The 95,052-nt window shown below is 41.6% G+C and carries 86 protein-coding genes and 1 riboswitch (1 of these 87 cut by a window edge); of the genes, 33 read left to right on the top strand and 53 right to left on the bottom strand.

All coding sequences use genetic code 11. The features are described from left to right. From EV579_RS15645 to EV579_RS15590, 12 genes are all read right to left on the bottom strand, one after another. Positions 1–404 (bottom strand): T7SS effector LXG polymorphic toxin (locus tag EV579_RS15645; protein WP_243837433.1); only part of this gene is annotated, 404 nt, incomplete at its 3' end. Positions 405–635: 231 nt separating this feature from the next. Beyond that, positions 636–2,357: a pyruvate oxidase gene (locus tag EV579_RS15640; RefSeq protein ID WP_024425577.1), complete on the bottom strand. Its 1,722-nt coding sequence runs from the start codon at positions 2,355–2,357 to the stop codon at positions 636–638. 67 nt (positions 2,358–2,424) lie between these two features. After that, entirely contained in the window at positions 2,425–4,251 is a 1,827-nt protein-coding gene (locus EV579_RS15635; protein WP_024425576.1) for an APC family permease, read from the bottom strand. Positions 4,252–4,363: 112 nt separating this feature from the next. Next, a riboswitch (cyclic di-AMP (ydaO/yuaA leader) is annotated at positions 4,364–4,508 on the bottom strand. Positions 4,509–4,577: 69 nt separating this feature from the next. Next, positions 4,578–6,665, bottom strand: coding sequence for a cellulose biosynthesis cyclic di-GMP-binding regulatory protein BcsB (locus EV579_RS15630; protein WP_133744791.1), 2,088 nt, complete (start codon positions 6,663–6,665; stop codon positions 4,578–4,580). Positions 6,666–6,669: 4 nt separating this feature from the next. Then, a complete protein-coding gene (locus EV579_RS15625) occupies positions 6,670–7,893 on the bottom strand; it encodes a glycosyltransferase family 2 protein (protein WP_249116605.1) in 1,224 nt (407 codons plus the stop codon). A 37-nt stretch (positions 7,894–7,930) separates the two neighbouring features. After that, positions 7,931–9,643, bottom strand: coding sequence for a DUF2334 domain-containing protein (locus tag EV579_RS15620; protein WP_133744789.1), 1,713 nt, complete (start codon positions 9,641–9,643; stop codon positions 7,931–7,933). Continuing rightward, positions 9,633–10,484 (bottom strand): GGDEF domain-containing protein, encoded by an 852-nt coding sequence (locus tag EV579_RS15615; protein ID WP_122631458.1) that lies wholly within the window; start codon positions 10,482–10,484, stop codon positions 9,633–9,635. Before EV579_RS15615 ends, EV579_RS15620 begins: the two co-directional genes overlap by 11 nt. After that, positions 10,465–11,547, bottom strand: coding sequence for a glycosyl hydrolase family 8 (locus EV579_RS15610; protein ID WP_133744788.1), 1,083 nt, complete (start codon positions 11,545–11,547; stop codon positions 10,465–10,467). Before EV579_RS15610 ends, EV579_RS15615 begins: the two co-directional genes overlap by 20 nt. A gap of 197 nt (positions 11,548–11,744) precedes the next feature. Then, positions 11,745–13,931 (bottom strand): DNA topoisomerase III, encoded by a 2,187-nt coding sequence (locus EV579_RS15605; RefSeq protein WP_133744787.1) that lies wholly within the window; start codon positions 13,929–13,931, stop codon positions 11,745–11,747. Positions 13,932–14,003: 72 nt separating this feature from the next. Further along, complete coding sequence (locus EV579_RS15600; protein WP_133744786.1) at positions 14,004–15,059, bottom strand: tartrate dehydrogenase; 1,056 nt, start codon at positions 15,057–15,059, stop codon at positions 14,004–14,006. Positions 15,060–15,157: 98 nt separating this feature from the next. Next, on the bottom strand, positions 15,158–16,090 hold the full coding sequence (locus EV579_RS15595) for a DMT family transporter (protein ID WP_133744785.1): 933 nt from the start codon (positions 16,088–16,090) through the stop codon (positions 15,158–15,160). Then, the gene (locus EV579_RS15590) at positions 16,080–16,907 is read right to left on the bottom strand and encodes a helix-turn-helix domain-containing protein (RefSeq protein ID WP_133744784.1); all 828 of its coding nucleotides are present in this window, start codon (positions 16,905–16,907) and stop codon (positions 16,080–16,082) included. Before EV579_RS15590 ends, EV579_RS15595 begins: the two co-directional genes overlap by 11 nt. Positions 16,908–17,060: 153 nt before the next feature. Here EV579_RS15590 and EV579_RS15585 point away from each other — a divergent pair, with 153 nt between their 5' ends. Together EV579_RS15585 and EV579_RS15580 are read left to right on the top strand one after the other, a co-directional pair. Continuing rightward, positions 17,061–17,735 (top strand): GntR family transcriptional regulator, encoded by a 675-nt coding sequence (locus EV579_RS15585; RefSeq protein ID WP_166644705.1) that lies wholly within the window; start codon positions 17,061–17,063, stop codon positions 17,733–17,735. A gap of 129 nt (positions 17,736–17,864) precedes the next feature. Beyond that, positions 17,865–18,161 carry a DUF3817 domain-containing protein gene (locus EV579_RS15580; RefSeq protein ID WP_008347156.1) on the top strand — a complete coding sequence of 99 codons (297 nt, stop codon included), beginning with the start codon at positions 17,865–17,867 and terminating at the stop codon, positions 18,159–18,161. A 75-nt stretch (positions 18,162–18,236) separates the two neighbouring features. Here EV579_RS15580 and EV579_RS15575 read toward each other — a convergent pair whose 3' ends face one another. Beyond that, the gene (locus EV579_RS15575) at positions 18,237–20,489 is read right to left on the bottom strand and encodes a hypothetical protein (RefSeq protein WP_243837432.1); all 2,253 of its coding nucleotides are present in this window, start codon (positions 20,487–20,489) and stop codon (positions 18,237–18,239) included. Positions 20,490–20,647: 158 nt separating this feature from the next. On the opposite strand from EV579_RS15575, the gene EV579_RS15570 reads away from it, so the two are divergent. Continuing rightward, positions 20,648–20,866 carry a hypothetical protein gene (locus EV579_RS15570; RefSeq protein ID WP_034283837.1) on the top strand — a complete coding sequence of 73 codons (219 nt, stop codon included), beginning with the start codon at positions 20,648–20,650 and terminating at the stop codon, positions 20,864–20,866. Positions 20,867–21,566: 700 nt separating this feature from the next. On the opposite strand, the gene EV579_RS15565 is transcribed toward EV579_RS15570, so the two are convergent. Together EV579_RS15565 and EV579_RS15560 are read right to left on the bottom strand one after the other, a co-directional pair. Next, positions 21,567–21,989, bottom strand: coding sequence for a pyridoxamine 5'-phosphate oxidase family protein (locus tag EV579_RS15565; protein ID WP_073203869.1), 423 nt, complete (start codon positions 21,987–21,989; stop codon positions 21,567–21,569). Between the two features lie 294 nt (positions 21,990–22,283). Continuing rightward, the gene (locus EV579_RS15560; RefSeq protein WP_024425561.1) at positions 22,284–23,153 is read right to left on the bottom strand and encodes an SDR family oxidoreductase; all 870 of its coding nucleotides are present in this window, start codon (positions 23,151–23,153) and stop codon (positions 22,284–22,286) included. A 129-nt stretch (positions 23,154–23,282) separates the two neighbouring features. Between EV579_RS15560 and EV579_RS15555 the strand changes: the two genes are divergently transcribed. Then, a complete protein-coding gene (locus tag EV579_RS15555; protein ID WP_236626603.1) occupies positions 23,283–23,918 on the top strand; it encodes a class I SAM-dependent methyltransferase in 636 nt (211 codons plus the stop codon). A gap of 16 nt (positions 23,919–23,934) precedes the next feature. On the opposite strand, the gene EV579_RS15550 is transcribed toward EV579_RS15555, so the two are convergent. From EV579_RS15550 to EV579_RS15540, 3 genes are all read right to left on the bottom strand, one after another. Continuing rightward, positions 23,935–26,022: a BglG family transcription antiterminator gene (locus EV579_RS15550; RefSeq protein ID WP_133744781.1), complete on the bottom strand. Its 2,088-nt coding sequence runs from the start codon at positions 26,020–26,022 to the stop codon at positions 23,935–23,937. Between the two features lie 131 nt (positions 26,023–26,153). After that, entirely contained in the window at positions 26,154–27,236 is a 1,083-nt protein-coding gene (locus tag EV579_RS15545; RefSeq protein WP_133744780.1) for a C45 family autoproteolytic acyltransferase/hydrolase, read from the bottom strand. Between the two features lie 89 nt (positions 27,237–27,325). Continuing rightward, on the bottom strand, positions 27,326–27,958 hold the full coding sequence (locus EV579_RS15540) for a GDSL-type esterase/lipase family protein (RefSeq protein WP_044335074.1): 633 nt from the start codon (positions 27,956–27,958) through the stop codon (positions 27,326–27,328). 406 nt (positions 27,959–28,364) lie between these two features. On the opposite strand from EV579_RS15540, the gene EV579_RS15535 reads away from it, so the two are divergent. After that, entirely contained in the window at positions 28,365–29,000 is a 636-nt protein-coding gene (locus EV579_RS15535; protein WP_034283819.1) for an FMN-dependent NADH-azoreductase, read from the top strand. A 33-nt stretch (positions 29,001–29,033) separates the two neighbouring features. Here EV579_RS15535 and EV579_RS15530 read toward each other — a convergent pair whose 3' ends face one another. The 8 genes from EV579_RS15530 to EV579_RS15495 form a co-directional block, all read right to left on the bottom strand. After that, the gene (locus tag EV579_RS15530) at positions 29,034–29,804 is read right to left on the bottom strand and encodes an IclR family transcriptional regulator (RefSeq protein ID WP_024427337.1); all 771 of its coding nucleotides are present in this window, start codon (positions 29,802–29,804) and stop codon (positions 29,034–29,036) included. Next, the gene (locus EV579_RS15525; protein WP_133744779.1) at positions 29,788–30,834 is read right to left on the bottom strand and encodes a 5-oxoprolinase subunit C family protein; all 1,047 of its coding nucleotides are present in this window, start codon (positions 30,832–30,834) and stop codon (positions 29,788–29,790) included. The genes EV579_RS15530 and EV579_RS15525 overlap by 17 nt, the downstream gene beginning before the upstream one ends. After that, positions 30,831–31,577: a 5-oxoprolinase subunit PxpB gene (pxpB, locus tag EV579_RS15520; RefSeq protein WP_133744778.1), complete on the bottom strand. Its 747-nt coding sequence runs from the start codon at positions 31,575–31,577 to the stop codon at positions 30,831–30,833. The genes EV579_RS15525 and pxpB overlap by 4 nt, the downstream gene beginning before the upstream one ends. An 18-nt stretch (positions 31,578–31,595) precedes the next feature. Continuing rightward, positions 31,596–32,387: a putative hydro-lyase gene (locus EV579_RS15515; RefSeq protein WP_133744777.1), complete on the bottom strand. Its 792-nt coding sequence runs from the start codon at positions 32,385–32,387 to the stop codon at positions 31,596–31,598. Positions 32,388–32,392: 5 nt separating this feature from the next. Next, a complete protein-coding gene (locus EV579_RS15510; protein ID WP_133744776.1) occupies positions 32,393–33,610 on the bottom strand; it encodes an NRAMP family divalent metal transporter in 1,218 nt (405 codons plus the stop codon). A 26-nt stretch (positions 33,611–33,636) separates the two neighbouring features. Beyond that, complete coding sequence (locus tag EV579_RS15505) at positions 33,637–34,395, bottom strand: LamB/YcsF family protein (RefSeq protein WP_133744775.1); 759 nt, start codon at positions 34,393–34,395, stop codon at positions 33,637–33,639. A 182-nt stretch (positions 34,396–34,577) separates the two neighbouring features. After that, complete coding sequence (locus EV579_RS15500; RefSeq protein ID WP_024425552.1) at positions 34,578–35,333, bottom strand: Cof-type HAD-IIB family hydrolase; 756 nt, start codon at positions 35,331–35,333, stop codon at positions 34,578–34,580. Between the two features lie 128 nt (positions 35,334–35,461). After that, positions 35,462–35,731, bottom strand: a complete 270-nt coding sequence (locus EV579_RS15495; RefSeq protein WP_080652949.1) for an excalibur calcium-binding domain-containing protein — start codon at positions 35,729–35,731, stop codon at positions 35,462–35,464. A gap of 184 nt (positions 35,732–35,915) precedes the next feature. On the opposite strand from EV579_RS15495, the gene EV579_RS15490 reads away from it, so the two are divergent. From EV579_RS15490 to EV579_RS15480, 3 genes are read left to right on the top strand one after another with little or no spacing between them, the layout of a single operon-like run. After that, entirely contained in the window at positions 35,916–36,293 is a 378-nt protein-coding gene (locus EV579_RS15490; RefSeq protein ID WP_133744774.1) for a VOC family protein, read from the top strand. Positions 36,294–36,318: 25 nt separating this feature from the next. Beyond that, positions 36,319–36,612 (top strand): DUF5316 family protein, encoded by a 294-nt coding sequence (locus EV579_RS15485; RefSeq protein ID WP_133744773.1) that lies wholly within the window; start codon positions 36,319–36,321, stop codon positions 36,610–36,612. 25 nt (positions 36,613–36,637) lie between these two features. Beyond that, positions 36,638–36,871 (top strand): DUF2651 family protein, encoded by a 234-nt coding sequence (locus EV579_RS15480; protein ID WP_133744772.1) that lies wholly within the window; start codon positions 36,638–36,640, stop codon positions 36,869–36,871. Between the two features lie 329 nt (positions 36,872–37,200). On the opposite strand, the gene EV579_RS15470 is transcribed toward EV579_RS15480, so the two are convergent. The 6 genes from EV579_RS15470 to EV579_RS15445 all read right to left on the bottom strand — a co-directional run bounded on the left by EV579_RS15470 (position 37,201) and on the right by EV579_RS15445 (position 43,732). Next, positions 37,201–37,596, bottom strand: coding sequence for a MerR family transcriptional regulator (locus EV579_RS15470; protein ID WP_133744771.1), 396 nt, complete (start codon positions 37,594–37,596; stop codon positions 37,201–37,203). 43 nt (positions 37,597–37,639) lie between these two features. Beyond that, positions 37,640–38,482, bottom strand: a complete 843-nt coding sequence (locus EV579_RS15465; RefSeq protein ID WP_133744770.1) for an SDR family NAD(P)-dependent oxidoreductase — start codon at positions 38,480–38,482, stop codon at positions 37,640–37,642. A gap of 306 nt (positions 38,483–38,788) precedes the next feature. Beyond that, entirely contained in the window at positions 38,789–40,537 is a 1,749-nt protein-coding gene (locus EV579_RS15460; protein WP_044335499.1) for a methyl-accepting chemotaxis protein, read from the bottom strand. Positions 40,538–40,636: 99 nt separating this feature from the next. Next, positions 40,637–41,758, bottom strand: coding sequence for a mannitol-1-phosphate 5-dehydrogenase (locus tag EV579_RS15455; RefSeq protein WP_044335501.1), 1,122 nt, complete (start codon positions 41,756–41,758; stop codon positions 40,637–40,639). Between the two features lies 1 nt (position 41,759). Next, positions 41,760–42,194: a PTS mannitol transporter subunit IIA gene (locus EV579_RS15450; protein WP_044335503.1), complete on the bottom strand. Its 435-nt coding sequence runs from the start codon at positions 42,192–42,194 to the stop codon at positions 41,760–41,762. Positions 42,195–42,289: 95 nt separating this feature from the next. Further along, a complete protein-coding gene (locus tag EV579_RS15445; RefSeq protein WP_044335505.1) occupies positions 42,290–43,732 on the bottom strand; it encodes a PTS mannitol transporter subunit IIBC in 1,443 nt (480 codons plus the stop codon). A gap of 507 nt (positions 43,733–44,239) precedes the next feature. Here EV579_RS15445 and EV579_RS15440 point away from each other — a divergent pair. From EV579_RS15440 to EV579_RS15430, 3 genes are all read left to right on the top strand, one after another. After that, positions 44,240–45,874 (top strand): copper resistance CopC/CopD family protein, encoded by a 1,635-nt coding sequence (locus EV579_RS15440; protein WP_133744769.1) that lies wholly within the window; start codon positions 44,240–44,242, stop codon positions 45,872–45,874. Positions 45,875–45,889: 15 nt separating this feature from the next. Continuing rightward, positions 45,890–46,504, top strand: coding sequence for a YcnI family copper-binding membrane protein (locus EV579_RS15435; protein ID WP_133744768.1), 615 nt, complete (start codon positions 45,890–45,892; stop codon positions 46,502–46,504). A gap of 179 nt (positions 46,505–46,683) precedes the next feature. Further along, positions 46,684–47,280, top strand: a complete 597-nt coding sequence (locus EV579_RS15430) for an NAD(P)H-dependent oxidoreductase (protein ID WP_103132452.1) — start codon at positions 46,684–46,686, stop codon at positions 47,278–47,280. 44 nt (positions 47,281–47,324) lie between these two features. Here the strand turns inward: EV579_RS15430 and EV579_RS15425 are convergent, their stop codons facing one another. The 3 genes from EV579_RS15425 to gabT are packed head-to-tail and all read right to left on the bottom strand — an operon-like array spanning position 47,325 to position 51,420. Continuing rightward, the gene (locus EV579_RS15425) at positions 47,325–48,719 is read right to left on the bottom strand and encodes an NAD-dependent succinate-semialdehyde dehydrogenase (protein WP_133744767.1); all 1,395 of its coding nucleotides are present in this window, start codon (positions 48,717–48,719) and stop codon (positions 47,325–47,327) included. Further along, on the bottom strand, positions 48,694–50,082 hold the full coding sequence (locus tag EV579_RS15420; protein ID WP_133744766.1) for an APC family permease: 1,389 nt from the start codon (positions 50,080–50,082) through the stop codon (positions 48,694–48,696). The genes EV579_RS15425 and EV579_RS15420 overlap by 26 nt, the downstream gene beginning before the upstream one ends. 21 nt (positions 50,083–50,103) lie before the next feature. After that, entirely contained in the window at positions 50,104–51,420 is a 1,317-nt protein-coding gene (gene gabT, locus EV579_RS15415) for a 4-aminobutyrate--2-oxoglutarate transaminase (protein WP_133744765.1), read from the bottom strand. A gap of 109 nt (positions 51,421–51,529) precedes the next feature. Between gabT and gabR the strand changes: the two genes are divergently transcribed. Then, positions 51,530–52,954, top strand: a complete 1,425-nt coding sequence (gene gabR / locus EV579_RS15410) for a MocR-like transcriptional regulator GabR (RefSeq protein WP_133744764.1) — start codon at positions 51,530–51,532, stop codon at positions 52,952–52,954. A 30-nt stretch (positions 52,955–52,984) separates the two neighbouring features. Here the strand turns inward: gabR and EV579_RS15405 are convergent, their stop codons facing one another. Further along, positions 52,985–53,296, bottom strand: coding sequence for an ArsR/SmtB family transcription factor (locus EV579_RS15405; protein ID WP_024425536.1), 312 nt, complete (start codon positions 53,294–53,296; stop codon positions 52,985–52,987). Between the two features lie 480 nt (positions 53,297–53,776). On the opposite strand from EV579_RS15405, the gene EV579_RS15395 reads away from it, so the two are divergent. The 4 genes from EV579_RS15395 to EV579_RS15380 all read left to right on the top strand — a co-directional run bounded on the left by EV579_RS15395 (position 53,777) and on the right by EV579_RS15380 (position 58,657). Next, on the top strand, positions 53,777–54,643 hold the full coding sequence (locus EV579_RS15395; RefSeq protein WP_226340860.1) for a TetR/AcrR family transcriptional regulator: 867 nt from the start codon (positions 53,777–53,779) through the stop codon (positions 54,641–54,643). A 16-nt stretch (positions 54,644–54,659) separates the two neighbouring features. Further along, the gene (locus EV579_RS15390; protein WP_133744762.1) at positions 54,660–56,096 is read left to right on the top strand and encodes an MDR family MFS transporter; all 1,437 of its coding nucleotides are present in this window, start codon (positions 54,660–54,662) and stop codon (positions 56,094–56,096) included. A gap of 174 nt (positions 56,097–56,270) precedes the next feature. Continuing rightward, positions 56,271–57,647 carry an aspartate kinase gene (locus tag EV579_RS15385; protein WP_024425532.1) on the top strand — a complete coding sequence of 459 codons (1,377 nt, stop codon included), beginning with the start codon at positions 56,271–56,273 and terminating at the stop codon, positions 57,645–57,647. 164 nt (positions 57,648–57,811) lie between these two features. After that, entirely contained in the window at positions 57,812–58,657 is an 846-nt protein-coding gene (locus tag EV579_RS15380; RefSeq protein WP_025093640.1) for a GAF domain-containing protein, read from the top strand. A gap of 38 nt (positions 58,658–58,695) precedes the next feature. Here the strand turns inward: EV579_RS15380 and EV579_RS15375 are convergent, their stop codons facing one another. From EV579_RS15375 to EV579_RS15330, 10 genes are all read right to left on the bottom strand, one after another. Next, the gene (locus tag EV579_RS15375) at positions 58,696–60,123 is read right to left on the bottom strand and encodes a sensor histidine kinase (RefSeq protein ID WP_034622940.1); all 1,428 of its coding nucleotides are present in this window, start codon (positions 60,121–60,123) and stop codon (positions 58,696–58,698) included. Continuing rightward, positions 60,113–60,805: a response regulator transcription factor gene (locus EV579_RS15370; protein WP_024425529.1), complete on the bottom strand. Its 693-nt coding sequence runs from the start codon at positions 60,803–60,805 to the stop codon at positions 60,113–60,115. The genes EV579_RS15375 and EV579_RS15370 overlap by 11 nt, the downstream gene beginning before the upstream one ends. Positions 60,806–61,117: 312 nt before the next feature. Next, on the bottom strand, positions 61,118–62,452 hold the full coding sequence (locus tag EV579_RS15365) for an MmgE/PrpD family protein (RefSeq protein WP_133744761.1): 1,335 nt from the start codon (positions 62,450–62,452) through the stop codon (positions 61,118–61,120). Next, positions 62,443–63,600, bottom strand: coding sequence for an amidohydrolase (locus tag EV579_RS15360; protein ID WP_133744760.1), 1,158 nt, complete (start codon positions 63,598–63,600; stop codon positions 62,443–62,445). Before EV579_RS15360 ends, EV579_RS15365 begins: the two co-directional genes overlap by 10 nt. 34 nt (positions 63,601–63,634) lie before the next feature. After that, on the bottom strand, positions 63,635–64,381 hold the full coding sequence (locus tag EV579_RS15355; protein WP_087978509.1) for an amino acid ABC transporter ATP-binding protein: 747 nt from the start codon (positions 64,379–64,381) through the stop codon (positions 63,635–63,637). A 12-nt stretch (positions 64,382–64,393) separates the two neighbouring features. Next, on the bottom strand, positions 64,394–65,068 hold the full coding sequence (locus EV579_RS15350; RefSeq protein ID WP_041089072.1) for an amino acid ABC transporter permease: 675 nt from the start codon (positions 65,066–65,068) through the stop codon (positions 64,394–64,396). 24 nt (positions 65,069–65,092) lie between these two features. After that, complete coding sequence (locus EV579_RS15345) at positions 65,093–65,887, bottom strand: amino acid ABC transporter substrate-binding protein (RefSeq protein ID WP_024427304.1); 795 nt, start codon at positions 65,885–65,887, stop codon at positions 65,093–65,095. Between the two features lie 21 nt (positions 65,888–65,908). Next, positions 65,909–66,412, bottom strand: coding sequence for a GNAT family N-acetyltransferase (locus EV579_RS15340; RefSeq protein WP_133744759.1), 504 nt, complete (start codon positions 66,410–66,412; stop codon positions 65,909–65,911). Positions 66,413–66,429: 17 nt separating this feature from the next. Continuing rightward, positions 66,430–67,755, bottom strand: a complete 1,326-nt coding sequence (locus tag EV579_RS15335; protein ID WP_034283773.1) for an LLM class flavin-dependent oxidoreductase — start codon at positions 67,753–67,755, stop codon at positions 66,430–66,432. Positions 67,756–67,953: 198 nt separating this feature from the next. Then, positions 67,954–69,741 carry a right-handed parallel beta-helix repeat-containing protein gene (locus tag EV579_RS15330; RefSeq protein ID WP_133744758.1) on the bottom strand — a complete coding sequence of 596 codons (1,788 nt, stop codon included), beginning with the start codon at positions 69,739–69,741 and terminating at the stop codon, positions 67,954–67,956. A gap of 262 nt (positions 69,742–70,003) precedes the next feature. Here EV579_RS15330 and EV579_RS15325 point away from each other — a divergent pair, with 262 nt between their 5' ends. Next, positions 70,004–71,497, top strand: a complete 1,494-nt coding sequence (locus EV579_RS15325; protein ID WP_056765124.1) for a peptide MFS transporter — start codon at positions 70,004–70,006, stop codon at positions 71,495–71,497. Positions 71,498–71,564: 67 nt separating this feature from the next. On the opposite strand, the gene uxaC is transcribed toward EV579_RS15325, so the two are convergent. From uxaC to EV579_RS15310, 3 genes are all read right to left on the bottom strand, one after another. Beyond that, on the bottom strand, positions 71,565–73,001 hold the full coding sequence (gene uxaC / locus EV579_RS15320) for a glucuronate isomerase (protein ID WP_133744757.1): 1,437 nt from the start codon (positions 72,999–73,001) through the stop codon (positions 71,565–71,567). A gap of 80 nt (positions 73,002–73,081) precedes the next feature. Continuing rightward, entirely contained in the window at positions 73,082–74,179 is a 1,098-nt protein-coding gene (locus tag EV579_RS15315; RefSeq protein ID WP_024425518.1) for a Gfo/Idh/MocA family protein, read from the bottom strand. Positions 74,180–74,237: 58 nt separating this feature from the next. Continuing rightward, complete coding sequence (locus tag EV579_RS15310) at positions 74,238–75,404, bottom strand: Gfo/Idh/MocA family protein (protein WP_073203781.1); 1,167 nt, start codon at positions 75,402–75,404, stop codon at positions 74,238–74,240. Positions 75,405–75,754: 350 nt separating this feature from the next. Here EV579_RS15310 and EV579_RS15305 point away from each other — a divergent pair, with 350 nt between their 5' ends. The 4 genes from EV579_RS15305 (at position 75,755) to EV579_RS15290 (ending at position 80,032) form a co-directional block, all read left to right on the top strand. Then, complete coding sequence (locus tag EV579_RS15305) at positions 75,755–76,432, top strand: GntR family transcriptional regulator (protein ID WP_024427298.1); 678 nt, start codon at positions 75,755–75,757, stop codon at positions 76,430–76,432. An 18-nt stretch (positions 76,433–76,450) separates the two neighbouring features. Then, positions 76,451–77,548, top strand: coding sequence for a mannonate dehydratase (gene uxuA, locus EV579_RS15300; protein WP_133744756.1), 1,098 nt, complete (start codon positions 76,451–76,453; stop codon positions 77,546–77,548). Continuing rightward, the gene (locus tag EV579_RS15295) at positions 77,542–78,396 is read left to right on the top strand and encodes an SDR family oxidoreductase (RefSeq protein WP_034622954.1); all 855 of its coding nucleotides are present in this window, start codon (positions 77,542–77,544) and stop codon (positions 78,394–78,396) included. Before uxuA ends, EV579_RS15295 begins: the two co-directional genes overlap by 7 nt. Before the next feature lie 85 nt (positions 78,397–78,481). After that, on the top strand, positions 78,482–80,032 hold the full coding sequence (locus EV579_RS15290; protein ID WP_133744755.1) for an MFS transporter: 1,551 nt from the start codon (positions 78,482–78,484) through the stop codon (positions 80,030–80,032). 144 nt (positions 80,033–80,176) lie between these two features. Here the strand turns inward: EV579_RS15290 and EV579_RS15285 are convergent, their stop codons facing one another. Continuing rightward, positions 80,177–81,610, bottom strand: a complete 1,434-nt coding sequence (locus tag EV579_RS15285; RefSeq protein WP_024424283.1) for an amino acid permease — start codon at positions 81,608–81,610, stop codon at positions 80,177–80,179. Between the two features lie 545 nt (positions 81,611–82,155). Between EV579_RS15285 and tcyA the strand changes: the two genes are divergently transcribed. The 6 genes from tcyA (at position 82,156) to EV579_RS15255 (ending at position 86,655) form a co-directional block, all read left to right on the top strand. Then, on the top strand, positions 82,156–82,971 hold the full coding sequence (gene tcyA, locus EV579_RS15280) for a cystine ABC transporter substrate-binding lipoprotein TcyA (RefSeq protein WP_024424285.1): 816 nt from the start codon (positions 82,156–82,158) through the stop codon (positions 82,969–82,971). Beyond that, positions 82,958–83,650 carry an amino acid ABC transporter permease gene (locus EV579_RS15275; protein WP_024424286.1) on the top strand — a complete coding sequence of 231 codons (693 nt, stop codon included), beginning with the start codon at positions 82,958–82,960 and terminating at the stop codon, positions 83,648–83,650. The genes tcyA and EV579_RS15275 overlap by 14 nt, the downstream gene beginning before the upstream one ends. Positions 83,651–83,662: 12 nt before the next feature. After that, positions 83,663–84,406: an amino acid ABC transporter ATP-binding protein gene (locus EV579_RS15270; RefSeq protein ID WP_024424287.1), complete on the top strand. Its 744-nt coding sequence runs from the start codon at positions 83,663–83,665 to the stop codon at positions 84,404–84,406. Between the two features lie 144 nt (positions 84,407–84,550). After that, positions 84,551–85,195: a YczE/YyaS/YitT family protein gene (locus EV579_RS15265; RefSeq protein ID WP_039182975.1), complete on the top strand. Its 645-nt coding sequence runs from the start codon at positions 84,551–84,553 to the stop codon at positions 85,193–85,195. A gap of 84 nt (positions 85,196–85,279) precedes the next feature. After that, a complete protein-coding gene (locus tag EV579_RS15260; RefSeq protein ID WP_133744754.1) occupies positions 85,280–85,870 on the top strand; it encodes a hypothetical protein in 591 nt (196 codons plus the stop codon). A gap of 92 nt (positions 85,871–85,962) precedes the next feature. Continuing rightward, the gene (locus tag EV579_RS15255) at positions 85,963–86,655 is read left to right on the top strand and encodes a 4'-phosphopantetheinyl transferase family protein (RefSeq protein ID WP_133744753.1); all 693 of its coding nucleotides are present in this window, start codon (positions 85,963–85,965) and stop codon (positions 86,653–86,655) included. Here EV579_RS15255 and EV579_RS15250 read toward each other — a convergent pair. Continuing rightward, entirely contained in the window at positions 86,652–87,989 is a 1,338-nt protein-coding gene (locus EV579_RS15250) for an aminotransferase-like domain-containing protein (protein ID WP_133744752.1), read from the bottom strand. The two genes, EV579_RS15255 and EV579_RS15250, sit on opposite strands and share 4 nt — an antisense overlap. A gap of 130 nt (positions 87,990–88,119) precedes the next feature. Here EV579_RS15250 and EV579_RS15245 point away from each other — a divergent pair, with 130 nt between their 5' ends. From EV579_RS15245 to EV579_RS15220, 6 genes are all read left to right on the top strand, one after another. Beyond that, positions 88,120–89,034, top strand: a complete 915-nt coding sequence (locus EV579_RS15245) for a DMT family transporter (RefSeq protein WP_133744751.1) — start codon at positions 88,120–88,122, stop codon at positions 89,032–89,034. Positions 89,035–89,396: 362 nt separating this feature from the next. Next, positions 89,397–89,696 carry a hypothetical protein gene (locus EV579_RS15240; protein WP_024427284.1) on the top strand — a complete coding sequence of 100 codons (300 nt, stop codon included), beginning with the start codon at positions 89,397–89,399 and terminating at the stop codon, positions 89,694–89,696. A gap of 64 nt (positions 89,697–89,760) precedes the next feature. Further along, positions 89,761–91,185, top strand: coding sequence for a hypothetical protein (locus tag EV579_RS15235; RefSeq protein WP_133744750.1), 1,425 nt, complete (start codon positions 89,761–89,763; stop codon positions 91,183–91,185). An 8-nt stretch (positions 91,186–91,193) separates the two neighbouring features. Then, entirely contained in the window at positions 91,194–91,883 is a 690-nt protein-coding gene (locus EV579_RS15230; RefSeq protein ID WP_133744749.1) for an ABC transporter ATP-binding protein, read from the top strand. Further along, positions 91,840–92,373 (top strand): stage II sporulation protein M, encoded by a 534-nt coding sequence (locus EV579_RS15225; RefSeq protein ID WP_133744748.1) that lies wholly within the window; start codon positions 91,840–91,842, stop codon positions 92,371–92,373. Before EV579_RS15230 ends, EV579_RS15225 begins: the two co-directional genes overlap by 44 nt. Before the next feature lie 20 nt (positions 92,374–92,393). After that, the gene (locus tag EV579_RS15220) at positions 92,394–92,933 is read left to right on the top strand and encodes a hypothetical protein (protein ID WP_133744747.1); all 540 of its coding nucleotides are present in this window, start codon (positions 92,394–92,396) and stop codon (positions 92,931–92,933) included. A gap of 30 nt (positions 92,934–92,963) precedes the next feature. Here the strand turns inward: EV579_RS15220 and EV579_RS15215 are convergent, their stop codons facing one another. Together EV579_RS15215 and EV579_RS15210 are read right to left on the bottom strand one after the other, a co-directional pair. Next, a complete protein-coding gene (locus tag EV579_RS15215; protein ID WP_133744746.1) occupies positions 92,964–93,704 on the bottom strand; it encodes a thioesterase II family protein in 741 nt (246 codons plus the stop codon). 6 nt (positions 93,705–93,710) lie between these two features. Then, positions 93,711–95,052, bottom strand: the 3' portion of a protein-coding gene (locus EV579_RS15210; protein WP_133744745.1) for a non-ribosomal peptide synthetase. It continues 6,854 nt past the right edge of the window; 1,342 of the gene's 8,196 nt are visible here — the last part of the coding sequence; the start codon falls outside the window, past its right edge — the gene reads right to left on this strand; the stop codon is at positions 93,711–93,713.

The following is a 95,052-nucleotide window of genomic DNA, read 5'->3' as shown; positions in this document are numbered from 1 at the left end:
ATTTTTTCATCAAAGGTTTGGCTATCAAATACCTCTAGGGAAATGAGGTCATCAATGTCTTGAAAAATCGTTTTGAGTGCCTTTTTTTGATCCTTCACAATGCTTTTGGCGTTTTTGATGCCCATATGTACTGCGTTGTCTAAAAAGTGTTCTTCTATAAAGGTATCGGCACCAAAACTCGTATCATCCAGTGTCCCAGAAACACCTTCATGAAAGGCTTTTTGCTTATCAATGAAGCTGATAAACATGTCTACATTTCCGGCGAGCTCTTTATAAAAGCTTTTAATGTTATCGGCTCCTTTCCCAGTGAAATCATCACCGAGGTTGGCCACACCTTGTAATGCCTTTTTTAAATCTACCATTTGTTCGCGGAGTTCCTGATAGTGTTTTGCCCTTGTGTCCATGGCACTGGTTAGTGCTTTTGCATCAAGTATCTTGCCCAGAAGAAGTCACTCCCTCCATTATTGATCATAAAGTCTATTTTACCTTTCTCAGCGAATTGGAAAAATAGGCTTTAAGTTACAAAAATAATTTCCATATATTTTTAGAGGAAATAAAACAAGTGATAATTGAAATATTTTTTCTTTCATTACAAAAAAGTCAGTCCTCTTTTGAGAGGACCGACTACATTTTGTTTAGAAAAAGCGTTTTAAACTTTTCTTGAGTGGAGGGATATCCAGCTCGCCTTTTTCGAAGAATTTTTTCAATAAGTACTTACTAAAACCAGCTGCTTGTGTGTACGTAATTTTCCCAGGTAACGGCGGTTCATTGGTGACAGCAACATCAATAATGACGGGTTTATCAGATTGAAGGGCTGTATCAAAGGCTGGAGCTAGTTCTTCATGTGATGACACGGAGATTCCTTTGCCGCCACATGCTTCTGCGAACTTAGCAAAATCAATATCTTCCAGCTCTATACCATAATTGATGTTTCCTTTTACCTGTTGTTCATATTCGATCATTCCAAGGTTGTTGTTGTTTAAGATCACAACAACGATCGGCAGTTTATATTTTACCGCTGTCACAAAGTCTTGCATGACCATTGTGAAGCCACCATCGCCGCAGACAGCAACCGCTTGACGATTCGGTTCATTTAACTTAGCAGAGATCGCTCCAGGCAAACCACAGCCCATTGTGGCAAGCCAGCTGGAGATGATGAAATCCTGCTGTTTCATTTCGAAATGGCGGGCCATCCATACGGTTACATTCCCTACATCAACAGAAAGAATGGCGTCGTCTTCAACTGCTTCTTCTAGTCTAGCAATGACTTGCTGCGGTTTAAGTGGTGATGTGGCAACGGATTTTTCCTTATCCATTTCTTCTCGCCATTTCATCATATGCTCTGTACAAGCTTCAAGGAAACCACGTTGCTCTTTATATTCAATGTAGGAGGTCAGTTCCTGCAAACCACTCTTGCTGTCACTCACGATTCCTACGTCTACTGGATATCTTTTACCGATTTGATCTGGTTTAATATCCAGTTGAATGGCAGGTGTGTCCTCTGGTAAGTAGTCTCTATATGGAAAGGAAGTTCCAAGCATAATTAAGAGATCACACTCTTCCATCGCTTCATAAGCTGGCTTCGTTCCAATTTGACCTAGGTTTCCTAAAAAGTATGGATGCCTGTCTGGCACAACCCCTTTTGCAGGAAGTGTGATGACGATAGGTGCAGCAGCCTTTTCTGCAAATAAAAGAAGCTCTTCTTTTGCATTTCGTAATCCTTTACCTGCTAAGATGACTGGCTTCTTCGCATTGTTAATTAGCTGTGCTGCCTTTAGCAGTTGATCTTTCTTTGGCCGTACCTCTCCCTCAACATAAAGAGGAGATGTATAAACTGGCTTACGCTTAATTTTTTGAGAAAATAAGTCATCTGATACGGTGAGAACAGCCACCCCTTTATGGGTATAAGCTGCTTTAATGGCTTGATTCAATAAATCAGGCAGAGCTTCTGCTGTTTGTACCTGCTGATTAAAGACAGCGACGTCGTCAAACATCCGCTCTAATTTGATTTCTTGAAATGTGTCTCTTCCTACTTCATTCGATGCAACCTGCCCTGCAATTGCTAAAACGGGTGCGCCATCTGCTTTTGCATCGTATAGTCCATTTAATAAGTGGACAGCACCCGGTCCAGCGATGGATAAGCAGACACCTAGCTTACCTGTTAGTTTGGCATCAGCCGCCGCTGAGAGTGCCGCCACTTCTTCATGTCTCGTTTGTATAAATTGTATTTGGCTTGATTCATGCCTAAGCTCTTCAATCAATTCGTTTATGCTGTCGCCGGGCATTCCATAAATATGTTTTACGCCCCACTCTTCCAGTAGCGCTGTTACTTCTTTTCCTGCGGTTCTTTGCGGCATGTGAGAAAACTCCTTTTTTCTTACTCCATACCACCGCACCCTTTTGATCAAACGTTTCAACTTGCTGCTACTTTTTAAAATGATATGGAAGGGTGGCGACCACAATATCCCGTTTCCATAATAGACGGAATCTTAATAAAAAGGCAGATTGGTTATGCAAGATCGTATGCCATCTTTTTTTCGGGATAAATTGAGGCACAAGCACCATCACTTTATATTGATGCGCATTTGCTTTAGCCTCAACCGTTTCAAGAAATTTATCAAGCGGATGAATAAGACTTCGATAAGACGAATGCAATATCACAAGCCGCACACCGCTGTTCAGTTTTTCCCAATCCGCTTCAATTTTCTTATCTTTTTCTTTATCAAAAGATACATGAACTGCTATGACTTGCTCTGATAAGGATTTTGCATATTGAACAGATTGCTCAACGACACGTGTTACTCCTGCTATTGGCACGATAACCACATTTCCTTTAATCTCAACAGGCTCTGTTTCATTCATTAAACGCAGTTGTTCTCCGACTGACAGATAATGCTTTTTTATGGAATGAAAGATCAATAGCACAATTGGCATGAAAACAAATACTGGCCATACAAGATGGAACTTGGTCAAAATGAGAATCATGAGAACCGTGAAAGAAATCAGTGCTCCGACTATATTGATAGGCATTTTCGTTTTCCAGCCCTGCGGTTTTTCACGAATCCACTTCACACACATGCCGGTCTGTGACAAGGTAAATGGAATAAATACACCGACAGCATATAGCGGAATAAGGTGTTCCGTTTTCCCATCAAACAACCAAATGAGCAGCATAGAAGCTACACCTAAAAAGATAATGCCATTAGAGTAACCGAGTCGATCCCCTCTTACAGTAAACATGCGCGGCATATATTTATCCTTTGCTAAGTTGACCGCCAATAAAGGAAAGGCGGAAAAGCCGGTATTTGCCGCTAATATCAAGATTAAAGCTGTGACAGCCTGAATGACATAATAGAAAAATGTACGTCCAAATGTATCTGATGCAATTTGTGATACAACCGTTTCTTCTGGCTTTGGTGAGATGCCAAAACCAAACGCAAGCAATGTCACACCCACAAATAAAACAGCTAGTAATCCACCCATCATCAATAATGTTCTCGCTGCATTTTGTGCAGCTGGTTTTTTAAAGGATGGAATGGTATTTGAAATGGCTTCTACCCCAGTCAGTGCTGAACAGCCAGACGAAAATGCTTTTAATAAAAGAAATAAAGTAATGCCAGGTACATGTGTGCCGATCGCTGTATGCTCAGGTGCTGGCGGGATGCCTCCTGTTAATAATTTAAAGCCTCCGACTCCAATTAGTATAAGGAGTGATAATACAAACAAGTATACGGGATAGGCCAAAATAGATGCTGATTCTGTCAACCCACGAAGGTTGAGCACCATAATCAAGATGACCAATACAATTGAGATCAACACATGATATGGATATAGTGCTGGAAAAGCCGATGTGATGGCATCAGTACCCGCTGATATGCTCACTGCTACAGTCAGAATATAATCTACAAGCAATGATCCGCCAGCGACCAGTCCTGGCTTTTCACCTAAGTTTCTGCTAGAGACGACATAAGCCCCTCCGCCTTCTGGATAAGCATAAATAATTTGGCGGTAAGATAAAATTAACGCCATTAAAAGAATTAATACACAACCTGCAATCGGGAGTGAGTACCAAAATGCTGCTGCACTAACAACGGAAAGAACAATCAAGATTTGTTCTGTACCATATGCAACGGATGACAATGCGTCTGATGACAATAATGCCAACGCTTTGATTTTTGATAGTTTTTGTTCTCCTGCTGCCTGTGATTTTAATGGTTTCCCAATTAAAATACGCTTCATCAAACTGTACATGTGATGCCCGCTCCTTTAGTGTCAAACGATTTAAGTTACAAAAGATGGATCGCCAAAAAGACACAGAGGCAATAGAATGCCCCTGCGTCTATTGTTTAGATCACAGGTTGGTCTTTGCTCTCTTTAACGCTTACGAGGTTAGCTGACGGATTCGGGCGCATGAGACTTTGCCCTACCTAAAAAGGATTCACCCCACGTGGTGTCCTGCACCACTAATGGTTCCCCCGCTCATTGAAATGATTCAGCGATTGGTCTTTTATAAAAGAGATCATACTCCCGTTTGACACCAAAGTAAAGACATTTTTTCAAGGTCTTTTGATCGTTTATCAATCAGTCTTTTTGCGGTTTTTTCGCACGAAATAAATAATCAGCCCGACCACAAAAATAATTAGCGCAGCGATACATGCAAAGTAAATCCAAGAATCATCGATGCCTTGCTTTTCATCTTTTTGGAGATCATTTGTTGTGCTGCTGACCGTTTGATGATTAGAGAACATGTCTTTGTTTTTGCTCTCGATTGCGACTGTTGCCGTTTCCGTATTTGTTTGCAGGAAATGAAGCACTTCATGTGAAAGATCAGCGTCAGCTGCATTCATTCCTGAAAAGACGGTCATTGTCTGTTCTTTATTCCATACAGATGGCTGCGTCCATACGATACGAGCAGTCGTTTCGTTGATCATGCCAAAGGAGGATACATCATACTGATCCTTTTTCACTGGAACGATGAGATCGTCTGCCTTTTCTTTTAAAAGAGAGAACGTTTGAATGCCCCCGATGAAAATGAGAGAGTGATCTTTTAATTGATCATTTGTCACATTTGAAGCTTTGATCAAATGATATTGGGCAGCTTCCGGCTGACTAAATGATTCTGTCAGCATCGCCATTTGAGTGATCGTTTCTTGCTTGATTTGATCTGGAATGACGATCAATGTTTTTCCTTGCTGCGTTTTTGATGTGAAAGGAAGCGGCCATGCGGCTAAATCCGGTGTATCACTAGTCGTACCTTCTGGTATTTGAAGAGAGCTGTTCTTATCAATGTAAATCCAGCCTTCTTCATCCGTATGTCTGCAGGATTCCATGTTTTTAAAGCCTGTAGTAACAAATTGCAAATCAATATATTCGTTCTTTTGGAGTACTTGTGAATCTACTGGAATTGACACATGATAGAATCCATTCTCATCTTTGTTTCCTAGTTTTGTTAACGGTACATCGTGTGGTTCGTTATTGATCATGACTGTTAAGCGTTCCGCTTTGTTCGCTATATCAGATTTTTTAAATGATAGATTTAGCTTTGCACCTGATTTTTGATTAGCGATCAATGCCTTTGGATAATAGTAATGATCAGATGCCGTCTTTTTGGTTCCAACCGTGACATCATCACCACCAAAATCTTTTAAACGAATTTGATGAGATGGTTTTGATGCTTTAGCCGTAACCTTTTGAAGCAGTAAATCGCTACCAGTGAGCTGACCAGTCAGTTCTGGTTGAGTTAGGACATTGATTTTTTCAGCAATTGTTTTTGGCTGCTTAGCAGTGACAAATAAAATGGGCTGTTCTTTTTTCTTTCCTGTCAAGGTTCTCACCGCTAATGTGAGCTGATCGCTTGCGGTTTTCATTTTCGCTGCTTGCTCGATCGATTTCACTCGTCCATCCCAGTTTCCTTTTGCTCCAACAGCAATGGTTGGATGCGCAATTTGCTTGAGGTCCTTTTCTTGGACAATTTTGAGGTCTGCTTGGCGGTCTTTGTTTTTCAACGTACGGTATACTTTCATAGCCGCTTCTAATTCAGCTGCTTCCGGTGAATTTGGAATCACAATATCTGTTTGTTCTTTCTGATCACCTGTTTGAATGAAAGGTGAAGGGAAGCTGTCTAACGTCACGTCTTTCGTTTGAGTTCCTTTGAAAGCCAGCTCACTTTCAGGATATACTTTCAGCCAGTTGGCAGGTGTCTCTTGGTTGATACACACACCTTCTTTTAACACGCCATAAAATGCGAGCTGAATTTGATGAGAACCTTTTTTCAATTGCGATTTGCTCAATTTGATTTGAATCGACTTCTTTTGGTTTTTCCCTGTTACAGGAATGGTCTTTTCAATCTCTCCATCAATCATGACTGTGAACGAAGATGGCGAAATGAGTAATGGTGAAGCCTCTATATTCAATGTAAGGATGCTAGACTCTACTTTTTCTTTCTCTATTTGATAGGAAAATTCAGTGCGGTCTTCTTGTCCATACAAGGTCACTACATCTTCTGATAAGTGCTGCGTTTCTGTCTGGCTTCCTTTAGATGAGCGAATCCAGTCATCTTTCACTTGCACTCGATTTGATTGCGCCATTGCTTGACCCGCCATGAAAAAAGGCTGAATGGCAAGGGATATCATCAATATAAAAATCATCCATTTTACCGATTTCAATTTGTCACCCGCTTTTCTTTTGTTGTTGATCGTAACGCTCAGTTTTGTACCATTTTACTTCTTGTTTGAATAATCGGCTCTTTGCCTCTACACATAAGGAGTACACAACTAGCGCAATCCATACTTGAGAATATGTGAAGTACATGAGCGCCACAATGAGTATATTTTGTTTGGTGAGCTCTGTTTTCTCAATGCTTAATGTAATCATCACTTCTGTTAGAAAGAGGAAGAAGGCCAATCCCCACAGGATCAGTGCAACAGCTCCTACAGATAAGTGAAGGTCAACAAATAGGTTCACGATAAAGATCCCATTTGAGAGCAGGACACCGAAGAAAAATAAGAAATACGTAAAGAAGAAATAAAACAAATCGAAAATCATTCGTTTTCGTTTCAGCTTCATAAATTGCTTTAAAAATTTGAGTACAACATATTGATTGCCTCGAGCCCAGCGCGTTCTTTGCCTCCACCAGACTTTCCACGTCTCAGGCTCTTGTTCCCAAGTGATCGCTGCTGGGAAAAATCGAATGACATAGCCAAGGTTATAGACACGAATCGTTAATTCGGTGTCCTCAGCCAGCGCATGAACATCCCAGCCGCCAAGCTCTTCTAAAATGTGCCGGCGGATGGCGAAGTTGGTGCCTGGTATTGTCGCAATACCAAACCACTTCCATCTTCCGCCCTGCGCCATCCATTGGAAGCAGATGGTCTCAATATTAATAAATTTGGTTAGTAGATTTTTGGCTGCATTGATAACCCTGAATTTCCCGACAACAGCGCCTGCCTTCGGGTCATTCAATAAACCAAGAACCAAATGATAGACGGCCTTTTGTTCAGGCATGTTATCTGCATCGTATACGCAGATGACTTCTCCTGTTGAAGCCTTTAAGCCTTCATTCAGTGCAGTGGATTTTCCCTTTCCTGCAAATGGCGGCTTCGTTTCAATCATATGGACATAATCATATTGCTCACTGAATGACTGCACGATGTCCCCTGTGCCATCAGAGGAATTGTCATTAATCACAATGATTTCAAGAAGATGTTTAGGATAGGATAGCTGGACCATTGCTTTTAGCGTTTGCCGGATGACAACTTCTTCATTATGAGCAGGAATTAGAATGCTGACAGTTGGCAGCTCTTTCCCTTGTTTCGTCCATTCAGGCAGCACTTTTTCGTAGGTCAGGTAGTGCTGAAAGCCGCCCTGCATGAGAAACATGTGGTATAGGAGCATGATCCAAATCAATATTAATGAAAGATAAAATAAGACATCAGCCACCTAATTTTCTCTCCTTAAAAATTCGTTTTTTCATTGTCAGCCTTAAATACAATGTGTAAAAAGCAAATGCCGCAATAAACAGCATCACCACGACGGTGAGAATTCGCAGCATATTTTCCATGCCGCTTCGTTTAACTGTTTTGGTTTCTGTTCTATTGGATTGTTCTACTTGGATATGTCCATTTCCTGATGTTTTGATTTGTACATGTGGTGTTTGGACTGTTTGTTTTGTTTTCTTTAAATCCAGCCATTCACTAGAAGGAATTGCATCCATCAGCGTCATCAGATTCTGCAATCCAGTTATTCCGGATTCCACATCATAGGACAGCCCGATTGCGGCTGATTGAAGATGCTGGATGGATTGAATCTTTTGTTCTGTTAAAATATTTGAACCTTCTTGGTCAGACGCTGGCTCTACTGATTGCTGAGGATATAAGATCATACCATGAAGCATGGCGGGTTTCGTCACGAGTGGCGGAGCACCGGCCGTTTTCCAAGTATGCTCCGACAGCTGTACCTGTCCAAACAGACTGGACACATGCCTTGATATCATTTCATAGCCTTGTTGAGATATGGCATCATGCGGCACCTCGAATGCCAGTGGATAGAGACCTTGCTGCGCAAGAAACTCAATACCTTTTGTCAGTTTTTCTTCTGTATAGATGATTTCTTGCTGCTGATTCGATCTCGTATAAGCATCGAAGTCCTTTTCATTCGAAAAATGGCTTTCACTTTGCTTCTTCTCGGCTTTTTTAGGGTCATTTGACGTAATGGACTGATCATTCTTTGCATCCCAGAACTCAAAGTCCTGACCAGAATCCTCTGTTCGATACGTACGGCTAAATCCATGAAGAATAATGCTGGCTCCATCGCTTTGCAATTGTTTTAACACTTTTACGAGCTTCGGGCGGTCACTCAGTGTCACTTCATCGCCTGTTGTTCGATCCACCCAAATAGGGGTTACCGCTATCAGAAACGGGATATGCCGAGTGGATGCATATTGTCCAAGCTCAAGCAGCTTCTTTTCGTCAGTGACAGGACTGATGTTCCCAAGCCTTAAATACTTTGTGGTCAGCTGATTAGAAGAAGGCAGGTTTTTTTCTAGCACTTCTGCAAGAAGCTCGCTGTGCTGCACGACATTTAAGATTCCAATATAGGCCGCACCTTCCTTTGTTTGAATCACAAATGGAAGATCAGCTTCATGCTTCTTCAATAGAAATTCCCTTTGCAAGTCTGCCCCTTGAACCGTTAACGCAGTGATCCTTTTCTCTAGCTGACGGTAAGTGGGATCATCTGTATATTTGATTTGACTCGTGTGTTCTTGTTTATGAAAAATAAGCTTGGAAAATGGGCGTAGCTGGTCCGCATTGTATCCAATGGCTATGATCTTCTGTGCTTCGTTCATTACACGAATGGCCTGTTTTGGTAAGTTTCTCTTTATTTCCCCTAGGTAGATGACTTGTTGAAATTCACTGATTCTCTTTTCAGCCAAATGTTCATCAGATACAATCGTCGTCTGTTTGGAAAAATGTCCGGCGAGTAGATCCAGCATATGCACTGCTGGAGTCGCTTCTCCCGATTCTGTTGAATAAACGATCAGGGTATCTGGCTTGGCAAGAGCGTCGGCTGAAGCCATGTATTGAAACGAAAGAATGAAAAAAAGAGCCATCATCAAACAGCATTTCATCAAAGAATTAAAGTTCATTCATCATCATCTCTTTTTCTAGTTCTTCTAAAAATTGCTCTGGCGTATGATAATCCGAACTGCTTGTTAAATGACAGACATGAAAAGTTAGGGTGACTTCACGACCGTTTAACAGCACATGCTTTTGCAATTTATCTTTTAGCTTCTCAAGGACGACAGAGACATTCTCTTCTGGTGTGTGAGTAAGCAGCAATCCTATTCGTTCTTCGGATAATCGAAATTTCTTATCAGTTTCTCTGACACTTTCGCGAATCTTGATACTTAATTGCTGAAATAGGTGCTGCATTTCTTTTTCTCCATATAATGATTTGAATTCCGCTGCATAATGGATATGAAGAAGGATAAAAACGAATGGCTGTTTGTAGCGTTCTGCCCGTTTCATTTCCTCGGATAATTCCAGCTTCATCCGATCTGCATTGTCAAATCCAGTTGTCGAGTCAATCGCCACAAATTGTTTCATCGCCTGCTTTTGTTGTTCTATGGTGTGACGCATCGTCTTGATTCGCTCATGCAAGCTTCCTGCTGAAATCGCGAAAAAGAGAAGAGCTGCGCCCCAAACCACCACATCCTGCAATGTTTGATTGGAAAAGAAGGGATTTGTGTGGCCAAGCTCTGTAAAGAACATAGCACTTCCTATAAAGAACAGCATCAGCAAGGTAAATATTAATGCTGGTAAGATGCCAAATAAAATCCCGCATCCTAACACGACAAAAGTCAGTGTGATCATCAAAAAGCTCTCTGCATCATGTACGCCAAGGTAGCCCATAAACAAAATAAGACCTGCGAACGTGAGGAGCAGAGAATAATATAAACGATACGTATTACTGAATAACCGATTCATTAAAAAGCTCCCTTTCTGCAATGAGAGGCAATAAGTTGTCAAATGAGTGTGTGTCTTTTTCGTTCATGTACCCTCCATAATAATCCTCGAGAGGATCTTGAATTTGTAATTCTTTCATGCGGTCATACACCTCTTTTGCGAATTCCGGTTCGTTTCGTTTAAGAGCATACAAGATGACCAGCGCATATACAGAAGGCGATTCATACGTCACTGATGGCTGCAATGTGCTCAGTTTATATCTACCGTACAGCTTTCCTTCTTTTTTAAAAGTCGTTTTAAGCCATTTCATGATCGCGGACGTATTCACCTTTGCACGATCGGCATGTAGAGCCGTATAGATTTGATCAATCATATTGATTTCTCGATCAAATGAATAGGCTTTTTTCTTTATGTCATAGGATTTAGGAAAGAATCCTTTTTTTCTCGTTGCTTGTTTTAGAATGGTCAATTGGTTACTCGTCATTTGTTTCGTGAATATTTTGAGGGATTCCAATTCTTTGATTGCTTTTGGGTCTAAATATGAGAGTGTGATTGTGTGTGAAGTTCGATTTGTTGATGCATCATAATAATCGGACAAGATGCCCCTATACATATTCTTGTCTTTTAACGCTTGTGCGATTTCTTTTGCTGTGGTTTGATACGCTGCATTCTTCCATAAACGATCTGCCTTTTGAAGTGCCGCCACTACCCGTAAATCATCAACTAAGGCATTGGCCTTACTTTTTTGATCAGATTCGATTTGCCAGCTGAGAAGATGATGGTCTAGTAAAAATTCATCTTGCAGGACACCAAATTGTTGGTCAAAAGAATTTTGGTCTTTTTTTCGAACAAGATAATCCATCCAAAGCCCAAGCGATTCAGATAAGTAGATATGCTGCTCTGCAAATGAAGTGCGAATCATGCCTTGATCTGTCATGAGATGATGAGTAATAAAATATTCTCCAGGCAATACAGGCTGTGGTGATACTGGATCAGCTGATTCCTTCTGCTGCTTCCAGGTACATCCGCCTAGTAGAATGACAATGAGTAAAACAATACCTATGCGATGTATGGGTGTATCCATTCGTGTCCCCTTTCAACTCCCGTTCTCTTAGCATTCCAACGATTTATTATAGATTGTTTCTGTTTAAATTTAAATAAATATTTTATACCAAATTACGAGTCTTTTCGCATAGACATTCCCATTTTCAGAAAAACAATATGTCGATATGCTTGATTACATTGGAAAACCCATGCGTTTCCGCATGGGTTTTTATAATACTATTGATCTAATTTTAATTTCTTTAATTGCTCAGCCAGTGCGTTATTGATTGGTTCTTCCACTTTCTTTTGTTTCTTCATATATTTAGACACATCATGCTTACTGGCTCTCTTTTGATTGGATTGTGATTTGCGTTTTTCGAAAACAGACAGTTTTTCTCTATGGCCGCACACACAAGCGAAGATTTTGCCATCGCCTTCTCCGCGTAGCTCGAGCTTTTTATGACAGTTCGGGCAGCGTGCGTTTGTTTTCTTCGCTACATTTTTACGGTGGCCGCATTCTCGGTCTTGGCACACGAGCATTGTGCCATGTTTTCCGTTCACTTTCAGCATAAGTTTTCCGCAGTCCGGACAATGGGTGCCAGTGACATTGTCATGCTTAAAGGTTTGGTTCGTCTGTTTGATTTCAGATACGGCTTGTTTTGCATAGGACTTCATTTCACTCATGAATTGAGAAGCCTTCAGCTGTCCTTTTGCGATTTTAGAAAGCTTTTGTTCCCACTCCGCTGTTAATGCTGGAGACTTTAAGTCTTCAGGCACTAAGGAGAGCAGCTGCTTCCCTTTCGATGTGATGAAAATATCTTTGCCCTTTTTCTCGATTAAGAAGCTGTTGAACAGTTTTTCAATGATATCGGCTCTTGTGGCTACTGTCCCTAGTCCGCCTGTTTCACCAAGGGTTTTCACTAAGTCCTTTTCCTGATTCTGCATAAATGCCGCAGGGTTCTCCATAGCAGATAGCAGGGTGGCTTCATTAAAACGGGCAGGAGGTTTCGTTTCTCCTTTTGTTTCTTTCAGCTGGCGCACTTCAAGTGATTGCCCTTCGGAAAGTACCGGCAGATGCTGATCTGCTTCGGCTGATTCCTCGTCTTCATAGGATTCATCATACACGGCTTTCCAGCCGGCTGATTGCACGGTTTTTCCTTTTGCTGTGAATGTTTCACTGCCTATTTTGGCAATCACCGTTGTTTCCTCGTATTCAAAAGGATTCATGAGTACAGCAAGGAATCGTTTGGCAATAAGATCATACAATTTACGCTCTTTATCACTTAATGCACCAGGATACAGCTCTTCCTCGGTTGGAATGATCGCATGGTGATCTGACACTTTTGCATCGTTGACGAAGCCTTTATGCGCTTTCACACCTGATTGTAAAATGCGGTTCACATGCTGAGCGTACGGTCTGTCATTCATTCCTTTTAATCGATCTTTTAATGTAGGAACGATATCCGCTGAAATAAATCGTGAATCTGTACGCGGATATGTCACAAGCTTATGCTGCTCATACAACCGCTGAAGCGTAGACAAGGTTTCTTTTGCTGAGAATCCGTAGCGTTTATGCGCATCACGCTGCAATTCAGTGAGGTCGTACAGCCCTGGAGCAAAAGCTTTTTTCGCTGTTTTTTTCAATGCATCGATCACTGCTGGTTTTCCTTTGCAGCCTGCCAAACGCTCTTTTATAATATTCTCTTGGAATGTGCGGTTTTGCTTTGTTTTGGCATCCTGCCACGTCAAGGTAAGTCCATCTACTTGTGCAGTCATTCCATAAAACGGCTTCGGCTGGAATTGCTGAATGTCTTCTTCTCGTTTGGCGATCATGGCAATCGTTGGTGTTTGTACCCGTCCGCAGGAAAGCTGTGCATTGAATTTGGTCGTCAGCGCCCTTGTTGCGTTGATCCCTACAATCCAGTCTGCCTCTGCACGTGCAACCGCTGAGCGATACAGATTATCATATTCTCTGCCGTCTTTTAGTCGTTTGAAGCCTTCTTGAATGGCTTTGTCCGTAACAGATGAGATCCATAGTCGTTTTAGGGGCTTTTTCACATGTGCTTTTTCAAGAATCCATCTTGCGACAAGCTCCCCTTCACGTCCAGCATCTGTTGCGATGACAATGTCTTTTACATCTTTTCTTGCAAGCTGTGCTTTTACTGCTTGAAATTGTTTACCTGTCTTTTTCATGACGACAAGCTTTAGCGGCTCTGGAATGATCGGCAAATCCTCTAAACGCCAGGATTGAAATTCTTTTCCGTAGCCTTCTGGATCAGCCAGGGTAACCAAATGGCCAAGGGCCCACGTTACAATGTATTGATCTCCTTCTAAAAAACCATTTCCTTTTTTATGACACTTCAGTACACGTGCTAAGTCACGTCCTACTGAAGGTTTCTCTGCTAATACAACTGTTTTTGACACTAGATTTCACATCTCTTTCTTCTATCCATCCTTTTATTATAGCAGACGTGGAGAAGTGGTTCTAATGACGGATTATTTCTTCAAGCGCGTGATGATTTCGTTTGTGATTTCTTGTGTTTGATAAGCCCCGCCGATGTCTGCCGTTAAAAAGCCGTCTGCTGTGACTGACTCGATGATTTCGAGCAGGTGTGTACCCAGTTCTTCCTCACCGAAATGATCAAGCATGAGTTTAGCGGTCCAAATTTGACCGATTGGGTTGGCGATTCCTTTTCCTGCAATGTCTGGGGCTGATCCGTGTACAGGCTCAAACATGGATGGATATTTGCCATTCACATTGATGTTGGCGGCAGGCGCCACGCCAATACTTCCCATAATCGCAGCCCCAAGATCAGTTAAAATATCGCCAAATAAATTGCTGGCAACAATCACATCGAATTTCTCTGGTCTTGTCACAAAGAAGGCTGAGAGCGCATCAATGTGCTGCGATTCTGCTGTCACCTCTGGATAATCCTTTGCTACGTCTTGAAACACTTCATCCCAAAATGGCATTGTATGAACAATTCCATTCGATTTGGTTGCACTTGTCACATGCTTTCGTCTTTTTTCTGCTAATTGAAAGGCAAAATGCATGGCTCGCTCTGTCCCTTTTCTGGAGAAAACAGCATTTTGAATGGCAAGCTGATCTTCCCCTTGATAGATGCGGCCTCCGATTTCACTATATTCACCTTCACCGTTTTCTCTTACAACAAGAAGATCGAAATCCTTTGGCTGAGCAAGCGGGGAGCGAATACCGCTCAGCTGTTTTGCAGGTCTAACGTTAATCACCTGCTCAAATTCACGTCTAATTTTAATCAGCAATCCCCAAAGCGATACATGATCCGGCACTAAATTGGCATCTCCGACTGCCCCTAAGAAAATGCTGTCAAAGGCTTTCAGTTGTTCCAATCCATCCTTTGGCATCATTTCGCCATGCTCTAAATAATATTCACAGCTCCACGGAAAATCCTGAAAGGTGAAAGACAGACCGCCATGCACATCTGATATCGCTTTCAAAACTCGAATGGCTTCAGGCACAACTTCCTTTCCAACCCCGTCTCCTGGTATTGCTGCAATTGAAACATGCTTCATTGATTTTTCTCCCTTCATCATCAGTCGACCGTCGACCATTTAATTCGAGTTTACTAGAGAGTGTCTGTTCTTACAATGGACAAAAGACGCTTTTTTGATCAAAGCGCCTTTTTATCCTGCATCAGCACACGGGGCTTCTGTTTCTTTCTTCCCGTACTTTTTTTATCTGAAAGCAGCAAACCTCCTAAGGTCAGTGCCGTTCCAAGCGCAGACATGAAGGTCAATCTCTCGTGAAGAACGATCATTGAAATGACCATCGTAATAATGGGCACTCCATAAATATACACACTCGATTTCACCACACCGAGCGTTTTCACAGAAAAGCTCCATGTCAGAAAACAAATGGCAGATGCGAAAAGGCCTAAAAACAGTAAATGGAAGGCAAACGATGGATTCGTCAATCGTTCCCAGTCTAAACGAATTTTAAAATGCCAGATCAGTGGAATCATCCATAGCAGTCCGTAAAAGAAGACACGCCTTGTTACCTGAATGATATGGTAGCCATATTGGTTGATCATCTTCGATAAAATGGAATAGAATGCCCAGACGATGGTAGCCGTTAAAGCTAACGCATCACCGAGTGGATTCAATTGAAACGTGGTCATTCCATTCATGCTGATCAGCACGATTCCCGTCATCGCGATGAAAAAGCCTATGAAAAACCGGCTGTCCAGCGGCTCATCTTTTAATAAAAAATAAGCCAATAAAAAGGAGAAGAATGGGACAACCGAGCTGATGACACCTGCATTCGAAGCGAACGTATAAGTAAGTGCGACATTTTCTAAAAAGTAATATAAGACCACACCGCATAAACCTGCCAGCGCAAACATCCCTTCATGCTTTTTACTTCGCACCTTCATGGTGACTGGATAGATGATCATCAGAGCCAAGTACCCGATAAAAAAACGGAAAAATAAAATCTCTGTTGGAGAAAAAGCCGTTAATAATATTTTGGTAGAGATAAAGGTAGATCCCCATAAAAAAATGGTGAACATGGCCGCCAAATGACCAAGTAGCTGTTTATTTTTCATCAGCAGTTACCTGCTTTACAAAAATTTGCTGATACTGCCCTGGCGTAAGCCCAATAAATTCCGAAAAGAAATGACTCAAATGACTTTGATCAGAAAATCCAGCGGCAGCAGCCGCATCTACAGGCTTCACTCCTTGGGCGAGAAGCTCCTTCGCATAGTTCACCCTGACTGTCTGTAAATAACGATATGGCGTGATGCCTCTGAACTTTGTAAAAGCACGCAGCAATGAATATTTGTTCATGGACACAAGCTCACCTAAGTCATCTAACGAGATATTTTCCGTGAGGTGTGTTTCGATATATTGCTGTACGTCTTGGACTTTTTGTTCGTTGGCATGTGCGGGTGATGCTTTTTCCTCTGATGTATGAGCATAGGCTTCAATCAATTGTTTCATAAAGAAATAGAAGGTTTCCTGTTTATTCAAAGCAGGAGCTTCTTCTGTGATCATTTGATGTAGATCATATAATGGCTTTGTTAGTTCACTTTGTGAAAACACAGGGGCTTTAAAATGCGGTTTGTGCTGAAAGACCTTCTCTAGCACCTCTGCTTCAATATTTAAGCAGCGATAATCGAGTGTCCTGTGATCAATTTGTTCACATGCGTGATTATCATACGGATTGAAAAGAAGGATATCACCCTTTTCAATGATGTATTCTTGATTTTGGCAGATCAAACGTCTTTGACCATCTTCAATAAACCCAATCACATAATATGTATGAAAATGATTGGGGAACTTTTGCAAGATGCCATGAAAGCGATACGCCTCTATTTGCAAGTTTTGATCAAAATGTACAGTTCGTTCCTCTTGTGTGTTCATGTCGATCCCTCTTTTCACTGAACTGATCATAAGTGTAGCACACCCTTTTTCTCTTGGATTGTACGATATTGACTTTTCGATGCAGGCTTGCCTAGAGGGAAGAACTTGGATAACATGAGACAAAAGATGATGTATAAAAGAGGGAACGATGGAATGAATTCATTCGAGTTGGAAAAACCAGCACCGTATCACATGCAATTTTATGAACAGCTGAAGCAAATGATTTTTGATGGCCAGTTTCAGCCAGGCGAGCGCATCAACGAAACACAGCTTGCCAAGCAATTTGGCGTAAGCCGATCACCGGTAAGAGAGGCCATGAGGCTGTTAGAAAAAGACGAGCTTTTAATCGCGGATCATCGCTCAGGCTATTCCGTCTATACGTTAACAGAAAAAGATGTTGAGGAGCTTTATCAAATTCGGGCGGCCTTAGAAACACTTGCTGTTGAGCTTGCCTGCAGGGAAGCCTCGCAAAGAGAAATGGATGAAATTGAGAAGGTTCTCACGCAGGCGGATGAAGCAATCAAGCAGCAGCTGCCATCTAAAGAGATCGTCCAGTTACATGAAGCCTTTCACCAAAAAATCATTTTAGCGAGTCACAATGACCGTTTATCCAAACAATTGAATCACGTGAATGCACTCATTCACTATTGCCGCATCTTCCATTTTAGCGGCGGGGCCCGTGCTGAAACCATTCAAAGGGAGCATACAGCCATCTATTCTGAAATAAAAGAGCGCCGCTCCACAGAAGCGGTTCAAGCAATGACAGAGCATTTATTACATGATGTCATGCACTTAAAGCAAGTACTCTCTAAAACAAACAAAGAGTAAAGGACTTTTCCCATTTTTTAAGCATTCCATGAACATATTTTGAATTTTTCGTAGATTTCAGCATGTCCAGACGATCTTTCGTTTATATTAGAAGATGAGAAACTAGCTTTTATACAGGAGGATTTGTATATGCATACAAGTATTAGCCGTCTTCGACAGGCGGGTTTTATTGAGGGTATGTCTCTTTTAACCCTTCTTTTAATTGCCATGCCTCTAAAATATTTTGCGGATATTCCGATGGCAGTCACTATTGTAGGCTCTCTTCATGGCGCATTGTTTGTCATCTATATGCTCATTTTGGCATATGTGACTTTTAAGGTTCGCTGGCATTTGAAATGGTCCATCGCTGGTTTTTTTGCGGCTTTCATTCCTTTCGGTAACTTCGCCTACGATAAGGTGCTCCGCCAATATGATACAAAAGCTTAATCAAAAAGGGCTAAAACGACATTCGTTTTAGCCCTTAGTCTTCACGCTGAAGCGTCCTGATAAAGGAACGCTTTTTTATATTGATGCATATTTCACAATGGCTGCTCGACGCGTCATGTCGTGATACGCCACCCATAATTCATCACCAGGCAAGACGCTAGTGATTGGATCGATTGGCTGCTTCACTTCATACATCATGCCATTTCTCTCAACCTGAATGATCGCTAACGGCAGATTGCCGATGACGCCCGCAAATTCAACATTGGTCACTTTTGCACTTCCTTGTTTCTCTTGCATGAGACCCATTTCTCTATCCAGCTCTTCTTTCTTTGTCTGGATCGTGATTTGAGTGCCCGCTGCGACCTGCATATGATCAGGGATAAACTGGCTGACCGTTTTTGTGATGGACTCATCTCCGTTTGAAACCGTCACATCAAGCTGAATAGGCTTTTGTTCATGGATGGCAATTGGATATTGCTTCACACGCTGGATCGTTCCTGTTAACGTCACATCTTTCCCCGATCGATTCCGCACTTCATGGCCATAGGCTGCCATTTTGAGCTGGCCGTTGATGTCGACAAGATCGGCTTTTTCTCCTGTTGTAAATTCAAAACCAGCGGCTTGAATCATCGGAATGGTATACCTTTTCTGATCTGCTTCAAATGTAAGCGATAAGACCGTGCCTCGTCCTACGGTTCCATATGATTCTATATTTCTTAAAACAGCGCCTTTGATGAACTTTGGCTGACTTGGCTGCGAGAAGTCACCTTCTTTTAAGAGCATCGCCTTTTTCTTCTGCGGATTATAGAGAATGGCGATACGCTGACCCGGCTGTGGTATCTGGGTATAGGATACAACCGTTTTAATCGTCTTCTCGATATTTTGCCCATCATATTGAAATTGCAGCTGCATTTTGATAATCGGCTGTTCGTTGATGTAGGTGCCCGTTTCTTTAACAGACACAATATTGGCTTCTAATGTGACACTGTCTTTGATTTTGTTGTTTCTCACCAATCTCAAAATCGGCGGCAGGAAGATGGCTAGTACAAATAACAGCAATGGAATAAACAGCCATATTGCCCAGTTGAGAATGAGCGGTCCGCCTTTCATGACATATTGCATAAAGGTGTCAAATGATGTTTGGTGAGCAGGGCTTGCGTTTTCGATTGAGATGACTTTTTGCAAAGGAAATTCCTTTAGCTGTTTGCTTTTCGTCTCAAATGCACCCGTTAATTGATTTTCGAATGAATAATAGATCCAATCACTATTCACATTTTTATGAAAAAATAGTCCTTCTCTGTTTAAAATTTCATATGAAAACGACTGAAAAAGCTTGCTGACAGACGTCGTCTTATTTGTGCGGTGGTTGTAAATATAACCAGTCAGCTTGCCTTTTGCTTCGTCCTTTGCTGTAGAGCCTACAAGAAGAACTTCTTCTTCATTAAGCTGGTAGATAAAGGTTTGATAAATCGGTTTTGGTGTTGGGACGACTTCACCAAGCCCTCCATCTGCATTCACTTTCCTTGGTCTTTTTGGATAGTTAGATTCGACAGCGACGGCAAAGTTTTGGGATGTTCCAATTGTTTTTGCTAGCTGCTTCTCCACTTTATCTTTAATGAGGCTAAACGGTTCAGCGTTTTTGGAGACATAGACCCCAAGCTGATGCTTATCGTTTGAGACTCCGCTGACATATGCTTTCTGGTCATTTTTTAAAGTCAATTCAAATATAGGTATAGGCGTCTGGCCTCTAAAGGAGTTCATGACGGCATCGATGGAAACGGGTCTTGCTGGCAGCTTCAGTTTGTTGAGATTGTGCACATGAAAAAACTGACCATTCTTTAGCTCACCTAGGACTGTAGCGGCACCTTCCATTTCTCCTGTAAATACGAGCCGTCCATTCCATTGGTATGTATTCGTTTTTAAAAATGAGGGAATCTGCAAGTTTTGTTTAATGAGCTCTTTCTTTTCTCCGCTAGGCGTTAGTTTCTCGATCAAAAGCTGCCCCTCTTTATTTTTTAAAGCAAGTAAGAGATTGTTACCTTGAATGGATGGCACCATTTCATTAAACGTATCGCTTTCCGTGGACCATTCACTGATTATTTTTCCTGATTGAGGATCATACATTACAAAATGGAGTTGCTGGTCTTTTGATACAGCACTCACCACTCGTTTCCCTTCATCAAATGTAAATATTCGTCTGACGTCATATTGCGTCGCTTTCCCTGCTGACAAATCATCTTGGTAGTGGTTCCACACCAAGAAACTAAGAATGATTGCTGGAATAAAGAAGACAATATACCTGAGGAAAATCACTGGTATTCTTTTCACTTGATCGCTTCCTTTCATGAGGTTCCTTTACCTTATACGTCAGTACAGCGAAAATGTTTCATGCTAGAAGAATACCATCAAAGCCCCTAAAATCCATATTTTACAAACTTTGTTGTTTACGATAAAATCCAATCAGATTCAAAAAAGGAGTTATCTCATTGGATAAGCTATCATCAATCATTCTAGCAGCTTGGCTGCGTGTCCCTCGCTGGTTCAAGCAATGGGTACTCGTATCCATTTCCATTTTCTTTTTTTATATGTGTTTTGTAAAGGGGCTGACTAGCTGGCACACCTTGCCGCCTGTCACTTTGCTCTCATGTGTGATTGGTTCCTTCATCATTTGGCTGATGTGGCTTAAGGGACAAAAAAATAAGTGAAAAGAGGACAATAATGAAAAAATCCATTCTTTATTTTGTGATTTCTTTTGTTCTGCAATTCGTTTGGTTTGGCCTTGTGCACCCAAATAGAGGCGTGACCCTGCTCTGATGATCTTTGCATTTATCGGCCTGCTGTTAGTGTCAAACCCTTTTGGAGGGGACGCTATGCGGATGGTTGCGACCTTTGTTTTTCCTTTTCTTGTTCTCATTGGTTTCGGGGTTCTATTGTTTGACCTAATGAAAAAGGCTGCCAAATAGATGGCAGCCTGTTCCTTACTCTTTTCATGCAAATAAATAATCAATGTTTAATCTCCGTTACGGAGTGTATGAATTAAGATTCGATCATATCAGTGTGTCATATGTGTTCCGAGTGAACCTACGTTTGAAAGTAAACGCCATGGAAGTTCTGGATAACAAGACAACGAAAGCCCTACCTCTCATTCGTCCTTACGGCTCCGAAGCCGTGCCAGTGTGAATTGTAAATCAAAACGTCTTTTTTCCATTCTTCCGCTTTTATAGGGGGCGGGTGCAGAAGGAAAAGAATAAGTTTGTTCGCTTTGACAGCGTCTCGTTCTTATCAAGTAGAAGCTCTATTGCTTCTCATTATGTCATAGAAAAAAGAAAGTTTACTTTCTTTATTTATTTGCTTATTTCAACACTAATATAAAACTATAACACATTCCCCCTGCTTACGCAAGTGTTAAAGTGATAATTCTGCTGGTGTACGGCTTCCTTCATTCATATAACGAATGGAGGTTGGCTCAATCTTCAGAATCACTAAATTCGGATCCTCTTTTCCTTTAAACCATTTCTCCATCTCATCAGACCAAAGACGGTCGATCAGTTCCCGATCATCGGTTAATGTTGCGGTACCTGCAATTTCTGCATAAGTATCACCGAATCCTTCGCCTGAATATCCAATAAGAATATGAACATTCGGATTTTTTTCAATTTCATCTGCTTTATGTGTTTCTTTACTCGTTGGTGTATATAACGTCAGACCTTCATGGAAAAACGTCATGTAGCGAGTATGCGGCTTATCCTGTTCAACAGTCGCTAGTGTCCCGACCTTTTGTTCATCTAATAGGTTTAATACCTTCTGTTTTAATTCTTCTTGAGACATATCGTTTCACTCCTTCAAAATTTCATCCGTATACGTAGGTTTCCACGACAGCCCATTCATTAAACAAAGAAATGTGTTTTTCATAAAAAGAGACCTTCTGGCTGATGCTATAGAAAACAGGTTCAATGAAGGGAGAAATTGAACATGCATCATGAAACGATGTTCCATTTGAGTTCACTTGTCATTGCGGCAGTTGTTGTAGGCATTATCGTATGGTCTGTCATATCTGTGCAGAAAAATCGCAAGAAATACTAAAAACACCGCCCAATCAAAGCTGGGCGGTGCCGCGGTAGATCATGTATTCATAAAGGAACCGCCGTTGACATGAAGTGTTTGTCCTGTCATATAAGACGATTCATCAGAAGCCAGCAGGACAAAGCAGCCGACATGCTCAACAGGCTGTCCTGGTCTTCCCATTGGGGTTTCTGCGCCGAAGCTTTCCACACTGTCTTCATCAAATGTAGATGGAATGAGTGGCGTCCAAATTGGACCTGGCGCTACACCGTTCACCCGAATCCCATCTTTCACAAGCGATTGTGCCATAGAACGCGTAAAGCCGTTAATGGCTCCTTTTGTCGCCGTATAATCAATCAGCACTGGGTTTCCCCGATATGGGTTAATTGATGTTGTATTAATGATGGAGCTTCCTGGTTTTAAATAATCCAGTGCCTTTTTCGTAAAATAGAAATAGGAATAGAAGTTGGTTCTAAAGGTTTGGTGAAGCTGTTCACTCGAAATATCTTGAATACGTTCTTGCGGATGCTGTTCAGCCGCATTATTTACTAAAATGTCTAATTGACCAAAGGCTTCAACTGTTTTTTCTACTGCTTTCTCACAAAAGGCTTCGTCACCGACATCTCCTGCAATCGTTAAGCATTTAACGCCTTCTTGTTCTACACGCTTTTGCGTATCCTCTGCATCCTCATGTTCATTTAAATACACAATGGCAACATGTGCACCTTCCTTTGCATAGGCAACAGATACTGCCCGTCCAATTCCACTATCTCCGCCTGTAATCAGTGCCACTTTTCCTTTAAGCTTGCCAGAACCTTGATATGATTCATCCTCAAAGATCGGCGCTGGATTCATTTCTCTTTCACTGCCTGGCTGCTGATCCTGCGTTTGGCGCGGAATGCCATTTGTTAAATATTCACGTAAATCCATGTATAAGCTCCTCCTTGATTTGTTGATGTATCCTTTCATTACCACCTCATTTTTTCACTCAAACATCATAAAGCTGTACTGATGTGTTCCCGAAAATCAGCATGTTTGAAGAGGGGAAAAATCGGTTACATGATCATCAAAAAGGAGCGTTCTCACATGCTGTCTATTTCGAAAACCTTTAGCAGACCAAAAGGCTGGCTCGGAAGCATTGCTGGACTCATTATGGCAAATGAAAATAAAGCATTGAATCAGTGGGCCATCCGCCACTTAGATTTGACAGATGGTGAAAACATTTTAGAAATTGGCTATGGACCCGGCTACAGTATTAAACATATGCTCAAGCATTATCAAGATCTTCATATTGATGGGCTTGATGCTTCTTCCACCATGCAGGAGCAAGCACAGTCACGCGTCAGCAAACGGGCAAAAGACAAACAGGTTCGGCTGTATGTCGGAAAAATCGAGAAAACACGTCTTCCCGGAGAGCAGTATGATAAAGTGCTGTCTGTTAACAATTTTACGATTTGGGATGATCCAAAAACGGGCTTACTCAATCTTTATCACACCTTGAAACCAGGCGGAACACTCGTTATTGTGATGCAGCCAAGAGAAAAAGGAGCTGATGCCAATCGGACAAAAGAGATGGGTGAAAACATATTAAACGACTTGCAGTTTGCTGGGTTTGACCAATTTTCTATTGAGTATGAAGAAATTCGCCCTACCCTTGCCGTCTGTGTCACAGCAAAAAAGCCGAGAAGCGAATAAGCTCTCGGCCTTTTTCTTACCACTTTGCCTCTTTGACAAATTGATAGAAAAGCTGATGTAATTTCTGTTCAATGTCTTCCTTTGTTCCTTGTCCATAAAGCGCCATGCTTTCTTCACTTTCAATGATGGATGAACTGATTAGACTAAACATTTCTGATCCTTCCTTGCCAAGCTCTTGCGGCGCAAGCATCATGAGCATTCGTGACATCTGCTGCTGCCCGCCATCCATGCTTTTAACCTCGTATGCCTGATCAAGATCATAAATATGGAAGATTGGTTCCTTGATGAATGTATGCTTTAAATGATAAAGAGCAAACTCAGTGCCAGGTATGCCTAAGCCGCCTTGCTGTTCACGTTCCAGAAGGCCGCCCGCCACATCATCCGCATGTATGATAAACCCTTCCTCTTCAAGCTGACGAAGCAGCTGCCTGATGGTTTCATCATGCTGCGGCATCGTCTTTCTTTTTTCGATGGTAAAATGGGACAGGATGCTGCGAATCACAAACATATAATTCGTCACCTGCTCTGCAACCGCCATCATATCAATGGTTTCTTGCACCAATTCTTTGGGAGATTCTTTTGTTCTTTTTTTCTCGATGATATAAGGAATCTTCCGTTTAATATGAGCCTTCACACGCATGGCATCATCCTCGTTTAAAAGGGGGCTGACCATGATGTAATCGATATGCTCATAGGGAATCGGAACGGTCGAGACAATCATGTCATAGCTCGATGCATCGATTTCCTTTAGCTCCATCAAGGAGGATAGATCGAATTTGGCGATCTCCGGCAATTCTTTTTTCAACCGAGAGGCGAGCATTTTCGAGGAACCGATGCCGCTTGAGCACACAACCAGCGCATGAATTTTTGTTTCTTCTTTTTTGATTTCAAGCACTGAGCCAAAGTGAAGCACAAGAAAGGCAATTTCATCCTCTGGAAATTCAATCTCTGGAAAGAAACGCTCGACTCCTTCTTCAATCGCCATAAACAGCAAAAAGTAGTCTTTTTTTATTTGTTGTGTGAGCGGATTATAGATTCTCATCTTTTCCTTTAGACGGTTCATGGCAGGCTCAAGATGAGACACGAGCCCCTCATACAATGAATCATTTTCATTGAGATGATAGCCGGTTTTATTTGAAATAAAATCAATGAGCTTTTTCGTTCTCAGCGCTATATCCAGCTCAATTTCATCAATACGGTATTCTGCCCCAAAGCTGCGATTTGCACTGCGAAGATGGATGGTCATATATCCGACCTCCGCTTCAGGAATCTCCACATTAAACATGCGTTCAAGCGCCCTTGCCATTCGAAGTGATGATTCAAATTCCTTCGTCCGCTTTAATTCCAGCAGCTCTTCCTCTTCCATTCGAATGGTTTCCCCAAGCTGAATACGTTCGATGGCATAGGTTAAGTGAACAACAAGTGCAATATAGGCACTATCAGATAATGAGAGTGACAGTCGATCTTTCAAATGAAAGAGCAGCCTTTCTACCTTTAGCAGCTGTCCTCTGCTGACAACGCCAAACACCTTTTCCGTTGCTTTCGTTCGATGTTTGATATTCATTTCAATCGTTTCTAAAAATAATTGAATATCGAGCCGGTCAACAATGAGATTGCCGACAATTTTTCGTTTTGCTTCCTCCGGCCCTTTTAATTCAATGCCGTACCCGCGCTTGCGGATAAGCTGCAAATCGTATGGAGCAATCCACTCCGTTAGTTCATCTAAATCATAGCTGATCGTCGCATTTGTGACCTGCAAGTCAGCTGCGAGTGTGTATAATTTCACCGGTTCCTTCGCTTCAAGCAGCGCACATAGAATTAAGAGCTTTCGTTCATCTGAGCTATATTCGATTTGATCCTCATTTGACATATGAGCAAGAAGCCGCTGTTTATCCTCCTGTTCGCCGACTGCCTTCAAGCCTTTCCCCGGCTGTTTATCTAACGAAAGATGATAATCTTTCAATATTGGTTTAATGGATTTTAGTTCTCTATGGATCGTTCTAGTACTTACCTGAACAGAATCGGCTATCTCACGAATGGTGACATAACGATTTTGCTGAATGATGTATTTAATGACTTTCTGTTCTCGTGCCGTTATGTACATGAAATGCCTCCTTCTGCATAAATAGGTCTATTGTCACACCTTAATATAAAACGCTTTCAACAAGCGATGCAATCTTAAGTTGATCTGACTTTGGCACAGCGGCTATGACAAAATTAAAAACAAGGGTTTCATCAGACGCTTCTCCAAAATGACGGTCCATAATCCTTTTGATGAAATTGAACCTTTTGTTCTTGAAAAGGCAGTGAACCTCCGGCTTTTAAAGAATAAGTCGGATTGTATACGGGAGAGCCAAAGCAATAATCGATTGTGCCTTCTTCTGGACGGAACATGACGGTTCGCATCGTTCCAAACAGCTCCTCATAATTGTGCACAGCCAGACCATCAGGATATTCTGTCTGGAACAGTTTCACAAGAGAATCACTTGATCGTTGCTCTTTTAAAGCTTCCATTAACATATCGTATCTGACAACAGAATGATGTTTGGTCATCCCTTTTGCTGTTTGATCAGCTACCGGATGATTCGTTGCAGCAATATAACCTCTCTCCGGCCTCCTCACCCTTTTTTGACCATCAATGATTTCAATCACAGCCGCCTTTCCTTTTCGATCGGCAAGCATGATATGAACATTTGAGGCAACGGGCATTTCCTCGATAGAGCGAATGGCTTCCTCGACCGTTGGACAGGATTCTAGAACAGAGCGAATCACATAATACACCTGCAAACCGGCGACGGCTGGAGGCTTTAAACCGGGTTCATTGCCAACCGGCGGACCGCAAGCAGAGAAAGTCACAGCAAGACCATGCTCATTCATTCCATCAGATCTGCCAAACAAGAGCAGCGACGAGCCTGTATGACATACCGATTCTTTTACATGTGTCGTCACAAGACGCATATCATCAAAAATCGGGGAGAAATCATAGTTACGCAGCATGACCGTTTGTTGACCGGCCGCCATATTCCCCTGCCTCACGCAATGGGAACAGCCTGGCTGAAGATGAGATGAATAGAAAAAGGTCAAATAACGCTCATCTAATTGCAGTTCATCACAAAATCCAGCAATCTCTTCATCTAATTGAGGAAGAAAGGGACGGATCAACTGCTTCGTTTCTTTCACAGCCTGTTGTGTTACCGGTTCTGTTCGAATATATTGTGTCTTTAGCAACGGGTTCTCCTTAAGCCAGACAGCCTGCTGTTTTCCTACTTCATAAGCCGTTCCTGTCATCTTTTGAAAAAACGCACTGATTTCCTCCATGCCTGCACACCTCTTTCGCCTTCGTTTCTTTTATCATATCGAAACCGTCATCTATTGAAAAGGATGAAAAAAACTGCAATCCCACCGGATTACAGCTGTTTACAGTATGCCTTAAACAATGCTTCTGCCATCGCTTCATACCCCTTAGGATTCGGGTGAAATTGATCAATCGATAAGTAGGCTCTTTCATGTCCTTCAAACGCCCGGTACACATCCACAACTTCTACATGTGGATTCGCAGCAAGCAAACGAAGCTGTTGATTATATTGCTGAAGCCACCGACCGGCTATTGGTATTTGCGGAAATGGATTATATAAATTCATGAAATACACGTAGTAGGGCTGATGCTGCCCTCTTTTGATCTGAGCGATTTCTTGAATCATCTTGCTAAAATTCGCCTGGCAATGTATGACTGCTTGCAGCAGTTTCTTTTCATCTTCACTTTCTTCATACTGCTGAACAGCTTGAACAAGGTCATTCCCACAGCCTGTGATGGTGATGATGTCAGCTGCCGCAATCGAACGTCTCACCTCTGACCGTTTGAAGAGTTGTAAAATCTGCTCGGTCGTTAATCCTGATTTTGCAAATACGGACAGCTCAACTGGTGCATGCGTCTTTTTTTCAAGCATCCACCAAAACCGCTGAACAAATCCTCCGCCAAATAAACGTGCCCCCACCCCAACTGTTAAGGAATCTCCAATCGCAACATAGGATCGTCCCACTCTTATCCCTCACTCTCTCCTGCCTTCTCTTATATATACGAAACCGGAGAACAGATGCTTGTAGCAGATGACTTAGGGGCATCCATCTTTTTTTGAGATGCAGCGCCTTTACAAACTCTTTACTTGCGATATCGATCAATTTTTTGTTCAATAAGAGTAGGCTTTTTGCGCTGAAAACTGCGTGTTTACGCGTTCCAGAAAAATTTACAAACTTTTTATCTTGATTTCGAGACTTTTTACCTTGACTTCAAACTACATAGTGATTACAATGAAAATATCAGTTTTCATGTAACTGTGCTTGTTACATCTTTTTCATAGCATTCCAATATGATTAAAGATGCCACATATTCAGCGTACCTTTGGGATACGCTAAAAAAATAACCGAAACAGAAAGGATTGAATGAACATGGCAAAAGTTTTATACATCACTGCACATCCGCATGATGAAACAGTTTCTTACAGTATGGCTACTGCTAAGGCATTTATCGAATCTTATAAGGAAGCAAATCCAAGTGACGAGGTTGTACATATCGATTTGTACAAAGAAAACATCCCTCACATTGATGCAGATGTATTCGCTGGCTGGGGCAAACTTCAATCTGGCGCTGGTTTCGATACACTTTCAGCTGAAGAGCAAGCGAAAGTTGCTCGTCTAAACGAATTAAGTGATCAATTCGTTTCTGCTGACAAATATGTATTTGTTTCACCACTTTGGAACTTCTCATTCCCACCAGTTCTTAAAGCATACATCGACTCTGTTGCTGTAGCTGGTAAAACATTCAAATACACTGAGCAAGGTCCTGTTGGATTATTAACAGACAAAAAAGCTCTTCACATCCAAGCACGTGGCGGATACTACTCTGAAGGTCCTGCTGCTGAACTTGAAGCAGGTCATCGTTACCTTGGTACAATCGCTAGCTTCTTCGGAATTCCTTCTTTCGAAGGTCTTATCGTTGAAGGCCACAATGCTGAGCCTGCGAAAGCAGAGCAAATTAAAGCAGATGCAATTGAACGTGCGAAAGCTTTAGGAAAAACTTTCTAATAACTGCACACAAAAAGCCAATGATCTTTACGGTCATTGGCTTTTTATTTGTTCAGAAAAACCTAATTCTCTCGAAATATCACTGGCGGCTTTTTTCACCTGTTTAATTAAGTAAGGTAAGCGTTCTTTTTGATAGCCTGCTTCAAATCCTGCAATGCTAATACCTGCTGCCACTTCCCCCAGATGATTGAAAATAGGAGCTCCAATCGCAGCTGTATAGTTTTCAAGCTCAGAATAGCTTAGCGTATATCCCCGCGCATTTGATTCTTCCAGCATGTTTCTTAGAACCTCTTTATCTGTGATGGTCCCAATTCCGATCTTCCCCAGCTCAATTGAGTCAATATAGGCAAGTCTCTCGCTCTCTGGCAAAAAGGAGAGAATACTTCTCGCACAGGCACCCGCATATAGGGGAGACCGTCTGCCAACGGCGGTGTAGAGACGAACAGGCTGGGTACCTTCAATCTTTTCCACGTAAATGGCTTCGTCGCCCTCACGAACAATGAGCTGTACAGCTTCTCCTACTTCATCCCGTAAGCTTTCCATAAATGGTCTTGCAATCCTTCGAATATCAAGGCGGTCCGCCACAAGCTGACCGTATTCAAGGAACATTAAGCCTAATCGATAAACACCTGTTTCTTGCTTTTCTAACAGTCCCATATCGGCTAAAGAGCTCGCCATGCGATGGACAGATGTTTTCGGCATACCGGAAAGCTCGATCATTTCATTTAATGTTAATTGATCGTGAGCGATAAACAGCCGCAAAATCTCCATTGATTTCACAACCGTTTTATTTGTGTTTTGCATCTTCTTCACCTTTTCTAAACGAGAATGCTTCCAGCTTGATTCTTGCAGCCAGCTCCCTCAGTTCTGCTTCTTGCTTAAATAACGCCTGCTCTGCATCCCGTTGATCTATTTGTTCAAAATACAGCTTTGCCCCAGGCATCGCCTGTGCAATAAGCGGCAAATCAACAGTCGCTACTTCTCCTATACGCGGGTATCCGCCTGTCGTCTGCCGATCTGCCAGCAGAATAATCGGCTGGCCATCAGGAGGAATTTGAATAGATCCAAAGGCGACCGCTTCTGAGATCAATTCCAGCTTTTCTTTTAAATGAACCGGCTCTCCCTTTAGCCGGCAGCCCATGCGATCTGATTGGGGTGTGACCTGATAAGGCTGCTCAAAAAATGCGGTTTGAGATGTTTCTTGAAAATGAGAAAGATGCCTGCCTGCCAGCACACGAATCACTGGTGATTTCCGCAGCGGTAAAAAATGATCATGACTCACTGTCCAATCGGGTGCGCCGTATCCCGCCTGTTTCACTTTATTTTTCAGCCTATCAAACAAATGATCCGCTTCGATAGATGGCTCTCCAACAGGCAGAACGTCGCCTTTTTCAAGCGGTCGTCCTTTCAGTCCACCGATCCCTGCTCTGACATAGGTGCTTTTGCTCTTCATGACTGGTTCCACATCAAATCCACCTGCCACAGCAAGATAAACGCGGCAGCCTCTCTTACAAAGACCAAAAGTGATCGTGCTTCCTGATCGGACAAAGAGCGGCTTCCATAATGGTGCCCGCTCTCCATCAATATCAATCTCAACATCAGCACCAGTGACGGCGATGAGCTGATCCCTCTCACATGTGAGCACAGGCCCCGGCCCCATCAACGTCACTTCCAGCACGGCTTCATTTTCTTGGTTGCCGGTGAGAATGTTGGCGATTCTAAGTGAGAGCGGGTCCATGCCGCCGCTCGTTAAGACGCCATACTTTTGATAGCCTTGCCGCCCTTTATCTTGAATGGTTGTGTAGATTCCTGGCTTGATGACATGAATACTCAACGTTCTGCCTCCTTCATGCTGAAAAATTCCTTTTCAGACATTTGGACAAATCTGACCTCGTCCCCTGCTTTCAATAGACTCGGAATTTCCTCGTCTGGGCGAAAAAGCGGCAGCGGGGTTTGTCCAATGAGCTGCCAGCCCCCGGGTGTGGAAATTGGATAAACGCCTGTCTGCTTTCCTGCAATACCAACAGAGCCTTTTGGAATAGACATCCTTGGTGTTTCTCTGCGTGGTGCTGCGATCTTTTCAGACAGCCCGCCTAAAAACGGAAACCCTGGGGCAAATCCAATCATATAGACAAGGTACGTGCCGGCAGTGTGAATACGCACGACTTCTTCTGGCGTTAAACCATTGATACGGGCAACCTCTTCTAAATCAGGGCCCAGCGTTCCCCCGTAACAGACTGGAATGTCAACGATGCGGCGCTTTACCTGAACTCCCTCCTGCCATTTGTCTTCAAGAAGTTGTTCAATATAGCCTTTGACCCATTCATACGGAGACAGGTCTTGTGTTTGCAGCTGGGCCGATTGATGTACGGTATAAGGCTCGTAAAAAACAGTCACGTTTGTAAAGGCTTGAACTGCTTCTACATACCCTTCAAATGGGTGCTGTTCAATACATGCAAACAGCTGCTCAACACGTGCATGAATCTCCTCACGTATGTCAGCTCCTGCTTGGATGACGATCGCTGCATCTCCCAGCGGGTGATAGGTGATGGAATCTTTTATCGTTGAAAAAGCCACTTGAGGACACCTCTCTTTCTACAGTACACCGAGCTTTTGATCTCTTCGATCTGTAATGAACATATGCCCGGGTGCATGAGTGATCGCAATGTCGGGTTTTGTATGCATGACAATGGCTTGCGGCGTCACACCACATGCCCAAAACACCGGGACTTCTCCTTCTTTGATCACAGATGGTTCTCCAAAGTCAGGCTGATTCACATCGGAAATGCCAATCACCGCTGGGTCCCCTATATGAATTGGACCACCATGGACTGATGGAAATCGAGATGTCACTTGAACACTTCTTGTGACTTGATGCGCCGGAATGGGTCTCATGCTGACCACCATCGGGCCATGAAAGACTCCTGCTTTTTCACAAGCTATATTCGTTTGATACATGGGTACGTTATGACCGTCTTCAATATGGCGGACAGGAATGTCATTCAGCATAAGCGCGTGCTCAAACGTAAAACTGCATCCAATGAGAAAGGCAACCATATCATCCTCCCAATAAGCAGTGATATCTGTCACCTCTTCTTCAAGAATCCCTTTTCGGTAAATACGGTACTTAGGAAAGTCCGTACGAATATCCGCTTGAGGCGCAGACCGTCTTGGTACTGGATCACCTGGGTCCAGTACATCAAGCAATGGACATGCAGCCGGATTCCGCTGGCAAAATAAAAGAAAATCAAAGGCAAGTTCCTTTTTGACAATCATTAAATTGGCTTGAGCAAACCCTTCTGCAAAGCCAGCCGTTGGTCCTGTGATTTCTTTTTTACGAATCAACTCTCTGATCTGTGAAGGCTCGTATGTTTGATAGATATTCATTCGATTCAGCTCCATAGTTTTGGAATTTCATTGATAATGGTATACCCGCCCATCAATGCCATGATGACAACGACAAATGCGCCTGATACTGTCAAAAAGAATGGATGTCGATAATCCCCGACAATGTCTTTCTTATAAGCCGCTACAAGTAAAGTGCCAAGTGCGATCGGTAAAATCAATGCATTGAGCGCCCCCACTAAAACTAATATGTTCACAGGTCGTCCGATCGTAATAAAACAAATAGTCGAGAGAGCAATAAAGCCGATGATAATCCCACGCTGATTTTGTTCAATTTTTGGCGAGAAGGTTTTAAAGAAGGAAACAGACGTGTAAGCCGCGCCAATAACTGATGTAATGGCCGCAGCCCACATAATGATGCCGAACATTTTATATCCAACATTTCCAGACGCCAATTGGAATACAGAAGCAGGCGGATTGGCTGGATCAATCTGTAAGCCCTTTGAGACCACTCCTAGAACGGCCAAAAATAAAGCGACACGCATCACAGATGTAATAAGAATGCCGAAAACAGAGCTTTTTGTCACTTGAGGAAGTGCATCCTTCCCTTTAATGCCAGCATCCAATAGACGATGCCCACCAGCAAAAACGATATAGCCGCCAACTGTCCCCCCGACAAGTGTCACTATTGATAAAATATCAATTTCTTCTGGGACAAATGTTCTGAGCGTTGCTTCTCCAACGGGCGGTGCTGTTGAAACCGCCACGTACAGCATCAGGCCAATCATCACAAAACCTGCTATTTGTGTGAAACGGTCCATTGCTTTCCCAGCTTCTTTAATCACAAAGATCAAAATGGCAATGACAGCACTGATGGCTGCACCGATTCGCGGATCGACTCCGAAGATTACCTGGAAACCGAGACCAGCTCCAGCGATATTTCCGATGTTAAAGGCAAGTCCTCCAATGACAATCAAAAAGGCCAGCACATAGCCGAGACCCGGGAGCACCATATTCGCTATATCCTGACCTCGTTTTTCTGAAACGGCAATGATGCGCCATACATTTGTTTGTGCAAAAATATCTAATAAAATTGAGATCAAAATGACAAACCCAAAGCTAGCCGCAAGCTGCTGTGTGAAGACGGTTGTTTGTGTTAAAAATCCCGGTCCGATCGCGGACGTCGCCATTAAAAAGGCAGCGCCCATCAGCATAGACCGATTCCCCTTTGGTGCCTTCATTTGTTTGACTTTCTCTGTTTTCATGCTGTTTCCCCCTTTGATGACGATTTTTATTGAAAGGCCTTGAGATGAATCCCGGCTTCTTTTAGCTTCGCTGTAATGGTCTTCGCAAATTGAAGCGCATGGCTGCCGTCTCCGTGAATGCAGACCGTATCTGCTTTGAGCTCGATATCTTCTCCTTGAACTGTACGAACCCTGCCTTCTCTCACCATACGAACAACCTGCTGGACGGCCCGTTCATCCTCTTCAATGAGTGCATGTGGTTCGCGGCGCGATGTCAGCGTCCCGTCTGTTTGATACGTCCGATCAGAAAACACTTCATGTGCCACTTGCAAACCTATTCGTTCACCTGCTAACGCAAGTTCACTGCCTGACAGACCAAATAACACAAGGTTTGGGTCCACATCATACACAGCCTGCGCAATCAATTCAGATAATTCAGTATTTTCAGCCGCCATGTTGTAGAGGGCGCCGTGTGGTTTGACATGCTGCATCGTACCGCCCTCGGCCTTGAGAAAGGCTGATAGAGCGCCAATTTGATAGATGACAAGATCATAGGCTTCCTCTGCGGAGATAGCCATTGGACGTCTGCCAAAGCCGGCCAAATCTTGCAAACCAGGATGTGCACCAATTTTGACCCCTTTATCCAATGCCATTCTGACCGTCTTTCTCATAACGGTTGGATCTCCTGCATGAAAACCACAAGCAATGTTGGCTGAGGTGACATATTCTAAGATTTGTTCGTCTGCACCGATTGTGTATTGACCAAAGCTTTCTCCCAAATCACAGTTGATATCCACTTGATACATAGAATCCCTCCTTGTTGTTCCGAAATACGGTATATAAAGTCCGAATATTCGAATTTATATTGATTATACCAACTTTGGATAGACTGCACATGAAATTGTCAGAAAATATAACAATCGAACTAGGAGAAAACAAAAAAAGCGAGAGGCAAAGTCCTCTCACTTTTTCTGTCATGAAATGCACCTTATTTAGACAGCACCCAATGTTGGATGGCTTTTGCCACACCGTGTTCTGTGTTAGGAGCCGTAATCCAATCAGCGGCCTCTTTCACCACTTCCTGGGCATTTCCCATCGCAATGCCTAATCCGGCTTCTTGAATCATGGCCATATCATTGAGGCTGTCGCCAAGTGACATGACGTTGTCCATCGTACAGCCAATGCGTTCTGCTACTTTTGCAAGAGCTGCCGCTTTGTTAATGCCGGCTGCATTGACTTCAATATTCGTTGGACTTGAGTTTGTGATCTCTAGGTGCTTATTTGTTTTCAATGTATTGAGTACTTCCTCACGAACGTCATCATCATGAATATCAAAGCCAAATTTCAACCATTCATGGTCATGAATTCGTTCTGGGAATTCACCTCTCCACACCTTATCCACAGTTGAAGCCCAGTAATCGGTTTCGTACCTATTTTTTAAATCCCACATCATTTGGACGTGATCAGGATGCAGCAGATCCCGTTCGATCAGCTGGAAGTTTGAATCCCAGATTTCACTTCCGTTTGCTGTCACAAGGTAAGACGATAACTTGAGCGGCTCAACTAGCTCTCGGCATGTCATCAGTGTCCGCCCTGTGCTAATGACCACATGGACCCCTTTTGCTTCAGCCTCTTTAATGGCTTGTTTATTTTCCTCTGGAATGATGTGCTCACTGTTTAACAGCGTGCCATCCATATCAATGGCAATCAATCGGATGTCTTTCTTATGAGCTTGTGTTGACAAATTGAGTACCCCACTTTGTATCGATTTTTGAAACTATCTTTATTTTAATATAAAGAGGAAGAAGGCACAAAGGGACGAGTTTGATCCCATAGAAAAAAGACCTTGTTGCAGGTCTTTTTCACATGTGCTTAGCGTTCACACGCAATGCCGTCTTTATCGCGGTCAAGGTGCTTATTTTTTTGATAAAGTGCTTTAGATACATAAGGCTTGTATTTTGTTTTTCCGCCTTTGTTTTTCGTGTTTTTGCTTTTTGCTACGCCGCCTTTATATACTTTGTTCAGCGCTTTGCAGTTTTTGTAAGACTTGACCGTTTTTGCATCTGCTGTGTGGGTGTCGACTTGTGTAAAACTTAGCAAAAGTCCTAAAGACAAGACAGCCACCATGATTTTTTTCAACATGTAAGATCCCCCTATTTTTTCTATTTTTACATTTTTATCATATGTCACCACTTTTTGTTTTTCAAGACTATTGATCTAAATATTTTGGTTTTTTTGGCATGAAGTACACCTTATATCCTATATGGTACAATGAGTGGGAAACCTTTCCGTTTTTGACACGTATATGAAGAGAGGAGTTTTTCACATGAAAATGAAATATACCATTTTATATGTAAACGATGTGGAAGCAAGTATTTATTTCTATCAGCATGTACTTGGTTTCCCAATAAGATTGAGGGTTGAATCCTATGTTGAGTTTGACACTGGAGACGTGACGTTAGCGATTAATTCACGCCAGGATGTCAAAGAAGCACTCGGATTGCCTGTCCCTGAAACAAATCAAACATCTCAAACGTTTGAAATTGGCTTTGTTGTGGATGATGTGGAGCAAACGATTGCATCAATGAAGGAAAAAGGGGTTTCGATCATCAAAGAACCTGCAAAAAAACCATGGGGTCAAACAGTCGCTTATGTGTCTGATCCTGATGGTCATTTCATTGAAATATGTGATGCGGTCTCCTAATTGTCTTTGAAGGGAGTGAACCAGAATGAGAAAAAAACATGCTTTTTTCGCCGGTGTTTGCTCAATGATTGTGATTTGCAGCGCCGCTATCCTGTTGCAGCACCTTGAATGGATTGGGTTTGTTAGTGGCGGCATCTCAATTATTGGGGTCGTGATGTCTGGGGTGCTAATGGGTGCTTGGACAAGTGGAGAAGAGACACGAGCAGTCTATCATTCTGAAACAAAAGAACACCGCATGTGGCGCCTTGATACGGCTTTTCTTGTGATCATTTTTGCACTTCCACACATGGCTGCGTCGGTCTTTTATGTTTTGATGTAAACACTTGTTAAAAGGAGTTAGTTTTATGGCTGTTTTTATTCTATTCATTGTATTTGGCTTTCCTATTCTCTCTGTGCTGATTGGCATTTTGGGCACGCTCTTTTTAAAGAATGTTTGGATGCCTACTTTGATTGTGCTGTTAGCGAGCATGATCTTCATGTTCACTTATATTGACGGGAATGAATCCTTTCTCATTTGGGTGATTGTCTATACCGTCTTTACGTTCCTTGCTGGATGGATCACAAAGCGGCTCAAGTAAAAAAGAACAGTTTCCACTGTTCTTTTTTTGAATCATATATCCGCACACCATAGTTCAATTTCAATTTCAATTTTCAGCTCAGGCCATCCTAAAGCTGATACATAAACAACCGTCATTGATGGGTAAGCTGTTTTGAAGATCGTATCCCACTGAGGATATAGATGGTCCCAGTCTATCACTTTAGGAGCTATTTTTCATTTCATTTAAGTGCTAATTTGCACTAAAATACTCTTATATTGAAGCATCTTATTGATTTAAACAAAATATTAAGTAATAGCCCATAAGGGGTAGCTTCATACCTAAACTACAGTTAAAATACCAGTCATACACTAACCGTTTTTGTTACATTTATTTTTTTGAGGCCGAAAAAGGGTCTCATCGTTTTCTAGCTTAGAATCAATAAACTCCACAATACGTTGAAGATCGTGTATTTGATTCATCACTTTTTCTTTATATTCTAAAAGGGTTCTTTTTAATTCGGGAACAGAACTAAGTTTATATTTTACAGGATATTGTAAAATATTTTTCATTTCATTTAATGACATTCCTGTTTTTTTCAGACAAATGATCAGTTCCATTAGCTCTATGTCTTCTTCATCGTATATTCGATGTCCATTTCGTTTTCTTTTTGCATAAGGAAGCAATCCGATTTTTTCATAATAGCGGATTGCATCTTCAGTTAATCCGGTTTTCTTGGAAGCTTGCTTGATAGAATAAGCATTCACATCATCACCTACTAATTTTGTTTACAGATAGATTAATTAAAATCTAAACGAGAAACTCGTTTTGGTAAATATCAATCAGTTGATTAAGTACTTGTGCCTCATAACCAGAGAATTTGATTGCAGTTTCTTTGCCCTTGTTTACAAAAATCCCGGTAATTTCGTTGTTGAAATTGAAAGCAGCTTCATATAAGCGAGATGCCCCTTTGCTTGGAGGAGAAAAAATAAGGTTCCTTATGGGAAGAATATAACTGGGCATTCTTTTTCCTTTGGTCAACTTCGTCCTGTTTGGTCCTGGGCAGACACTGCGAATTTTTATTCCCTCGGTCAATAGCTTCGGAGCAATTCCATTCGTCCACAGGGAAAGGGCTAATTTACTGTTCGCATATGGACCTATAATCTTTTTAAATGGAATTGTCTTAGGATCGATTACTGTATTTAAGTCAAATCGCTTCAAAAATAATAAAGAATTGGAAGACGTATTAATGATCGTTTTCTCCTGCCCATGTAGTAACAGTTCTTTAAGTTCCATTGTAACGATATAAGGCACTAATGTATTAACTTCAAAATGAATTTCACGCCCTTGTTTGGAATATTTGTATTCAGCAAAACTGACTCCTGCATTGTTAAAAATCAAGTCAATTTTGGTCTCGCTTTTCTTAATCTGGCTAAGTACGTTTCTAAGGCTGGAGAATTCGGCTAAATCAGCTTTATATACTCTTAATAGCTTCTTTTTAAGAGCATCAATAATTATTGGTTGATCATTTGGAAAGTCAGAACGAATTACAGCAATTACTTCCCATCCTTGAGATAGAATCTTTTTCGTCAGTTCCAATCCAATCCCAGAGTTGGCTCCTGTAATCAATACCACTTTATTTTGTTCGTTCATTTTATTCTTCCTTTCTGTGGTTCCGATAGTAAACACAGATTACTACTTGGAGTGAACACCAAGTCAAGGGAAATTTTTTAATCTATTTCCATAAGCGATTGATATTCGTATCCTTAAAAAAAGCTATCCTTTATTATGGATAGCTTTTTGTATTAATGAAAAATAAAACCAAAATGAGTATCCATAGCCACAAGGTAAGAACATCAATATCTTCTTTTTCATGACCGGAACACTCCTTTTGTTTGCGTGAGCAAGGTTTTGATTAACTTCACCGTACCTGACAAGTGATACATCGTCAAAAATGATTTATAGACGATAACGTGCAATGTCCTGATTCAATCGCATGCTAAGTTCATTGAGCCTTTCTGCTGCTTTAGCCACATTAGAGATGGCTGTCACTTGTTCGTCTGTGGATGCAGTGATTTCTTCGATCGCCGCAGCATTTTCTTGAGAAACATGTGCTGCGCCGTGCATGGCTTTTGTGATGAGGTCGTTTTGCTCCAGCAGTGTATTCAGCTCTTTTGCCATCGCGTTTGTTTCAACGATGGTTTGTGAAATCAATGTAGAGATGGCATTGAATTCATGTTCTGTTGCATGCACCGCTTCATCCAGCTCGGCAAAACGATCCATTGTGCTCGACATGATGCCGGCTGTTGCCGTCGTTTCTTCTTTAATGCCTTGAATCATTTGCTGAATTTGTACGGCTGATTGTTTTGTCTGTTCAGCTAAATTCCGCACTTCACTCGCCACAACTGAGAAGCCTTTGCCATGCTCACCTGCACGTGCTGCCTCAATACTTGCATTCAGCGCCAGTAAATTCGTCTCATTTGAAATGCTTTCAATCGTATCTGTGATTTGAGAAATATCCTGTACTTTTGTAGTTAACTGCTCGATTCCTGCTCTAATGCCTTGAGACGCCTGAATCGATTGTTCATTCGATTGTTTTAATTGCTGTACGATTTGCTGACCCTGATGTGATGATTGACTTGATTGGTCGGAAATCCGTTTAATTTGATCACTCTGTTCTTTGACATTCTCAATAGATTGATTAAACTGGGTCATTTGTTGATTGGCTACTTCAAGATCGGATGCTTGATGAAGTGTTCCAGTCGAAATGTCTCCGATGGCTCGTCCAATTTCTTCACTGCTGGCTGAGGTTTCTTCAGATATCGCCGATAAATCTGTCGCTGATTCAACAAGCTGACTGCTCGTTTCCTGTAAACCGCTCACCAGTGTTCTGAGCTCTCCTGACATATGGTTAAAGCCTTTTGCCAGCTGGCCGATTTCATCCGTTGTTTCCTTTAAGTTCGTGCGTTCAATATTCCCCGCTGCAATTTCCTTTGAAGCAGCAGTGACTTGCTTCAGCAGTCTGACTTTTCCTCGAGCAGCTAAATAAAAGACGCCTAGACTCAGAAGGGCGACACCTGCTGTAATGAGAATAATATAGAGCTTCATCTGCTCTAATTCTTTATAAAATTCGTCCTGGAAGACAGCGATACCTACACTCCAATTCCACGGTGTAAACTGGCTCATATAGGCGAGCTTTTCTTTTTCTTCGCCGGTTGCATCGTCCTTATCCATATAGGTCACATAGTGTGCATCCTCACCTTTTGCATTGGCACCAGCGACCATTTTTTGACGATTGGTCGTGTTATCTGGAATGACGCCGATGTCGTTGACCGGATGGACCTGGGTTGAATAGTCAGTGCCATATGCGATCAGATAGCCTTTATTTTTATAGATAAAATCTGATTTTTGAGATTGGTATCCCTTCCCGTTGTCATTTTTGGGTCCGCTCAAGTAAAGCCGGGCTTGTTCTTGCGCCTGCTCAAGCGTCAGTTCTTTTTTCTCCACACGGTCATTCAACTGTTCAAGTGTGGCCATCGCTCCGCTGACGATGTGCTTTAAATCTTCTTTCCCTGCATCAATTAATACATGTTTCGCTAACAAATATCCCGTTGTTCCAACTAGTCCGCCTGTTAAAATCGTGATCACGATAATGGCAGACATTAATTGAAAAAAGACACTTCTTGACGCAAACGCTTTCTTTTTCATGTGCAAATTCCCCCTTATTTTATATATCGTCAAGCAGGGAAAAGTATTAAAAAAGTCATAGAAAAAATCCCTTTCGCACGTTGGAAAGGGATTTTCTGATTAATGAGCTGCTTCTTTAAGAATGGCTTGATAAAGATCGTCTGCTGGCGAGAGTCCACATACCTCTTCCAGCACACCTTCAATGCCTTTTTCTTTTCTTAATGCCTGCAGACGAACAGCTTCTTCGTCTCCAGTAAAGTCGTAAGCCAAAGCTGCCACAATGCCTTTAATTAAATAATGTGGCTGTTTGATCTTTTTCGCTGGACCGATCAAACGGTCATCCGCTCCAAGCTTTCTAAGCGGGGAACGTGCGACGCGCGTGACTTCATCAGAGATAAAGGCATTTTCAAATCGTTTGATGATTTTTTGGATATACGCATCATGTTCTTCTTTTTGAAAACCATATGTGTCGATTAAATAACTGCCCGTTTCGTGAAGTGCACCTTCGACCACTTGACGAATCTCTTGTGTATCGACAGCTTCTTTAATCGTTTGCACGCCTTTCTCGTACCCGACATAAGCAGCTAGTGCATGTCCTGTGTTGACAGTAAAGAGCTTACGCTCAATATAAGGCGTCAAATCTTGTACAAAGGTCGCTCCATCGATCTGAGGAACGTCTCCAATAAAGCCTGTCTCATCAATGACCCACTCGAAAAATGGCTCGACTGATACTTTCAAAATGTCCTCATGGTGCTGAATGGGGACAATGCGGTCAACCGCAGCGTTTGGAAAACCAACTGTGTGTGACAGCGCTTCTTGTTCATCAGCTGTTAGGTGAGAGAAAACAGCTTCCTTTAAATGAGAGCTGCCGCCAATCATATTTTCACATGCCACAATGTTGATGATATGATCAGGCTTTTTCTGTTTTAAACCTTCAGCAATCGATGAAGCAATGATGTTCAAAACAGCTGGTCCAACAGCTGTTGTAATGAGATCAGCTGTTGCAACTGCCTCTGTTAATGCGGCTGGATCTTTTGCGGAATTGATGGCTGACACAGGACCAACCACTTCTTGCTGCTGCCCTGGTGCTGCGAGTTCAACCGTGTATTCTCCTTTTTCATTCAGCTCGTTGATCACCGCTTCATTTACATCGGTAAAAACGAGCTCAAAGCCTGATGCTTTTAACAAAGATCCGATAAACCCTCTGCCAATATTTCCTGCTCCAAAATGAAGTGCCTTCATGTTAGTTCACCTCGTTAAAGATGGCAATCAGTTCATCCTGATCCTTTGCATGAATGATACGCTCTACGTTTTCTTCCTCTGAACAGACAATCGCAATTTGAGAAAGAATATCGAGATGTTCATTGTTTTTACCAGCGATACCAAAAACAACTTTAGCAATATTCCCCTCGCCATATTCAACGCCATCTGGAATTTGGATAATGGAAATTCCTGAATGAAGGACAGCCGCTTTCGCATCCTCTGTTCCATGAGGAATGGCAATTCCGTTGCCCATAAATGTAGAAGAAATGTTTTCTCTTTCAAACATTTTGTCCACATAATCACTTGTAACATAACCGTTTGCCACTAAGACTTCGCCTGCTTTTTTAATGGCTTCTTCTTTAGAGCCCGCTTGTTCGTTTAGAAAAATATTGTTTTTTGAAAGTACTTGTTTCATGAAAGATCACACACCTTTTTTAGAATAGAAAATCAGAAAACAACCAAAACGGGGAGTTCAATTAGGAAAAATTGGACTCAACCCGTTTCGTCATGTTATTTTTTCAATTTCTCAATCAGCTCATCGTATTTCGGGCTGTTTAAGAAATTATCAACTGAGATATGGACAGCTCCTGGCAGTTTTGCCTTGGCTCTATCTGTTAAATCTTTATGAGTAAAGACCACATCGGCATCATCTGGGATGTTGCTGATGGATGTATTTGTCACATCAATATCAAGCTCTGCCTTTTTGACTTTATTCTTTAAGACGGATGCGCCCATCGCACTTGAGCCCATTCCTGCATCACAGGCAAAAATGATTTTGTTCACGTTATCTGGATTGATTTCATCTGGAGATGCTGCTTGCTCGCTTGCTTCAGCACCTTCTTTTTGTGCTGTAAGAGCAGCTGCTGCTGCACTTTTCTTGCCTTTCATGTCTTGCATTTTTTCTGTTGCTGCTGTTAAGTCTTCATCCACTTCTTTAGACGCTTTTAAAATGACAGAAGCGACAAGGAACGATACGACCGCTGCCACGACAACACCTGCTAGAACGGCAAGGTGACCGCCTTTTGGTGACATGAGCATAAGAGCGATAATACTTCCTGGTGACGGCACAGCCTTTAAGCCTGCATTTAACAGTGTAAAGGTCAGAACGCCGCTTGCTCCCCCAGCAATAACCGCTAAAATGAGCTTTGGCTTCATTAAGATGTATGGGAAGTAAATCTCATGAATTCCCCCTAAGAATTGAATGACAATCGCACCCGGTGCAGACTGCTTTGCCGTCCCTCTTCCAAAGAACATGTAAGCTAGAAGAACACCGAGACCTGGCCCTGGGTTTGTTTCAAGCAAGAACAGAACGGACTGGCCTGTCTTCGCCGCTTGCTCTACTCCTAATGGACCTAAAATCCCTTGGTTAATGGCATTGTTTAAGAACAATACTTTCGCTGGTTCAATGAAGATACTTGCCAGCGGAAGTAAATGTGCATTGACAATGATATCTACACCTGCCGCAAGGGCTTTATTCAAACCTAGTACCACTGGACCGATGGCGTAGAAAGCAATGGCGACTAAAATGGCACCTAGAATACCTGCACTAAAGTTATTAATCAGCATTTCAAAGCCTGATCTAATTCGGTCTTTAAACAGCTGGTCGATTTTCTTAATGAGATAACCGCCAAGCGGCCCCATGATCATTGCGCCTAGAAACATTGGGATATCCGAACCGACAATAACCCCAATCGTAGCGGTTGCACCGAGTACCCCGCCTCGATGGTCATATACGAGCTTCCCGCCTGTGTAACCGATTAAGAGCGGCAGCAAGTAGTTGATCATTGGTCCAACAAGTGTATTTAATTGTTCATTTGGAAAATAACCACTTGGAATGAACAATGCGGTGATGAGTCCCCAAGCGATAAACGCTCCAATATTCGGCATGATCATACCGCTTAAATAGCTTCCAAAGCGCTGTACTTTTACGCGAAATCCGCTTTTTTCCTGCATTTATGAAAACTCCTTTCTTCTCTCCCTTTATCTAGGGCTTTATAGGTCAAAAGATATAAGAACAAGATTCAGTGAAGCCCTTATGCCTATCGTAAAACGCTTTCACTTTCTCTTCAATTGAAACTAAATGTCACTTTGTCACATAGTGTGTGACAAAATTGAAAAATGATGTGACATCACCTTCAGATCCCAATACAAAAGGGGAGAAAAGGTTGATCTGCCGTTGTTTTGAAGCAAAATTCATGGGAATTTCACAACTTTCAAATGGTCTCTTCTTGTTTCCTCTTCTTAAATCGAATAGGCTTATAATTGATCAAACCTATTCAATTGAGAAATGTCTGCGCAGACATGACACAGAAAAAGTGAACCATCTTGCTGTTTGTTTCGTTTACCTTTTAGAGAGGGCGGTACAATAGGAAGAGCGGTTTTTTCTGTGACTCACAGTTTACTGCCGCTTTCTTTCTGATACATGAGACATTTTCATAGGTAGAAAGGCGGTTATTCATCTTGTTTAAAAATAGTAAGTGGCTTCTGCTTCTTATGGTCATGTTCGCTTTTTTCATTCCAAAGGAAGCATTTGCTCACGCATACGTCGTGAGCTCAAATCCGGCTGCAAATGAAGAGCTGGATCAGCAGCCTCCTTCAGTCTCGATCACATTTAGTGAAGGGATTGAAAGCGGATTTCATGCCATTAAGGTGCTAAATGCAAAAGGTGATCGTGTGGATAAAGGAGATACGGTCATTAAAGATCAAAAGATCATGGAAGCGGCTTTGAAAAAGAATTTACCAAAAGGTATTTACACCATCCAGTGGAATGCAGTATCAGCGGACGGACATTCTGTCTCTGGCATGATTCCGTTTAGTATTGGAAAAGCGGATGGCGGTTTTGACCAATTAGAGCAAGGTCAAACGAATGAATCCATTGATGTGGCCTCAACTATTGATAAAGCCTTTCTTTATACGTCATTCAGCTTATTCCTTGGGACCATTTTGTTTGGACTGCTTTGGTTTAAGACTGCGATTTCACCTGTATTGGCGAAACGAATGAAGCGGCTTTTGACCGTGTCATTGATGATGATGGGCGGAGCACTTGTGTTCCAGCTGCCGATTCAGACAAAATCAGCGGCAGATGTGTCCTTTTGGGGGGCATTTCAGCCTTCGCTTTTACAAGAAACGATTGCGTCCACTTCTGGCGGTAGTCTGTGGATGATGCTTATGGCGTCATTTGTTCTTCTCACCATCTGGACGATTGTGGCGGTGAGAAAAGGGGATTTCTCTTCTTTTCGGGTTTGGCTGTTTCCACTGCTTCTCTTCATAGTGCTTCTTTGGCTGAAGGCACAAATCGGACATCCAGCCGCAACAGACAATAAAATACTCACAACATCACTTGATTTCATCCATCTCGTCTCTGCTTCGATTTGGGTCGGTGGTTTAACAGCCATTGTCCTTCTATTGATGAAGAAACTGCCAAATGAAGATCAGCCGCTCATTCGGAGTACGCTAGCAGCATTTCATCCTTGGGCACTGCTCTCTGTTGGACTCATTGTGTTTTCAGGATTTGTGAATGCCATCTTTATTTTGCAATCGTTTGACGCTCTTTTCCAATCAGCATACGGACGCACCTTTTTAATCAAGCTTGGTTTATTTATCATCATGGGCCTTCTTGGGCTTATGCATTACTTAATGCTGAGATGGGAAAAGAAGCAGAAACGCAGCATTTCCTTACGAGCCGAATGGATGATCGGGATCGCCATTTTGTTATTAACAGCTGTCTTTACCAATATTCCGAGCCCTCCTCCGCCTGCACCTGAGCCCTTCTTTGGTGCAAATCAGGTCGAGCATCGTGATATTGTGTCCTTGAGCATTACCCCGAATGCCCCGGGGAAAAACTCATTCGAAGTGGCATTTACAAAGAAGAATGGCGAAACGATCACTGATATTCAATCTGTAACAGCCAAGATCCATAAGGTGGCTTTATTCGGTGATGAGACACCGAGTGAATTCCAGCTGAAACGATTAAAAAATGGTCATTTCTCTGCTGAAAATCTCTTATTAAATGAAAAAGGCACATGGAAAATTGAAATCCATGCGTTAACTGGTTCTTTCAAGAATATCGATACCACATTTATTAGAAGAAACTAAAAGGAGTTATCACATATGAAAAAATACGTTAAAGCTTTATTACCAATGCTTCTCGCTTCATTTTTATTGGCGATTCCTGTGAGTGCACACGTAACAGTCAAACCTGATACGTCTGCGACAAATGCTTGGGAGACCTATACATTAAAGGTTCCTTCTGAGAGTGACAGCCCGACGACAAAGGTTGTCTTGTCAATACCTAAAGGCGTAGAATTCCAGCAATATGAGCCAGTACCTGGCTGGAAAACGTCAACTGAAGAGAAAGATGGCAAGGTAACAAGAGTGACTTGGGAAGCAACAGGTAAAGGTGTGCTTGCTGGACAATTCCAGCAATTCGTTTTTGTAGCGAAAAACCCTGAAAAAGCTGGTGAAGCTGCATGGGATGCATATCAATATTATAAGGATGGAACGGTCGTTGAATGGACTGGCGATAAAGATGCTGATAAACCTCATTCCATCACAAACATTGTGGCATCTAATACTGTAACGGATTCACATGGCCAGGAAAAACCAAAAGAAGAGAAGGCCTCTGAAACAGCCCCTGCTTCTTCCTCACCACTTGTCCTTGGTCTGTCCATTGCTGCTCTAGTCGTGGCACTGATTGCACTTGGACTTGCTTTTAGAAAGAAATAAAAGCTGTATTGAGCGATCGTTTTCTCGGAAACGATCGCTTTTTCTTGCACCACAGACTGTTTTTTTTTATTAGAAATCAATTATTTTCCATTTTCCCAACTTGTTATTACCAATATAGGATTGAATAGGATAAAGCCGCGTGACATAATGAGACAGATGACCACATAGGAGGCTATGAGATGAACCATGTAATCATATTTGCTCATCCCCAGCAAAGCTTAAATCAAACTTTATTAGATCTTGTTGTGAGCACTCTATTGAACAATGGTCATAAAGTGACTGTTCGTGATGTCTATGCCCTTGGTTTTTCGCCAGAGCTCACCCTTGCAGAAAAGGCTGCCATCAAATGCGGTGATGTCCCAATCGCTATTCAAAGAGAGCAGACGCTGATTCAGCAAGCGGATGTGCTGACGTTTATTTTTCCAATATGGTGGACAGGCTTGCCGGCTATGCTAAAAGGATATGTAGAGCGCGTGTTTTCTGAAGGTTTTGCTTATCAGATCAGTGAGGATGGAGAGATTGAAAATTTGCTTCGGCACAAAAAAGGTGTCATTATCAACACCCACGATGCACCGAGGACTTTTCTTGATTCCAATAAGGTCTTCAGCTCCTCTCATCACATGACAACCGATACTGAAGTCTTCAATTTTATTGGCGTTCAGCCTGTCGAACGGCTTTTGTTCAGCAGCATGGAGCAGGCATCTGCAGATTACATACATGAAATTTTGAAAGAAACGAAAGAAACGGTGGATCAGCTTTTTCCGCCGGCTGTTTAACATAAAAAAGACTGCCGAGATTCCTCTGACAGTCTTTTTCACGTTTATTCGTCTAAACCAATGGATACATATTTTGTTTCTAAATAAGGTTCGATTCCTTCGATGCCGCCTTCTCGGCCAATTCCGCTCTCTTTCATACCGCCAAAAGGTGCTTGAACAGCCGATGGACCGCCATCATTCCAGCCAATAATCCCATAATCGAGATGTTCTGAAATGTAGAGCCCGTTCCGATAATTTTCTGTAAAGAAATAAGCTGCAAGGCCAAAAGGTGTATCGTTGGCTAATTCAATTGCCTCGTCTAACGTTTTGAATGTCGTAATTGGTGCCACTGGACCAAATGTCTCTTCATGCATGATGTTCATCGAAGGATCCACATGTGTAAGAACCGTTGGCTGGACAAAATAATATGATTTGTCATCGTCGAAATGCGTATCGCCGCCAACAAGAACTTTCGCCCCTTTATCCACAGCATCTTGAATTTGACCGACAATTTTATCAAAGCCGCGCTTGTTGATAATTGGACCAATAGATGTGCCTTCTTCAAAGCCATTGCCTACTTTCATCTTTTCTACTTCTTTGCTGAAGCTTTGCGCAAATGCTTCATGAATGTCTTCATGCACAATTAAGCGGTTGGCACAGACACAGGTTTGTCCTGCATTCCGGAACTTAGATGCCACTGCCTGTTTGACAGCTAGTTCAAGATTCGCATCCTTGTCTACGATGAGCGGAGCATGACCGCCAAGCTCCATTGATACGTGTTTGACTGTGCTGGCACTGTTTTTGATCAAATGCTTTCCGACGGGCGTTGAGCCTGTAAACGTGATTTTTCGAATCAATGGACTATCTGTGAAGATTTCACCCACTTCTTTGCCGTCTCCCACAACCCATTGCAGTGCATCCTTTGGAATGCCAGCTTCATGACCTAATTTTACTAGTTCAATGGCTGTCAGCGGTGTGTCTTCAGCAGGTTTTACAATAAACGTACAGCCTGCTGCAAGCGCAGGAGCTGCCTTTCTCGTAATCATCGCCGCAGGGAAATTCCACGGAGTAATGGCAGCAACAGGACCAACTGGCTGTTTTGTGACGAAAAGGCGTTTGCTTGTCGTATGTGACGGGATGGTTCTGCCGTAGATTCGCTTTGCTTCTTCTGCGTACCATTCAATATAACCAGCCGCATAGACGATTTCTCCTAATGCTTCTTGATACGGCTTTCCGTTTTCTTCTGTGATGATTTTCGCAAGCCTTTCTTTATGCTCAATCATCAGATCAAACCACTTGCGAATGATATTGGCACGTTCATGCGCTGACGTTTTTGCCCATGATTTGAATGCTTTGTGTGAACGGGAAATTGCGTCTTCGATCTGTTCTTTTGTATGCTGAGCAACTGAAGCAATTTCTTCTCCTGTTGCAGGATTATATACTTTGAGTTCGTTTGTCATGCTCTACCGTCTCCTTCGTTCTTGGATTCATTACATATAGTATATACCCAATGAGTACCCAACCTAAAAGCAATATCCATTCAGCTGGCCACGATAAGGAAGCCGGCATTCCTGGAAAGTAAAATGAAAGGAAAAGAAGACTCAGTCCGATGGCTAAAACACCTGTCGTCCGCCAATATTTAATGCTGTATGGACGCTCCAGCTCAGGTTCTGTTCTCCGAAGTCTCATAAAGGCAATGGACACGATTAAGTACCCGACGATGATTCCTACACCGCCCGCATTGACAATCCATACGAGGGCAGGGCGCCCTAGTAATGGAGCAAAAAAAGCCAAAGCACCAAGAAATAAAATAGCATTTGTCGGTGTTTTATACTTTGGATGAATATACGCAAACCATTTGGAAATCATACCTCTTTCCGCCATTGCATATAGAATACGGCTTGCACCGATAATAAAAGCATTCCAGCTCGTCACAATTCCTGCTACACCGCCAATAACCAGCACTGTTCCAAACGCTTGATGACCGAGAAGCTGTACCATCGCATCTGCTGTTGCTAATGAAGAAGCTTCGAGCTGTCCTTTTGACAGCCCAGCTGCTACCCCAAAGACAATAAGCAGATAAAAAATGACCGCGCTCACGATGGAGATAATCAAGATTCTCCCAATGATTTTTTTTGGTGCGTTAATCTCCGCCGCTACTTGCGGAATGACATCAAACCCAACGAATAAAAAGGGAATCATGACTAACACCGCCATAAGACCGCCAACCCCGCCTTGAAACATCGGCTCAAGGTTTGCAAAATCTCCATTAAATGTTGCGCCGCCTAAAAGGAGAAAACCTGTCAGAATAATCGCCACTGTGAACACGGATTGAAAAATGGCAGCAGGCTTCGCTCCAATGTAATTCAGCGCTGTTAAAAACAATGCCCCGCCAGATCCAATCAATACCCATGTGAAATAAACGTCCCATCCTCCTATATTCCATAAGAAGCCAGCATGCTGTGTTGGAATCACATAATCAATGACAGTCGGCAAGGCGACTGCTTCAAACGTAATCACAGACACATAACCAAATAATACGCCCCATGCTGAGACGAACGCTGCTTTCATCCCAAATGCCCGCTGGACAAAAACGAGCCCTCCGCCTGTCTCTGGCATCGCAGACGAAAGCTCAGCATACGTAAGTCCGATAAAGATGACGAGAATACCGCCTATAACGAAAGCAATCACACTGCCTAAAAATCCAGCTGTTAAAATCCAATCTCCCGAAAGTACAACCCAGCCCCAGCCAAGCATTGCACCAATGGACAAAAACAGCACGTCAGACTGCGACATCGTTTTTGCCATTTGTTGTTTTTGCATACAACCATCCCCCTTTGTTGTTTAGCGTGCTTTGAAGGCGTCCTCGATAATCCCTAGTCCTTCGTGAAGCAGCTCATCTGTGATGACAAGTGGTGTTAAGAAGCGAATGATATTCCCATTAATCCCTGCCGTTAAAAGAAGCAGCCCGTGCTCATTTGCATATGCTGCAATCGCTGCGGCTGTTTTCTTATCCGGTGTACGCGTTGTTTGATCTTCCACAATTTCAATTGCCGCCATTGCCCCTAACCGGCGGACTTCCCCAATGAATGGATACGCCTGTCTCCATTCATTTGCTTTGTCCTCAATGACTTGCCCAATATGTTCAGATCGTTGATTCAGTTGTTCTGTTTCAATGATATCAAGGACAGCCAGTGCAGCTACACAGCCTAACGGACTTCCTGCATATGTTCCCCCAAGCTCCCCTGGATCTGCCGCATCAAGCATTTCTTTTCTGCCAACGACTCCGCTCAGCGGTAAGCCCGCAGCAAGAGATTTTGACACAGTAATTAAGTCCGGTACCACATCAAAGTGCTCAATCGCAAAGTATTTCCCTGTTCTCGCAAAACCGGTTTGGATTTCATCTGCAACAAAGACAATCCCGTGCTGCTGACAGAAGGAAGCGACATGCTGAACGAAGCGCTTCGATGGCACAATGAATCCGCCCTCCCCTTGGACTGGTTCCATGACCACACAAGCAACGGTTTCTGGTGCAACGGCTGCGACGAAGAATTGATTGAATTGATCAATGATGTACTCGTCGTAAGCAGCATCGCTTAATCCTTCAGGTTTTTGATAGTAATAAGGGTACGGTGCTTGGTACACCTCAGATGCGAATGGCCCGAAGCCAAATTTATATGGCTTGACCTTGCTCGTCATGCTCATTGTCATATTCGTTCTGCCGTGAAAACCTCTTGTAAACGACACAACGGCCTGTCTTTTCGTATATTTACGTGCAATTTTCACCGCATTTTCAACAGCTTCTGCACCTGAATTAAGAAAAATGGCTTTCTTATCATGATCCCCTGGTGTGAGATGGCACAGCTTCTCTGCCAATTCGATATACGATTCGTACATCATCACGTTGAATCCTGGGTGAATCAGGCTATCTGCCTGTGCTTTGACTGCTTCCACAACCTTTGGATGTGAATGTCCTACGTTTAATGTGCCAATGGCGCCTGCAAAATCGATAAATCGTTTCCCATCAATATCGAACAGCTCGGCTCCTTTCCCCTTCGCTGCAAGATGACGGTTGCCATTACTCACGCCTCTTGCGACGTATTGATCTCTTTTCCCTTGCCATTCTTCGGTTGAAAAACGGTTTGTTGTCGTTTGACTCATTGTCATCCATCCCCTTTATATCCTTTTTTATTATTCTGAATATTTTTTGGTATGATAGAAAGTACCAATATCATTTTTTTCATGGTACCAGAGAGGATGGAATAGTGAGATGCTGACAATTCAACTAGACCAAACAGGACGAAACGGATATATTTATCATCAAATTTATATGAAAATTAAAGAAGAAATCTTAAATCGCAACCTGCAGCCACACGATCAATTACCATCTAAACGAGAGTTAGCCGATACATTAAACGTCAGCGTTAATTCAGTGAATGGCGCCTATCAGCAGCTGCTTGCTGAGGGATATTTATATTCGGTTGAACGCAAAGGTTTTTTCGTGGAATCACTAGAAACATTTCATGAATCTGGTCAGCTGAAACCCTCTTCTCTTCCTGTAGATTTAAAGGAAGAACCGATTGCACGAGACGACTGGTATTCCTTTTCACATATCTCCGTCGATACAGCGAACTTTCCGTTTAAAAGCTGGCTGAAAAGTGAACAAAAGGCGATCCATCTCCACCAAGAAGCCTTCGGTGAGCTTCCGCATCCACAAGGTGTGTATGAACTGCGGGAAACGATTGCCCGATTGATCGGACTTGCACGAGGGGTCAAATGCTACCCAGAACAGCTCATTTTAAGTGCAGGCACACAGTCACTGATCCATTCGTTATCAAGCATTCTTCCGGCCGATCAAATATATGGGTTAGAAAACCCTGGCTACCGCCGGCTCTATCAAATGCTGAAAAACAATCATCAACAAATTGAAACGATTGGCATTGACCAAAAAGGTGTGCGGATGAGCGACATTCATAAGAAACAGCCAAATGTGTTGATCATTACCCCTTCACATCAATTTCCAACAGGGGTGATTATGCCGATTTCCCGGCGCATACAGCTGTTAAACTGGGCAGCTGATCAGCCAGACCGTTATATCATTGAGGATGATTATGACAGTGAATTTAAATATGGCACAGACAGCATTCCGGCGCTGCAAAGTCTTGATCGATATGACAAAGTCATTTATATGGGCACCTTTTCAAAATCATTGCTGCCCGGCTTGCGGCTAAGCTATATGGTGCTGCCTCAGCATTTATTGAGACGCTATAAGGAGGAACAGCATTTTTTCATTCAAACAGCTAATCTTTTTACACAATACACCCTTCTTCATTTTATAAAAGATGGGGCGTATCAACGGCATATTAAAAGAATGAATGGTTTATATGAGGAAAAACGGAAGCAGCTTATTGAAGAGCTCAATACGATTTTTGCTGACAATGTGCGGATTATTGGAGAAAATGCCGGGCTTCATTTTATCGCAGAGTTCCGCTCAAATCGAACGCAGCATGAGATTTTACAGCGAGCGAAAGAAAGGAAGCTGAAAATGTACGGAATGGATCGTTTTACCCTTGATGAGCAATTGCCGGGGCATCAGCCAGGCTTTGTCCCGCTCGTCCTCGGCTTCTCACATATGAGGCGAGAGGATATTCAGCCGGCAGTAAAACGGCTGTATGACGCCATTTTCGGGAAATAAAACAGCCAGCTGCTCTTCACGACAGCTGGCTTACCACCGTTCTTTATCTATAGCTAGAATCGATGACATGAGTCCAGGAAAAGCGGTCTCGATGTCTTCTTTTCTTAAAGAATAGTAACGGTGCTTCCCGTCAATTCTCACTTTCACGACGCCTGCCTCCCTCAGCACTTTGAAGTGATGGGAAAGCGTGGATTTGGCAATATTCATCTCATACGTGCCGCATGTCCTCTCCCCCGCTTCCGCTAAGCAGCGGACAATTTCTAACCGGATTGGATCAGCCAATGCGTGCAGCACAGAAATCAATCTCATATCTTCTTTGTTTGGATGGTTTGGATTCGTCATACAATAAATGTATCGTATTTTGTGCCAACATACAATCTCATTCACCTGAAGCTGACTAGTCAAGTAACGATATGACTTCACAAACGTCCATTATTCATGAGACTGTCTGAAGGGAAGGAACGGTCTATGAAACAAATGTAGATTGGACGACATCCTTACACGTCACAAAACATCAGCAAGTAGGTGTCATTCAGAAAACAGCCGCCAAAAATTTTGAACATGGTACAGCTTCTAGGCTGCAAAAAGGGGCCGCTATTTACTCTGTGAAAGAGAGAGAAGACATGTTGGTCGTCGAACTTCACGGCAAAACAAAAATATATACCGCACATGCGGAAGGATAAAATACCTGTCATGCAGACGGGTATTTTTTTAAGTTCATTTTCTTGTCATGGGTCATTGGTTTTGTTATCATAGCAAAAGTGACCACTCGGTTTCCATTGTGACCATATGGTTTTGCCGATTCGGAAAGGACTTATGAAGATGAACGAAAAGCAAGAAGAGATTTTGCGGGTTTCAAAGAAATTATTTTCTCAAAAAGGCTATATGAGTGTCTCCATGCAGTCAATTGCCGATGCCTGTAAAATATCAAAAGCGTCTATTTATAAACTGTTTGATTCAAAGGAAGCTCTTCTACTAGAACTGATTAAATACAATCAGCGCAAAATGAGAGAGATTTCCCGCATCATTCATTCAGAAACGACGCTGTCCAAAAAGGAAAAATTCACAAAGAAGATCAAGCTTGAGCTTGAAGAGTTTAAAGAGAATCATAAATTTTTGAACATGCTGTCCTTTGAAGCTTTTTCTCAGCATTCGCCTATTGTCATTAAACACTTACGCGAGACACGCTCCATTATCATGCAGCGGCACAAAGACATTATTTTGAGCACCTATGGTGAATCTGTCGCTCCTTATGTCTGGGATCTCGTGATTGTTCTCAATGGATTAATGAGAGAATTCATCTTAATGCTGGCGATTGAGCACAAGAACATCAAATTAGAAAATGCTGCTGAGATGATTATCGGTGTGATGGACCGTGTATCGAAAAAGCCTTGCTCAATTGAGCCTGTGTTAACAGATCAGCTCATGGACTCTTATTTGTTTTCCTCACAGGACGGATATGATGAAGAAAAACTTGTCATCTCGTACTTATCGAAGATCAAACAAGAGCTTCACGCACTGTCAAACGGAGAAGAAAAGGACGATCTCCTCTCTGCTTATGAGCTGCTCAATCAAGAATTATCAAAGGATGAACCGAGAACCTTTTTAGTCAGCTCACTGCTCGATTATTTAGGCAAAAACAGCGTTTTATCACAAAACGTGTCACAGCTGAAAAACATCATTTTATAGATAAAGAAGGGATAACATGAACCAATCAACTACATCGTATAATCGATCTGTGATTGTTGGGATTTTCCTCGTTGGGGCATTCGTTGCGATTTTAAACCAAACGCTTCTCATTCCAGCGATCCCGCATATCATGGAAGATTTCAATATTGAGGTCAGCAAAGGACAGTGGCTTACAACAGCCTTTATGCTGACAAACGGGATTCTCATCCCCATTACGGCTTTCCTCATTGAGAAATTTTCAAGCCGTTCTTTAGTTTTAACGGCACTTAGCATCTTTACAGCCGGTACAATTCTTGCTTCATTTGCAACGAATTTCCCGGTGTTACTTGCAGCGCGTATCGTACAGGCAGCAGGCGCAGGGATTTTAATGCCGCTGATGCAAACGATCTTTTTAACCATTTTCCCGAAAGAAAAACGCGGGCAGGCAATGGGCATGGTCGGACTTGTCATCTCGTTCGCACCTGCGCTTGGGCCAACACTTGGCGGCTGGATTGTTGATTCCTTCAGCTGGAAGTTCTTGTTCTATATTGTTCTGCCAATCGGTATCATTGATCTCATTCTTGCTTTCTTCTTAATGAAAAATGTGACGCAGCAAAGAGAAACACGTATTGATGTCTTATCTGTCATCTTGTCGTCGTTCGGTTTCGGCGGGCTGCTTTACGGATTTTCTAGTGTCGGCACGTATGGATGGACGAGTGCGACTGTTCTCATTTCGCTGATTGTCGGCGCCGTGAGCTTGTTCTTCTTTATCCTGCGCCAGTCGAACTTAACAAGACCGATGCTGGAGTTTGGCGTATTTAAATTTGCGATCTTTAGCTTAACAACCTTCCTCGGCATGCTTGTCTTTGCTTTATTAATTGGGACAGAGACGATTCTGCCGCTTTATACGCAGAATGTCAGAGGGCTGTCTGCACTTGATACAGGGCTTATCTTATTGCCAGGTGCTCTCTTCATGGGACTCCTGTCACCGATTATTGGACGGATTTTTGATAAAGTCGGCGGAAAAGGGCTGGCATTAGGCGGATTTACGATACTCACCGTTACCACCCTGCCATTTATGCTGCTCACCCTTGATTCATCGATCGCCCTCATTACGGTCGCCTACACGCTTCGGTTAATCGGGGTTGGGATGATCATGATGCCGCTGACAACCGCAGGTATTAACTCTTTACCGCCTCATTTGATCCCTCATGGGACAGCGATGAATAACACGATGAGACAAGTAGGCGGTTCCATTGGAACGGCTGTGCTTGTCTCTATCATGAGCAGCTCTGCTGCAAATGCAGAATTGACCAATCCATTAAAATCGGCCGTTCATGGAATGAATACGTCATTTTTCATTTCTGGTCTGATTGCCGTCATTGGTCTCGTCCTCTCCTTTTTCTTAAAGGAAAAAAAACGTGAGAATAAAGTGATGAAGCAGGAGCTATCTTCCTCCTCGTCTTCTTCATAAGAAAAAGAGCTCGGCATATGGCCGGCTCTTTTTTCATATACTCAGACAATATCGTCCTCTCTGTAAACACATTTGTATTTCTAGTGAAGAAAAACCTTGATAATTTAAAGAAAAGAGTTGATAATAGGAACTATTCAATTTGTGAGAAAATTTTTACTATAGGAGATGTATGCATTGAAGGTCGTTAAATTTGGTGGCAGTTCACTTGCATCTGGCAAGCAGCTGCAAAAGGTATTTGACATTGTAACAGCAGATCCAGCTCGAAAAGCAGTCGTTGTTTCCGCACCAGGAAAACGGCATTCAACGGATACAAAGGTCACCGATCTATTAATTAGCTGCGGTGAACAATATTTACGTTTAGGCGAAGCACATGATTTAAAGGAAGCAGTCATTGAGAGGTATGCCTCAATAGCGGATGAACTCGGATTAGGTCAAGACATTATCGATACCATCAGGCAAGATCTAGACACATTATTACAGGCTGATTCATCCCGCCCTGAGTGCTATCTTGATGCCATTAAAGCAAGCGGTGAAGACAATAACGCTAAGCTCATTGCCGCCTATTTCCGCCACCAGGGTGTAGAAGCTCATTATGTGAATCCAAAGGAAGCTGGTTTGTTTGTGAGCGATGAGCCTGGCCAAGCACAAGTTCTGCCGGAGTCTTATGATCATTTGTACAAATTAAGAGAGCGCTCTGGCATTATTATATTCCCTGGCTTTTTTGGCTTTAGTCTCGCGGGAGACATCGTCACCTTTTCGCGAAGCGGCTCAGATATTACCGGCTCCATTTTAGCGAACGGTTTGAAGGCAGATGTATATGAAAACTTTACAGATGTCGATGCTGTCTATGCCGTCAATCCAACGATTGTTCATGAACCGAAAGAGATTACAGAGCTGACATACCGGGAAATGCGCGAGCTGTCCTATGCTGGTTTTTCTGTCTTCCATGATGAAGCACTTATTCCAGCCTTCCGTGCAGGCATTCCGGTTCAGATTAAAAACACCAACAACCCGTCGGCAAAAGGGACAAAAATCGTAAATCAGCGGGACCATACAAATGGACCTGTTGTTGGAATCGCCTCAGACAATGGATTTTGTAGTATTTACATTAGTAAATATTTGATGAACAGAGAAGTCGGTTTTGGACGAAAGGTGCTGCAAACACTAGAAGAGTATGGGCTTACGTATGAGCATGTTCCTTCTGGCATTGATGATATGACCATTATTTTACGTCAGGATCAGCTGGAGGAGCAGCATATCGAAGAGGAGCTGCTAGACCGCTTGAAGGTCGTGCTTGATGCAGATGAGGTCGTTTTAGAGCGAAATCTTTCGCTGATTATGGTTGTAGGAGAAGCGATGCGTCATAATGTTGGCACAACAGCAAGAGCGGCAAAGGCGCTGTCAAAAGCCAAGGTCAATATTGAAATGATCAATCAAGGCTCTTCAGAGGTCAGCATGATGTTTGGCGTCAAAGCGGCTCAAGAAAAAGAAGCTGTTCAAGCCTTGTATGAGGAATTTTTCTCTATGTCTACTGTCCCTGTCTCTCTTTAATCAGAAGGCTGCCAGATCTTTGGATCGGCAGTCTTTTTTCATCTCGACGATCAGAGTGTTTTTGCGCATTAAAGTGTATCTATTTCTTGTTTGATTTTGTATGATAGAGACAAATCAACTATCAGTTCCGGCCTATGATCGGAGCTACAAGGAGTCCTAAAACAATGCCTCGTCAACAACTATTAAAACAGTTTCGCAATTTTCATGATGCTTCTACTAGTATTTTAAACATGATGAGTCAATTCATTGATGTGAATACACTGTTTATTGCTAAAAATGATCAAAACACCAATCAAATTGTAAAGGTGCTAAATCATGACGAGCAGCTTCTTGAAGAAGGAGAAGAACTTCCTTACGAAAAGACATTTTGCAAGCTTGTGGTCGATCATCGGGATACACTTGTGATTCCTGATATTTCGAAGGATGACCGTTTTAAATACTTAGAGGTTACGAAAAATCTTCAAGGCGGCTCGTTTATTGGAGTTCCCATTAATTTCACAGATGGGACGAACTACGGAACGATTTGCGGACTTGATTTGAGGCCGAAGCAGTTCACAGAAGAGCATGTGTATATGTTTGAAACGATGGCTTCATTATTAAGCTATGTCCTCGAACTAGACCGTGCCAACCGGCAAATTCGGCAATTGTCTGTACCGATCGTACCAGTTGTTGACGGTGTCGCTGTGCTTCCTCTGCTTGGTGATATCGAAGAGACACGTGCTCAGCATATTTTAGAAACCATTTTACAGGAAAGCTACAGGCTGTCGCTCTCTCATTTGGTCATTGATGTATCGGGAACCAAAAGCCTGAATGAACAAAGCATTCAATATTTGGTCAGCTACGCACAAACGCTGAGACTTTTAGGAATTTCGGCAGTTTTAACAGGTATTAAGCAAGACCTTGCTTTAAGTGCGATTCAATCCAATATATCGTTTAAAGACATCACCATCCGGAAAGATTTGCCGCAGGCACTTGCTCATATTGGGTTGACGTTTACCAAAAATGAATAAGTGGTGATTCACCAAAAAAGGCTAAAATGAACTTCATTTTAGCCTTTTTCTTTTGGAAACGGCAGTCGTATGGTAAATGTCGTTCCATTGTTTTTTTCACTTTTCATATCAATATGCCCTTCATGCAGGTCCACAAGCTGCTTCACGATAGACAAGCCCAATCCGTATTCTCCATACGGTGTATTCGTTCTTGAGATATCCGCTTTATAAAAACGTTCCCATATGTGTTTGACTTCGTCTGGCGCAATGCCAATGCCTGTGTCTTCCACTTCGATGATCGTCTCTTGATTTTCTTGTTTTCCTCTTAAGTAAATACGGCCGTCTTCTGTGAATTGAATCGCGTTCTTTGTGATATTGACAAGTATTTGAATGAGCCTGTCATAATCTGCATAAACCTTTAACTCGGGATCAACGTCCACGATCAGCTGATTGTTTTTCTCTTCGGCGATTCGGCTCAGCTGCTCTTTCATCACTTCAAATGTGTCAATGAGTGGATAATGAAATTTCTGAAGGGTAATTTGATTCGATCTAATTTTCTCATAATCCATATTTTCATTGACGAGGCGCAGCATACGTTTTGTCTCATCAGTGATTAAGGCGTAGCATTTCTCTTTCTCTTCTGCTGACACATCCGCAGTATTCAGCCATTCCACCAGTCCTCGAATGGTGGTCAGCGGTGTTTTCAATTCGTGAGACACATCTGCGATGAATTGACGTCTGCGCTTTTCGAGCCGGTCAATTTCCTCTCTTGATTGCTGAAGACGCTTGGCCATCATATTAAAATCCTCACCAAGTGTGCCAATTTCATCAAGGTGTTTGTTTTCAAGCTTGATGTTGTAATCACCTTGCGCAATCTTTTCAGTCGCCTCTCTCAACTTTTTGATGCGGTTCACATGAAATTTAGAGAGGAACAGGCTGAGAATAAAGGTGATCGTCAGCGCCACAAATACGATGATATACAGATAACGATTCATTTGGGCGATGAGCTGTTCAGCGCCTTGAATCGGGGCAATAAGGACAACTCCGCCCTTTAGCTTTCCATCCTCCATGACAGGGAGCGCCACAAGTGATGCCTCTTGATCAAGGCGGCGTGAATCACTTCGCTTCACAATGATTTGCTCTCCTTTTGAGAGTTTGGCCCATAAATCCTTTGTCAATAATACTTCATGCGGCGGCATCACTTGCTGCTGAGACAGAATATCTCCTTTTTCATCAAACACGAAAAAACGAATTTGCCTCGTCGAAAGAATATCTTCAAATGGCCGCAGACGAAAGGTCATCTCGCTTTTAGGGAGTCGTTTATAATCTTGCAAGATTTCATTCCCATAGGAGCTCATTTCATTCACTCTGTTTTGATAGGCAATATCTTTCACAAAATGAGATAAAAGAGTGCTGATAATGACAATGGCGATGAGCAATAACCCAAGGTGGCTGATCAGCAGCTGATAAAAATATTTAATCTTCATCGAACTTATACCCTACGCCCCATACTGTATACAAAAAGGGCTTAGGCCCGTCCCCAATTTTTTGACGCAGCCGTTTAATATGAACATCTACCGTTCGTTCATCTCCATAAAATTGGTATCCCCAAATTTGCTCAAGCAATTGTTCTCGTGAAAATACTTGCCGAGGATGCTGAATAAAAAAGCACAGCAGATCGTATTCTTTCGGTGTGAGGTTCTCTATTCGCTCTCCATCCAGGAAAACTTCCCTCGTTTTTTTATCCAACTGAAAATGTGCTGTCTCCAGCCGTTCGCCCTCATTCACCTTTTCTTGAGTAGTTGTATGAGCAAAGCGTCGTTTCACCGCTTTAATTCTTGCCATCAAGGTTAGTGGACTAAAGGGCTTGGTCACATAATCATCTGCCCCAAGATCAAAACCAAGCACCTGATCAGATTCGGTTTCCTTGGCTGTCAGCATGATAATCGGAATGTCACTGATCTGGCGCACTTTTTGACAAATGGTCAGACCATCCATCGAAGGAAGCATGACATCTAAAATGAGCAGATCCCAATCCTCCTCTTGCTTAAAGCGATTCAATCCTTCTAATCCATCATGAACGAATTCCGCTTGAAATCCCTCTCGTTGAAAAAACATATCCGTCATTGTACAAACGCTCTGATTATCTTCAATCATTAATATTTTCATGATCAGCCTCCGCTGCTACCATTGTTTTTCTTTATGTAGCTTTATTTTACATGTTCCCTTTCAAATCTCAATTGGATTCCACTGTTTTTAAGAACTTATCATCGTTTGGTCATCTTTTATTCATACTTTTTGAAAGAACTAATACTGCGGTGAATCACATGAGGTTTTTTTATGATGGCATTGCAGAAGATGGTCAAGATGTTAGTTGAAAATAGGACAGCGTCATTTACATATATTTTGAGAAAGAACTTCCTGACAGTTATAGGATAGATCTATTTAAAAAAGCTCATCTCTATTCGATGAGCTTTTTTATCATGCCAGCAACTTCAAATAAGCAGTGTCGTTTTCCTCTTCAACCGCCTGTAAAATCTGCTGTGCCTGTGATGCGCTTGTGACGCTGCTTAACTTTTGTATGATGTCTTCTTTCGATAACGCACAGCCTGGTGCTCCCTGAGGAATATCAACCCGCTTGCTCATGGTGGTGCCGTCAGTTAAGGTGAGCTTCACAATCGTAAAGCGTCCTTTTGGAACAGCATTGGGATGGGGTTCTGTCGTTTGATCATATCCTCTGCTTACCCGCTTCATCCATGTCCGCATGTCTGATGGAATGTGTTTTTTCGTAAAGGCATTCAGCGTAAGCGTCTGTCCAAACACTGCAAGTGCAATGACGTATTCGACACTGAATCGTCCTTCTTCCCCGGTTAAAGGTGTCCGCTCAATAAGCGCTGCATCTCCGCCTGGCGGGAATATGACATCGACCTGTTTTACCTGCTCCGGCAAGAAAGACCGCTCTTTCATTAAGGATTGGATCGCATCTGCTGCATGGTGGGCTGCTGAGCAGAATGGATATACTTTGAACCACAGCCCCGGCGAAACGATACGCCATGTAGAACCATAGCCCTCTAGCAAACGGCTTTTCGCAAGTTCCAGATCTCCATAGAGTGAAAAGAAACCAAGCGCGCCATCAAGAACCGAGTCATTCCCGCCAAAACCTAAACAAGCTAAATCCATAGACCAAACGGCTGTTTTAGCAGCTAAGCCGGCTTGTAATGGTTTCATATCAGAGCCAAACTGCTTTCGCATTCCGGCTGATTGCGCTCCGGCAAAGCCGATTGCTTTCGTCAGTTCTTCCTTGGAGACTTGTTTCAAATAGCCAATCGCACACACTGCCGCAATGGCTCCGAGTGTTCCTGTATTATGCCAGCCCCGCTCATAATGCGCCTTACCGATCGATTCGCCAAGTCTTGCCATCACTTCAACACCTGTGATGTAGGCAGCTAAAAACCGCTCGCCATACCCTTTGCCGTCTGTCAGCTGTGATAGCAGCGCTGGAATGATGACCGCGCTCGGATGTCCTCTCACATCTGAGTGCACATCATCATAATCCAGGGCATGGATGAGGTAGCCATTCAGCATTGCTGCAGATTGGCGGCTCACCTTCTTTCCTTGTCCAATGACAGGAATCTGAGCGGCTCCGCCTTCCTGTTCAACAAGCTGCATCAGCTTTTGGATCCCTTCATCCTCTTTCGCAGCAAGCGCTGATGCTGCAGCGTCTAACAGGCCATTTCTAGCCATTTGAATGGCCCGCTCATCCTGTAGCGGATCAGCAGAAAGCACTGCTTCTGCCAGATGTTTTGTTAATTCCATGATCGAGACTCCAATGCCCGAACGGCAAGTTCAGCAAAGAAGGCAGCGGAAACTGGAAGTGCGTCTTCATTTAATGTAAACGCAGGGTGATGCCACTCCTTCGTACCACTAGTCCCCATCCATACAAAAAAGCCTGGGATGCGTTCTTGATAAAGAGCAAAATCTTCTCCGCCCGGTGACTGCTCTGCCTGCACGACATGTAAGTCAAGTGAGCCAGCCGTTTCTTCTACCACCTTTGTCAGACGCTCATCATTCATGACAGAAGGCAAATAAGGATGCCATCTTACTTCAGCCTCTGCTCCAAATCCTTCTGCAATTCCACTGACGATTTGTTTCATAAGCTCCGGAATCATCGCTCTTACTTCAGGCTCAAACGTCCGAACGGTTCCTTCCATCTCAACACGGTCGGGTATGACATTCCATGATGTACCGCCTTGGATACGTGTGATACTGACAACCGCATGATGCAAGGAGCTGATGCGGCGGCTGACGATTTGCTGAAGGGCGCTTGTGATCTGCCCGCTGATGGCTATGGGGTCTACCGTGTGATTTGGAATACCGGCGTGGCCACCCGTTCCTTTAATATCGATTTCAAACCGGTCCACACTCGCCATCAATGCTTTTTCTCTAATGCCAATCGTGCCAACTGGCAGGTTAGGCTTGTTGTGCATACCGAAAATCGCATCGACTCCATCTAAAACGCCTGCCTCTATGACGTGTTTCGCCCCTTGAGCAACTTCCTCAGCCGGCTGGAACAAAATACGGACCGTTCCTTTGATCTCATGTTTCCGCTCTTTTAATAAAAGAGCCGCGCCAAAAATAGAAGCTGTATGGAAATCATGACCGCATGCATGCATTTTACCCGGTACCTTTGAAGAAAATGGTTCGCCAGATGCCTCTTCAATCGGAAGTGCATCAATATCGGCTCTCAAAGCAATTGTCGGCCCCTCTTGTTCTCCTTTGATTTCACAGACAACGCCTGTTTGAAGTGCTGGGATATCAAGTACAGTGATCCCTTCCTCTTCTAACCAGCGGCGCAGTTTCTTTGTCGTTTCATATTCTTCAAACGCCAGCTCTGGATGCTCATGAAGCGCTCGGCGAATGTTGATCAAACGTTTGTTTAAAGCTTCATTTCCTATTGATTTCACTAGACACTCACCCCTCTAAAGAATAAAAAGCAGCTTATGCTTCTTCAGCCGCTGCTTCTTTTTGGATAAATCGTTTCGTTCGTTCATTCTTTGTTTCATCAAATAGCTCAGTTGGCGTCCCCTGCTCGATAATATGACCATCCGCCATGAAAATCACATGGTCTGCCACTTCTCTTGCAAATGCCATTTCATGTGTGACGATGATCATTGTTGTTTCTTGAATGGCAATGGATTTAATGACTTGAAGCACACCTGAGACAAGCTCTGGATCAAGCGCTGACGTTGGTTCATCCAGCAAAATCGCATGTGGATCAACCGCTAACGCGCGGGCAATCCCAATCCGCTGCTGCTGTCCGCCAGATAATGTGACTGGATAGCTGTCAGCCTTTTGCTCTAACCCTACCTGCTTCAGCAGTTTCATACCGATTTCATTCGCCTGCTGCTTCGTCATTTTTTTCGTCACAAGCAACGATTCTGTAATGTTTTGCAGTGCTGTCTTGTTTTTAAATAAATTATAGTTTTGAAACACCATGGCCGTTTGTTGACGCAGCTGATGGGCTTCTTTACGTGAATATTTAGACGCATCGAGCTTCGCATCGCCAATTTCAATCGTGCCTTCATCTGGTATTTCTAATAAATTTAAACAGCGCAGCAAGGTGGATTTACCGGAGCCAGAAGGTCCGATAATGGCCACAACCTGCCCTTTTTGCACGTCGAGATTGATTCCGTCTAAGACGACAAGGTCGCCGAATGATTTCTTCAAATTGGTGAGCTTGATCATGTCCACACCTCCTTAATTCCGGTAAGGTTTGCTGATTTTTCGTTCAAACAGGTCCTGCAGGAAGCTATAAATAATCGTCAGCACCCAATATACAATCCCTACGGCTAAATAGGTTTCAAAGTATTTATAGTTCGCCGATGCAATCATCTTCCCCTGTGCAAACATTTCTGCCACACCAATGGTAAAAGCAAGAGATGTTTCTTTTAAAAGACCAATAAAGGTATTCCCCGTCGCTGGAATTGCATTTCTAATGGCCTGCGGGAAAATAATTCTAACGTAAGACTGCCATCTTGTCATACCGACAGATAAGCATGCCTCAAGCTGCCCTTCATCCACTGAGTTCAGAGCCGCTCTGAAAATTTCTGCTAAGTATGCTGAGTTCTTAATACTTAATCCGATAATGACCGCTGTTAAAGCATCCATTGAGGTCATCGCAGGGAATAGCTGCGGGAGACCAAAATAAATGAGAAAGAGCTGAACCAAGGTTGGAACCGCTCTGAAGAAAGAAATATACAGCTTGGCAAATTGGTATAAAACAGGTATCCGGTTTTTCGTAATGAGAGCGAATACCACACCAATGATAATGGCAAATACCATGGAGACAATCGCCATGAAGATCGTTATCGGCAAGTATTGAAGCAATGTCGGAAACACCGTCACCATATACTGCCAATCAATTTTGTTCATGTCTGCTCTTCACCGCCGCTGTCGTTATTTTTTAATTGGCACTGTCACATCGTCTTTGAAATATTTCTCAGACAATTTCTTAAGTGTCCCGTCTTCTCTTAATTCTTTGATGGCTTTGTTAAATTCTTCTCTTAGTTTGTCATGCTTTTTATCTTTCGCAAATGGATAGCCTACTTCTTCATACACAATTGGGTTGCCTACGATTTTCAGCGGCAGACCTGTTTTTTCAATTTGAGCAAGTAATACACTGCGTCCGTTGACATAAGCATCTACGCGGCCATTTGCCACTTCATTTAATACGCCGTCTTGCGTTTCATATGTTTTAATCTTAATTTTCTTGTCAGGGTCTTTGCTCTCTAAGTTTTTAGCATGGTTAGAGCCAAGAACCGCCGCCACTGTTTTTCCTTTTAAATCGTCAAGACCTTTGATGTCGTTGTTGTCTTTTTTCACGATGATTTGTGTTCCTGCGTAAGCGTACGTATCTGTAAAGTTAAATGTTTGTTTACGCTCGTCTGTGATGGCAACTTGGTTTGACACTGTATCGAGCTTACCAGACGTCAGCTGTCCCATCAGTCCGCTGAATTCACTCAGCTGCCAGTCTAGTTTGTAGCCAAGCTTTTTCGCAATGGCTTCTGTTACTTCAACATCGAATCCTACAAGCTTGCCATTGTCTTTATAAGCAAACGGATAGCTTTGTCCTGTAGCGCCTACTTTTAACACCTTTTCGTCTTTGCCTTCACTCTGATTGTTGCCGCCGCAAGCTGCTAAAACTGCCAGCATTGCTGCAAATAGAACGACTAGCCACTTTTTGTTTTTCATGTTTGTAAACCCTTCTTCCTCTTATGGTTGTGTGATATCTGTTCTTAATTGTTTTTTGAAATAAACCGTGATATGACCTTTGCCTAAATCTTTTTCTCCTGCTCTGACATAGCCTTTACGCTCATACATCTCTATGAGCCATGGATGCTTATCAGCTGTACCGAGCGACACGTACGGCACCTTCAGTGTATCCCTTAGCACTTCGGTTTCAACCCATTCCAGCAAGGCTGAGCCTGTGCCTTTTTTGGCGGCTGGTTCTGAGGCAAACCACCAGATGTGAGGGACGCCGAATGGTCCTGGCTGCTCTCCCCAAGGCATACGGAGTGATAAGGTGGATAGAAGCTCTCCGTTTTCTTCCATCACATAGCAAAGATTCTTTTGTACATTTTTCTGAACGAGAGCGAAATCAGCATGTGCTGCTTGGAACTGGATGCCTAGCTCACGAATTGGCTCGTAGGCTCTTGTTGTCAGTTCAAGCAGCGCCTCTATATCTGCCTCTGTTGCCAGACGAAACGTGTATCCCAACGTTAGTCACCTCACCCTTATGTCGTGTAGCGATTTTTTGGCTCTGTTAATCCAAGATTTTCTCGTAAGGTTTGTCCTGTGTAATCGGTTTTGAATAAGCCTCGTTCCTGAAGGATTGGGACGACGCGGTCTACGAACACATCCAGCCCTTCTGGCAAGAGCGGCGGCATGACATTAAAGCCGTCTGCTGCTTCTTCACGAAGCCATGTTTCCATCACGTCTGCCAGCTGCTGCGGCGTTCCAATGAAAATATTATGACCGCGTGAGCCGGCAACCGATTGATAAAGCTGGCGAATGGTCAGGTTATCCTTTCTCGCCATATTCATCACGAGATCAAAACGGCTTTTCACCGCATTTGACGTGCTCGGATCAATCTCTGGAAGCGGCCCGTCTAAAGGATACTGAGACAGATCAATCCCGCCTAAGTAATTTTGCAGAATGCTCAGTCCAATCTCAGGAACAATCAGCTCCTGTAATTCTTCATATTTCGCTTGGGCTTCTTCCTCTGTATCAGCAATGATCGGGAAGATACCCGGCATGATGCTGACGTCCTCTCTAGCACGGCCAGCAGCCTCTACTTTCCCCTTCAAGCTTTGATAAAATTCCTTCGCTTTATCGAGATCGTTTTGTGCAGTGAAAATGAGCTCTGCTGTTTTTGCTGCAAGCTTTTGGCCATCTTCAGAAGATCCTGCTTGAATGATCACGGGCTGCCCTTGCGGCGTGCGTGATACGTTGAGAGGACCTCTTACTGAGAAGAACTCACCTTTGTGCTGGAGCTCATGAAGCTTACTAGATTCGAAGAATTCTCCCGTTTCCTTGTTTCTGACAAGGGCGTCTTCCTCCCAAGAATCCCAGAGACCTTTGACGACTTCGACGAACTCTTCTGCACGCTCATATCGTTTATGGTGTGCTAAATGCTCTTCTCCGCTAAAATTTTTCGCTGTTTCTTCAATAGAAGATGTGACCACATTCCATGCCGCTCTTCCGCCTGATAAATGATCAAGGGAGGCAAACTGCCTTGCAATATGGAAAGGCTCACTGTATGTAGTGGAAGCTGTTGCCGCTAAACCAATGGTTGAAGTAGACTCAGCAATTGATGAAAGCAGCGTGAGCGGTTCAAATCTCGTTAATACGTTCGGATGAGAGGTTTGATTAATGGATAAACTGTCGGCTAAAAAGAGCAAATCCAGCTTTCCTTCCTCTGCCTTTTTCGCTAATTGTTTAAAATAATCTAGGTTCATGGCTGCATCTGGTACTGCATTCGGATGTCTCCAAGAGGCAACGTGATGTCCAGTTCCTGCGATGAATACGCCTAGCTTGAGCTTCCTTTTCGGCTGTGACACTTGTTCTTCATCCTTTCTATATCCTACATGTATCAAACTGAAGTACTTAGAAGATACATTTTTCTGATTGAATTAATCGGTTTTATTAATAAAAAAAGGGCAAATGTTGCGAAAAATGAAAAATAATTATTACTATATGCCCTTTTTACAGGATTGTCAACCGCCTTCTGAACCTCCAAAATAAGGGATTTCAAACGCTCATGACGGTGTATCAATCTCAATATTTCCGATGAGCCGGTCTGTGGTATGTGTAAACAATTGACTGCGTTCCAGCATGTTGTGAGCGATGACAGAATGAGTGGAATTTGCGGTGCGGACAGCAATCGCTTTTTGAGGAGATAGATTGATGATGTTATTGCGCAGCACACGGGCTGAGGCGGCCTGGTCAATAAAGATCGCCGTCGGCTGTCCGATCGATCGATTTAAATAGAAACGGTTATCTCCAATTTGTGGCGAACCATTTTTAATATACATCACCACATATAAGGATGTTTCTTCAAAGGAATTATCTTTAATCTCTAATGCCCCCGTCGTGCTGCTGTATACAGCGTAGTTTTGATAGTGTTTAAAGCGATTCTGCCAGATGAAAGCCTTTGCATTTTCAGTGACACTGATCGTATACGAAGAATCTAGCTCCGGGTGTCCTTCTTGAATAAAGTGATTGCCGTTGATCCCGACTTCCCCTTCCTGCACCCAGATTCCTCTGCTGAATTCTTTGAATTGATTGTGCTGGATGAGAATATTCGTTCCTCTCACCACGGCCGCATCGATTACAGAGTAGACCGTATTGTTTGAAAAGACGACACTATCCGATTGATAGATACGCAGCGAGGCGCTTCTTTTTCCGGTATTCGTTCCTGATTCAATATGGTTTCCTTCTATTAGAATACGATTCGCCATATAAACGGACACAGCCGCATCTTCAAAAAGACTAATCTTATTGCCTGTAATGTGAACACTGTCTCCCCTTACATCAATCCCTTTTTCAAACCCCTCAATCATATTGCCAATAATCACCACATTGTTTTCCGTTTGACCAAGTGAGACGCCTAAGCTCGTAATCCCTGCTTTTGTCACACCTCCTCCCACTGCACGAATCATATTGTTGGCAATGATCGTTTCGGTGGAGAAGCCATAGGAGATACTGCTATCTGTATGATTGCCTTCAATGATCACACCATAACCGTTAAAGTTATAGATGGAGCTCGCTGCACCTCCTCTGACGATGTTGTTGCGAATCTGAATATTCAGAGGCTCCTCCATATTAACGGCATTTTCTCCATAGCCTTCAATATCAATACCCATTCTTGGCTCGACCCCATTTACTCCTGCTCTTTCCAAGAGACAGTCTTCCACAATAACCCCATCACAGCCTGTAATCGAAATATTGTTGCGTCTCGAATCTGTGATGGTGCAGCCAGAAATATCAATAGATGCAGCAGGCGAGTATGGTTCCCCCTCTGTCAACAAACCGTGGGGACTGACAATGATGCCGTCTCCCGTACAATTTTTTATTTGGACATGATTGACCTCTACATGGGAGGCACCTTCAATACATATCCCAAAGCCCCATTCATGGGTTTTTCGTTCAGCGGGGAGCGGCTTGTATACATGCTCATGACGATCCCCTTCAATACGCCCGCCTCGAATGGTCACATGCTCAACCTTTCCTATATAAAAAGCTGCATACCCCCATGAATCATTTGGTTTCACCTTTATTACAGCGTCTGACGCCATCTCAATGCATATATGACTTGGCACCCGTATACCTGCACCTCGGAAAGGAAAAAATGGATCACCTCTGTACACCGCATCGATTAAATATGTGCCGCTCGGCAGCCAGATATGGGAATACCCCTGTGCTTTTGTCCACTCTAAACATTCATTGAGCTTAGCTGTGCAATCCGTTTTCCCGTCAGCAATTACGCCAAAATCTAGTACATTGACAACTGGTTTTTTTAGATCAGATTCATTCAATTCCCCCAACCTAATCACTCCTTTTCACACATGTTCTCTTGTCATCCTATGCATGTGGTAAAGGTTTGCTTGTACATTCCTTCAAATTTTAAATAAATTCTTTCGGAATAACTTTCCGATAATTTTCACTTCAAAGAATTTTTCAATTTTTTGAGTCTTTACGCCTATTGAACTAACATTTTCCTGTTTTAGAATAGTTTTATATTGACACAAGAACTATACAAGAATATCATTTTTCTCATATCTCTTTTTTTAAGAAAGGATCTATGCCATGTCTACAATTGATCACGATAAAATTGTTAAAAGTGTTCCTCAAAAAGGGTTTTTTGGACATCCTAAAGGACTTTACACACTGTTTTTCACTGAATTTTGGGAGCGTTTCTCCTATTATGGCATGCGTGCACTGCTTATTTATTATATGTACACAGAGGTGACAAAAGGCGGTCTAGGCTTTGACCAGACGACAGCCAATTCGATCATGTCTGTCTATGGTGCGCTTGTCTATATGTCAGGAGTGATTGGCGGATGGCTCGCCGACCGGGTATTTGGATCATCCAGTACGGTCTTTTATGGCGGAGTTTTTATTATGCTCGGCCACGTGATTTTGGCTTTGCCAAGCGGAGCAACAGCGCTCTTTATTAGTATGGGACTGATTATTATCGGGACAGGTCTTCTCAAGCCAAACGTTTCAAACATTGTTGGCGACCTGTATACAAAAACAGACCCGCGCAGGGACTCTGGATTTAGTATTTTCTACATGGGGATCAACATGGGTGGCTTTATCTCCCCATTAATTGTCGGAACACTCGGTCAAAAAGTGAATTTCCACCTCGGGTTCTCACTCGCTGCCGTTGGGATGCTTGTTGGACTTATTACATTTGTGGTCACAAAAAAACCGAATCTTGGTCTTGCCGGCACGTATGTGACAAATCCATTATCTGCTGCCGAACGTAAGAACTTCAAAATTTACGGATCATTGGTTGTGATTTTGCTTGCGGTTTTTGCTGTCATTGGCATTCAAACAGGCGCACTCACAATTAATCTATTCACTTGGTTTGTTAGTGCCCTTGGTGTACTCATTCCGATTGTTTATTTCATTGTCATGTATTTCAGTAAAAAGACGAGCGCAGTGGAACAATCCAGGGTTCTCGCTTATATTCCATTGTTCCTTGCTGCCGTGATGTTCTGGGCGATTCAAGAGCAGGGCTCAAACATTTTAGCAACATATGCAGATCAACGAACAAACTTGAATTTCCTTGGGATGACACTAGCGTCTTCATGGTTCCAATCATTGAACCCAATCTTTATTGTGCTGCTGTCTCCAGTGTTTGCTTGGTTATGGGTCAGACTTGGGAAGAAACAGCCGTCTACCCCGATTAAATTCTCACTCGGTCTTCTGTTTGCAGGGTTATCCTTCATCATCATGATCATTCCTGCATACATGTCCGGTCCGAACACACTTGTGAGCCCATTATGGCTCGTTCTGAGCTTCTTCCTCGTCGTGATCGGAGAGCTCTGCTTATCACCAGTTGGACTGTCAGCGACAACAAAGCTGGCCCCTGCTGCCTTCTCAGCGCAAACGATGAGCCTTTGGTTCCTTTCAAATGCAATGGCACAGGCGATCAATGCGCAAGTAGTCAAACTGTTTGATAAAGTGCCGGAAACCGTCTATTTCGGTATCATCGGATTCCTTGCCATCGTTTTATGCGTTGTGATGCTATTACTGACACCAGTGATTAAGAAAGCGATGAAAGGCGTTCATTAATAAAAAACTGGACATGAGTACATCATGTCCAGTTTTTTACTTTATTTATGATCATTATCTTACTGCATTATTCATTCGTTTTCATTGGTACTGTCTCATTTATTTCAATATTAAAATAATTCACGGCATTGTGATAACAAATATCTTTGACTATTTTTCCTATAAATTCGTAATCCCTTGGAAGCTCACCATTTTCTATCCAAGTCCCAAATAAATCACATAAGATTCTTCTGAAATATTCATGGCGAGGGAACGATAAAAAGCTTCTGGAGTCTGTAAGCATCCCTACGAAAGTGCTAAGCAAACCTATATTAGATAATGTTTTCATTTGATCTAGCATGCCGTCTTTTTGATCATTAAACCACCACCCGGATCCAAATTGAATTTTTGCTCTGGCATCAGAAGACTGAAAATTCCCTATAGTAGAGGCCACAATCGCATTATGAGCGGGATTTAAATTATAGATGATGGTTTTAGGTAAAAGGTTGTCTTTGTCTAATTCATTCAAAAAACCATTTAAATGTCTTGCTAGGTGGAAGTCAGACATAGAGTCGTACCCACTATCTTTCCCCGTTAACTTGAACATTCGTGTGTTATTATTCCTTAAAGCACCTATGTGTAATTGCATGGTCCAATGAAGAGAATGATATTTTTTACTCAGGTGAAGAAGAGTGTTTGTTTTAAATTTATTGATATCCTCTAGGGATAGTGTTTTTCCTTGCAGAGCACGTACAAATATAGAAGACACTTCTTGTTCAGTAGCTGGTGAAAATGGAAATATTTCAAAACCATGATCAGACATTCTGCATCCATTCGCGTGAAAATAATCAATTCGTGAATGTAATGAAGCGATAAAGTTTTCATATGTTAAAACAGCGCCGTTGATTGAATCACCTAATTTTTCTATATAGTTCACAAAATTCGATTGTTCAATATTTAAAGCATGATCCGGTCTAAATGTAGGTAGGACCCTAGTTTTAATTCCTACATCTTTACGTATGATTTGATGAATCTCTAAAGTATCGATTGGATCATCAGTCGTACACACAACTTTTACATTAAATTTTTCTAAAATTCCATTTGTGGACATCTTACTTTCATTTAATCTCTCATTACAAATATCCCAAACTTGATGTGCATTTTTTTCTGAGAACAACTCATTTATATTGAAATAACGACTTAATTCTAAATGTGACCAATGATAAAGAGGGTTTCCTATTGTATATGGAACCGTTTGCGCCCAAGCTAAGAATTTTTCCTTGTCACTTGCATTCCCCGTGATCAATCTTTCTTCTACGCCTAACCATCGCATCGCCCTCCATTTATAGTGATCTCCATTAAGCCAAATATCAGTCATATTTTCATATTTTTTGTTAGCAGCAATGTCATCAGCCATTAAATGCGTATGAAAATCATAGATTGGCATATTTTTCGCGTAATCATGATAAAGAACTTTTGAACTTTCATGATTAAGCATCATATCTTCGCTTAGGAATGTAGACAATATCGTCACCTCTATACTTATGTTTAGAAAATCAATTAAATGAAATAAGGTGTTATTAACAAAAATAACACCTCACTTTTTTAGATCTTACTTAATTCAAACTCCGTATTTACGTAGATTGCGTCTCGTTGTGCAATTAAGCAAAGTTCTGCGGCTTTAAAAGTATGTTCTTGAGTCATAGCATTTTCAGTACCGTTTAAACAATCTAAAATAAGTTCACCAAAGTAAGGGAATCCTACTTCTCCATTTAGAGAAAAATGCTGCTCTGTCTGTTGATTTACTAAGTATAAATGGTCTCCTGTTTTATCCCTTGCGATGTCTACGTATTTGCGAATTTCAATATACCCATCTGTTCCAAGAATGAATGTACGCCCATCCCCCCAAGTGCTAAGGCCATCAGGAGTCAGCCAGTCTACTCTAAAGTAGTTTGTAGCCCCATTATCAGCAATCAAAGTAGCATCACCAAAGTCTTCTAATTCTGGATATTGATGATGCTTATAATTGCCCACTTTACTATGTACAACTTTTGCATCTTTTGCGCCAGAATAGAAAAGGAATTGTTCAATTTGGTGACTGCCAATATCACATAGAATACCTCCATAATATTCCTTTTCGAAAAACCAGCTTGGTCTGCTTTCCACATTACTACGATGTGGGCCAGTTCCAAGAACTTGTACCACTTTTCCAATGGCTCCTTGTTCAATCAATTGACCAGCAAATACGGCACTCTCCACGTGCAAACGTTCACTATAATAAACAGCCCATTTAAGTCCCGTTTCAGCTGTTTTTTTACGAGCAAGCTCCAATTGTTCTAACGTTGTAAAAGGTGATTTATCGGTAAAGTAATGCTTACCATGATCTAAAACACGCAGCCCTAAATCACAGCGTTTAGATGTAATGGCTGCGCCTGCCACGAGCCTGACATCTGGATCTTCGAGGATTTCTTTCTCACTTTTGGCTGCCTGTACCTCCGGATATGCTTTACAAAATTCTTGTACTTTTTTCTGATCATGATCATAAACCCATTTTAATGTAGCCCCAGCCTCAGTTAATCCATTGCACATTGCATAGATGTGTCCATGATCAAGACCTATAGCCGCCATGACGAATTGTCCTTCTGTAACGACAGGGGCACTTTTTCCCTTAGGAGCATAATTCATTCCATCACTTTTCTGCATGATTGTTCCTCCTCTAGCTAGCTTCCAGTTTATTTTTAATAATTTAATAACGTTAGACTCATAGTTTCTCGTAATTTCCTCCAACGGTTATCGTATCGTCTGAAAAATTTTCTACACTGCTTTGTTTTTCATAAAAATGCTTAACGTTCGCGAGCATTCCTTCACGTGTATAAAAAGGATCGTCTGCTGAAAGAGGAAGCTTCACATGAACACCTTGGTTTGCAGATTTATAGATGGCTGTAATAAGTTCTAGTGTTTTTCTTCCTTCTGTTCCATCAATTAAAAGCTTCTGGTTACCCTTGATAGCCATTAAAAAATTATTTATTTGTCCTTTATGCCCTTCAAATAGTAATTCCGGATATTGATGAAAAGCTTCCTGAATACGATTTTCTAAATCCTCATCATTTTTCTCTTGAGGAAACCCATTTTCTTTAGCTATTTGAGCATTTACTTTCCATGGGACAGATACTCTAGCTTTTTCACCTTGAAAAATCAATTGTTGTTCTTCTCCATGATGAACAACAGAACTGGTTACTTGTGCTAAGCTGCCATTTCCATAGCGAAGTACAGCAATAGAAAGGTCTTCAACCTCTGCATTATCATGCAAGGTATTACTAGTTGCTGCAAAAATGTCAACCGGCAATCCTAACATCCATTGCAACATATCAATATGATGGACAGCATGATTAAGTGTACAACCCCCACCTTCTTTTTCCCATGTACCGCGCCACCATAAATCATAATAACTATGACCACGCCACCAAAAAGAATCAACTTGAGTATGAGCGATTTTTCCAATTAGGTTTTGATCAAGGACATGTTTTAATCTCATAATGGGCGTCATAAACCTGTTTTGAGCAACAACAGATAAAAGCTTTTGGCTTTCAATAGATGCTTTTATCATTTCGTCACATTCTTTTAGAGAAGAAGCCATAGGTTTTTCTACTAATACATGTTTGCCTGCTTTAAGAAAATCGATGGCAATGGTTGCGTGCATATAAGGAGGTGTACAAATGGAAACGGCATCAATCGTAGGATCATTCAATAATTCTTGGTAGTTAGCGACAACTCGTGCTTCCAGGTTATATTTTGTTGCTGCAGACATTGCTTTTTCAGGATAAATATCAGCTAAAGCTACAATTTTACTGATTTCAGGCATTGCAAGATAAGCCTCGATATGGGCAGTTGCAATAGATCCAGTTCCTATAATGGCGATGTTGGACATATCAATCTTTCCCTTCTGCAATAAGATAAATTTTCACTTCTAATAAAGAGATAGCGCTTTCAAAAAACTGAATGATTCACCTAGCTGATAGATCAGAGTACCGTTCGTTTTATTAAATATTCTAGTTATACTAGTATGGTAGCTCAAAAACATTATAACTTAATCTTTTTGAATTTTGTATAGTTTTTTGAATTTTCTTTTTAATATCCCCCACTTTTATGATTGATTATGACTTACATAGTGGAATCATCAAGAGATGCTCACAGTGAAAGTATTCAGAAAAATGAAATTAATGTCTACCATTCTAATCTACTTGTATGGTAGTATGTTAGAGAAAGGAGATTAGAATAATGAATATTGATTTTAAAAACCAAAACCTCTCTACGAGGGAACAAGTTTACAATATGCTAAAAGATCAAATATTAAGCCTGAAGCTTCCACCTGGGACAAATATTTCTGAAAAAGAAATATCCGTTCAATTTAATGTTAGTCGAACTCCTGTAAGAGAAAGCTTTTTAAAATTATCTCAAGAAGGATTATTAAGTATCTATCCTCAACGAGGTACTTTTGTTTCTTTAATTGATTTGAACCTTGTGGAGGAAGCACGGTTTATGCGAGAACATCTCGAGAAGGCAGTGATTAGACTAGCCTGTCAGGAATTTTCTGAAGAGCTGATTAATGATTTAGATATGAATTTAAGTATGCAAAAAATTTGCGTTAAGAAAAAAGACTATAAAAAAATGTTTGAATTAGATGAGGAGTTTCATAGAACTATTTTCAAACGGTGTAAAAAAGAAAAAACATGGTTAGTTATTCAACAGATGAATGTACACTTTAATAGGAGTCGCATGTTAAGGCTAGTAACAGATTATAATTGGGATAATATTCTTTCCCAACATGTGGATATATTCAAAGCTATACAAGATCAAGATGCTGATAAAGCTGAAAAAATCATGGAAGAGCATTTGAAAATTGCACTTGTTGATAAAGAATTATTAAAGAAAGAATATCCAAATTATTTTAAATAACATTAGGGGTGATGGTAGATGAGGATGACATTCAGATGGTTTGGAGAAGGAAACGACACGATCACACTGGAACAAATAAAGCAGATTCCAGGAGTGGAAGGAATTGTTTGGGCACTGCATGATGTGCCCGTAGGAGAAGAGTGGCCAATAGAAAGAATGTTAGAAATGAAAAAATTAGCTGATAAACATAACCTTCATATTGAAGTAGTTGAAAGCGTGAATGTTCATGAAGACATTAAGCTCGGACTTCCAACTAGAGATCGATACATAGAAAATTATAAGAAAACAATTCAGAAGCTAGCAAAGGTGGGTGTTAAAGTCATATGTTATAACTTTATGCCTGTCTTTGATTGGATCCGTACAGACTTAAATAAAACACTTTCTGATGGATCTACAGCTCTATTTTATGAACATAGTCGAATTAAAGATATTGATCCGAAAGAATTAGTAAATAAAATTAGTGAGAACTCCAGTTTAACCATGCCAGGTTGGGAACCAGAGCGGTTAAATCACCTCCACCACCTTTTTGAAGCCTACAAAAATATAACAGAAGATGATTTATGGGCCAACTTGAAATATTTTTTAGATCAGATTATTCCAATTGCAGAACTTCATGATATTAAGATGGCTATTCATCCTGACGACCCACCTTGGCCTGTCTTTGGTCTACCGCGAATAGTAACTAACCAAAAAAACATCAGAAAAATTTTACAACTAAATAGCAGCCCATCTCATTGTATAACGCTCTGTACAGGATCTTTAGGAGCAAATTTAGAAAATGATTTAGTCTCTATGATTCACGAATTTATTGATAGAATACCATTTACTCATATAAGAAATGTACGTGTATATGATAACGGGGACTTTGTTGAAACATCGCATCGATCAAAAGATGGATCAGTAGACGTTTCAGCCATTATACATGCTTATTATGAAAGCGGATTCAAAGGTTATTGCAGACCCGATCATGGAAGACACATTTGGGATGAACAATGCAGGCCTGGATATGGTCTTTATGATAGAGCACTTGGAATTATGTATTTGTGGGGAGCTTGGGATGCTTTAAAAAATAAACAGTCTGTACGAAAAGAAGCAAAGGAGGAAGCTGCATGGTAAACATACAAGAAAATAAAAATTTAGCTGGTAAAGTAGCTGTCATAACAGGAGGAAGTGGCGTACTTTGCAGCGCCATGGCAAAGGAACTTGCTAGACATGGCGTGTCTGTGGCTATTTTAAATAGAACAGTCGAAAAGGGCGAAAAGGTAGCCGAAGAAATTAACCTTATGGGTGGGAAAGCGATTGCGATTAAATGTGATGTTCTGAATAAAGATAGTGTGGAACAAGCCGAGAAGATTGTAACAGAGGAATTAGGCAATTGTACAATATTGATAAATGGAGCTGGTGGTAACCACTCCAGTGCAAATACAACCAACGAAATATTTCAAACAGAAGATCTTACTAATCCTAAGGTAAATACTTTTTTTCATTTAAGTACAGATAGTGTACAAAATGTATTTGATTTAAATTTTATGGGGACTTTCATTCCTACACAAGTTTTCACTAAACATATGGTTCATCAAAAGGGAGCAGTTGTCATCAACATGTCATCTATGAGTGCCCCTTCTCCAATGACTAAAGTGCCTGCTTATAGCGCGGCAAAAGCAGCAATTGAAAATTTCACCAAATGGTTAGCTGTTCATATGGCTGAGGCAGGAATTAGAGTAAATGCTATTGCACCGGGCTTCTTTTTAACCTCACAAAATAAAAACCTTCTACTAAATGAAGAAGGAGATTATACAGAGAGGTCTCATAAGATTATTTCGAACACACCAATGAGAAGGTTTGGTACGCCAGAAGATCTTCTTGGTACCCTATTATGGCTTGTTGATGATCATATGTCAGCATTTGTTACCGGCGTGACAATTCCTGTTGATGGAGGTTTTATGGCGTATTCAGGTGTTTAAATATTTTTATTTTTTTCCTTGTCATACATCTTTATTTTATATGTTTTTTTAAATTTATAAGTAGGCTTGGAAAGGAGACATAAGAATGCAGACTGAGAACAGGAAACTAACACTCAAAAATTATATTGGTTATGGAACAATGGATTTATTTGGAGGGGGAGCATTCGCTATAATAGGCGCATGGATGTTATATTTTTTCATTACATACTGCGGTCTTACCCCTGTTGAAGCAGGATCTATTATTGCAATTGCTCGTATTATTGATGCGATAGCAAGCCCAATTATGGGCCATATCACTGATAATTTCGGTCGTACAAAACTTGGGAAAAAGTTTGGAAGACGCAGGTTCTTTTTGCTAGTTGGAAGCCCTTTGATGATTATTTATTCCCTTCTTTGGATTTCTGATATGAATTACTGGTACTATTTAACGGTTTATATTTTGTTAGAATTCCTTGCAGCAATGGTATTAATTCCATTTGAAACACTTGGAGCTGAAATGACGAATGATTTTAATGCACGGACCAAGCTCTCAACAATAAGATTAATCTATTCAGGACTAGGAACATTTTTAGCTACCTTTATTCCAGGCAGATTATTCGAAATATTCGGAAAAGATTCACCTCAAGTTTTTCTTTACAATGGGATTATCTTCACCTTTATTTTTATGGCTGCATTATTAATTACACATAGAACAACATGGGAACGTAAAATAGAAGAAGACATGATAGAACCTGATGGTGTAGAAAAAGTACCTGCTATAGAATCCATAAAAAAAGTCATCATTGACTTAACATCTACTTTTAGAATAAGAAGTTTCCGTCAGCACCTCACGATGTATATTTGTTCGTTTACGGCCATGGATATTTTAAACGCTGTCTTTGTCTACTTTGTTGTGTTTTCTTTAAATAAAGATGCAGTGCTGGCAGCCGATTTATTATCTATTGGTTCATTACTTCAAATGGTATGTACAATATTATTTGGTTGGCTCGTGATTAAAATAGGTCCTGCGCCATCTTTGAAAATATCTTATATTGCGATTATTACATGTATCAGCGGTTATATATTTTTATACTTCACACAACCAGCTTATATGATTATAGCGCTGTATGCTTTCTCTGTTATCTTAGGCATCGGAAAGAGTGGATTATATTATATACCATGGAATATTTACACTTTCATTCCTGATGTAGATGAAATGGTCACTCGTAAAAGAAGAGAAGGAATATTTGCAGGTATTATGACGTTTACACGCAAGAGTACTACAGCTTTAGCCACATTTTTGGTAGGAGTTATTTTACAGGAAAGTGGATTCGTTGCAAGCGCGACGACACAGTCTACGACAGCAATAAATGGGATTGTAGGTATTCTATTTTTCGGAACTGTAGGGCTAGTCGGGATTAGTTTAGTTATTTCATTTAAATTTAAATTATCTAAGAAAACTCATTCCATTATGATAAATGAAATTAATAGGTTAAAGAATAATGGTTCAATGGAACAGGCTGATGATGAAACAAGAAGTGTTTTGAAAGCGCTAACAGGATGGGATTACGAGAAGCTTTGGGGTCATAATAACGTAGGATATCAGAATAAGCGCCAACATTTTGAACAACAAGATTTTAAACAGGATATGAACTAACTTTTGTTGTTAGTTGAGAACTACAGCTCAGTTAAATAGTACTTCTATTGATATGAGAGGTTCCAGAATCACTTCAAGAAAAAAACACCTTCAGATTGATATCAGAGGTGTTTTTAAATATCTTACATTTAGTGTTTTTTGATTTTAAAACCGGATCTCATCATCTCCATGGATTTGCAGCTTCAGTGGCTCACTTTGTGCCTGATGCTTTTTCACATAGCGGTGATAGACAATATACCCAATGATCATGAGCGGTACACCAACATATAGCCCGATGCGCTGCTCTTGATCAAAGGCAAGGCTGACCAACACGATGGTATTCAGTGTGATTGCAATGATTGGCAGCACCGGATAAAGAGGCGTTTTAAATTTTAAGTTTTCCAGCTTTCCGCCTGCTTTCAAATATTTTCTACGGAAAAGAAGCTGTGATAATGTAATCGTGATCCAGCCTGTCTGGGCACTCATGCCGGCAATGGACACGATCCAGGCAAATACCGTTTTCTCTGCAAAGAAGCCGGATAACAGCGAAATCCCTGTAAATAGGAAGGTGAGCAGTAAGGCATTCATCGGAATACCGCGCTGATTGACGCGTCTAAATGCTTTTCCTGCCATTCCTTCCTTCGATAAGGAATACAGCATTCTCGTTGATGCATACAAGCCAGAGTTCGCAACAGATAATAAAGCAATGATAATGACAAAGTTCATGATGTCTGCCGCAAAAGGAATGCCCGTTCTCTCAAACACAGTAACAAATGGGCTTTGCAGCACACTGGCTTCCTTCCAAGGCACCATACCGGCTAAGACGAAAATCGATAAGACGAAAAAGACAAGTGTACGCCATACGGTTTGATGAATCGAGCGGGGAACGGTTTTCTCAGGGTTTTCACTTTCACCTGCCGCAATCCCGATCAGCTCTGTTCCTTGAAACGAAAAATTTACTGTTATCATCGTAACCACAACAGCGAGCAGGCCATTTGGAAACAGCCCGTCACTCACAAAATGGCTGAAGTATGGGGCGGGTTCACCGCTCGTTGTTTCAATAAACCCAAACATCGCCGCTCCGCCTACGCCAATAAAGAGTAAAATTGCAATAATTTTAATGGTGGAAAAGAAAAACTCCGACTCCCCGAACGCTTTCGCTGACCGGGCATTTAATAAGAAAAGACAGAGTCCGAATATGAGACACCAAATCCACACATCTACTTGCGGGAGCCAGCGCCTCATCAGCTGCCCTGCTGATAAGAACTCAAGGGCGACCGTTGCTGCCCAGCCGAGCCAATAAATCCAGCCGACAGCAAAACCCGCTGCCGGGCTGACAAATTTCGTCGCATACGTATGAAACGACCCCGACACAGGAAGTGCAACCGACAGCTCACCAAGACACAGCATGGTTAAATACATGATCAATCCGCCCACAATATATGAAAGAACAGCTCCGACTGGCCCTGCTTGTCCAATCGTATAGCCCGTTCCTAAGAAAAAGCCTGTCCCAATGACACCGCCAAGTGAAATCATAAATAAATGGCGGGAGGTCATCGCCCTTTTCAATTGTTCGGGCTGATTTTGTCCAACATCCACAATGATGCCCTCCTTCTTCTAAGATGCTCTGTTATCAAAACATGTCTCCATGTGATTCATTCCATTTTCAAAACAACCTACTAATTATACATCTTTTATAATAAATATGCTTCCTTCTATGGTCACTGTCTCAAAGTCTTTATTTTATTAATGTTCGCACAACTATGTGGTGGATCAAACCATTTGATAGGATGCCATATATCTAAAATATTGCACAAAAAAACCAGCATGAAACTTTCTCGTTGCACACTGGTTTCGTTTCATTCTTTTCGAGCCTCATTTTAGACAGTTTTTATGATCACTTTTGTCACAAGTCATTCTGCTTTTAGCACGTTCCACCAATCAAATCATCTTAATCATCTTGAACTTGTGTATGGTTTTATTCACCTTTTAACTTGGGTATAGTTCTATCGTTTGTCCGTTCGACCGTTTGAGGGCATAAAGTTGGTGAGATTCGCTCAAGCTAGTTTCAAATGCTTTACTTTTAGGTTGCTTCTCTGTAAGATCATATGTTGTAAATACCAACAAGAAAAGTGGGGAATAAAATGAAAAAAATGTTCTTTGCCATTATTTTAGGCGTTTGTGTTGCATTGATCACAGCATGTGGATCTGGTGCAAGCGACAACGCGAATAAACAATCTGGGTCTAAGGAATCAGGCGACCTTTGGAAATCCATTCAGGATAAAGGTGTATTAACCATAGGAACAGAGGGAACTTATGCTCCTTTCACCTTCCATGACAAAAAGACAGATAAATTAACTGGCTATGATGTAGAAGTCATCACTGAAGTAGCAAAACGCCTTGACTTAAAACCTGAATTCAAAGAAACACAATGGGACAGTATGTTTGCTGGACTGAATGCAAAACGTTTTGACGTGGTAGCGAACCAAGTTGGGAAAACTGGACGTGAAAATCAATACGATTTCTCTGATAAATACACGACATCTCAAGCTATTGTTGTGACAAAATCAGATAACAACGACATCAAGAAACTATCTGATGTCAAAGGCAAAAAAGCAGCACAATCGTTAACAAGTAACTACAATAAATTAGCAACAGATGCTGGCGCTAAGATTGAAGGCGTTGAAGGTCTTGCACAATCCATTCAATTGATTCAGCAAGGACGTGCTGATCTAACGTTCAATGACAAATTAGCTGTATTAAATTACTTGAAAACAAGCGGTAACAAAAACCTAAAAGTTGCATTTGAAACAGGAGATCCTCAAGAAACGTATTTCGCATTCAGAAAAGGCAGCGGCGAAGTCGTTGACAAAGTGAATGGCGCATTAAAAGAAATGAAGAAAGACGGTACACTTGCTAAGATTTCTAAGAAATGGTTTGGTGAAGATGTTACAAAATAATATCCTAGGAGTCGTCATTCCTTGGGATCTTCTTCAGCAATCTTTTTGGCCAATGGTGATGCAGGGGATTTATTATACAATTCCCCTCGCCATCATTGCCTTTATTATTGGTATTTTTATCGCGCTTGTGACAGCTCTTGCTAGAATGTCTAAGATTAAAGCCCTCAGATGGATTTTCTCCATCTATGTGTCGGCCGTTCGCGGAACGCCGCTTTTTGTGCAATTGTTTATTATTTTCTATTTCTTTCCGACATTTAATATCACACTTGATCCATATCCAAGTGCCATTATTGCTTTTTCTTTAAACGTAGGTGCGTATGCGTCGGAAATTATCCGTGCATCTGTCCTGTCTGTTCCAAAAGGACAATGGGAAGCTGGTTATTCAATCGGAATGACGCATCGCAAAACGCTCGTCCGCGTGATTTTACCGCAGGCTGTGCGTGTATCGATTCCACCGCTCTCTAATTCATTTATTAGTTTAGTGAAGGATACATCCCTTGCCTCCCAAATTCTCGTGGCAGAGATGTTCCGTAAATCACAGGAAATTGCTGCGGCGAACTTGGATCAAATCTTGTTTATTTATATGGAAGCAGCCCTCATCTATTGGGTATTCTGCTTCATTCTATCGCTCGTTCAGCATCAAATTGAAAAACGACTTGATCGATATGTCGCAAGGTAAGGAGGGAACGACATGCTAACAGTCAAAGGTCTCAAGAAATCCTTTGGTGAAAACGAAATTTTAAAGTCGATTGATTTTTCGATCAACAAAGGGCAGGTTGTGGCCATTCTCGGTCCATCTGGTTCAGGAAAAACAACGATGCTTCGCTGTTTAAATGCACTTGAAATACCAAATGGTGGCTCCTTTACCTTCGATGATTTCTCGATTGATTTTTCGAAAAAAAATAAATCAGCTGATCTCCTGAAGTTACGCCGGAAATCAGGAATGGTGTTTCAGGATTATCACCTGTTTCCTCACCGTACAGTGCTTGAAAATGTGATGGAAGGTCCTGTTCAGGTGCAGCGCCGTCCAAAGGAAACGGTTCGAAAGGAAGCCATTCAGCTCTTGCAAAAGGTCGGTCTGGAAGATAAAAAAGACCTGTATCCTTTCCAGCTCTCAGGCGGTCAAAAGCAGCGTGTCGGGATTGCCCGTGCACTTGCCATTCAGCCAGAGCTTATGCTTTTTGATGAACCAACCTCTGCGCTTGACCCTGAGCTTGTCGGAGAAGTCTTAAAGGTCATGAAGGATCTAGCGAAGGAGGGCTGGACCATGGCAGTTGTCACACATGAAATCAAGTTTGCCCAAGAAGTAGCAGACGAAGTGATTTTTATTGATGGCGGCGTCATCGTCGAACAAGGTCCCCCGGAAGAAATCTTCAAACGACCAAAAGAAGAACGAACAAAACAATTCTTAAACCGGATCTTAAATCCAGTATGATGAAAAAAGGCTGTTCTCACGTGGTGAGGACAGCCTTTTTTTATCTTTTTAAAAGTAAGCGATTACAATTGAACAAAGCCATTTAAAGGGGCGCGGTAGTATGTTACGATGGAACTCGAGTGTTTAAGAAAGAAGGGAATGCTTTTGAAGCGGGAACATCTTTTACGGTGGTTTTTTTATTTTGTTGGGTTGATCGTACTAGCTTTTGGACTATCGCTGACAGTGAAAGGGAAGATTCTTGGGATTGGTCCTTGGGACGCTTTCCACTACGGGCTGTTTCAGCATTTTGGACTCACAATTGGACAATGGTCCATTATTATTGGTGCACTCATTGTGACACTGACTTCTGTTTTTACGAAATCATTTCCAAAGATCGGCGCTTTACTGAATATGGTGCTGATTGGCGTGTTTATTGATTTCTTTAATGCGATATTACCTGCGCCACATGGGTATTTACCGGCTTTATATGTATTTATTACGGGTGTTGTAGTTTCTGGATACGGCGTTGGCATTTATGTCTCAGCCAATCTTGGTGCTGGGCCACGGGACTCATTAATGTTGCTCATCTCAGCGAAAACAGGGCTGAACGTTCAGTGGGTTCGAAATGGCATTGAGTTAACAGTGCTTTTGTTTGCATGGATGCTCGGTGGACCGATCGGCATTGGAACGATTTTGACTGCGATCTTCACAGGTCTTGTCCTGCGTTTCTCCTTGCCGCAATCGACACGGCTCCTGCAGCTGCTCATTACAAAAACAGCAGAGAAACCTGTTCAAACCCTTACAAGATGAAAGTAAGCCATTCTTATCATAGAATGGCTTTTCTTGTGTTAAAATTAATAAACAGAATATTCACACATAGGAGTTGGAGACCTCATGCAACTTTTCCACTATCATTACTGGACACCATTTGTTGAAGAGACAGAACAAACATATCGTTCGCTAGGCTTTGAGGTTAAAGGCCGTTTCACAAAGGATGGTTTCTTTCATCCCCCGCTGACATGGGATGATTTTAGAGAAGAGCAGCCGACCTTTCGAATCATTGAAATGAGAAAAGGACAGATCAATATCACATTTGGCTATAGCAAAAAAGTCCTTTTTGATCACATCGGCTTTCTTGTCTCAGACGAAGAATATGATCAGCTGCTTGCACAAGCAAAAGAACTAAACTGGCCAATTCAAGCTGGGGAACGGAGAACATTTCTTTCGACACCTCTTCGTTTAAGGCTTGAATTACAGCGCCGTACAGATGTCATTGAAAATGGAAACGATGCGCTGCATGCTATGACAATTGCTGTTCCTGATTTGTCACAGACACCTAAAGTCGATCAGCTGCTATCACCTTTGAATCAGCCCATTCACTGGCAAAAAGGAGAACGGCTTTCCCTGCTTGACGTGAACATGACGAATGTTGATGAAATGAATACAATTGATCCGAATGGTGTCCACATCGTGAAACAGACGTAAAGCAGCGAGGCTCGCTGCCTTTTTACGTTAATGGACTCTTTTGCACGGCGCTCTCCAATGGTACAATCAATGTAAAAAATTAGAGGTTCGTTATGAAGATATTTGCTATCCAATTACAACACTTAGATGAAATCAATGCACGACAACAAATAGAGCGTCTGAAACCCTTTGTGTCATCTGAAAAGCGAGCTGCCGCTGAACGCTTTCGTTTTTTGATCGATGCAAGAAGAACCTTATTAGGTGAAGTGCTGGTTCGTCAAACGATCCATGATATGTACGAGCTGCCTATGGATCAGATCGTTTTTGAAACAGAGGGCAATGGAAAGCCTGTCGTCCGGCAGCTTCCTTCTTTTCATTTTAATCTCTCTCATTCTGGCGATTGGGTCGTTTGTGCAGTAGATGATGCACCTGTTGGCATTGATATTGAGGAAATCAAACCTATTGATCTGGCGATTGCCAAACGATTTTTTTCAGCGGATGAATATCAGGATTTACTCTCACAGCCGGCAGAACGGCAGGAAGCCTATTTCTTTCATCTCTGGTCAATGAAGGAGGCGTTTATCAAGCTGACTGGAAAAGGTTTATCCTATGGACTTTCGTCCTTTACAGCCCGTCTGTCAGAGGATGGACAGGCTGCGTTGACATTACCTGATCATGAAGCACCTTGCTTTGTTCAAACTTATTCACTTGACCCTGCCTACCAAATGGCGGTATGCACACGAAAGTCTGCTGCGGCTGAAAGCGTTGAGAGGCTCACTTGCAGTGATGTCCTGTCCGGCCTTTAATAACGCGTGCTTTGCTGAAATTCCGTCTTTAATAAATCGACTCCACGTGTGATCTGCTCTTCTTTCACCTGCCAGATGTTCAGCTGAAGAATGGGGTCCTTTTGATAAGTCTTCAGGTAATGGCGGTCAATTGGCTGAATGGAAACAGATGCCTTTTTTAGCTTCTGAATGAGCTGGTTCATGGAAATCGACCGGTCGACTCGTACATGTGTATGGGTAGCCGGCTCCTGTTCTCCCAGCTGATAAGCGCTCTGATCATTTTTTAAACTTGCTACGAGCTGCTTGGAGCGGTTTCGATACGTCGCCCGCATTCTGTCTCTATGCCGCTCAAACATCCCGCTTTTTAAATAGATTTCTAAGGCTGCCTGGGACAGCATAGAACTGTCGATATCAATTAGCCGTTTATATTCGCTAAAAGGTGTAATCAGTTCTTCAGGTAAGACGACCGCTCCTGTTCGCAACCCCGGAAAAATGATTTTAGAAAAACTTTTTAAATAAATGACCTTCCCTGCCTGATCATACGAATAGATCGGGTCTCTTTTTGTATCGAATTCTAAATCTGCTATATAATCATCCTCAACAATGTAGACATCATATTTCTCAGCAAGGGCTGCAATCGCTCTTTTTTCTTGCTTTGATAAACTCGTTCCAAGCGGGTTTTGAAATCTTGGCATCGTATAGAAAAAACGAATCTCCTCTTCTCGAAAGATACGTTCTAATTCGATCAGATCGACCCCTTTTTCCGTCCGTTGAATTCCGCGCACAGGCAATTGGTTTTTCTCTAAATATTGGAGATATAAGTGATACCCCGGCTGTTCGACTAGTATGGTTTGTTTTCCATTCGGAAAAGGGATGGTGCTTAAAATGGATAAAGCGAGCTGAATACCAGAGGTCATGACGATCTGTTCTGGATGAGCAAACACTTGATAATCCATTAATCGCTTTGAAATGACTGGCAGCAGGGATGGTAAACCGTTGGATGTGCCATAAATAAATAAGTCATTTTGATACAAATCGATCGCTTGGTTGATACAGTGCTGGAAATCGACATATGGAAACACAACGGGATCAGGTGCAGATGAAGCAAAATCAATCCATGTGCCGTCCTGCTTACCTGCTGATTGCTTCGTTTTCACGACATAATAGCCGCTCCTTTCTACAGAATACAGCAGATGTTCACGCTCCAATGTGTCTAGCGCTTTGATGACAGTGCTTTTACTCACTGCATATTGAGCCGCTAAGTGGCGAATGGAGGGAATTTTTATTCCAGCGCTGTACTCACCTGAATCCATTTTTTCTTTTAAACTCGAGACAAGCTGATCATATTTCCTCACGCCATTTCCTCCTTGTACCGGTACAGATATCATGTTCTCTTATTGTACACGTTAGATGATCCGATTACGATAGAAGAACAGAACCGGTCAATTCATTTGAAGCATGCATGCTCATGTAAGGAGTCACGTTATGAATATGTCAAAACAAAAAGCGTATGCTGCCGCGATCGCATACGCCTCTATCATTGGTTTTTCCTTTTTGTTTGTCAAAATCGCATTAGAATCAGCAAACCCAATCGATTTATTGGCACACCGCTTTTCCGTTTCTTTTGCAGCCGCTCTATTGCTGTATCCGTTTCTACGAAAAAAGTATCGCATATCCATTCAATGGCGTGATCTCATTTATATCGTACCGTTTTCCTTGCTTTACCCTGTTTTGTTCTTTGCTTTTCAAGTGTGGGGATTGATGTATACATCTTCTTCAGAGGCTGGCATCATTCAAGCGACGATTCCCATTTTGACGATGCTGCTGGCAGCCTGGTTTTTAAAGGAACGTGCGACATGGATACAAGTGCTGTTTACCTTTCTTTCTGTGTGCGGGGTGATGCTTCTCTTTGTTATGAAGGGAATTGATGTCCAGCATTCTCACTTCATCGGCTATGTGCTGATTTTACTTTCAGCCTTGTCATCCAGTGCATATAGTGTGTTTGCCAGAGTGATTACAAAACGATTCCATGTGATCGAACTCACCTTTGTGATGACCTTCTTTGGCTTTGTCTTTTTCAATGCCGCCGCGCTTATCCGGCATTCGATCAATGGATCATTGCCTCAGTTTTTCAGTCCATTTACAGAAGCATCCTTTGTATGGTCGATGCTCTTTTTAGGTATTCTTTCATCTCTTCTTACCGCATATTTATCAAACTATGCACTCTCGCAGCTAGAAGCGGCAAAGGTCAGCATCTTTAACAATTTATCCGCGTTTATCACGGTCGCCGCTGGAGTTCTCATTTTACACGAAACGATTGATTGGTACCATCTGCTCGGAGGGGTGCTGGTCATTGGCGGGGTGATTGGCGGGAATGTGGTGAAGAAACAGCATTCATAAGAAAAAGTGGCCTCTTTAAAAAGAGCCGCTTTTCTTATGTCTTATTAATTGTTGATTGTCTTGTATAATCCTAAAAAGCTTCTTTTTGCGTCCAAATTAAATATCCTATTTCAATAAATATATTTAATGATTTCACCTTGTATTTCATAGCTAGTTACTGAAGTAATGTCATTATCAATTTAAAAAAAAACGATTTATGCGCTAATAATTCTCTAGTAAGTTTACTACCTTTTCTCATATTCCATCAAAATACTACTAAATCTTTCGATACAGAGAAATAAAATACAGTATAAAAAACCCATTTATTGAATATCCTTTTTTTGTATAATATGGGTATATAAGCAAGGGAGGGGGTGTTAATTATGGAATTGAGTTTAAAAAATAGATTTTTTGCAATTGTAGGCTTGAGTCTTATTTTCACTCTAACTTTAACAACTATGATTTTATTGACTCTTGAACCAGTTACACCTTTTGCAAATCTAGTAGCAAACTATCCTCAAATACCTGGCTGGGCTATAACTTCTGTTAGTGCAATTCTAAATGCAGCAGGTACAGTGGGGGCTGTTGCTGCTGTCTTAGGTACTTTTGGACTTGGTGCTATTGCTTCTCTCGTCATTAGCTATGCTAGAAAATACGGAGTGAAATACGCTATTTCTTTCTAAAAAAGATTTAATAGAGAAGGTGTAACAGCCTTCTCTATACACCTTTAAAATGGAAGTGTTGTAAATGCATAAATATTTAACATATACAAAAATCTTGTTAATCAATGATTTAAGAAGACATCATCGAAAAAATGCTCTTATTTTTGTATTTTTTGCTTTTTTATACATAATAACACCACTATTACTAGGTATATTAACTCCTTTTTTCGTTAAGGATTTATCAATAATCTATTTATCGCTGTTTATATTTATGTTTACAGTTAATATTGATAAGAGTTTGATGAGAATACTTTTCTCCTCTGATAAAAAACAGATGGCTATTTTAAAAGTTCATCTTGATCACTACATTTTCGGCAAAGATATGAGTAAGTTTTTCAGCACTATTGTGGGTGTATTATTCTTCATATTAGGGTCCTACTTAGCAAATTTAATTAAAAATGGGTATGAGGGAGCTTTTACAATAGCAGCTCTGGCCGCCACTTCTTTTATTTTAGGTTACTTACTTAGATTACATGTCTTGTTGCTGCTTTCTAATCCAAAGTTTTTCTCAATTTCATCAAGTATTGGTTATATAACTACAGGCCTCATTGCTCTATGGGTATTCACTGTATTTAGATTCAATTTATTAACAAATTCTTTATCTAGTTATTCAATATATTTTATTTTAACCTTCACATTCATTAGTTTATTGTTATTGATGAATTGGAAGAAAAATGTTCGTAATGTACCAATTTTTAATTCCCAAAAAGAATTAAAAGAAAAACGAAAAAGAACATCTAGAGAGTTTAATCATATTTTGTTTTATGAAATTACACTTCTTATGAGAAATCCTCCTATTCAATGGTCAGTATTATTATTTATATTAACATTATCTGGGGGGTTATTTGGTCTAATTCTTTATGGTGTTAATACAAATCAACTTGAAACATTGAATATAGAAAATGATTTTTTATTTATATTTAGTGTGATTTTTCCAATGATTATTATATCGAATGCAATACAACCATATGTCTCTTTTGATATTGATGGCCCCATTCTTCCTTTAAAACAGAATCTACCTAATTTAGTGAAAAATAAAATTAAAAATAAGATTATTTTATCTATTATATTACACTTGTTTTTTTGTATTTTATATATCATTTTTTCAAGCTTTGTATTAAAACTAGATCAGCCTTTTTACGTGATGATTACTTTAATAAACACTTGCATTCTCGTCGGTATTTGTACTGTCGGTTCTACTGTTGTATTTCCTTATTTTAATTGGGAATTTGTTTATCAAGTTCCAAGTTCTCTTAGTAAATTGACTTTAAATATTTGTTATGGTTTCATTCTAGCTTTATCAGTGATTTCCTCATACAGCACAGTATATTTCATTTTAACAAATTCTATTATGGCTGCTTGTTCATTCATCATTTTATTTTTAATGATTAAATTTTGGGATAGAACAATCAACAAAAACTACAAATCATTTAAAACATTATTTGAGTGAGGGATTGTATGTTATCAATTCATGGTCTAATTAAAGAGTACAAAGAGTCTAACTTTAAAGTTATGATCCCTGAGATGCATTTCCAAGAGGGTAGAATTATCGGACTATTAGGTAAAAATGGTGCTGGAAAAACGACTATTTTAGAAATGGTAGCTGGATTGATAAATCCTGATGAAGGTCAAATATTAATAAATCATAGTAAGCAAAATTTTTCTTCTGTCGGATATATGGAAGACGATCCAACTCTATTTGAAAACTTAACCTGTTTTGAACTTGTAAAATATCAATCTATGCTTGTAGAACAACCTTTAGAAAATGAACAAATCAAGGATTTATTGAGCAAATATGGATTAGAAGAACAAATTCACCGCCGTTCCTCTGCTCTTTCAAGAGGTATGAGACAAAGAATGTCTTTTATTTTAACAATATTACATCATCCAAACATTATTTTATTAGATGAGCCATTTACAGGTCTTGATCCTACTAACATGGCTGACATGAAAAAACACTTAAGAAATTTCAGAGATGCCAACAAAATCATTTTGCTCTCCACACATATCATTCAATTTGCTGCAGACTTATGTGATGAAATCCTTTTTATTGATAATGGTAGTATCATTCACTCAGAAAAAAAATCTTCAGGAGTGACTTTTCATGAAGATCAGCTCGAAAAGAAGTTTTTTGAAAAATTATCTTAAAAATTTTTCAGTTTTTATCATATTATTTTTAGGAGGTTTTAGTTTAAGTACTTTTGCTTCAACATTTATAGATAGTATAGATTTTAAAAACAACATTGAGATTCATAGCTATCTAGACATTTTTTTTAATAATCTTTTTGTGTCACTCCTAATATTAATATCTGGAATAGTTAGTTTAGGTTTGTTATCTAGCATCATTATTTTTCTAAATGGTTTTTTCTTAGGTGCATTTTTTATATCGTATACCTATATATATGGATTTGATATAGCATTATACTATATTATTTTCCACGCTCCGATGGAGATTGTCGGTTTGTTCCTTTTTTATTTTGTCTCTTTTGATATATCAAGACAGATTATAGGATATATCATATCTAAAAACAAAATTTCATTTAAAACAAAAGGGAAAATCTATGCTAGTCAGCTTATAACCGGTGTTTTCTTATTATTTATTGCTTCGATGATTGAATTTTATTTTATAAAAATTTGATATTGTTAAAGGGTGCTATTATGAAAAAACACATTTTATTAGTATGTATGCTTTCTGGTATAATAGCTTTCATCCTTTCTATATTAAAAATGGATGAAATAAATAAAAATCTACTAGAACTACAACTTGATGGGAATCAAGATGTAATTGAAGTTAGTAAGTGGATAGGTATTTCACTTGCTGTGATTGGAGAAATATTCAAGCCAATGATTGAAGTTTTATTTTTTTCATTAGTCATTTTTTTAAGTTTTATTATTTTCGGAATAAAAGATTCCTATAAAAGTATTTTTAAAAAAGGGATATTAGCTTACTATTACATTTTACTAGGCAACTTGATTGTTATTATTTTATACCTATTTAAGGTATCTAATGCTGAACGCACGATTACACTTCCATTTTTATGGAACATCAATATTTTCGTTATAGTCGCATTCAGTGTGTGGTGCTATTCTTACTTAAAAGATCAAGAAAATAGAAGTTATAAATTTTACATCCCATTCGTTTTATTATTCTTATTTTCATTAGCTATATCAGCGTTTTCAAGTATGATTCCTCAGTAAAAAACGACCCTATTGATGGGTCGTTTTTTCTTAATTCTTGATCAATTGCTGCTTGGCTGCATGCTCAATCACCTGTCTCATCTGCTCTGCAAATGGCTCAAGGTGTGTGTTGATGTACATGTGGCCTCCATCGAAATTGGTGCGTTCGATCGTTCTTGCCCATTTTAGCCAGCCGCTTGCATCCTGCATGCATTTCTCATCTTGCTTTCCATTGAATAAATAAACAGGTGTGTCGATAATCGATTGATCTGTGTGCAGGAAGGTTTCTAGTGCCTTGTAGTCTGCACGCAATGACGGTGTAAAGTAATCCATCATTGGTTTGTTCTCTAATAATTCCTTTGGAATCCCGCCCATTTCGGCAATATGCTGTACAAATGCGTCATTGGATAAATGTGTCAGCATCTGCCGTTTTGTTTGCGGAGGCTGAATGGCTGAGATCACCACTGCTGCAGGATAAATTCCTTCCTTTTCTAGCAGCTGGGTTAGTCTGTATACCACAAGCCCTCCCATTGAATGTCCAAACAGAATAAATGGGCGGTTCAATTTGTCCGTAAGTCCTTCTTTATACAGCTCTGCCAGCCGGTCAATGCTTGATTCAAGCGGCATGAGATTGGTGCCGTGCCCTGGGGGCTCTGCTGCTGTGACTTCGGCCACGTCTTTTAGCTGTTCAAAGAGCGGACGGTATGAGGCGGAATATCCGCCGGCAAAAGGAAAACATATAAGTTGAATGAGATCTGATTTTTTTTCAAAGGTTTTCAATAACTGATTCATACGTCTTTACCCCTTTATAATCGTTTGAAGAATCCGTGCCAGTTCATCTGCCTGCGGTCTTTTCATCATGGTGACATGATCGCCTTTGATGTGGTAATACGAGCACGACTCTTTCGTATAAGCCTCCCAATCTGCGAACTTCTTCTGGAAATCGCTTGCGTGATCACTGCTTTGGACAATATAAAATGGCACAGGAAATGGTTCTTTTTCTAATTCAATGGCTTGTGACATGATCGTATTATGCGTTTGCATTTGCAAATATTTATCTAAATATTGATCATTCATGAATTGATGAACAACTTCATCCTTTTCTGCCTCTTTGAGAATTTTCTGCTTCACTTCTTGGAAGCTCAATCCTTGTAAAGCTTCTGGCTGAATGCCGACCAGGTTCCCCATTCCAAGGACAAGCGCGAGCATTTTTACTTCTTCTTCGTTCATATCGGCATGAAGTGCCTGATCTGCCTCATCTCTTAGCACTGGAACCGTATCTAAAATGATGAGTCCTTTCGGTGCTTTTCCTGCATGAGAGAGCCGCTGATTCATTCCGTAGGCAAGATGCCCGCCCATTGAATGCCCTGCGAGATAGTCAATCCCCGGACGGTAGAACGTTTCAATGGCTTCTATAAAAAGGGTCACAAGCTCCGTGTAATGGAGGAATTGCGGCTCTTCATCCTCATATAGACCAGGAGACTGCAAGGCATACACAGCACCTTGATGTGTCATGAGCTTAGCAACATCAATATAGCCCATCACCGTTCCACCAGCAGGCGGCGCGAAGAATATTCTCGGTTCGGCTGGATCGCCTTTTTTCAGCTCGATCACGTAGTCCTTCGGAGACCTTTCGACGTTCTCAGCGGCTTCTGGCACTGCATCCAAATGGGCGGCTAATTGCGCAGGCGCCGGGTGCATGAAAATCCATTTTGGATCAACACGAACACCTTTTTCTTTTAATTTGGCCACAGCCTGAATACTCATAATGGAATCGCCGCCCAGATCAAAGAAGGAGTCATGCATACCTACTTGCTTCACACCAAGCACTTCCTTGAAAGCTGCGACAATCCGCTCCTCCGTTTCGGTGACCGGTTTGTCGTCATCATGGGAAAGGGAAATTGTTTCTGTTGGCTCTGGCAATGCTTTTTGATCAACCTTTCCGTTCGTTGTCACCGGCATTTCATCCAGTACGATAAAGTAACTTGGAATCATATAGCCTGGCAGGCTTTCCTGCAAAAAGGCTTTCCAGCCCGGAACAGGGTTTTCTTCGTTTGTTACCAGGTAGGCCGCCAGCCGTTTTGAGCTGCCATACGTTTTGGCGATGACTGTACATTCTTTGACTTGTGGATGCTTGAGC

This window comes from Bacillus sp. BK450 (genome assembly GCF_004364885.1).
GTDB lineage: Bacteria > Bacillota > Bacilli > Bacillales > Bacillaceae > Bacillus > Bacillus safensis.
This window is presented reverse-complemented; position numbering and strand designations above follow the sequence as displayed.

Excerpts from the sequence above, each read along its gene's own strand:
- EV579_RS15530 (WP_024427337.1), bottom strand. The coding sequence starts at position 29,804 with ATGCAAAACACAAATAAAACGGTTGTGAAATCAATGGAGATTTTGCGG.
- EV579_RS15550 (WP_133744781.1), bottom strand. The coding sequence starts at position 26,022 with ATGTACATAACGGCACGAGAACAGAAAGTCATTAAATACATCATTCAG.
- EV579_RS15215 (WP_133744746.1), bottom strand. The coding sequence starts at position 93,704 with ATGAATCAGTTATTGAAAACCTTTGAAAAAAAATCAGATCTCATTCAA.
- EV579_RS15270 (WP_024424287.1), top strand. The coding sequence starts at position 83,663 with ATGCTAACAGTCAAAGGTCTCAAGAAATCCTTTGGTGAAAACGAAATT.
- EV579_RS15505 (WP_133744775.1), bottom strand. The coding sequence starts at position 34,395 with ATGTATCAAGTGGATATCAACTGTGATTTGGGAGAAAGCTTTGGTCAA.
- EV579_RS15495 (WP_080652949.1), bottom strand. The coding sequence starts at position 35,731 with ATGTTGAAAAAAATCATGGTGGCTGTCTTGTCTTTAGGACTTTTGCTA.
- EV579_RS15560 (WP_024425561.1), bottom strand. The coding sequence starts at position 23,153 with ATGGATTTACGTGAATATTTAACAAATGGCATTCCGCGCCAAACGCAG.
- EV579_RS15590 (WP_133744784.1), bottom strand. The coding sequence starts at position 16,907 with ATGAACACACAAGAGGAACGAACTGTACATTTTGATCAAAACTTGCAA.
- EV579_RS15445 (WP_044335505.1), bottom strand. The coding sequence starts at position 43,732 with ATGCAGGAAAAAAGCGGATTTCGCGTAAAAGTACAGCGCTTTGGAAGC.
- EV579_RS15625 (WP_249116605.1), bottom strand. The coding sequence starts at position 7,893 with ATGCTCCTATACCACATGTTTCTCATGCAGGGCGGCTTTCAGCACTAC.
- EV579_RS15465 (WP_133744770.1), bottom strand. The coding sequence starts at position 38,482 with ATGAACGAACAAAATAAAGTGGTATTGATTACAGGAGCCAACTCTGGG.
- EV579_RS15245 (WP_133744751.1), top strand. The coding sequence starts at position 88,120 with ATGAATATGTCAAAACAAAAAGCGTATGCTGCCGCGATCGCATACGCC.
- EV579_RS15305 (WP_024427298.1), top strand. The coding sequence starts at position 75,755 with ATGAATATTGATTTTAAAAACCAAAACCTCTCTACGAGGGAACAAGTT.
- EV579_RS15535 (WP_034283819.1), top strand. The coding sequence starts at position 28,365 with ATGGCAAAAGTTTTATACATCACTGCACATCCGCATGATGAAACAGTT.
- EV579_RS15595 (WP_133744785.1), bottom strand. The coding sequence starts at position 16,090 with ATGAAAAATAAACAGCTACTTGGTCATTTGGCGGCCATGTTCACCATT.
- EV579_RS15420 (WP_133744766.1), bottom strand. The coding sequence starts at position 50,082 with ATGCAAAAACAACAAATGGCAAAAACGATGTCGCAGTCTGACGTGCTG.
- EV579_RS15370 (WP_024425529.1), bottom strand. The coding sequence starts at position 60,805 with ATGAAAATATTAATGATTGAAGATAATCAGAGCGTTTGTACAATGACG.
- EV579_RS15235 (WP_133744750.1), top strand. The coding sequence starts at position 89,761 with ATGCATAAATATTTAACATATACAAAAATCTTGTTAATCAATGATTTA.
- EV579_RS15615 (WP_122631458.1), bottom strand. The coding sequence starts at position 10,484 with ATGAATCGGTTATTCAGTAATACGTATCGTTTATATTATTCTCTGCTC.
- EV579_RS15635 (WP_024425576.1), bottom strand. The coding sequence starts at position 4,251 with ATGTACAGTTTGATGAAGCGTATTTTAATTGGGAAACCATTAAAATCA.
- EV579_RS15390 (WP_133744762.1), top strand. The coding sequence starts at position 54,660 with ATGAACCAATCAACTACATCGTATAATCGATCTGTGATTGTTGGGATT.
- EV579_RS15275 (WP_024424286.1), top strand. The coding sequence starts at position 82,958 with ATGTTACAAAATAATATCCTAGGAGTCGTCATTCCTTGGGATCTTCTT.
- EV579_RS15325 (WP_056765124.1), top strand. The coding sequence starts at position 70,004 with ATGTCTACAATTGATCACGATAAAATTGTTAAAAGTGTTCCTCAAAAA.
- EV579_RS15585 (WP_166644705.1), top strand. The coding sequence starts at position 17,061 with ATGAATTCATTCGAGTTGGAAAAACCAGCACCGTATCACATGCAATTT.
- EV579_RS15510 (WP_133744776.1), bottom strand. The coding sequence starts at position 33,610 with ATGAAAACAGAGAAAGTCAAACAAATGAAGGCACCAAAGGGGAATCGG.
- EV579_RS15620 (WP_133744789.1), bottom strand. The coding sequence starts at position 9,643 with ATGAACTTTAATTCTTTGATGAAATGCTGTTTGATGATGGCTCTTTTT.
- EV579_RS15565 (WP_073203869.1), bottom strand. The coding sequence starts at position 21,989 with ATGTCTCAAGAAGAATTAAAACAGAAGGTATTAAACCTATTAGATGAA.
- EV579_RS15255 (WP_133744753.1), top strand. The coding sequence starts at position 85,963 with ATGAAGATATTTGCTATCCAATTACAACACTTAGATGAAATCAATGCA.
- EV579_RS15485 (WP_133744773.1), top strand. The coding sequence starts at position 36,319 with ATGAGAAAAAAACATGCTTTTTTCGCCGGTGTTTGCTCAATGATTGTG.
- EV579_RS15395 (WP_226340860.1), top strand. The coding sequence starts at position 53,777 with ATGAACGAAAAGCAAGAAGAGATTTTGCGGGTTTCAAAGAAATTATTT.
- EV579_RS15610 (WP_133744788.1), bottom strand. The coding sequence starts at position 11,547 with ATGGATACACCCATACATCGCATAGGTATTGTTTTACTCATTGTCATT.
- EV579_RS15345 (WP_024427304.1), bottom strand. The coding sequence starts at position 65,887 with ATGAAAAACAAAAAGTGGCTAGTCGTTCTATTTGCAGCAATGCTGGCA.
- EV579_RS15355 (WP_087978509.1), bottom strand. The coding sequence starts at position 64,381 with ATGATCAAGCTCACCAATTTGAAGAAATCATTCGGCGACCTTGTCGTC.
- EV579_RS15600 (WP_133744786.1), bottom strand. The coding sequence starts at position 15,059 with ATGAAGCATGTTTCAATTGCAGCAATACCAGGAGACGGGGTTGGAAAG.
- EV579_RS15480 (WP_133744772.1), top strand. The coding sequence starts at position 36,638 with ATGGCTGTTTTTATTCTATTCATTGTATTTGGCTTTCCTATTCTCTCT.
- EV579_RS15225 (WP_133744748.1), top strand. The coding sequence starts at position 91,840 with ATGAAGATCAGCTCGAAAAGAAGTTTTTTGAAAAATTATCTTAAAAAT.
- gabT (WP_133744765.1), bottom strand. The coding sequence starts at position 51,420 with ATGAGTCAAACGACAACAAACCGTTTTTCAACCGAAGAATGGCAAGGG.
- EV579_RS15580 (WP_008347156.1), top strand. The coding sequence starts at position 17,865 with ATGCATACAAGTATTAGCCGTCTTCGACAGGCGGGTTTTATTGAGGGT.
- EV579_RS15375 (WP_034622940.1), bottom strand. The coding sequence starts at position 60,123 with ATGAAGATTAAATATTTTTATCAGCTGCTGATCAGCCACCTTGGGTTA.
- EV579_RS15490 (WP_133744774.1), top strand. The coding sequence starts at position 35,916 with ATGAAAATGAAATATACCATTTTATATGTAAACGATGTGGAAGCAAGT.
- EV579_RS15290 (WP_133744755.1), top strand. The coding sequence starts at position 78,482 with ATGCAGACTGAGAACAGGAAACTAACACTCAAAAATTATATTGGTTAT.
- EV579_RS15315 (WP_024425518.1), bottom strand. The coding sequence starts at position 74,179 with ATGCAGAAAAGTGATGGAATGAATTATGCTCCTAAGGGAAAAAGTGCC.
- EV579_RS15460 (WP_044335499.1), bottom strand. The coding sequence starts at position 40,537 with ATGAAAAAGAAAGCGTTTGCGTCAAGAAGTGTCTTTTTTCAATTAATG.
- tcyA (WP_024424285.1), top strand. The coding sequence starts at position 82,156 with ATGAAAAAAATGTTCTTTGCCATTATTTTAGGCGTTTGTGTTGCATTG.
- EV579_RS15430 (WP_103132452.1), top strand. The coding sequence starts at position 46,684 with ATGAACCATGTAATCATATTTGCTCATCCCCAGCAAAGCTTAAATCAA.
- EV579_RS15220 (WP_133744747.1), top strand. The coding sequence starts at position 92,394 with ATGAAAAAACACATTTTATTAGTATGTATGCTTTCTGGTATAATAGCT.
- EV579_RS15350 (WP_041089072.1), bottom strand. The coding sequence starts at position 65,068 with ATGAACAAAATTGATTGGCAGTATATGGTGACGGTGTTTCCGACATTG.
- EV579_RS15260 (WP_133744754.1), top strand. The coding sequence starts at position 85,280 with ATGCAACTTTTCCACTATCATTACTGGACACCATTTGTTGAAGAGACA.
- EV579_RS15240 (WP_024427284.1), top strand. The coding sequence starts at position 89,397 with ATGGAATTGAGTTTAAAAAATAGATTTTTTGCAATTGTAGGCTTGAGT.
- EV579_RS15545 (WP_133744780.1), bottom strand. The coding sequence starts at position 27,236 with ATGGAGGAAATCAGTGCGTTTTTTCAAAAGATGACAGGAACGGCTTAT.
- EV579_RS15450 (WP_044335503.1), bottom strand. The coding sequence starts at position 42,194 with ATGAAACAAGTACTTTCAAAAAACAATATTTTTCTAAACGAACAAGCG.
- EV579_RS15455 (WP_044335501.1), bottom strand. The coding sequence starts at position 41,758 with ATGAAGGCACTTCATTTTGGAGCAGGAAATATTGGCAGAGGGTTTATC.
- gabR (WP_133744764.1), top strand. The coding sequence starts at position 51,530 with ATGCTGACAATTCAACTAGACCAAACAGGACGAAACGGATATATTTAT.
- EV579_RS15310 (WP_073203781.1), bottom strand. The coding sequence starts at position 75,404 with ATGTCCAACATCGCCATTATAGGAACTGGATCTATTGCAACTGCCCAT.
- EV579_RS15365 (WP_133744761.1), bottom strand. The coding sequence starts at position 62,452 with ATGGAATTAACAAAACATCTGGCAGAAGCAGTGCTTTCTGCTGATCCG.
- EV579_RS15425 (WP_133744767.1), bottom strand. The coding sequence starts at position 48,719 with ATGACAAACGAACTCAAAGTATATAATCCTGCAACAGGAGAAGAAATT.
- EV579_RS15515 (WP_133744777.1), bottom strand. The coding sequence starts at position 32,387 with ATGAATATCTATCAAACATACGAGCCTTCACAGATCAGAGAGTTGATT.
- EV579_RS15230 (WP_133744749.1), top strand. The coding sequence starts at position 91,194 with ATGTTATCAATTCATGGTCTAATTAAAGAGTACAAAGAGTCTAACTTT.
- EV579_RS15435 (WP_133744768.1), top strand. The coding sequence starts at position 45,890 with ATGAAAAAATACGTTAAAGCTTTATTACCAATGCTTCTCGCTTCATTT.
- EV579_RS15380 (WP_025093640.1), top strand. The coding sequence starts at position 57,812 with ATGCCTCGTCAACAACTATTAAAACAGTTTCGCAATTTTCATGATGCT.
- EV579_RS15640 (WP_024425577.1), bottom strand. The coding sequence starts at position 2,357 with ATGCCGCAAAGAACCGCAGGAAAAGAAGTAACAGCGCTACTGGAAGAG.
- EV579_RS15405 (WP_024425536.1), bottom strand. The coding sequence starts at position 53,296 with ATGACGAATCCAAACCATCCAAACAAAGAAGATATGAGATTGATTTCT.
- uxuA (WP_133744756.1), top strand. The coding sequence starts at position 76,451 with ATGAGGATGACATTCAGATGGTTTGGAGAAGGAAACGACACGATCACA.
- EV579_RS15555 (WP_236626603.1), top strand. The coding sequence starts at position 23,283 with ATGATCATCAAAAAGGAGCGTTCTCACATGCTGTCTATTTCGAAAACC.
- EV579_RS15295 (WP_034622954.1), top strand. The coding sequence starts at position 77,542 with ATGGTAAACATACAAGAAAATAAAAATTTAGCTGGTAAAGTAGCTGTC.